General features: G+C 47.7%; 94 protein-coding genes and 1 pseudogene (2 of these 95 cut by a window edge). 38 read left to right on the top strand and 57 right to left on the bottom strand.

The window, feature by feature from the left end; translation table 11 throughout:
• On the top strand, positions 1–1239 hold the 3' portion of the coding sequence (locus IC229_RS16960) for a hypothetical protein (RefSeq protein WP_190888196.1). It extends 195 nt beyond the left edge of the window; only the last 1239 of its 1434 coding nucleotides appear in the window; its start codon lies beyond the left edge, outside the window; the stop codon is at positions 1237–1239.
• Positions 1240–1286: 47 nt separating this feature from the next.
• Positions 1287–1742: a hypothetical protein gene (locus IC229_RS16965; protein WP_190888197.1), complete on the top strand. Its 456-nt coding sequence runs from the start codon at positions 1287–1289 to the stop codon at positions 1740–1742.
• Between the two features lie 34 nt (positions 1743–1776).
• Here the strand turns inward: IC229_RS16965 and IC229_RS16970 are convergent, their stop codons facing one another.
• The 8 genes from IC229_RS16970 to IC229_RS17005 form a co-directional block, all read right to left on the bottom strand.
• The gene (locus IC229_RS16970) at positions 1777–4392 is read right to left on the bottom strand and encodes a permease prefix domain 2-containing transporter (protein ID WP_190888198.1); all 2616 of its coding nucleotides are present in this window, start codon (positions 4390–4392) and stop codon (positions 1777–1779) included.
• Between the two features lie 31 nt (positions 4393–4423).
• Entirely contained in the window at positions 4424–7030 is a 2607-nt protein-coding gene (locus IC229_RS16975) for a permease prefix domain 2-containing transporter (protein WP_190888199.1), read from the bottom strand.
• Between the two features lie 75 nt (positions 7031–7105).
• Positions 7106–9760, bottom strand: coding sequence for an ABC transporter permease (locus IC229_RS16980; protein ID WP_223834040.1), 2655 nt, complete (start codon positions 9758–9760; stop codon positions 7106–7108).
• Positions 9761–9860: 100 nt separating this feature from the next.
• Positions 9861–12461 carry an ABC transporter permease gene (locus IC229_RS16985; RefSeq protein WP_223834041.1) on the bottom strand — a complete coding sequence of 867 codons (2601 nt, stop codon included), beginning with the start codon at positions 12459–12461 and terminating at the stop codon, positions 9861–9863.
• Between the two features lie 45 nt (positions 12462–12506).
• On the bottom strand, positions 12507–15134 hold the full coding sequence (locus IC229_RS16990; protein WP_190888200.1) for an ABC transporter permease: 2628 nt from the start codon (positions 15132–15134) through the stop codon (positions 12507–12509).
• 45 nt (positions 15135–15179) lie between these two features.
• The gene (locus tag IC229_RS16995; protein WP_190888201.1) at positions 15180–17768 is read right to left on the bottom strand and encodes an ABC transporter permease; all 2589 of its coding nucleotides are present in this window, start codon (positions 17766–17768) and stop codon (positions 15180–15182) included.
• A gap of 87 nt (positions 17769–17855) precedes the next feature.
• On the bottom strand, positions 17856–20510 hold the full coding sequence (locus IC229_RS17000; protein WP_190888202.1) for an ABC transporter permease: 2655 nt from the start codon (positions 20508–20510) through the stop codon (positions 17856–17858).
• Positions 20511–20583: 73 nt separating this feature from the next.
• Positions 20584–20922, bottom strand: a complete 339-nt coding sequence (locus tag IC229_RS17005; protein ID WP_190888203.1) for a PadR family transcriptional regulator — start codon at positions 20920–20922, stop codon at positions 20584–20586.
• 306 nt (positions 20923–21228) lie between these two features.
• Between IC229_RS17005 and IC229_RS17010 the strand changes: the two genes are divergently transcribed.
• Entirely contained in the window at positions 21229–22080 is an 852-nt protein-coding gene (locus tag IC229_RS17010; protein ID WP_223834042.1) for a sugar phosphate isomerase/epimerase family protein, read from the top strand.
• A gap of 39 nt (positions 22081–22119) precedes the next feature.
• Here the strand turns inward: IC229_RS17010 and IC229_RS17015 are convergent, their stop codons facing one another.
• The 5 genes from IC229_RS17015 to IC229_RS17035 all read right to left on the bottom strand — a co-directional run bounded on the left by IC229_RS17015 (position 22120) and on the right by IC229_RS17035 (position 31120).
• Positions 22120–22590, bottom strand: a complete 471-nt coding sequence (locus IC229_RS17015) for a YybH family protein (protein WP_223834043.1) — start codon at positions 22588–22590, stop codon at positions 22120–22122.
• Between the two features lie 93 nt (positions 22591–22683).
• Positions 22684–25308 (bottom strand): ABC transporter permease, encoded by a 2625-nt coding sequence (locus IC229_RS17020; RefSeq protein WP_223834044.1) that lies wholly within the window; start codon positions 25306–25308, stop codon positions 22684–22686.
• Between the two features lie 78 nt (positions 25309–25386).
• Positions 25387–28053, bottom strand: coding sequence for a permease prefix domain 2-containing transporter (locus tag IC229_RS17025; protein ID WP_190888204.1), 2667 nt, complete (start codon positions 28051–28053; stop codon positions 25387–25389).
• 74 nt (positions 28054–28127) lie between these two features.
• On the bottom strand, positions 28128–30746 hold the full coding sequence (locus IC229_RS17030; RefSeq protein WP_223834045.1) for an ABC transporter permease: 2619 nt from the start codon (positions 30744–30746) through the stop codon (positions 28128–28130).
• 26 nt (positions 30747–30772) lie between these two features.
• A complete protein-coding gene (locus tag IC229_RS17035; RefSeq protein WP_190888205.1) occupies positions 30773–31120 on the bottom strand; it encodes a PadR family transcriptional regulator in 348 nt (115 codons plus the stop codon).
• A gap of 239 nt (positions 31121–31359) precedes the next feature.
• Between IC229_RS17035 and IC229_RS17040 the strand changes: the two genes are divergently transcribed.
• The 6 genes from IC229_RS17040 (at position 31360) to IC229_RS17065 (ending at position 36071) form a co-directional block, all read left to right on the top strand.
• Positions 31360–31620, top strand: a complete 261-nt coding sequence (locus IC229_RS17040; RefSeq protein WP_190888206.1) for a glycosyltransferase — start codon at positions 31360–31362, stop codon at positions 31618–31620.
• A 179-nt stretch (positions 31621–31799) separates the two neighbouring features.
• Positions 31800–32786, top strand: a complete 987-nt coding sequence (locus IC229_RS17045; RefSeq protein ID WP_190888207.1) for a c-type cytochrome — start codon at positions 31800–31802, stop codon at positions 32784–32786.
• A gap of 93 nt (positions 32787–32879) precedes the next feature.
• Positions 32880–33035, top strand: a complete 156-nt coding sequence (locus IC229_RS17050) for a nuclear transport factor 2 family protein (RefSeq protein ID WP_190888208.1) — start codon at positions 32880–32882, stop codon at positions 33033–33035.
• Between the two features lie 609 nt (positions 33036–33644).
• Positions 33645–34265 carry a phosphoribosylanthranilate isomerase gene (gene trpF, locus IC229_RS17055; protein WP_190888209.1) on the top strand — a complete coding sequence of 207 codons (621 nt, stop codon included), beginning with the start codon at positions 33645–33647 and terminating at the stop codon, positions 34263–34265.
• 196 nt (positions 34266–34461) lie between these two features.
• A complete protein-coding gene (locus IC229_RS17060; RefSeq protein WP_190888210.1) occupies positions 34462–34941 on the top strand; it encodes a PspC domain-containing protein in 480 nt (159 codons plus the stop codon).
• Positions 34942–35039: 98 nt separating this feature from the next.
• Positions 35040–36071 carry a LiaF transmembrane domain-containing protein gene (locus IC229_RS17065; protein ID WP_190888211.1) on the top strand — a complete coding sequence of 344 codons (1032 nt, stop codon included), beginning with the start codon at positions 35040–35042 and terminating at the stop codon, positions 36069–36071.
• Positions 36072–36180: 109 nt separating this feature from the next.
• Here IC229_RS17065 and IC229_RS17070 read toward each other — a convergent pair whose 3' ends face one another.
• The 10 genes from IC229_RS17070 to IC229_RS17115 all read right to left on the bottom strand — a co-directional run bounded on the left by IC229_RS17070 (position 36181) and on the right by IC229_RS17115 (position 44626).
• On the bottom strand, positions 36181–36633 hold the full coding sequence (locus IC229_RS17070) for a hypothetical protein (RefSeq protein ID WP_190888212.1): 453 nt from the start codon (positions 36631–36633) through the stop codon (positions 36181–36183).
• 8 nt (positions 36634–36641) lie between these two features.
• Entirely contained in the window at positions 36642–37106 is a 465-nt protein-coding gene (locus tag IC229_RS17075) for a hypothetical protein (RefSeq protein WP_190888213.1), read from the bottom strand.
• Between the two features lie 65 nt (positions 37107–37171).
• The gene (locus IC229_RS17080; RefSeq protein WP_190888214.1) at positions 37172–37744 is read right to left on the bottom strand and encodes an RNA polymerase sigma factor; all 573 of its coding nucleotides are present in this window, start codon (positions 37742–37744) and stop codon (positions 37172–37174) included.
• A 114-nt stretch (positions 37745–37858) separates the two neighbouring features.
• Entirely contained in the window at positions 37859–38815 is a 957-nt protein-coding gene (locus tag IC229_RS17085; RefSeq protein ID WP_190888215.1) for a transketolase family protein, read from the bottom strand.
• Between the two features lie 9 nt (positions 38816–38824).
• On the bottom strand, positions 38825–39433 hold the full coding sequence (locus tag IC229_RS17090) for a DUF4276 family protein (protein ID WP_223834046.1): 609 nt from the start codon (positions 39431–39433) through the stop codon (positions 38825–38827).
• Positions 39394–40371 (bottom strand): AAA family ATPase, encoded by a 978-nt coding sequence (locus tag IC229_RS17095; protein ID WP_190888287.1) that lies wholly within the window; start codon positions 40369–40371, stop codon positions 39394–39396. The genes IC229_RS17090 and IC229_RS17095 overlap by 40 nt, the downstream gene beginning before the upstream one ends.
• Positions 40372–40442: 71 nt before the next feature.
• Entirely contained in the window at positions 40443–41300 is an 858-nt protein-coding gene (locus IC229_RS17100; RefSeq protein ID WP_190888216.1) for a transketolase, read from the bottom strand.
• A 62-nt stretch (positions 41301–41362) separates the two neighbouring features.
• On the bottom strand, positions 41363–41812 hold the full coding sequence (gene bcp, locus IC229_RS17105) for a thioredoxin-dependent thiol peroxidase (RefSeq protein ID WP_190888217.1): 450 nt from the start codon (positions 41810–41812) through the stop codon (positions 41363–41365).
• A 53-nt stretch (positions 41813–41865) separates the two neighbouring features.
• Positions 41866–43761, bottom strand: coding sequence for a M23 family metallopeptidase (locus IC229_RS17110; protein ID WP_223834056.1), 1896 nt, complete (start codon positions 43759–43761; stop codon positions 41866–41868).
• A gap of 253 nt (positions 43762–44014) precedes the next feature.
• Positions 44015–44626, bottom strand: coding sequence for a fumarylacetoacetate hydrolase family protein (locus IC229_RS17115; protein ID WP_190888218.1), 612 nt, complete (start codon positions 44624–44626; stop codon positions 44015–44017).
• Between the two features lie 181 nt (positions 44627–44807).
• Here IC229_RS17115 and IC229_RS17120 point away from each other — a divergent pair, with 181 nt between their 5' ends.
• Positions 44808–45626, top strand: coding sequence for a M48 family metallopeptidase (locus IC229_RS17120; RefSeq protein WP_190888219.1), 819 nt, complete (start codon positions 44808–44810; stop codon positions 45624–45626).
• A gap of 73 nt (positions 45627–45699) precedes the next feature.
• Here IC229_RS17120 and sucC read toward each other — a convergent pair whose 3' ends face one another.
• Complete coding sequence (gene sucC, locus IC229_RS17125; protein WP_190888220.1) at positions 45700–46917, bottom strand: ADP-forming succinate--CoA ligase subunit beta; 1218 nt, start codon at positions 46915–46917, stop codon at positions 45700–45702.
• 141 nt (positions 46918–47058) lie between these two features.
• On the opposite strand from sucC, the gene IC229_RS17130 reads away from it, so the two are divergent.
• Positions 47059–47718, top strand: a complete 660-nt coding sequence (locus IC229_RS17130) for an ABC transporter ATP-binding protein (protein WP_190888221.1) — start codon at positions 47059–47061, stop codon at positions 47716–47718.
• Positions 47719–47794: 76 nt separating this feature from the next.
• Positions 47795–51544, top strand: coding sequence for an RICIN domain-containing protein (locus IC229_RS17135; RefSeq protein ID WP_190888222.1), 3750 nt, complete (start codon positions 47795–47797; stop codon positions 51542–51544).
• Positions 51545–51957: 413 nt separating this feature from the next.
• Here IC229_RS17135 and IC229_RS17140 read toward each other — a convergent pair whose 3' ends face one another.
• From IC229_RS17140 to IC229_RS17150, 3 genes are all read right to left on the bottom strand, one after another.
• A complete protein-coding gene (locus tag IC229_RS17140; RefSeq protein ID WP_190888223.1) occupies positions 51958–52377 on the bottom strand; it encodes a DoxX family protein in 420 nt (139 codons plus the stop codon).
• Positions 52378–52562: 185 nt separating this feature from the next.
• Positions 52563–54200: a chaperonin GroEL gene (groL, locus tag IC229_RS17145; protein WP_190888224.1), complete on the bottom strand. Its 1638-nt coding sequence runs from the start codon at positions 54198–54200 to the stop codon at positions 52563–52565.
• Positions 54201–54290: 90 nt separating this feature from the next.
• A complete protein-coding gene (locus tag IC229_RS17150; protein ID WP_012925587.1) occupies positions 54291–54587 on the bottom strand; it encodes a co-chaperone GroES in 297 nt (98 codons plus the stop codon).
• A gap of 253 nt (positions 54588–54840) precedes the next feature.
• On the opposite strand from IC229_RS17150, the gene IC229_RS17155 reads away from it, so the two are divergent.
• A complete protein-coding gene (locus IC229_RS17155; RefSeq protein WP_190888225.1) occupies positions 54841–55548 on the top strand; it encodes a hypothetical protein in 708 nt (235 codons plus the stop codon).
• Positions 55549–55602: 54 nt separating this feature from the next.
• Here the strand turns inward: IC229_RS17155 and secG are convergent, their stop codons facing one another.
• The 7 genes from secG to tamL form a co-directional block, all read right to left on the bottom strand.
• The gene (gene secG, locus IC229_RS17160; protein ID WP_190888226.1) at positions 55603–56001 is read right to left on the bottom strand and encodes a preprotein translocase subunit SecG; all 399 of its coding nucleotides are present in this window, start codon (positions 55999–56001) and stop codon (positions 55603–55605) included.
• A gap of 56 nt (positions 56002–56057) precedes the next feature.
• A complete protein-coding gene (locus tag IC229_RS17165) occupies positions 56058–56849 on the bottom strand; it encodes a hypothetical protein (protein WP_190888227.1) in 792 nt (263 codons plus the stop codon).
• Positions 56850–56955: 106 nt separating this feature from the next.
• On the bottom strand, positions 56956–57354 hold the full coding sequence (lptE, locus tag IC229_RS17170) for an LPS assembly lipoprotein LptE (RefSeq protein WP_317171590.1): 399 nt from the start codon (positions 57352–57354) through the stop codon (positions 56956–56958).
• Between the two features lie 151 nt (positions 57355–57505).
• Positions 57506–58858, bottom strand: a complete 1353-nt coding sequence (locus IC229_RS17175; protein WP_190888228.1) for a sigma-54 interaction domain-containing protein — start codon at positions 58856–58858, stop codon at positions 57506–57508.
• Positions 58859–58864: 6 nt separating this feature from the next.
• Positions 58865–59122 (bottom strand): hypothetical protein, encoded by a 258-nt coding sequence (locus IC229_RS35325; RefSeq protein ID WP_223834049.1) that lies wholly within the window; start codon positions 59120–59122, stop codon positions 58865–58867.
• A 339-nt stretch (positions 59123–59461) separates the two neighbouring features.
• Positions 59462–60931: a tRNA (N6-isopentenyl adenosine(37)-C2)-methylthiotransferase MiaB gene (miaB, locus tag IC229_RS17185; RefSeq protein ID WP_190888229.1), complete on the bottom strand. Its 1470-nt coding sequence runs from the start codon at positions 60929–60931 to the stop codon at positions 59462–59464.
• Between the two features lie 231 nt (positions 60932–61162).
• Positions 61163–63826, bottom strand: coding sequence for a translocation and assembly module lipoprotein TamL (gene tamL / locus IC229_RS17190; RefSeq protein WP_223834050.1), 2664 nt, complete (start codon positions 63824–63826; stop codon positions 61163–61165).
• Between the two features lie 7 nt (positions 63827–63833).
• On the opposite strand from tamL, the gene IC229_RS17195 reads away from it, so the two are divergent.
• Together IC229_RS17195 and IC229_RS17200 are read left to right on the top strand one after the other, a co-directional pair.
• Entirely contained in the window at positions 63834–64598 is a 765-nt protein-coding gene (locus tag IC229_RS17195) for a TrmH family RNA methyltransferase (RefSeq protein ID WP_190888231.1), read from the top strand.
• 96 nt (positions 64599–64694) lie between these two features.
• Positions 64695–66578: a cytochrome-c peroxidase gene (locus tag IC229_RS17200; RefSeq protein ID WP_190888232.1), complete on the top strand. Its 1884-nt coding sequence runs from the start codon at positions 64695–64697 to the stop codon at positions 66576–66578.
• Between the two features lie 76 nt (positions 66579–66654).
• Here IC229_RS17200 and IC229_RS17205 read toward each other — a convergent pair whose 3' ends face one another.
• The 3 genes from IC229_RS17205 to IC229_RS17215 all read right to left on the bottom strand — a co-directional run bounded on the left by IC229_RS17205 (position 66655) and on the right by IC229_RS17215 (position 72262).
• Positions 66655–69642 carry a purple acid phosphatase family protein gene (locus IC229_RS17205; RefSeq protein ID WP_190888233.1) on the bottom strand — a complete coding sequence of 996 codons (2988 nt, stop codon included), beginning with the start codon at positions 69640–69642 and terminating at the stop codon, positions 66655–66657.
• 274 nt (positions 69643–69916) lie between these two features.
• Positions 69917–70702, bottom strand: a complete 786-nt coding sequence (locus IC229_RS17210) for a queuosine precursor transporter (RefSeq protein WP_190888234.1) — start codon at positions 70700–70702, stop codon at positions 69917–69919.
• Positions 70703–70852: 150 nt separating this feature from the next.
• Positions 70853–72262, bottom strand: a complete 1410-nt coding sequence (locus IC229_RS17215; RefSeq protein ID WP_190888235.1) for a DUF6427 family protein — start codon at positions 72260–72262, stop codon at positions 70853–70855.
• Between the two features lie 260 nt (positions 72263–72522).
• Between IC229_RS17215 and rbfA the strand changes: the two genes are divergently transcribed.
• On the top strand, positions 72523–72900 hold the full coding sequence (gene rbfA, locus IC229_RS17220; RefSeq protein WP_190888236.1) for a 30S ribosome-binding factor RbfA: 378 nt from the start codon (positions 72523–72525) through the stop codon (positions 72898–72900).
• Between the two features lie 86 nt (positions 72901–72986).
• Positions 72987–74192 carry an ABC transporter permease gene (locus tag IC229_RS17225; protein ID WP_190888237.1) on the top strand — a complete coding sequence of 402 codons (1206 nt, stop codon included), beginning with the start codon at positions 72987–72989 and terminating at the stop codon, positions 74190–74192.
• A 44-nt stretch (positions 74193–74236) separates the two neighbouring features.
• Here the strand turns inward: IC229_RS17225 and IC229_RS17230 are convergent, their stop codons facing one another.
• Positions 74237–75454, bottom strand: a complete 1218-nt coding sequence (locus IC229_RS17230) for a sugar MFS transporter (protein ID WP_190888238.1) — start codon at positions 75452–75454, stop codon at positions 74237–74239.
• A gap of 88 nt (positions 75455–75542) precedes the next feature.
• Positions 75543–76649 carry an MBL fold metallo-hydrolase gene (locus tag IC229_RS17235; protein ID WP_223834051.1) on the bottom strand — a complete coding sequence of 369 codons (1107 nt, stop codon included), beginning with the start codon at positions 76647–76649 and terminating at the stop codon, positions 75543–75545.
• 198 nt (positions 76650–76847) lie between these two features.
• On the opposite strand from IC229_RS17235, the gene IC229_RS17240 reads away from it, so the two are divergent.
• Positions 76848–77309: a 6-pyruvoyl trahydropterin synthase family protein gene (locus IC229_RS17240; protein WP_190888239.1), complete on the top strand. Its 462-nt coding sequence runs from the start codon at positions 76848–76850 to the stop codon at positions 77307–77309.
• Positions 77272–78030, top strand: a complete 759-nt coding sequence (gene folE / locus IC229_RS17245; protein ID WP_190888240.1) for a GTP cyclohydrolase I FolE — start codon at positions 77272–77274, stop codon at positions 78028–78030. Before IC229_RS17240 ends, folE begins: the two co-directional genes overlap by 38 nt.
• A gap of 93 nt (positions 78031–78123) precedes the next feature.
• Here folE and IC229_RS17250 read toward each other — a convergent pair whose 3' ends face one another.
• Both IC229_RS17250 and IC229_RS17255 read right to left on the bottom strand, forming a co-directional pair.
• The gene (locus IC229_RS17250; RefSeq protein WP_190888241.1) at positions 78124–79719 is read right to left on the bottom strand and encodes an aldehyde dehydrogenase (NADP(+)); all 1596 of its coding nucleotides are present in this window, start codon (positions 79717–79719) and stop codon (positions 78124–78126) included.
• 138 nt (positions 79720–79857) lie between these two features.
• On the bottom strand, positions 79858–80784 hold the full coding sequence (locus tag IC229_RS17255; protein WP_190888242.1) for a TIM barrel protein: 927 nt from the start codon (positions 80782–80784) through the stop codon (positions 79858–79860).
• Positions 80785–80954: 170 nt separating this feature from the next.
• Between IC229_RS17255 and IC229_RS17260 the strand changes: the two genes are divergently transcribed.
• From IC229_RS17260 to IC229_RS17275, 4 genes are all read left to right on the top strand, one after another.
• Entirely contained in the window at positions 80955–81902 is a 948-nt protein-coding gene (locus IC229_RS17260; RefSeq protein WP_190888243.1) for a pyridoxal-phosphate dependent enzyme, read from the top strand.
• A gap of 3 nt (positions 81903–81905) precedes the next feature.
• Positions 81906–82343: a GNAT family N-acetyltransferase gene (locus tag IC229_RS17265; RefSeq protein WP_190888244.1), complete on the top strand. Its 438-nt coding sequence runs from the start codon at positions 81906–81908 to the stop codon at positions 82341–82343.
• 69 nt (positions 82344–82412) lie between these two features.
• Complete coding sequence (locus IC229_RS17270) at positions 82413–82769, top strand: DUF3471 domain-containing protein (protein WP_190888245.1); 357 nt, start codon at positions 82413–82415, stop codon at positions 82767–82769.
• A gap of 90 nt (positions 82770–82859) precedes the next feature.
• Positions 82860–84176, top strand: coding sequence for a PQQ-dependent sugar dehydrogenase (locus IC229_RS17275; protein ID WP_190888246.1), 1317 nt, complete (start codon positions 82860–82862; stop codon positions 84174–84176).
• 99 nt (positions 84177–84275) lie between these two features.
• On the opposite strand, the gene IC229_RS17280 is transcribed toward IC229_RS17275, so the two are convergent.
• The gene (locus IC229_RS17280) at positions 84276–86003 is read right to left on the bottom strand and encodes a hypothetical protein (RefSeq protein WP_190888247.1); all 1728 of its coding nucleotides are present in this window, start codon (positions 86001–86003) and stop codon (positions 84276–84278) included.
• Entirely contained in the window at positions 85993–86601 is a 609-nt protein-coding gene (locus IC229_RS17285; protein WP_190888248.1) for an RNA polymerase sigma factor, read from the bottom strand. The genes IC229_RS17280 and IC229_RS17285 overlap by 11 nt, the downstream gene beginning before the upstream one ends.
• 175 nt (positions 86602–86776) lie before the next feature.
• Here IC229_RS17285 and IC229_RS17290 point away from each other — a divergent pair, with 175 nt between their 5' ends.
• On the top strand, positions 86777–87493 hold the full coding sequence (locus tag IC229_RS17290; protein WP_190888249.1) for an SGNH/GDSL hydrolase family protein: 717 nt from the start codon (positions 86777–86779) through the stop codon (positions 87491–87493).
• Positions 87494–87550: 57 nt separating this feature from the next.
• Here IC229_RS17290 and IC229_RS17295 read toward each other — a convergent pair whose 3' ends face one another.
• The 4 genes and pseudogenes from IC229_RS17295 to mutS form a co-directional block, all read right to left on the bottom strand.
• On the bottom strand, positions 87551–88054 hold the full coding sequence (locus IC229_RS17295; protein WP_190888250.1) for a Rad52/Rad22 family DNA repair protein: 504 nt from the start codon (positions 88052–88054) through the stop codon (positions 87551–87553).
• A gap of 68 nt (positions 88055–88122) precedes the next feature.
• Positions 88123–88332 (bottom strand): hypothetical protein, encoded by a 210-nt coding sequence (locus IC229_RS17300; protein ID WP_190888251.1) that lies wholly within the window; start codon positions 88330–88332, stop codon positions 88123–88125.
• 146 nt (positions 88333–88478) lie between these two features.
• A pseudogene (locus IC229_RS36140) lies at positions 88479–88757 on the bottom strand (DUF6932 family protein); the annotation flags it as partial.
• 29 nt (positions 88758–88786) lie between these two features.
• On the bottom strand, positions 88787–91432 hold the full coding sequence (mutS, locus tag IC229_RS17305) for a DNA mismatch repair protein MutS (RefSeq protein WP_190888252.1): 2646 nt from the start codon (positions 91430–91432) through the stop codon (positions 88787–88789).
• Positions 91433–91542: 110 nt separating this feature from the next.
• Between mutS and IC229_RS17310 the strand changes: the two genes are divergently transcribed.
• The 4 genes from IC229_RS17310 (at position 91543) to IC229_RS17325 (ending at position 94239) form a co-directional block, all read left to right on the top strand.
• A complete protein-coding gene (locus IC229_RS17310) occupies positions 91543–92094 on the top strand; it encodes a PH domain-containing protein (protein ID WP_190888253.1) in 552 nt (183 codons plus the stop codon).
• Positions 92087–92611 carry an RNA methyltransferase gene (locus tag IC229_RS17315; RefSeq protein WP_190888254.1) on the top strand — a complete coding sequence of 175 codons (525 nt, stop codon included), beginning with the start codon at positions 92087–92089 and terminating at the stop codon, positions 92609–92611. The genes IC229_RS17310 and IC229_RS17315 overlap by 8 nt, the downstream gene beginning before the upstream one ends.
• A 74-nt stretch (positions 92612–92685) precedes the next feature.
• Positions 92686–93129 (top strand): hypothetical protein, encoded by a 444-nt coding sequence (locus IC229_RS17320; protein ID WP_190888255.1) that lies wholly within the window; start codon positions 92686–92688, stop codon positions 93127–93129.
• A gap of 174 nt (positions 93130–93303) precedes the next feature.
• A complete protein-coding gene (locus IC229_RS17325) occupies positions 93304–94239 on the top strand; it encodes a sensor histidine kinase (protein WP_190888256.1) in 936 nt (311 codons plus the stop codon).
• Between the two features lie 24 nt (positions 94240–94263).
• On the opposite strand, the gene IC229_RS17330 is transcribed toward IC229_RS17325, so the two are convergent.
• A complete protein-coding gene (locus tag IC229_RS17330) occupies positions 94264–96453 on the bottom strand; it encodes a M28 family peptidase (RefSeq protein ID WP_190888257.1) in 2190 nt (729 codons plus the stop codon).
• 131 nt (positions 96454–96584) lie between these two features.
• Positions 96585–97304, bottom strand: coding sequence for a LolA family protein (locus IC229_RS17335; RefSeq protein ID WP_190888258.1), 720 nt, complete (start codon positions 97302–97304; stop codon positions 96585–96587).
• 190 nt (positions 97305–97494) lie between these two features.
• Here IC229_RS17335 and IC229_RS17340 point away from each other — a divergent pair, with 190 nt between their 5' ends.
• The 6 genes from IC229_RS17340 (at position 97495) to IC229_RS17360 (ending at position 100957) form a co-directional block, all read left to right on the top strand.
• Positions 97495–98709, top strand: coding sequence for a nucleoside permease (locus IC229_RS17340; RefSeq protein ID WP_190888292.1), 1215 nt, complete (start codon positions 97495–97497; stop codon positions 98707–98709).
• A gap of 61 nt (positions 98710–98770) precedes the next feature.
• Positions 98771–98968 carry a hypothetical protein gene (locus IC229_RS17345; protein ID WP_190888259.1) on the top strand — a complete coding sequence of 66 codons (198 nt, stop codon included), beginning with the start codon at positions 98771–98773 and terminating at the stop codon, positions 98966–98968.
• Entirely contained in the window at positions 98959–99234 is a 276-nt protein-coding gene (locus IC229_RS35330) for a hypothetical protein (RefSeq protein ID WP_223834052.1), read from the top strand. Before IC229_RS17345 ends, IC229_RS35330 begins: the two co-directional genes overlap by 10 nt.
• An 80-nt stretch (positions 99235–99314) precedes the next feature.
• On the top strand, positions 99315–99467 hold the full coding sequence (locus IC229_RS35335; RefSeq protein ID WP_223834053.1) for a hypothetical protein: 153 nt from the start codon (positions 99315–99317) through the stop codon (positions 99465–99467).
• A 34-nt stretch (positions 99468–99501) separates the two neighbouring features.
• Positions 99502–100278 (top strand): exodeoxyribonuclease III, encoded by a 777-nt coding sequence (locus IC229_RS17355; RefSeq protein ID WP_190888260.1) that lies wholly within the window; start codon positions 99502–99504, stop codon positions 100276–100278.
• Positions 100279–100405: 127 nt separating this feature from the next.
• Positions 100406–100957 carry a pseudouridine synthase gene (locus IC229_RS17360; RefSeq protein ID WP_394355957.1) on the top strand — a complete coding sequence of 184 codons (552 nt, stop codon included), beginning with the start codon at positions 100406–100408 and terminating at the stop codon, positions 100955–100957.
• A 66-nt stretch (positions 100958–101023) separates the two neighbouring features.
• Here the strand turns inward: IC229_RS17360 and radC are convergent, their stop codons facing one another.
• The 3 genes from radC to IC229_RS17375 all read right to left on the bottom strand — a co-directional run bounded on the left by radC (position 101024) and on the right by IC229_RS17375 (position 102625).
• Positions 101024–101719 carry a RadC family protein gene (gene radC, locus IC229_RS17365; protein WP_190888262.1) on the bottom strand — a complete coding sequence of 232 codons (696 nt, stop codon included), beginning with the start codon at positions 101717–101719 and terminating at the stop codon, positions 101024–101026.
• 136 nt (positions 101720–101855) lie between these two features.
• On the bottom strand, positions 101856–102122 hold the full coding sequence (rpsT, locus tag IC229_RS17370; protein WP_190888293.1) for a 30S ribosomal protein S20: 267 nt from the start codon (positions 102120–102122) through the stop codon (positions 101856–101858).
• A gap of 104 nt (positions 102123–102226) precedes the next feature.
• Entirely contained in the window at positions 102227–102625 is a 399-nt protein-coding gene (locus IC229_RS17375; RefSeq protein WP_190888263.1) for a Dabb family protein, read from the bottom strand.
• 169 nt (positions 102626–102794) lie between these two features.
• Here IC229_RS17375 and IC229_RS17380 point away from each other — a divergent pair, with 169 nt between their 5' ends.
• A complete protein-coding gene (locus IC229_RS17380) occupies positions 102795–103802 on the top strand; it encodes a zinc dependent phospholipase C family protein (protein WP_394355954.1) in 1008 nt (335 codons plus the stop codon).
• A gap of 121 nt (positions 103803–103923) precedes the next feature.
• Here the strand turns inward: IC229_RS17380 and IC229_RS17385 are convergent, their stop codons facing one another.
• Positions 103924–104808 (bottom strand): sugar phosphate isomerase/epimerase family protein, encoded by an 885-nt coding sequence (locus tag IC229_RS17385; protein ID WP_190888265.1) that lies wholly within the window; start codon positions 104806–104808, stop codon positions 103924–103926.
• 157 nt (positions 104809–104965) lie between these two features.
• On the opposite strand from IC229_RS17385, the gene IC229_RS17390 reads away from it, so the two are divergent.
• Together IC229_RS17390 and IC229_RS17395 are read left to right on the top strand one after the other, a co-directional pair.
• Entirely contained in the window at positions 104966–106177 is a 1212-nt protein-coding gene (locus IC229_RS17390; RefSeq protein ID WP_190888266.1) for a class I SAM-dependent rRNA methyltransferase, read from the top strand.
• 155 nt (positions 106178–106332) lie between these two features.
• On the top strand, positions 106333–108102 hold the full coding sequence (locus tag IC229_RS17395; RefSeq protein ID WP_190888267.1) for a pyruvate dehydrogenase complex dihydrolipoamide acetyltransferase: 1770 nt from the start codon (positions 106333–106335) through the stop codon (positions 108100–108102).
• 90 nt (positions 108103–108192) lie between these two features.
• On the opposite strand, the gene trxA is transcribed toward IC229_RS17395, so the two are convergent.
• From trxA to IC229_RS17415, 4 genes are all read right to left on the bottom strand, one after another.
• On the bottom strand, positions 108193–108537 hold the full coding sequence (gene trxA / locus IC229_RS17400; RefSeq protein ID WP_190888268.1) for a thioredoxin: 345 nt from the start codon (positions 108535–108537) through the stop codon (positions 108193–108195).
• A 74-nt stretch (positions 108538–108611) separates the two neighbouring features.
• The gene (dnaE, locus tag IC229_RS17405) at positions 108612–112247 is read right to left on the bottom strand and encodes a DNA polymerase III subunit alpha (RefSeq protein WP_190888269.1); all 3636 of its coding nucleotides are present in this window, start codon (positions 112245–112247) and stop codon (positions 108612–108614) included.
• 195 nt (positions 112248–112442) lie between these two features.
• Positions 112443–113759: a serine hydrolase domain-containing protein gene (locus IC229_RS17410; RefSeq protein ID WP_190888270.1), complete on the bottom strand. Its 1317-nt coding sequence runs from the start codon at positions 113757–113759 to the stop codon at positions 112443–112445.
• A gap of 38 nt (positions 113760–113797) precedes the next feature.
• Complete coding sequence (locus tag IC229_RS17415) at positions 113798–115087, bottom strand: spinster family MFS transporter (RefSeq protein WP_190888271.1); 1290 nt, start codon at positions 115085–115087, stop codon at positions 113798–113800.
• A gap of 253 nt (positions 115088–115340) precedes the next feature.
• Between IC229_RS17415 and IC229_RS17420 the strand changes: the two genes are divergently transcribed.
• On the top strand, positions 115341–115343 hold the beginning of the coding sequence (locus IC229_RS17420) for a rhamnogalacturonidase (protein WP_190888272.1). 1323 nt of this gene lie beyond the right edge of the window; 3 of the gene's 1326 nt are visible here — the first part of the coding sequence; it begins with the start codon at positions 115341–115343; the stop codon falls past the right edge of the window.

Below are 115343 nucleotides of genomic sequence, written 5' to 3' on the forward strand. Positions count from 1 at the left end.
GTTAATGCATCGGGTTCTAATAATACGTTTTTAGGGTATGCTTCGGGAAGCACAAATGGCTCTGGTACTCAGAATAGTTTTGTAGGATTTGCCGCAGGACGAGAGAATACATCGGGTAGTTATAATAGCTTTCTGGGCTATGCTGCCGGACAATCAAATACAATAGGTAACTACAATACGTTTATGGGCTACAGGTCAGGTTACGCCAATACGCTGGGTAGTTACAATACGTTTGTCGGCAATTTCACCGGCTATACAAACTCACTAGGTAACAACAATACGTTTTTGGGTCATTATACAGGTTATAACAACTCAACGGGTAACAATAATACGTTCTTAGGATACTATACGGGCCTGGCTAACTCGACAGGTGCCCAAAATACCTTTCTGGGTTACTACGCTGGTGCCGCCAATACCACTGGGAGTAATAACACATTTGTGGGTCAACAGGCTGGTCAGAATGTTACCACAGGCAATAACAATATCATTATTGGCCCAGGATCGGGAACAGCCGTTACAACTGGTAATGACAATGTATTGATGGGTTACAATACGCAGACTGGTCAGGATCAGGGTGGGCATCATGTCATTATTGGGGGTGAAGCAGGAGGGGGGCTTTGGGCTGGTAGGAGTAATACCATGATTGGCCATCAGACCAGCGCTGAATCGACGGATCTACATCACGCGACGGCTATTGGCGCCGGGGCCCATGTTGCTGTTAGCGATGCAATAGTATTGGGAAATAATGCCAACGTAGGTATCGGTACGTCGGCACCGACAGCTCGTCTGGAAGTGGTTGCTCCTGAGGAACATAACAGTGGAATTCGTCTGCCCCGGCTCACCGCCAGCAGCCCGGCTACAGCGAAAACGGACCAGTTTCTGACCGTTAATGAGCGAGGTGAGGTCGTCAAAGGCCAATATCAGTTGCGTATTAACAATAGCGCGGAGTGGAGTGATAAAGTTTTCGAGGCTGGCTACCAGTTGCCTGCACTGAACTGGGTTGATACGTATGTGAAGCATCATCATCACCTGCCCGGAATCCCTTCGGCAGACGACGTAGTGAAACAGGGAATCGACCTGACTAAATTAAATGCTACGTTGCTGGAAAAAATTGAAGAACTCACGCTCTATACCATTCAACTAGAGAAGGCGGATAAGGCTAAACAACAGGAATTACAAGCGCTAAAAACCGAAGTGGGTGAGCTAAAGTCGCTGGTGAAGCAGTTACTGAAAAAATAGCAAAGGGTATTTGTAGAGACAGGGCATGCCCTGTCTCTACTGTAGGTATGCAAACCATCGATAAACGTATTAGTGCTGGACTGCTGGCATTCTGGGCACTTTACTTCTCCATCGTACTGCTCAGTAACAGCGCCGATGCGCTGAAAAGCCTGTCGATTCTTCCGACAGGCTGGCCGTTTGCATCAGGGAATTACGAACTGATTGTTAAGGTACTGTCTATTTATTCGTCGCCGGTCTGGGTGGCTGTTGGGCTGTTCGTCGGAGTAATACTTTGGGAAGCTCTGGGTGCTTTTCTATTCTGGAAAGCCTTTCTGGAAATGATCCGACAAACGCCATCTCACAAAGTCGCCATCCATCGTGCATTTGGTATTACGCTGGGCTTATGGGCGGCTTTTCTGCTGTCCGATGAGATCTTTCTGGCCTATCTGGTCGGTGATATAACCACTACACATTTCAATCTGCTGATTGCCGAACTGGCATCGTTCATTCTGATTCGGTTGTAGAGACAAGGCACGCCTTGTCTCTACGGGAACCAAATTATTCACTACGTAGTGATTTCACGGGGTTCATCAACGCGGCTCGGACGCTTTGTAATCCGACCGTGAGTAGAGCAATCGTTAATGCCAGTAAACCGGCCAGTACAAACACCCATCCGTCAATATCAATTTTATAGACAAACGCCTGTAGCCATTGATTCATGGCCCACCAAGCCAGGGGCGACGCGATCAGTATTGCCAGCAAAATCAGTTTGACAAACTCTTTGGAAAGCAACGTAACAATGCTGACTGCGCTGGCACCCAGTACTTTGCGTACGCCAATTTCTTTAGTGCGTTGTTCGGCGGTGAACGTAGCAAGGCCGAATAAGCCTAAGCAGGAAATCAGTACAGCTAGTCCCGCAAACATGGCGAAGATTTGTCCCGTGCGCGTTTCGACTCGGTACGTCCGGTTGAACGTATCGTCAAGAAATACGTACAGAAACGGCTTATCGGGGAATTGCTCGTGCCAGTACTGTTGAATTTGCTGGATGGTTCCGGGAATGGCTCCCGCCCGAATTCGAGCCGCAAACTGACCTTCCCAACCCGAATTGAGCGAGATGATCATGGGCTCTACTTTTTGCTTTAAATCCGCATGATTGTAATCGTCGATTACGCCGATAACCTGACCCTTCAGCGGAATTTCACGATACCCTTTCGGATTGGCTGGATCATACCCGTATGTATAATAGCCCGTCATTTTTCCATCGATGTTTTTCCAGCCGAAATAATTCATGGCGGCCCGGTTTACCAAAAAAGCCTGTTTGTCGGCAGTCCGGTTCGGGTCTAGATTCCGTCCGTTAATGATCTTAATATCAAACGTTTTCAGAAAATCACCATCGACGCTCAGATGACCGATACCCCCTGTTTTTGACCCTTTCGGAACGTACTCACTGAGTATTTTTTCGCCACGCAAACTTCCACTGCCCGGTAAACTAAACGCCCGTGTAGCGCCTTCTACGTTCGGCAGTTGAGCTACTCGTTGTTTAAACAACTCCTTTGCCTGGTCGGGGGCATCCCGTAAATCCATCGTCAGGATCTGATCGCGTTGGTAGCCAACGTTACGTTGCTGTACAAACTGCAGTTGTTTATAGACAACCAACGTAGCCACAATCATACCGATGGAAACGGCAAACTGCCCAACAATCAGTGTCTTACGTAACCAGCCGCCACCGCCGTTCGGGAGTCGGCTGCTGGTAAGGGCGGCAATGGGACGGAACGACGACAGCACAAATGCCGGGTAACTTCCTGCCAACAAGCCAACAAGTACCAATCCTGTCAGCAGCCAGCCGATACGTTCCGAGGTAATCATCGACTGAACCGTTAACTGCTTATCGGCCAATTCGTTGAACAGTGGTAAACTCAAAACCACAACCCCAACCGACAGTATTACGGCTATCACGAGAAACAGTGACGTTTCGCCCAGAAACTGCCCCCATAATTGCCCAAATGACGAACCTAAAACCTTCCGAACACCCACTTCCTTCGCTCGTTGTGTTGCCCGCGCCGTTGCCAGATTAACGTAGTTAAAACAGGCTAACCCCAGAATCAGCAGCGCCACAATGGCAAACACATATGCGTATGTCAAACGGTTGGTAGCCACCAGATTCGTACGGAGATAAATATCGGTGAGGGGAATCAGGTTGAGCTTCCAGACGCTCGTGTTGGGGTCGCCCAACTGCCGAGTATAAGTAGAAAATTGGGCCTTCAACGTAGCAATGTCAGCACCGGGTGCCAGTAGCAAGTACGTCCACGTATCGTTACTGCCCCAGTAGTTGTTCGTTACGTCGTAGCCAGCCAATTCGTTGGCATTGGCGTAGTTAGCCAGAAAATCCAGTTTAAGGTGCGAGTTGGTGGGTAGGTCACGTAACACACCCGTTACGTGCAGTGTCGCTTTGTTGTTGATACGTAGTGTTTGCCCCACCGGATTTGTTGCGCCGAAATACTTCCGGGCCATCCCTTCCGACAGGACGATTCCATACTGTTCCGTCAGGGCCGTTTGTGGATTCCCCTGCACCAACGGTAAAGTAAATACGTTGAACGCACTGCTATCAGCGAACCAGAAATTTGATTCGTAAGCTGCTGTCTGTCGGTTGGCGATCAGCGGCTTTATGCGCGACAGGCGCACCGCATCCGACACAGCCGAAAAACGCTGTTTCAAATCCGTAGCGAACTTTCCACCACTACTGGCCGAATTCTCGAACTGCTGAAATAAGACAATCCGGTTCGACTTCTTGTGGAACTGATCGTACGTCAGATCATCTAAAACGTAAGCCGTGATGAGCATGCAGCACACTAGGCCAAGCGTGAGGCCCAGTATGTTGACGAGGCTCGAAACCTTGTTTTTCTGAAGGTTTCGAAACGCGATTTTGATGTAGTTCTGAATCATGACAGGGTGCAGGAAATGAGTTGTTGAATACGTTTCAGGTTGTCGTTTATTCGAAAAAGTTGGTTTCAGAAACCCCACTACGTCCCACCAGTAGCGCCAGCGCGCCCGCCGTTCGCCAATACGTCGAACCTGATACGCAAATTCCTCATGCAGATCGCCCTGCACCTCCTCCAGTCGGTGAGGAGCGCAGAACAGACGTAGCAGTCGGTCGGCCAGGTGAGGTGGTTTCATGGTTGTCGTTTGTCTCTACCATAGAATGGTATTATTCACTACGTAACGATTTCACCGGATTCATCAGCGCAGCTTTGACACTCTGGAAACTGACCGTTAACAAGGCGATGGCAACGACCAAACCACCGGCCAGCGCGAATACCCACCAGCTAATGTCGATTTTGTAGGCAAACGTCTGAAGCCAGTTGTTCATGGCCCACCACGCAATCGGCGAAGCAATCAAAATGGCCAGCACAACTAGTTTCAGAAAATCTTTGGAGAGTAACGTAACGATACTTCCTACGGATGCGCCCAGCACTTTTCGGATGCCGATTTCTTTCGTCCGAACTTCAATAGAGAATGTCATCAGCCCCAGTAAACCCAGACAGGCTACCAGCAACGTAAGCGCCGTAAATCCATTGAACAAGCGAGCCAGCCGCTCTTCTTTGGCGTAGAGTTTGTCATAAGCCTCGTCCAGAAAATAGTAGTCGAAAGGAGCCGCCGGACGAGTAGCGTCATACAGTGTTTTGAGTTGGGCCAGCGCTTCCGGTACGTTCGTTTGTGGCTTTAGCCGGACGAGAATATAACCGCCATGTTCCAGCGCGGAGCGGCTGGTATCATTGACTACGGTTACCTTCATAGGTGAAACGGCACCATGCAGACTTCGTACATGAAAATCTACTGCTATACCGTCGGCGGGCTGGTCTTTTAACGGAGCCGGTTGCAGTAACGGATTGCCTTTAATACCAGCCTCCTGAATCAGCGTCTGATTGTAAATCCGTAATTCTTTCGTGATCGGGCCTTCATTCCAGCCAACCGGACGGTGCTGCCAGCGTACACCCATCATATCGAAAAATGGTTTGTCGACGGACAAGAAGTTCACCATGAGTTGTTTCTTATTCGTTTCCGTTTTCACGAACATCGTGGGGCAGTGATCGGTAAACAACGCTACGTTAGAAAATGCTACGTTCTCGCTTCCTGCCCATTTTCGTACCTCATCACGTAATCCTGGAAATTGGGAAGTCATTTCTGGGTCGACAAACATCGCTACGACTTGTGCCCGATTAATTCCCAGATTCTGCGTGCGGAGAAGGCGCATTTGGGTATAAAGCACGACACTGCAAATCAATAAGCCAATGCAGACCGTGAACTGAACGGTAGTGAAAATCTGTCGTAAGCCAGCTCCGCTATACCGCAGATTGGTGACCCCTTTAAGCACCAGCGCAGGCCGGAATCCCGATAGCATCAATGCCGGATAAGCTCCTGCCAGCAACGAACAACTGAACCATAACGAGATCATAAGCCCCCAGTACGGTCCTTGCGACAGTACGCGATTGTCCATGTGCAGGTCGAGCGAATGGTTTGCCCAGGGAAACAGCATCTGGAGTAAAGCCAGCGAGAACGCAAACGCCAACGTAGTGGTCAGAAACGATTCCAGAAAAAACTGCCCGATCAGTTCTCCCCGTTGTCCGCCGATGGCTTTGCGGATGCCTACTTCTTTGGCTCGTTTGGTGGCGCGGGCGGTGGTCAGGCTAACGTAGTTGATAACGGCCAGTGCCAGAATAACCAGAGCAATTGACAGTAAAATATAGAGCGATTGCCGGGTGGTTTTCGAATCGCTACGGCTGTCTAAATGCAACGAGGGTAACGCTTCAAGGAAGTATTTTCCTGTAATATCGGCAAACTGTACATCGGCTTTTACTTTATCCAATTTTTTCTCTACAGCCGCTACGTTCGCTCCCGGACGTAGCACCACGAAGGTGGTCAGAAATCCACCGCCTTTGTACACTTCCCGCTGATTAGGGCCAAGGGCAGGCATGGAACTCAACGAAACCAGCGCCTTAAACTGAATAATGGAATTGGTAGGCAAATCGTCCAATACCGCCGAAACTGTAAGTGGAAAATGTTTGTCATACGTTATCGTTTTACCTACGGGATTCTGATCGCCAAAATATTTCTCACTTAACGGGCGTGTTAGCACAATACGTCCTGGTTCGTTGAGCGCCGTGGCGGCATTTCCGTAGCGTACCCGAAGCCCCAGAACTGCTAGCGTAGGGGCATCGGCAAAGCCAATCTGCTCTTCTTTGAACCGATGATTCGGATCCGACTGAATGATGGCTTCTCCACTCGCGATACGAACAACTTCCTCAACATCAGGTATCTGGCGTTTTATTTCGCGCCCATACGATTCATGAAGGCCGGTGAACGTAACATCTTCACCACCAAACTTGACGATCGTCAGAATCCGATACGTTCGATCAGCGAAGGGTTGGAAACGGTCGTAGTGGAACTCATGCCAGACGTAGAGCGCAATGAACGTACTAACAGCCAGACCTACGGTTAAACCAGTGATATTCAATCCACTGAACAACTGATTTTTCCAGAGTTGGCGCAGGGCGATGGCAACATAGTTTCGGAACATGGTCAGATTAAGAAAAGTGGTTTTTGAATACGAATCGATTTGCTGTTTATTTGAAAAAGTTGGCTTTATGAAGCCCACTACGTCCCACCAGTAGCGCCAGCGCGCCCGTTGTTTGCCCACCCGACGTGCCTGCCAGGCAAATTCTTCATGCAAATCGCCCAGCACCTCCTCGTGCAGGTGAGGAACACAGAACAGACGTAGCAGACGGTCGGCCAGGCGGGGTGGGGTAGGTGGCATGGGGCAGAGGGGTTTTGGGCAAAGGGTTTGGGTTGGTGCAGGTTTTATCCTATGCCCCCAACCCCATGCCCGTTGCTATTCACTACGTAACGATTTCACCGGATTCATCAACGCGGCTTTGATGCTGTGGAAACTGATCGTGGCCAGTGCGACGACGATGGCCCCAGCGCCTACCAATCCAAAAACCCAGAGACTCAACTCGATGCGATAGGGATATTCGGCTAGCCATTGATTCATTAAGAACCAGGTTAAGGGTACCGCAATTACCAGGGCAGCAACTACCAGTTTTACAAAATCGCGGGAGAGTAACAGGATGATACCGGGGATACTGGCTCCCAGCACCTTACGAACCCCAATTTCTTTGGTACGTTGCTCAATGGCCATGAGTGCTACTGCAAATAAACCCAGGCACGATAGCAGAATCGCAATGCCAGATGCAAAACTGAAAATCATTGCCATCGACTCCTCGTTCCGGTATAAGGCATCGATATTTTCGTCAACAAACGTGCCTGTAAATTCGGCTCCCGGTGCTATTTCGGTCCAGAGATGTTTCAGCTTTTCCATTGAGCTGTTTAGGCTCTGCGGAGTAACCCGAACGAAAATGTAGCTGATTTCCTCCCTACTAGAAATGTGCATTGTAATAGCCTTCGGCTTCTGCTGAAGGGAATACAGATGATAATCAGGTATTAAGCCAATGATCTGGATTTTTGCTCCGGCTGTATCAGTTTGGAAAAACGTACCGACGGGATTTTTTTCGCCAAGTTGTTTGGCCATTGTTTCCGTAATGACAACCCGGTCCAATGAATCAGATGGGAAGGCAGGGCTAAAATCACGTCCAGCTAATAGTTTGATATTCAGCGTTTTTAGATAGTCATAGTCAACCAATAGCCAGTCGGACGCAATTTCTTTTTCCTTATGCGTAAAACTGAGAATACCCCTCGACGTAGAGCCATCTTTACCCCGACCCAGGTTTACTCCGGAACCCGAAATGGCCAGTACAGATGGATCATTCCTGAGTTTGTTACGTAGACGCTGTACCAATTGCCGACCGCTGTATTTGTTGCCCACTGGAATACTGATCACCTGTTCTTTCTCAAAACCCAGCGGCCTTGTCCGCAAATAATCGACCTGCTGAATGGCGAAGATCGTGCAGCAGGTAAGCAGGCAGGAAATAGTAAATTGCGTCACGATCAGTGAGTTGCGAAGAAATCCCGGTCGTTTTACGGTAATCTTGCCTTTTAAGACTTCTACGGTATTGACTTTGGTCATTTGCCAGCTTGGATAACCTCCGGCGACTAGCGTTACCAGCAGAAACATACCTAAAATACCCGCAATGGCTCCCGGCTGAAGGAGATAATCCATAATAATTTTCGCATTGAAATAGGCGTTGAAGGCCGGCACGAGTAGAAAAGCAAGGAGCGTACCGATAACAAAGCCCGCCAGACAAAGCAGCGCCGATTCGCCCCAAATCTGGGTAAACAACTGTTTTTTCAACGCCCCTAATGATTTCCGAACACCAACCTCCCGGGCACGGGTAAAGGATCGGGCAATGCTGAGGTTTATAAAATTGATACTGGCAATCAGTAAGATAAAAACCGCCATCCCTAATAAGGCATATACTAGGGCAATGGGTGCGCCAGAGTTGGCAATTTCCCTGTCGAAGTGAACATTAGCGAGTTTTTGAAACCGAATAGCAACCAGGTCACCCCGCTCATCGGGCTTGCCCCCCTGTTTTTTTAGTTTCTCCAGATCGTCCGAAAAGTATTTCTGTGCAAAGGGCTTTAGTCGGTTTTCAAGGGCAGCCTGCGTTGCGTTTGGCGCCAGCTTTACATAAACCGTGTGGTTATAGGCGTCCCATTGATTTTTAGAATTCTGATACCCAGGTGCATTTTCGATCCGAACCAGTGAATGGTACTGAAGCGATGAATTGTCGGGCGAATCGGCTAACACGCCCGTTACGATGTATTCCTTCTGATTGCCAACGCTTCCCAGACGTAGCGTTTTGCCAATCGGGTCTTCAGTGCCAAAAACAGCTTTGGCCGTACTTTCGTTGATAACCAGACTACTCAGATCACGTAGCGCCAGTGATCGGTTTCCCTTGAGCATAGGAAACGAAAACACCTTTAGAAAATCAGCGTCGACATACTTCACATTTTTTTCGACGAACTTCCCTTTATAGTCAAACAGACTGCTACTCTCCAGAAATCGGGTTGCGGCTTCCACTTCCGGGTATTCGTTCTTTAAGGCAGGCGTCAACGGCAACGGCATTCCACCCGTACGACTGGCTTTGTCTGGGTTATTGATGAAGCGATATACCTGAAAAATGCGGTCGCCATCCTCATGGAAGGAATCGAAGGTGAGTTGGCGATACACCATCTGAAATAAAAACGTACAGACGCAAAAAGCCACCGAAAGGCCAAACACATTGATGGCGGCATAGCCCTTGCTGCGCCAGAGCGAACGAAGCGCAATTTTGATATAGTTACGTAGCATAAGTGTGCTTATTTGAGATGATGTTGAATACGTATTTGCTTGTCGTTTTCTTAAAAATGTTGGTTTGAGGAAACTCACTACGTCCCACCAGTAGCGCCAGCGCGCCCACCGTTGGCCGAGACGTCGTGCCTGATAAGCGAACTCTTCGTGCAAGTCGCCCTGCACTTCCTCCAATCGGTCAGAAGCGAAGAACAGACGTAGTAGTCGGTCGGCCAGGCGGGGTGGGGTAGGTGGCATGGGGTTTCGTTTGTTTGTAGAGACAAGGCATGCCTTGTCTCCTGTGCGTTAGCAACAAACCATCCGATCATGAGACAGGTCATGCCCTGTCTCTACATAATCATTCTGAACGTAGTGATTTAACTGGATTCATCAAGGCGGCTTTTATGCTTTGGAAACTGACCGTCAGCAGGGCGATGGCAAGGGCTAAGAAACCCGCTAGCACAAAGACCCACCATTGAACGTCAATCTTATAGGCGAAATCCTGTAACCACTGGCTCATGGCATACCAGGCAATGGGCGTAGCTATCAGAATGGCGATGAGTACCAGTTTGATAAAATCTTTCGCCAGCATCTGAATGATGCTCGATACGCTGGCTCCCAATACTTTACGGACGCCGATCTCACGAGTACGTACCTGCGCCGTATACGTAGCAAGTCCGAATAGACCTAAAGCAGAAATAAGAATGGCTATTCCCGCAAACACATTGAACAGCAGCCCCGTTTGCTGTTCCGACTTATAGAGTCGATTAAAGGAATCGTCCAGGAACGCGTAATCAAATGGGAAGTCTGGGTTGTATCGCTTGTAGGCACGCTGCGCTGCGGCAATAGCTTCCTGTGCATTTTGGCCAGTCGTTTTGACGTACAGCGCCCGCATCTGGCTGGGTCTATAGTAGAAAATGGCCGGTTCAATTTTCTGGCGCATCGACTCAAAATGGAAGTCTTTCACTACGCCGACAATGGTGCCTTTGTCTTTCCACAGTCGGAACGATTTGCCAATTGGGTCGTTGATGCGAGCCCGTTTAACAGCGGTTTCGTTCAGAATAAAATGCAGTGAATCAGCCGGTGAATCCGTGAAATTAACGCCCCGCAATAGCTGTATTTTAAAAAATGGAATAAAATATTTGTCGATGGCAACGGGCCGTATAAACATGGTTTCGCCTTTTTCCTTGCCATCCCATTCGTTATCGCCGGTTTGTGCGCCAATCTGAACGATATTGCTGCTGGCCCGGGCAACAGCCGCTATGCCGGGCTGATTCAGTAAATCGGCTTTTACGGCGTCGTAATGCTGACTCATCTCATCCCGCATGAAAAAGCCGAACACATGCGTTTTGTCGTAACCAAGTTCTTTCGACTGGATGTACTTCAACTGATTGCTGATAATCAACGTACTGGCAATCAGGATCACCGATACCGCAAACTGGGTTACGACCAGCACTCTTCGGAACGTAGCTTCGCTCAGCCGGGGCGATACTTTTCCTTTCAGGGCTTTCAACGGTTCAAAAGACGAGAGAAGCAAAGCAGGATAAATGCTCGACGCTGCCAGCGTACCGACAATCGTTAGCCCAATAAGCCGCCAGAGCCGATAGTCTGAGAAATCCAGCACCAGTTCTTTTCCCGATAGCTGATTGTAAGCGGGTAGTAGCGCATACATTAGCCCGAATGCCAGTATAGTAGCCAGCGCAAACAGCAGGGCCGTCTCGATCAGAAACTGCATAAATAACTGACTCTTAGCCGCTCCCACAATTTTCCGCATACTCACCTCTTTGGAACGTAGCAGAGAGCGGGCCGTGGAAAGATTGACGTAGTTGATGCAGGCAATCACCAGAATCAGCAGCGCAATAATCGAAAACATACGTACCGTTTCGATACCGCCATTACTGCCATCGGCCCGGTATAAGTGCATATCTGCCAGAGGTTGGAGCAGATACGTCAGGTCGGTATCGTCGGGTTTGTTACGTAGGTGAATGTTTCGTAGTTTATCGGTCAGTTGATCGATCGAAGCATCCGGTTGTAATACATAATACGTATCGTAGTTGAAATTATGGAAGTCATTCCTTTGATCACGACCATCCGTTCGTTCGCGATACATAGTGTCAAACATCAGCGAAATTGGCAGCACCATGTCGCGCTGGATACTCGAATTTTTTGGGAAATCCCGAATTATGCCACTGACTTTGAACGAGTTATTGTCAGTAGTTGTCAGTACTTTGCCAATTGGATTGTCATTTCCAAAATACCGTTTCGCCGTGCTTTCCGTCAATATAATCGAATGATTATCCGGGAATGGATTCACTGGATTCCCCTGAATCAATGGGAAATCGAACATGGAAAACAGCGTCGGATCAGCGAAGGTTGTATTTTCTTCATTGACCGTTTTATCCTTGTATTTAAACAAGGTGTATATATAGTTATACGATAACCGAACGGCCTCTTTAATTTCCGGCAGTTCTTTTTTGCCCATTTCGGCGATGGGCGCTACAGTCGATGTCCAGATTTGCCGACTACTACCCGTTCCGGCCCAGTTTTCGAGTCGGTACATATTGGCCGATTGCTGGTGAAAACGGTCGAAGCTAAGTTCATCCTGGACCCAAAGTAAAATCAGCATACCGACAGCCAGTCCGGCGGTTAGTCCTGTAATGTTGATAAGTGAATAGAACCGGTTTTTAACCAGATTTCGCCAGGCTGTTCTAAAATAATTACGTATCATAATTGAACTCATTAAGTAGGTTGTTGAATACGTATCAGATTGTCGTTTACTCAAAAAAGTTGGTTTCAGAAACCCCACTACGTCCCACCAGTAACGCCAGCGCGCCCGCCGTTGGCCGATACGTCGCAGCTGATACGTAAATTCCTCGTGCAAATCGCCCTGCACTTCCTCCAGTCGGTCGGAAGCGCAGAACAGACGTAACAGTCGGTCGGCCAGGCGGGGTGGGTTCATGGTTTTTCGTTTGTAGAGACAAGGCATGCCTTGTCTCTACGTGGGTTATTCACTACGTAACGATTTCACCGGATTGACCAGGGCGGCTTTGATACTTTGGAAACTGACTGTCAGTAACGTAATGAATAGGGCACCTGCACCTGTAGCGGCAAAAATCCACCACGATATGTCGGTTCGATACTCGTATTTCTGGAGCCATTTGTTCAGGAAGTTATACGCGATGGGCGTAGCGATTCCGAAGGCGATAATGACTAATACGACAAAATCTTTTGAGACTAACCCCCACAGATTCAGGACTGAAGCTCCCAATACTTTTCGTACCCCAATCTCTTTGGTACGTTGCTCGGCAATAAACGACGCCAGCCCAAACAAGCCCAGGCAGGAAATGAAAATGGCCAACGTAGCAAAGACCGAAGCCAGCTTGCCGATACGTTCTTCGGCGGCAAACTTCAGCGCATATTCAGTATCGACAAAGTCGTAGTTGAACGGCGACGATGGATTGTATTTCTTAAAAACAACTTCAATACGTTGTAACGCTTCGTTGGCGCTGGAAGCCGGATTAATGCGGATGGTGACGAAATTGGCTGCTCGTCTGGGAATAAAATAAATGGTCTGCTTAACGGGGTCGTAGGGCGACGACATCAGCATGTCTTTCACGACACCAATGACCTTGAAACTGCGGTCGCCCCACTGAACGATCTGTCCAACCGGACGTTTTAAACCCATAAATTTGACGGCTGCTTCATTCAGAACGAACCCGGAGGAATCCGTCTGAATGGCTCTGGAAAAGTCTCGCCCGTCGGTAAATTTCCAGCCAACCGTTCTGCCAAAATCATGCGATACGCCAATGGTTGCAAAGTCGGTTTGCAAGGCGGGGTCTTTTCCCTTCCAGTTGAAACCCGTATTGTTCGACCATACATCGGTAGCTGGACTCATTGATTCGGCAAGGGCCAGCACCGTTCCTGATTTGGTCAGCTCATCCCGAACGGCATCAAAATGGTCATGAATGTCGGGCGTACTCATGTGCATCATCACCAACCCTTCGCGGTTGTAGCCTATCGGCCGGTTTTTTGCGTGGAGAATTTGCCGGTATACGACGACTGTTCCGACAATCAGCGTAATCGAAACGGTAAACTGCATCACGACCAGAACTTTTCGGGGAAGTCCCGCCATCCGTCCAAAACGAAGCCCGGAAATTGTTCCTTTTAGTACTTTGATGGGTTGGAAGGACGACAGGTAAAAAGCGGGGTAACTACCAGTCAATAAGCCGGTTATCAGGCAGAAGCTTAATCCGGCCAGCCAGAAAAAGGGACTGAGCCAGGGCATCGTCATTTGCTTATCGGCAACGTCATTAAAGAAGGGCATCGTAAGCTGCGCCATCAGCAGAGCGAGGACAAAAGACAACCCAACGACCAGAAACGATTCGCTCAGAAACTGGCTGATCAACTGTCGACGTAGCGAACCGATGGCTTTGCGGATACCCACTTCTTTGGCTCGTTTTTCACTACGTGCCGTACTCAGATTCATGAAATTGATGCAGGCCAGTAGCAGCACAAACAATCCTGTGCAGCTGAATAACCATACAAATTCAATACGTCCGCCCTCGTTCTCGCCGTTGACCCAATCGGTGTGTAAGTGCCACCGGTTCATTGGATACAAGTGTATTTCTGGCTGGAATTTTACCTCATCTGCACCGCCTTTCTGTTGCTTGATAAGCCGGATTTTTTCAGAAACTGCGGCTGGATTGACGTTTTCGGCGAGTTGAACGAACAGTTGAAACGAGTTTTGCCCCCATTCGTTTTCGTCGTTTGCCTTTTTCACCCAATCGGTCGATGCTACGTATAGATCCCAGGGGGCAATAAATCGAAGATCCTGAAATTCGGAGTTGTAGGGTATATCCTCATAAATACCCGTTACTTTAACGTCCAGATTGTTGTCGATTTTGATCAACTTGTCCAGCGGATCGGTCGAGCCGAAAAGCGCTTTCGCTACTGATTCAGACAGTAAAATGGATGACGACTGCTGCAATCCTGACGGCGACCCTTTGATCATTTTTAACGACAGAAGTTCAGGAGCGTCAGGTGTCATGAAGGCCCCCATTTTGGTAAACTTAGTATCACCAAAAGTCAGCATATGGCGGGTGTTCCAGGACGAAAGTGTTACGTGTCTGAAGTCGGTACCGTACTCATTTTGCAACACTTTCGCCACCGGAATCGGAATGCCCTGTGTGGTCAGAATTTCGCCGTTGACGGTACGTTGGTGTACGACCCGGGCAATTCGGTCGTGGTTTTTGTGATACGCATTGAATGTCAACTCATCATACACCCATAAGCCAATCAGCAGGGCAACCGCCATGCCCACGGCCAATCCGCCGATGTTAATGAAGGAATACACCTTATTTTTCGCCAGACTACGAAACGCGATTTTGAGATAATTTCGAATCATCATTGGGTGAATGGAATTAGGTATTGAATACGCCTTAGTTTCTCTTCTGATCGCGAATGGACTAATAAACCCCACTACGTCCCACCAGTAACGCCAGCGCGCCCGCCGTTGGCCGATACGTCGCAGCTGATACGTAAATTCCTCGTGCAAATCGCCCTGCACTTCCTCCAGTCGGTCGGAAGCGCAGAACAGACGTAACAGTCGGTCGGCCAGGCGGGGTGGGTTCATGGTTTTTCGTTTGTAGAGACAAGGCATGCCTTGTCTCTACGTGGGTTATTCACTACGTAACGATTTCACCGGATTGACCAGGGCGGCTTTGATACTTTGGAAACTGACTGTCAGTAACGTAATGGCTAAGGCTCCGATGCCAGACGCGGCAAAAATCCACCACGCGATTTCAGTTCGATACTCGTAATGTTGAAGCCAGTTATTCAGGTAGTAATAGGCAATTGGGCTGGCAACGAAGCAGGCAATGAGTACCAGAATGATGAAATCGCGGGATAATAAACTCCACAGATTGAAAACTGAAGCGCCTAATACTTTCCGAACGCCGATTTCTTTGGTACGTTGTTCGGCCACAAACGAGGCTAATCCGAAGATACCCAAGCAACTAATGAAAATGGTCAGGATGGCAAAGAAGCTCGCCAGTCGACCGATACGTTCCTCGGCGGCAAACTTCTTGGCGTATTCCTGGTCGGCAAATTTGTATTCAAATGGAGCCGCTGGATTGATTCGTTTGAAAACGGTTTCCAGTTTGCTTAAGGCCATTTGAGCACTTAGCGCAGGATTCAGTTTGATATGAATGACGTTTAAGGGTCGTTCATTGGTGTTCATCATGAACACGGTAGGTCTGGCAGGTTCGAAGGGCGATGTCATGACCATATCTTTGATAACACCGATGATCTTCCAGTTTTTTTCGTGCCAGCGGATGGTTTCGCCAATTGGTTTCTTGAGTCCCATCAGTTTAATGGCAGCTTCGTTGAACATAAATGTGGCTGAATCGCTGGTAAACTGCCTTGAGAATTGTCGCCCTTCCTTTATTTTCCATCCCACTACGTTGCCGAATTCAGGCGTAATCGAAATCGTACCAAAGGCAGCGGTTCGGTTGGGGTCTTTGCCCCGCCACTCCAGATTATTCGCCCCCGACCAGATATTGGTCATTGGACTCGACGATTCAGCCATGTCGGCCACGACGCCGGTAGCCATCAATTCATTCCGAATCGCATCGTACCGCCCCTGAATTTCAGGCGTATTCATCGTAATGTTGATTAGCCCTTCGCGGCTATAACCTACGGGTCGATTTTTGGCAAACTGGATTTGGCGGAACACGATGATCGTGCCGATAATCAGCGTAACCGATACGGTGAACTGCACCACCACCAGAACTTTGCGCGGAATGGACGCCAGTCGTCCCAGGACAAACGTGCCTTTGAGCACTTTAATCGGCTGAAACGACGATAGGAACAAAGCCGGATAACTGCCTGCTACAAAACCTGTTAAGCCGATAAAGCCGAGGCAGATCAGCCAGAAACGCGGGTCGTTCCATAAAATGGCGGTGGTTTTGTCTGCTACGTCGTTAAAGAAGGGTAGCGTTAGTTGCACCAGACCCAGCGCCAGCAAAAACGATAGCCCTACAACCAGAAACGATTCGCTAAAAAACTGACCAATTATCTGACTACGTAACGATCCAATCGCTTTTCGAATGCCCACCTCTTTAGCCCGTTTTTGCGAGCGGGCCGTGCTCAGATTCATGAAATTGATGCAAGCCAGCAGCAACACAAAAACGCCAATGCAGCTAAACAACCACACAAACTCAATACGTCCACCCGCGTTAGTACCGTTTTTGAACTCGGAGCGCAGATACCAGTCGTTCATTGGGTGCAGAAAAAGCTCCGACTGCGTTTTATCCTTTGGTATGTGATTGTGAAAGACGTCTTTGATTTTCGTTGATACGTCCTTAAAATCCCGATTTGGGTGTAGTTGGGCGATAATGGCGAACGAGCTGCTTCGCCAGTTATCCATGCCCTGCCCCGATTCGAAAAGTAAACCGATTGGTGCGATAAACGCCAGGTCTTTAAACGTAGTATTATGCGGCAAATCCTCGAAAACGCCTGCTACCTGAACGGTATATCGATTCCCAATCTTAATGGTTTTTCGAAGTGGGTCAACGTCGCCAAAGAGCGCTTTCGCTGTTGACTCGGCGAGCAGAACGGTGTTTGAATTCTGTAGACCCTGCCGGGTTCCCCGAAGCATGGACAGGGTCATCATTTCCGGAAAATCGGCTTCGGTGAAGCTTCCGAACCTTGTGAGTTTCTTGTCGTCGTAGGCTAGAATCTGGTCGAATTCGGACGAAGCCACTACCGATTTAAAATCACTTGCATACTTGGTCCGGAGTTCATGACTCATCGGCATTGGCAGTGACCTGGAGGTACTAATACCCTGTTCCAGCGTCTGGTTTTCCACGACCTGTACAACCTGATCGTGGTTTTTATGGTACGTGTTGTACGATAATTCGTCATACACCCACAAACCAATTAGCATCGCCACGGCCATTCCAACCGATAATCCACCAATATTGATGGCAGAATACCCTTTGCTGTTCACAAGGTTCCGCCAGGCTGTTCTGAAATAATTACGTAACATAATAGGGTTTGTTGAATACTGTTCTTTTTGTCGTTTACTCAAAAATGTTGGCTTAATGAATCCCACTACGTCCCACCAGTAACGCCAGTGCGCCTGCCGTTGGCCGTTACGTCGCACCTGATACGCGAACTCTTCATGCAAATCGCCCATCACCTCTTCCAGTCTTTCAGACGATAGAAAGAGACGTAGCAGACGGTCGGCGATTTTGGGTGGTTGCATAGGGTTTGATTTGGATCGGGATTTGTAGAGATAAGGCATGCCTTGTCTCTACATGCGCCAGCAATAAACCATCCGGCGTAGAACGTATCATTCACTACGTAGTGATTTCACGGGATTGACCAGCGCGGCTTTTATGGTTTGGAAACTGACGGTTAGCAACGTAATGAGCAGAGCACCAACGGCAGAACCCGCGAATACCCACCACGATAGTTCGGTTCGATAATCGTAGTCCTTCAGCCAATCGCTCAGATAATAGTAGGCAATGGGCGACGCAATCAGACAGGCGATAATCACCAGCACCACAAAGTCTTTCGACAGCAAACTCCACAGATTTAAGACCGATGCACCCAGCACTTTGCGAACACCGATTTCTTTGGTACGTTGTTCGGCCACAAACGACGACAGCCCAAATAAGCCCAGGCAGGAAATCAAAATAGCCAGTATGGCAAAGCTGCCAGCCAGTTTACCGATACGTTCCTCTGACGCAAACTTTTTACCGAATTCTTCGTCGGCAAACTTATAATCGAATGGGGCAGACGGTACGTGTTTCTTAAAAATAGATTCGATGGTAGCAATGGACTGACTGGCACTCCGGGCTGGATTTAATTTGAGCATTATCCAGTTGACGTTCTCATAATCCATGATATAGATTGCCTGTTTCACGGGTTCATAAGGCGATTCTGCCAATACGTCCTTGATAACCCCGACAATCGTAAAATAGTCAGGCTTATTGGTATCACTTTCCTCTCCCCATTTGACGACTGTGCCGAGCGGATGCTCAAGGCCCATGAATTTGACGGCGGCTTCGTTGATCACAATGGCCGACGAATCGGTTGTGAACTTCCTCGAAAAATCCCGGCCTTCCTTGAATTGCCAGCCAACCGTTTTGCCGAAGTCGTGGGTAACCCAAACCGTCGCGAAATCAGAGTCGAGAGATGGATCTTTACCGGGCCAGCTGAAGCCACCATTATTCGACCAAATGCCCGTTAACGGACTGGACGACTCGGCCATTTCCTGAATAACCCCCGCATTTTTAAGGTCTGTTTTTAGTACGTCGTATTTGCCATAATACGCGGGCGACATCATCTGCATCATCAGCAGTCCATTGTTGTCGTAGCCAAGGGGCCGATTTTTGGTGTGCTGAATTTGCCGGTAAACGATAATGGTTCCGATAATCAGTGTAATGGAAACCGTGAATTGAACCACCACCAGCACTTTGCGCGGAACAGCCGCCAATCCACCTACTTTGAAAGTCCCTTTTAAGACCTTAATTGGCTGGAACGAAGAGAGATAGAACGCGGGATAGCTGCCTGCCAGCAACCCGGTAATTAGAATAAAGCTAAAACTCGCCAGCCAGAATGAGGCATTGGCCCAGGGGAACGCTATCTGCTTGTCGGCCACCTCGTTGAACCAGGGTAAAAGAGCGAGTATAAGCAGTATAGCACCGCCAAACGCAAAGACAACTACCAGAAATGACTCACTAAAAAACTGATTGATTAGCTGGCTGCGTACTGATCCTACAGCTTTGCGTATGCCCACTTCTTTGGCTCGTTTTTCACTACGTGCCGTACTCAGATTCATGAAATTGATGCAGGCCAGCAGCAGCACAAATAGGCCCACAATGGCAAACAACCGAACGTACTGCATATAGCCCCCCGTTTGGATGCCCTCTTCCCAATTGGAATGCAGACGCCAGTCGCTCATTGGGTGAAGAAACATCTCCGATTTATATTTCTTCTGGTGGTCTGGTACGTTGTTTAATTTGGAATTTTTGATTCGGGAACTCACCGTTTCCATGTCCATATTATCAGCGATCTGGACAAATAGCTGGAAGGAGTTATTGTCCCACACACGCTGATCAAGAGCCTGTTTTACCCAGGGCTGTGTTGCTACGTACAACGCCCATGAAGCAATGAACGTAAGCTCGCGAAATTCGGTGTTGAAGGGTAGATCTTCATAAACCCCCGTTACGCGAACATCTGCCTTGCCGTCAATATTGATGAGTTTCCCCATCGGATTGTCCTGTCCAAAAAGTGATTGGGCCGTTGAGGCCGACAGTAAAATGGTGTTGGTTTCTTTCAGACCATTACGGCTGCCTTTCAGCATGTGCAACGACAGGATTTCGGGCATTTCGAAGCCCATGTAATTGCCTGTTCGCGTGATCTTTTTATCACCGTATGACAGAATGCGATCGCCCTGCCAGGTGGCCATCGCCAGGTGTTTAAAGTTATTGCCGTACTTATTCCGCAATTCATCGCCCAACGGAGCTGGAATTGAGTTCTGTGAACTGATGTGCCCGTTAGACGTCTGATGTTGCATAACCTGGGCAATGCGGTCGTAGTGCTGGTGGTAGGTGTTGTAGGATAGTTCGTCGTATATCCACAGGCCAATCAGCATCGCAACCGCCATACCGACAGCCAATCCGCCAATGTTTATAGCGGAATAACCTTTATGTCTGGTCAGATTCCGAAAAGCGATTTTTAAATAATTACGAAGCATGTCTGTGTTTGATGGATTTGAATACTGTTTTGGTTCGTGCTTAATCGCAGATGACCCTCCGGTCCGGGGCTTTAGAAATCCTACTACGTTCCGCCAGTAATGCCATTTCGCCCGTTGCTCGCCAACTCGACGTAGCTGATAGGCAAATTCTTCGTGCAAATCGCCCTGTACTTCCTCCAGTCGATGAGGAGCGCAGAATAGACGTAGCAGTTGGTCGGCCAGGCGGGGTGGGGTAGTTGGCATAGGGCAGAGGGGTTTGAGCATTGGGTAGGGGTTGGTGCCGGTTTAGACTTATCCCATAGCCCCATGATCTATGCTATAAGCTAGTCGCCGGTTTGAGGGGACTTAACAACCGATCCCAGAAACTGACGCGCACCTCCTGAATTTCCTGTAACGTTCTACGTCCATACGCAGTTACCGTAAACAGTCGCTTGCGTCGGCCACCGCGTTCGGCTGTTGGTTCACCCATTTCGGATTTTACCATGCCTTTATCCTCCAGCCGATCCAGAGCCGCGTGAATCTGGTTGAGACGTACCGCTCGTCCCGTTTGCTCGATGATTTCGTGGGTAATCGCTACGCCGTATGCCTGGCCTTCCATTACAGCCACAGTCAGGAGCACAATCTCCTCGAACTCGCCTAAGTAGCTTCGTTTCATCGCTATTAATTAGTTCTAGTTTTGCTGATCAAATGATCGGCCAGAATGAAAAATATGGCTTAGAGTCGCTGAAATGACTTTTCTGGCGATATAGAGTAGTAGCTTTTTGTCCGAAACCGGACAGGAAACGTACGCTATGGGACAAGCCCGAACAGGTTTGATTTGCCGAAAACAGATCGCTACGTATCGTATTCAGTGAGTTTGGTATTCACTACGTTACGTTCACGGCCGCCTAAATACTGTTTGGTTTAGCATGGGTAAACACGATTCAGTCTGCTCTTTTAGTTAGAAATAAATCTTTTTTCGATGATGAAACATCTGACAAAATATGTGCTCTTCGGTGCTTTACTTGTTGCGAGTGTAAGTGCCGTGATGGCGCAGAAAGGCCCCGAAGATAAAGCGGGCTGGAAACTTGGTTCACAGGCTTATTCGTTCCGATTATTCTCGTTCGCCGATGCCTTGCGGAAAATTGATAGTTGTGGATTGAAATACGTCGAAGCTTTTCCGGGACAAACGATTGGTGGTGGCGTCGAAGGAAAGATGGATTTTTCGATGGATGCCGCTACCCGTCAGGCGGTTAAGAAATTAATCAAAGATAAAGGGTTGACAGTGGTAGCCTACGGCGTTGTGAACCCCAAAACCGACGATGAATGGAAAACGCTGTTTGAGTTCGCGAAGGATATGGGCATTCTGAACATCAACTCCGAGCCGACTCCACAACAAATGCCGCTGGTTCGGAAGCTGGCCGATCAATACAAAATCAACGTAGCATTGCACAATCACCCCAAGCCATCGCGCTACTGGCACCCTGATACGGTACTGGCAGCTATTGGCGGTAGCAAATACGTCGGTTCCTGCTCGGATATCGGCCACTGGGTACGTTCAGGACTTGACCCGGTCGAATGCCTGAAAAAACTGAACGGACACGTACTGGGGATGCACTTTAAGGACGTAAAGAAAGAAACGCCCGATGGTAAGTATCACGACGTAGTATGGGGAACCGGCGATTGTAAAGTATCAGAAGTGATTGCCGAAATGAAGCGCCAGAAGTTCAAAGGTCCGATTTCGGTTGAATACGAATACCACTGGGAAAACAACGGCCCCGAGATTGCCGAAAGCGTGAAAAACTTCCGCAAAATCTACGGTGGCGGGCAGTAGGGTGGTGTTTGGCATGTAGAGACAAGGCATGCCTTGTCTCTACCGCACGGAATTATCCATATCGGCGGCAATTAACCATCGCCCGTCGGAACCTTTACGAAGGGCAAGAATGAATTTTCCGATATCGGGGCCATCTGCTTTTGCCCGATATGCGCCGATGATGTAGCCCAAATCTCCTCCCTGTGCAAATGATAGTGCACGAAGGAACAGCGGCTGCCCGCCTGAATTGCTATACGCATTTTTTAAGTTTGCCTGACCACGAATAGCTGGCCGTCGAGGTTGCAGAACAAACCCATCTGGCGTAAATAAACTCACCAGCTTTTCGGCATTGCCGGCGCCCCATTCGCGTTCGTAATCACGTAGTACCCGATCAATTTCAGGAGGAAGTGTTACCGAACGTAACGAATCCGTTGGCGGGAAACCTGGACCAGTTTGCTGAGCCATTAGTCGGCCTGCCAGGCATAACAAGCAGTGGAAAACTATCAGGCGAACTAGTGTCGTATCTTTCATTTGTTTGTATGGATTATCTGGATGTAGAGACAAGGCATGCCTTGTCTCTACGTAACGTACGTCGAATGGGATACGTAATGACGGGAAACAACTCTATTCACTACGTAGTGATTTCACCGGATTCATCAATGCAGCTTTGATGCTTTGGAAACTGACTGTTAGTAAGGCAATGCCGATCATTGCAAACCCAGCTAGTGCAAATAACCACCAGTTCAGATCAGTTTTGTAGGCGTAACTCTGTAGCCAGCGATTGAGAAACCACCAGGCGATTGGCGAAGCAATCAGAATAGCGATAAGAACTACGATCAGAAAGTCGCGGGAAAGTAACGTAACGATACTGAAAACCGATGCGCCGAGCACTTTCCGAACCCCGATCTCTTTAGTACGTTGCTCAGCCGTGAACGAAGCGAGGCCAAACAGCCCTAAGCAGGCAATAAAAATTGCCAGTATGGCGAAGTAATTTACCAGTGTGCTTACCATCAGCTCGCTTTGGTACATATTCTGGTATTCCTGATCAGCGAAGGAAAAGCTAAAAGGAAACGTTGGATTTAACGTTTTGCAAACTTTCTCAAGACTAGCTAACGCCTGTTTGGTTTGACCGGGTTGCGTGCGCACCAGCAGATTGCCATACGTGTTCGCTTCCCCAAACCACATAATCAGCGGTTTAAGCGGTTCGTGCAGGGACTGGAAATGAAAATCCTGGATAACACCAATAATTTTGCCCGGTTTCCCCCAGAACGTGAGCGGCTGTCCGACTGGATTTTTATAGCCAATACGTCGGGCCGCTTGTTCATTGATTACATACCCCGATGAATCGGTCGGAAAATTGCGCGAAAAATAACGACCGGCTATTACTTTCATGCGCGTGGCTTTATCCAGATCATAGCCAGTCGAAACCTGCGCAAACCCAATGTTGACAGCCGGATCTTTCCCTTGCCAATCGACCCAGGTGGTATTGCTGCCTATTCTGCTGGGATGATAATCCATTCGGGCAATGTACTGAATGCCCGGCATGCGCTGTAACTCCTGTTTTAGAATTGGATAACTGGTTAATAAAGCGCCTTCCAGAGGTACGTAAATCAGGTTTTCCCGGTCGAAGCCAAGATTCTTGTTTTGAATGAAATTTATCTGTCGATAGACGACAAATGTGCCAATGATCATGAACATCGAGATAACGAACTGTACGACAACCAATCCTTGTCGAAATAGACCCTTCGCTGACCTTTTCGTTGGTGCAGAGATAATTCCTTTCAATATGCGAACGGGTTGTAAGGACGATAAAAACAAGGCCGGATAACTACCCGCCAGAAATCCTGTGAACAACATAATAACCAATAAAGCCAACCAGAAATCCGGCTCAGTAATTGGGAGAGCAACCTGCTTGTTACTCAGTTGATTAAAGGCTGGCAGGAGAAGGCTAGTCAATACTAAAGACAAAATAACCGCTACGAAAGTCAGTAAAAGTGCCTCGCCGATAAACTGACTGATTAACCGGGATCGCTCAGCACCGATTACTTTACGAATGCCCACCTCTTTAGCACGATTGGCAGAACGGGCCGTCGAAAGATTCATAAAGTTGATGCAGGCCATAAGTAGCAGAAAACCAGCTACTATGCTTAATAACCGTATATAGTCGATGCGCCCCCCCGAAATCTCGCCATTGTCTGTTTGAGCATATAAATACATGTCCTCATACGGCTGAAGAAACAACTCAACATCAAACCGGCTGGCGTTTTTCGTATTGATTCCCAGGTAGCTCCGAAGAAAGTGTTTAATCTTAGCATTGAAGGCCGCTACGTCGGTATCCGAACGTAGTTGGAGAAAGGTTTCCGGACTTGGGTTGCCCCACTCTCTGGCCCAGGATTCCCTTTTCAAAAAATCATCCCAGGAAAGCAGAAAATCGTATTTCTGAGATGTATTCTCGGGTAAATTCTCAAAAACAGCCGTTACCTGATACGTCTCTTTATTGTCAATCCGAACCGATTTGCCCAAGGCGGCTTGTGGGCTACCAAAATACGTATCGGCCAATTTCCGGGAAAGCGCTAAACTATTCGGGGCTTTCAGCGCTGTTTCTGGTGAACCACTCAGCAACGGCACACTAAACAGGTTGAACCAGTTGACGCCTGCCCATTCACCCGTTTCTTTGTTAATCTTGTCACCGACCGTAAATGTGAGGTGCGCATGTCGATTGGAAAACCCTGCCGCCTGGACAATCTCCGGAAACTTTTTCGGTATCTCCTGAGACATAGGTCCAGGCGTTTCGGGCATTGCCATTCGCTTTCCATCTGACAATTGCCGCCACATAATTCGGTATAAATGGGGGCCATTGGCATGGTAGTGGTCTACCCGCAATTCATCCCGAATCCAGAGGAAGATGAGTAAACTACAGGTGAGGCCAAGCGCTAATCCCAAACTATTAATGGCTGAAAAAGACTTATGTCGCCAAAAATTGCGGAAGGCGATTTTTAGATAGTTGTGTAACATGGCAGGGCTTAGTAGGAGGGGTGATGAATAATCCGTTGGTTGTCTCTTTAGAGCAAATGGGCGGATAAACCGTAGCACATTGAACCAATACTGACGATTAGCTTTTACCACGCCGTTACGTTTCATATCTCGAACATATCGCTCATATAAATCGCCCTGCACCTCCTCCAGCAGATGCGGAGCGCAGAACCATTCGAGCAGTCGATCAGCCCATCGGGGTGGGGTGTTTTGCATAAGGCAGACGGTTTAGAGCATAGGGGAGGAATGGATTGAGTGAGATTTTACCCCATGCCCTTACCCCTATGCCCTCTGCTATTCACTACGTAACGATTTCACCGGATTCACCAGCGCGGCTTTGATACTTTGGAAACTAACAGTTAACAACGCAATACCAATCGACAATAATCCAGCCAGCACAAACACCCACCATTCGATATCAACTTTGTAGGCGAAGTCTTTCAGCCACTGATTCATGGCCCACCACGCAATGGGTGAGGCAATTACGAGGGCAATAATCACCAGCTTCAGGAAGTCTTTGGAAAGCAACGTAACGATACTTCCCACGGATGCGCCTAATACTTTCCGAACACCGATTTCCTTGGTACGTTGTTCAGCCGTGAACATTGCCAGCCCGAACAAGCCCATACACGAAATCAGGATAGCAATAAGCGTAGACGTGTTGACGAGCTGGCCGGTTTTCTCTTCTTTTTCGTAAAGACTGGCAATTGATTCGTCCAGAAATTTGTACTCGAATTTATGGTCTGGAAATACGCTTTTCCATTGTTGTTCCAGGCTGGCCAGTGTTACCTTTACATCCGACATATCTTTCCCTTTGGTCCGCAGTTTGATACCAATATTCCGTGCCTGTCCCGGCATATATCCGATAAACGTAGCTTCGATTTTTTCGTGGAAAGACTGCTCATGAAAATCCGCAACTACACCCACAATCGGGATTTTTTTGCCTTGCCACTCAATGAGTTGGTTGAGTGCGTCGGCTGGTTTGCGGAATCCCAGCGCTTTAGCATACGTAGCATTGATGACCAGTTCACGAAGAGAATCCGTCTTGACGTAATTACGCCCGGCAAGGAGACGTAGCTGATAGAGCGGGATAAAATTTTCATCACCAACCTTTGCCGATACGTCTGTTTCGATAGCCTGCTTTTTGGGCGGCTGATATTTCATTTTCGTAACCATATAAGCGGGTCCCATCGGCGGAAACCATTCGAGCGTAACCCGATCAACGGTCGATAACTGCTTGATTTTTTGCAACAGCACATCCCCTTTCTCCCGATCGCCCCAAGGAGGACGAATTTCCAGTATCGCATCGGCCGAAAAGCCGAGGTCTTTATTCCGTATAAAACTGAGCTGACGGCTAACCATCAACGTACCGATGATAAAGACCAGGGAAACTGTAAACTGGAATATAATCAGTGCTTTACGAAAATGCCCTTTTTGTCCATTATTTAAAGCTGTCTGCCCTTTGAGCGTCAACGCCGGTACGTACGACGATAGCACCCAGGACGGATAAAATCCTGACAGTAACGACGTAATGACCGTAACGCCAAGCAGAAATACAAGCGTTTGAACGCTGAATAAATTGACCGTTAACCCTTTGGGCGTGAGCGTCTGGAAACCCGCCAGAATCGGTTTGACAAGAACTAAAGCGATCAGAACCGCAAGCAGTGTCAGGAACGTAGTTTCGCTTAGGAACTGCATAACCAGACTCGCACGGCTCCCGCCCATCACTTTACGAATTCCGGTTTCCTTGGCCCGCTGCACCGACTGAGCCGTCGATAGATTGATGAAATTGATAGCCGCAATCAGCAGGATAAACCCGGCAACGGCCATCAGGCCATACAAGGTTGGCAGATGAGCTTTCCGGGCGTAATTGTCTTGGTAATCTTCGTTGAAGTGAAGGTCAGCCAAAGGTTGTAAAGCGGGCGTATATTTAAACTCCTTCGGAAAATGAGCCTTGTTAAAACGCTGGAATTGGGCAGTAAATTGAGAAGGCGTAGCACCTTTCGGCAATCTGACAAACGCCTGTGAGGCCGACCAGATATCATCCCATTGATCGAGGTTGATGCTTTTCTTTAACTGGCTCGCGTGAATCGTAGCAAACGAAATGAAATCGGTGAATATAAAATCGGAAGGTTGGCTCCAGGCTTTCACAATTCCCGCTACGTTCGCGCGGACCGAATCCTGATAAATAACTTCCTTACCGATCATTTTCTCAATCGGAAGGTTGCCAAAATAGGTGAGGGCTTTCTGCTCCGAGAGTACTACGTTAAATGGCTCATTGAGTGCCGTTTGCGGATTGCCTGCCAGCCATTGGTACTTGAAAATATCGAAGTACTGAGGCTCGACAACAACAATCTCACTGTGCGTGTTTTCAAATCGCTTTGGCTTTTCCCGACCATCTGGAATCAATACGTCGGTGCTGATAGTATGAAAGGCCGCTACCGTTTCCAGCCCGGCAATTTCTTTCCGAATCGCTGCCGGAACAGCGTTGGGTACGAAGCCAACAGGATGCTTTTCGCCCGGATTGCCATATTGTGCTTCGCCGACCAGCCGGTAAATACGTTCACTATCTGGGTGGAACGTATCGTAGCTCAGTTCGTAATTCGTGATGAGATAAATGACCAGACAGGCCGTTACGCCCAGCGTGAGTCCAAGCAGGTTAATCAGCGTACTGATTTTGTTTTTTGCCAGATTGCGGAGGCTGGTTTTGAAATAGTTACGTAGCATAATCGGATGGAGTAAAATCGGTTGTGAATATTCAGCAGGTTGCCGTTTGAGCGCAAATGGACGTATGAAACGTAGCACGTTGAGCCAATACCTGCGGTTGGCTTTTGATGTACCGCTACGTTGCTCATCCCGAACGTAACGTTCATATAAATCGCCCTGCACTTCCTCCAGCAGGTGAGAAGCACAGAACCATTCGAGGAATCGGTCAGCCAGTCGGGGTGGGGTATGTTGCATGGGGCATAGGGTTCAGGGCATAGGGTAGGGGTTGGTGCCGGTTTTACCCTCTGCCCCGACCCCCATGCCTTCTGCTATTCGCTACGTAATGATTTCACAGGGTTCATCAATGCGGCTTTGATGCTTTGGAAGCTGATTGTCAGTAGGGCAATACAAACGGCTACCAGGCCAGCGAGGGGGAACATCCACCATTCGATGTCGATTTTATAGGCAAACTCCTGTAGCCATTGCTTCATGGCGTACCAGCCTAGGGGTGAAGCAATGAGAATGGCGACCAGAACTAATTTCAGGAAATCGACTGATAGTAGTGCCACTACGCTGGCGACTGAAGCGCCCAGTACTTTGCGTAAGCCGATTTCTTTGGTACGTTGCTCAGCCATGAAAGCCGCTAAGCCGAACAAGCCCAGGCAGGAAATGAAAATGGCCAGAAACGCAAAATAGTTTGCCAATGTGCCAATAATGGTTTCGCTGCGGTATAGCTTCTGAAACGCCTGATCAGCAAAGGTATACGTGAACGGAAACTTTGGATTAAACTGTTGCCAAACCGATTCCAGACTCGCTAGTGCCTGCTTTGATTGCCCTGGCTGCGTTCGAACAATAATACTTTTACGATCAGACTTGGGGCTCAATTTGACAATCATCGGCTCAATGGCCTGATGGAGCGAATTTTGGTGAAAATCCTTCATAACACCAATGATATTCCCCGTTTTGCCCCACAATGTCAGCTGCTTGCCAATCGCTTGCTGATAACCGATACGTCGGGCGGCTGTTTCATTAATCAGGAAAGTTGTGGAATCCATACCAAAATCGCGTGAAAAATCCCGACCTGTTACGTTCACTTTCAGGGTTTTGGTGAAATCATAATCGACCGTCGAAAACTGAAACATCAACGTACTGGTAGGGTTTTTACCGGGCCACTGAACATTTCTTGTACTGCCAAACGTATTGGTCGGACTTCCATCCATGTAGGTAACGGACTGTATACCTGGCTTTTGCAGGAGTTCCTGCTTGAATGCTGTATAATTGGTTGCTAATTCGCCTTCTCCCTTCAGGTAAATCAGATTTTCACGGTCAAATCCCAAGTTAGTGGTTTGGATAAAGCCAATCTGTCGGTAAACAATAATGGTCCCGATGATCAGCAGTATCGACAGCGAAAATTGAAAAACGACCAGCCCCTGCCGGAACAGTCGCGCTCCTGCTCCAAATCGAAGGGTGCCTTTTAGTACCCGAATGGGGTTCAGCGACGAAAGCACTAACGCCGGGTAACTGCCCGCAATGAAACCCGTTATGAGCGTCATTCCTAGCAGGGTTATCCAGAAACTGGCATTGATTAATGGGAAACTGATTTGCTTGTTGGTCAATGAGTTAAACGCGGGTAGTAATAATGCTGTCAGGACCAGAGCAATAACCAGTGCTATAGTCGTCAATAGCAGTGCTTCGCCAATAAACTGTCCGATCAGTAAACTCCGGGCCGCGCCCACAACTTTCCGAACGCCTACCTCACGCGCCCGCTTGACCGAACGGGCGGTGGCCAGATTCATGAAATTAATACAGGCAATCAGGAGAATAAAGGCAGCCACAATACCGGCCAATCGGACGTACTCGATTCGGCCGCCAGACTGATACCCATTTTTGAAATTAGAATAGAGGTACGCATCCTGATAAGGTTGCAGAAAGAGCTGAATATCAAACTTCTCTTTTCCAATAGATGGGTTATAACGCTTCAGGAAAGTCTTCATTTTGGCCTCCAGCTTAGCCGGATCAGCCGAAACACCGTTGCGATCGGTCCGGAGCTGAATACGAGCAACAGGCGCGTTGCTGCCCCAATCCTTGAGCCACTCATTTCGTTGCAGAAAATCCTGCCAGGGAAGCACATAATCGTAGGTTTCTGAGCTATTGGCGGGTATATCCTCAAATACGGCGCTGACCTGATAATCAGCTGTATTGTCCAGACGGATACTTTTGCCCATCGCTTCCTGCGGACTCCCGAAGTAATTCTGAGCCAGTTTTCGGGAAATGGCGATGTTATTGGGAGCCGCCAGCGCTGTCTCTGCCTTACCTGCCAGCAGAGGAAAACTGAACATCGTAAACCAGCTCGCACCCGCAGATCGCCCTATTTCTTTGTTGAGCTTATCCCCAACGGCGAACGTGAACGTCTGCTCCCAGGATAAACTGGCCGCGTGCTCAATTTCAGGAAATACTTTTTCCAATTCCTCGGCTAACAGCGCAGGTGTGCTTGGACTAGCCTCAATTTTACCATCAAAAAACTGACGCTCCATAACTGTGTAGAGTTGCGGGCCATTAGCGTGATAGGCATCTACACTGAACTCATCCTGAATCCAGAGATAGATAAGCAGGCTGGTAGCCATGCCCAGTGCCAGACCCATAATGTTGATGGCCGAAAATGATTTATGCTGAATCATATTTCGCCAGGCGATTTTCAGATAATTACGTAGCATGACAGGATTACCAAAAAAGTTTAGCTGATAGTCAGATGATTGTCGTTTGAGGGCAAATGGACGGAAGAAACGTAGTACGTTCAACCAGTATTTCCGATTGGCTTTTGACGTACCACTACGTTGCAGATCACGCACGTAGCGTTCATATAAATCGCCCTGCACTTCCTCCAGCAAATGCGGAGCGCAGAACCATTCGAGCAGTCGATCAGCAAAGCGAGGTGGGGGACGTAGCATAGGGCAAGGAGGTAAGGGCAGAGGATTTATGAACCGGCCAGACCGATGGTTGGTAAAGCGTTGGGTTCAATAGAATTCCACAATTGATCGCGCATGGAACGGATGTCGTGCAACGTGCGGCTTCCGAGTGCCGTAACCGTAAACAGTCGCTTGCGTCGGCCACCTCGTTCGGCGGTTGCATCACCCATATGTGAGTAAAGCATACCTTTTTCCTGAAGTCGACTTAGGGCAGCATGAACGGCACTGATGCTCACCGAGCGGCCCGTTTGCCGATCCAGCTCGTCGGTAATGGCTACACCGTAAGCTTTTTCATTCAGGACCGCTACGGTCAGCAGGACAACCTCTTCAAATTCTCCCAGATACGTTCGTTTCATTACGTAGCATATATATTCAACTTCTGTAGAACAAATGCTTTGCCAATCTGTAAAAAGTGGATTCCTGGCCTGATTTAGCGTATGTGATAGGCAATGAGTTGTCCGATATCGTACAAGTTTTGTCCGATGATGAACGCGTATGGGAAGCAATTAGTAGTCTACTGATAAATGAATTGGATGGAAGACGAGACTTTTGAGCAATAAACTTTTTGTTATGCTGAGCTACGACGTAATGCCTTTTGCGGATATCTATCTATGTAACAAACGGCGGATTTGGGGGCGTTTTATTAGCGTTAAAGCATGGACTACCAATGGTTGTGGCTGGTTTACATGAAGGTAAAAACGAGATTGCATCACGCATCGGATATTTCAACTTCGGCATCAATCTGAATACCGAAACGCCTAAAGTCGAAGCAACCAGCAAAGCCGTAGAGACGGTGGCAAACAGCATAATGTATAAGGTTAACGTTAGGCGGCTGGCCGATGAGTTTGCCGATTAGCCGGTCAATACGTTGTTCGCTGGCTACGTAGCAAAAGTAATAGCTCAGGCCGCTTCTTAGACCGTCAATGAAATATGATGACCGCTCAATAACTTATTTCGCCATTACGTTTCCGTTGTTTTGTGACTATCAATATCTTAACGATGAAATAATCACTATTCCTCTCTACCAAACTTCACATGAAAAAAGTAGGCAAAATTATCGGTATTGTACTTGGCGTCGTTCTGCTGGTTATTCTTGGTGTAATGGCCTATGTTAAATTCGCTCTGCCCAACGTAGGCGATGCACCGACTCTTACTATCGAACGAACACCGGAACGTATTGCTCGGGGTGAATATCTGGCAAATCACGTAACAGTTTGTATGGATTGCCACAGTACCCGCGACTACAGTCTTTTTTCGGCACCATTGGAACCCGGTACGTTAGGGAAGGGTGGAGAGCTATTCAACCAGGAGATGGGTTTTCCTGGCTCGTTTACATCGAAAAACATTACGCCTGCTGGTATCGGAAGCTGGACCGATGGCGAAATCTATCGGGCTGTTACTACAGGCGTCAGTCGCGATGGGCACGCTTTTTTTCCGGTGATGCCTTATCCTTACTATGGCAAAATGAGCGATGAAGATGTCAAGAGCATCGTTGCCTATGTGCGTAGTCTCAAGCCTATCGAAAACAAACCGGCTGATTCCAGGGCTGACTTCCCATTCAATTTTATCCTGAACACCATCCCGCAAAAAGCTGAGCCAAGCCCAATGCCTGATCCCAAAGATGAACTGGCTACGGGAAAGTATCTGGTCATGATTGCTGGTTGCGTAGAATGCCATACGCAGGTTGAGAAAGGACAGATTATTAAGGAAAAGTCGTTTTCGGGTGGGCGGGAATTCAAATTGCCAGGCGGTACCTTAGTCACGGCTAACATCACGCCTGATAAAGAAACTGGTATCGGTAGCTGGACAAAAGAGGCTTTTGTCAGCCGCTTTAGAACCTATGCCGATAGTACGTACAAACCACACAAGGTTGGGGCGAACGATTTCCAGACTATTATGCCCTGGACCATGTACGGTGGCATGAACGAACAGGATCTGGGTGCTATTTATACTTATCTGATGTCGCTGAAACCAATTCCGAACAAAGTAGAGAAGTTCACGCCTAACGTAGCGCAGCGCTAACGTACTGAATTCCAATTCTTTTATTTTGTCTTCAACAAGCCTTAACGCGCTTATTACGTATACCAAATTTTTAGGTACCCAAACCGGCCTTTGATGACTATACCAGCTTTTAACAAGCAAATAAACATTAAGGGATTTGGCATTGACCGCTACAAGGATGGCAAAATTATCGAGCGGATGCAGTTAGGTGATGACGTTACGTTACAACAGCAAATTGGGGCCATGCCTGATACTGGTTCAGCAAAGTAAACAAGCTGATTTTCAATTTAGTCTAAACTTTCAGTCCAGTTTTATTTCCCTTCCAGTCAGCGTTTGTACCTGATTGGAAGGTTTTTTTGTATGAATAATTATCATTCCCAAAAAAGGGAGCAAAAATCCCTGTATTTATGGGATTGATTTACAGGTGTTTCATTAGCCAACTTTGTAAGATTGTCAGCAGGTAGAACGTGAATTTTTTCACGTAACAGCCAATGTCGGCAATCCAGTTTCGACAGATTGTATGGCTAACGAATACCGGCATGTATAAACGAAACAAGCAACCGAAATCCGAACCCCGGAAGAACGAAGCGGCTAATGGAACTGGTCTGAGTGATGCCTTAGAAACACCGGTAGGGTTTATATATCTTGTTCATTATCTGAGCGACGTAACAATGAGAAAAACGTACCACAACCTCCCAAGCCCAGCTTTTCGCATAATCTGTTTAGTAACAAGATTTTACAATCAACGTAGTGACTCATAACTGGCAGTACGTTCGATAAAAACAATTCAGATTTGAAGAGATTAATAGAATGCTGTGAGTTGTCTCTACCTTTGTGGATGCGCTGATAACGTAGCACTGGTTACGGCTCACTTCCCTTATGGCTCTGAAAACGCTCGTTAAAATTTCTAACGTAACAAACCTCAGCGATGCGCGCTACTGTGCTGGCATGGGCGTCGATATGCTTGGCTTTTCGATGGACGCTGGTGCTCCGGAGTACGTTGATCCGAAAAAATTTGAAGAAATAAAATCGTGGGTGGCTGGTGTTCAGATTGTTGGTGAAACAACGTCCATCGACCCTGAGCAGATTGAGCAACTGCTGGCTACGTATCAACCCGACGTATTACAGGTAGACGAAGCAGCTTTATTACCCTACCTCACTACGTTTGAGCGTCCGCTTATTCTTCGTGTCGATTTATCGCAGATGACGCTCGATCAGCTCGATACGCTGGTTCGAACCAGTACGTCCGGGGCTGATTATATCTTGCTCGAAAGCAATACTTCACTTCATTTTGATGCTGATTTTAAAGAAATTCTCCAGCACTTAGCTGCCCGATATCCGATTCTGTTAGGAACGGGCGTATCTGTCGAAAATGTCCATGAACTGCTTGCCGATCTGCCGGTACGTGGTATTGCGCTGAGTGGTGGCGACGAAGAACGACCCGGTAACAGAGAGTTCGGTGAACTCATGGATGTTCTGGAAGCGATTGAGGAGGAGTAGCAAAGGGGTAAGGGCATAGGGTAGAGTTGATTTTACCCCATTCCCTTACTTCAATGCCCTATGTGCAGCGCTACTATGCATTACCTACTATCATTGAAAACATACTTCTATCCATAACCGCGTCCATTCTTCCAATTCTGCTTCCATTCAGCATGTATATCTGCTAGGTTTACAACGTTTTAAACAATTAGAAACCATGAACAAGCGATTAGAACGTATTGCCGACCAGGCCCAGTTAGGGGGTGTTTGCGCTGGTCTGGCCGATTATTTTGGCATTGACCGTGCTCTGGTGCGGGTATTGTTTGTAATCGGCATTTTTTTGCCGCATTTTCCGGCAATTATTATTTACATTATCCTGTGGATTGCCTTGCCCGAACGACGTTCGGATGGCGCAGTAGTTCAATCAACCGCGTTTTCTAATCCTTATTTTTCCATGAATCCCTACAATCCCAACAAACCTGCTTCTCCCGACCGCAGCCTCGTCGGCGGGGCTGTCCTGATTATTCTTGGCATCATCTTTCTTCTAGACCGTTATCTGGATATTGATTTCGGTGATTTATGGCCGTTCTTCCTGATTGCGATCGGGTTATGGTTAATCTTCAAAGACCGGATCAAACCACCTTATGATAATACCACGAATTACGACAGTCCGAACGACCCAAACGCAACCTTGTAAACTAGATGTATGAACTATGAAGTATGGTGTATGAAAGTAACTGAGTGCACACTCATACACCATATATCATAGTTCATACATCATACTTTTAAAAAGTTATGCAACGAAGAAACGGATTATTCTGGGGAATTTTTCTGCTGACGTTTGGCGTGCTGTTTCTGGCTCGCCGGGCAGGAGGACTTGATGTCGATTGGCACGATCTCGTGCACCTTTGGCCTTTTTTATTGATTCTGGCGGGTATACATCTGATTCTGGAACGACGTAATAACCAGTTTGCTTTTATTACGACGGTTATGCTGGCTGTAGCTGTACCCACTACGTTGTTTGGGTTCTTCTCACGCCACCGGAATCATGAAGGATACCATATGCGCTGGCACCATGACGACGATGATGACGATGACGACGATGACAACCATGATGATGGAGATGATGACGATGACGATGATGACGATTATCAATCGGAACGGAAAAGTCGCTCGTTAAGTAATCTGGAATCGCATTCGAATACGTTCTCAGAAGCCATGCAGGCCGATACACGTGAAGCAGTGCTGAAACTAGCTGGTGGCGCAGGTCGTATTACTATCAGTGACCCGAGTACCGAACTGATCAAAGCTGATACGAAACAGACGGTGGGCATCTATTCGATGTCGGTAGACCGCGATGAGACGACACATATCCCGACCATTGAGTTAAAGCCGACCGAGGATCAGGATATTGAATGGAAAGATGGCAAATTTCAAAACCGGGTAGATGTGCATTTGAATGCTACGCCAGTGTGGAGTATGGACGTAGCACTTGGCGCGGGCGAAGGCGATTTAGACCTGAGTGCTTATACCGTGAAAGATCTGAAAGTTGCCGTAGGTGCCGCCGATCTGGATCTTAAATTAGGTGATAAAGCTGATCAGGCCGATGTGAAACTGGACGTTGGCGCAGCTTCGGTAACGGTACGTGTTCCGAAGTCGGTAGGTTGCCGAATCAAAAAAGATGGCGCTCTGAATATTGAACAACTCGATGACTTTACAAGCGTAGGGGGAGGAGAGTACGTAAGCCCCGATTACGACGGAGCCGCCAAAAAGATAACGATACGTTTCGACGGTGGTATTTCAAGATTTAAAGTAGTGCGCTATTAGTCAGAACCGGGATTTAACAGATTTAGGGATTAACACGATTTTGTTCTTCGCTTCTTTGAAGCGCTTATCTACAAAATCGTGTTAATCCCTAAATCTGTTAAATCCCGGTTCAGTTATTCTGGTTCAATCGATTAAGCAGCATTTTATTAAACATTTGCTCGGTCTTATACAACTCTGCCAACTGGGCGGGGCTGATGACTTTCAGGAACCGACTCATGTATTCTTCATCGAGGTCGGCGAGTTTTTGTTTGGTGGAATTTACTTCCCGAAGCCCATTCACCAATTGATCATCGGTCAACGAGTTGCGTGAGGGAGCATTGTTTAGTTGGCGAACCCGCCGATTCAGTTCCTGCTTTTTACCATTGTATTCATTGTAAATTGCCCAAAATTGCGGAGCCTGGTCGGTGGTTAGATTCAGCCGATTCGTAATCATGCCAATTTTGGCGGCTTCAATTTTCTGGCGTCCATTAAGGTCGTTCTGTGCTTTAACGCAGGTCGTTAAAAACAATAGGCCAACCAGACAACCAATCCATGCGTATCTCATTGTGGTGAAATTAACCATTCGTAAAATCAGGAGTCGCGATCTGACTTGTTGACCAGACTCTGTTCATTGATAAGTTGCTGAATCTCAGTTGGTGCTACGTTCAGAAACTGAATCGCCGTGGTATCGCTACCCAGCGACGAATGCAGTTGCTGACTATCGGCCAGTTCGTCGGCGTTGATGCCCTGCTCGTCAAGATAAGCAGCAATAACATCATTACTAACGCCAGCTAATGCTTCGTTACCAATCGATTCCTGTCGTTGGGGCAGAGTTTGCCAGACCAGTATGGCGATCAGACTTGCCCCTGCTAACGACGCCATCGTGCGCTGCCACGACCAGCTGATCCGAAAGGCTGGTTTTGCTTTAGGAGCGATTCGGGCCTGTACCCGCGAAGGCAAGTCGTCGAAGTAGCCATCAGGCGCAACAAACGGATTTTGCCGCAACGGATGCTCCGGTGGGAGTTCATCAAGCCGAATGTTATTGTACTTGCTCATGGTGGTGTATCAATTACACAATTCTGTTCTCGTTTGGGAGTTTGACAGCACAGGCCCGTCGGGGTTTAATCCGTTGTATCTGTTTTTGTTATATAATCTTCGATTTTTTTCACCGCTAAATGATACGACGCTTTTAGTGCTCCAACCGACGTACCGGTAATTTCGGCAATTTCTTCGTATTTCATATCATCGAAGTACTTCATGTTAAATACCAAACGTTGCTTGTCTGGTAATTTCAACAGAGCCTTCTGTAGTTTCATTTGAACTTCCTCACCACTGGGCTCATTGCCCGACGTAGTGAATTCGGAACTGCTTTCGAGTTTTTCCATCAACTCGCCCTCTACGTCGCCGATAGGGAGAAAAAAGCGACGCCGTTTTTTATTGAGGAAGTTGAGACACTCGTTCGTAGCGATACGGTAAATCCATGTATATAACTGACTATCACCCCGAAACTGTTCCAGACTATTCCAGACTTTTATGAAGGTTTCCTGCACCAGATCGTCAGCGTCATCGTGGTCGATGACCATCTTCCGAATATGCCAATAAATTTTCTGCTGATACTTACGTACCATCAGATTGAAGGCATAATTCCGGCTCGACGGGTCGCGATATTTAGCGAGAAGTTCTTCGTCAGTCATTTTTTTGTGTGTAGAGACCGGTCCGCCGTTGCGGGGGCATGCTCTGTCTCCTGTGCGTCAGCTATATCAGGCGTCAGCCAACCATCCGGTCATGAGACAACACATGTGTTGTCTCTACGATTTTCTTGCCATTGCTTTCTTTACCTGCTCAACAATTTTGTCGGCGGTAAGGCCATATTTCTTCATCAGTTGGTCGGGCGTACCACTTTCACCGAACGTATCATGCACACCAACGTATTCGAGTGGGGCAGGGAAGTGGCGGGCAAGCACCTGCGCTACGCTATCACCTAAGCCACCGTTCAGCATGTGTTCTTCGGCCGAGACTGCGCAGCCCGTTTTCTTCACCGATGCGAGAATAGCCTCTTCATCTAACGGTTTAATAGTGTGAATATTGATGATGTCGGCTTCGATTCCTTCTTCGGATAGAATCTCACCAGCTTTGATGGCTTCCCAAACCAGATGTCCTGTGCAGAAAATCGATACGTCTTTCCCTTCGTTTACAGTCCACGCTTTACCAATCTCAAACTTCTGATCTGCAGGCGTAAACACCGGAATTACAGGGCGGCCGAAACGCAGGTAGACTGGGCCCTCATGATCGGCGATAGCGATGGTAGCAGCTTTGGTCTGGTTATAATCACAGGGGTTGATGACGGTCATGTTGGGCAGCATTTTCATCATGCCCAAATCTTCCAGAATCTGGTGCGTGGCCCCATCTTCGCCCAACGTAACGCCCGCGTGCGATGCGCAGATTTTCACGTTTTTGTTCGAGTACGCCACCGATTGCCGAATCTGGTCATACACGCGACCCGTAGCAAAATTGGCGAACGTAGTGGCAAACGGAATCTTGCCGCCGATGGTCAGACCAGCCGATACGCCAATCATGTTGGCTTCAGCAATGCCGCACTGAATGAACCGTTCAGGATATTCTTTAATAAACGTTTCAAGTTTCAACGAGCCAGCCAAATCGGCGGTTAAGGCCACTACGTTCGGGTGGGTTTTTCCAAGCTCGGCGATACCCGCGCCAAAACCTGAGCGCGTATCTTTCTTATCTGTGTATTCGTATTTTTTCATAATCTATTGTCAGTTCGCCGAAGCGAGGGTTTGCAATTTGGTCAAAAAATAATGAGCATTAGGGCAGTTGGAGTATTGAGCAGCATTTTCGATGGTGAAGCCACAGCTAAGCATTGTTCTAGTAAATATTTTCTTGTCGCTGATACCTCTACCGGTATATTGTTTACGTAGTATGGCCAGAAGTTCAAATGGATTTGCTTCTGTTTCAGGATTGGGGTGTTCAAAATCCGTTTGAAATAAAATAGATAATGCTTTCGAATCAGCTAAAAACCATGCCTCTAATTCCTGAACAGCAATACATACTTCAGTGTCTATAGCCTGATAGACTTCTTCTTTTACGACTGCAAACGATTCGGCATTATCCATGTCACGTAGTACAACGATCCAATTGGCTCCAGCATCACGTAATAGCTGAACTTGCGTATTCATGCGTTGACTACTTGATTTGAGATTGCCTTTACCCTCCATATCGATAATGTCAGCGACCTGTTCAATCTGCTTCGAACGCAAATAATCCTGAAATTTAGTTGTCTTCAAGATTATTTTTTCGGAGGCTCCTTCTACAATATAACCAACTTTTACCACGGTAAGCCTCCCCCCAAAGCTCCGGTAAGCCATGCTTCATCCGTTGGAATGTCGTAAAGATTCCGACCCTTAATTTGTCTGGTTTTTGTTGCGCCGTCTTCCTTATTGACTAACACGATTTCATCAGTTGTTAGGCAACGTACCAGCGACTCAGAATGAGTATTCAGCCAAATGTAGTGCCCTTTCTCTTCACATTGTTTGCGGAAAAAATCAACCAAAGTCATCAAGACTTGAGGATGTAATCCATTTTCCGGTTCTTCCATACAAAGAAACTGTGGTTCATCGCTTTGATAAACAGCCGTCAAAAAAGCGAGGATATTATACGTACCGTCGGATATTAAAGCTTTGGTAAAGTAAGCAGGAGATGAAGTTTCGAACCAGTGTGATTCATCCCGATCATCAACTTCAACAGATTTAAACCCCGGAACAAAAAGTTCAAGCCATTCGAAAATTTCGCTACGTATCGTATCGTTAGCTAAGACGCGTTTTAAGACTTTTTCGAGGTTATTGGCTGAAAAAGTTAGTTGCAAATTATCTGAGTAATTAAGTCTTTGTTTAAACTGATTGCCTATAAATAGGTGTAAAAAATTAACTATTAATTGCTGGTTATCTTGACGAATCTTGATAGGGTCTGATTCACCCCAACGAGTTCCTACTACAGTATATTCCGGCTGTTTGTCCAAGTTATTACGTTGAACTAATCGATGAGTATACGAATCCTCTATCTTAAAATTGATCTCAACTGTGCTCGAAATATTACGACGATTTAAAAAATACTCCTTCCCTCCGAACAAACTTTCTACTGTACCCCTGTTTGTTTTAATAGATAAATTAAAAAACTCCAAAGCCTCGAAAATATTCGATTTGCCCGACCCGTTTGGACCGACAAAGACCGTGAACGGATTTGGCTCAATAAGCTCAATCCGTTCAATGGATTTGAAATTTTCGATGACCAAGCGTTTGATTTTCATTCCCAAAGGCTCAAATAGGCGCTGGCTATTTGCGGTAATATCAACAAACAACCAGAGGTTGTTTGAGCCGGTTAATAATCCGAATAGCCAACGGTCAATGGCAGTTGGTTAAGTGCCTGTGTTAGTTGTTCGGCGTTGGGGGCAATGCCGTGCCATTTGTGGCCTACCATCATGTAGTCGACGCCAAAGCCCATTTGGGTACGCATCAGAATCATCGTCGGTACGTCAGGATTTTCCTGTGATTTACGTAGCGTTTTTACTACGTCGGCTATGTCATTTCCATTCATTTCATCGACGTACCAGCCAAAAGCGCGGTATTTCGCAGCCAGATCACGATTGTCATTGACATTATCCGTTGAGCCGTCGATCTGGGCGTGGTTGAGGTCGATGATGGCAGTTAGGTTGCCGAGTTTTTTGTTGGGAGCAAACTGAGCGGCTTCCCAAACCTGGCCTTCCTGCTGCTCGCCATCGCCCATCAATACGTATACATGCTTGTCGTCGCCATTGAGTTTTTTGGCATAGGCTGCACCAGACGCTACTGACAAGCCCTGTCCTAACGAACCCGATGCGATACGTATACCCGGCAGGTGTTCGGCTGTGGTGGGGTGGCCTTGTAAACGACTATCCAGTTTACGGAACGTAGCAAGTTCGGAAACCGGGAAATAGCCTGCTCGGGCCAGTGCTGAATAGAAAACCGGCGAGATGTGGCCGTTCGAGAGGAAGAAAAGATCTTCATCGCGGCCATCCATCTCGAAAACAGGCGTTCCATCGGCATCTCTTTTTAGCCGCATGATGTCGAAATAAAGGGCGACTAAAAGGTCGGTGCAGCCGAGCGAACCGCCGGGGTGACCAGAATTTACAGCCGCAACCATGCGGACAATATCGCGCCGAACGGCGGTAGCAATGTGTTCGAGTTTTTCGATTTCCATATGTAACGCGGACTTTCTGTCCGCAGGTAATAAGTAAATGATGGGCGGATTGGAAGTCCGCGTTACGTTAAAATCTGATCCGCGTGGTTTTGGGTGTCAATTTTACTAATGATTTCGCTGATAATACCGTTTTCGTCAATCACGAACGTAGTACGAACGATACCCATAAAGTTGCGGCCATACATCGATTTTTCTTTCCACACATCGTAAGCTTCTACAATATGATGGTCAGTATCAGCCACGAGGGTGAACGGTAGAGAAAATTTCTTACTAAACTTCTGGTGCGACTTCTCATCATCCACGCTGACACCCAATACTTCATACCCTGATGCCTGTAGTTTTTCGTAATTGTCGCGTAAGCTACAGGCTTGGGCAGTGCAGCCCGGCGTATCGTCTTTGGGATAAAAATAAAGGACTACTTTTTTGCCCCGATAATCTGATAGTTTGACGGACTGACCATTCTGATCAGTACTTGTAAAGTCAGGGGCGGGGTTACCTATTTGTAAACTCATATTTGTTTCAAGTTTTAGATTCCGGTCTCAAAATTGAGAGCTTGAAATAAAATCTATCGTCTGCGTCTCTTTCGTTTGGACGTTGCTTTGGTTTTCGTCTTTGCCTTACGACTAACCGCTCTTCGGGGTTCCTTGATGAAAGAAGTGTCGGAGCCTATATTGCCCGAACGGTCTTTCACCTGAACCAGTACTTCGGCCCCCGTTTCAAACAGTTCGCCCGGAACCAGTTTATCGGACCAGAGCAGTGCCCGTTTATAATCGTACTGCATCAACACCCACTCCCCATTGACCAGAGCCCGGAATTCGGAGATTCCTGATAAATCATCCCGAATGCGGGCCGAAAAACCAGCTGGCGTTGCACTCAGAATCTGAACCGATGGCGGATTGGCATCGGTCATCAACTGGAAACGCCCCAACGAACGCGTTTTAAATTCAATACGTCCTTTGTTCCAGGTTCCACCCAGATAGCTTTCACGACCGCCACTAACCCAATAAGCTTTGGTACGTGCCGTGTCAATCGCAATCGGGTAGTTCGGAGTGTACTGCACAGTCAGGTAATCGTTGAGTGGAATGGTTGGCTGGTTAATTTCCAGACCACCCGTTGGCAAAGGGCGCATGGCCAGATGAAGTGTATCAAATAGCGTTCGTTCCTCAAATTCCAGTCGATTATTGCCGTCCATAACAACCTCTTTACGTCCGGGAACAATCCGCTTTTTGAGATTCGTACGAACCACACCCCGGCCAAACTGAACGGAGTCGGGCAATACGTAGCGCAAATCTATGAGATAAATAGCTTGATTGTTACGTATATAGCTTACAGATTGCTCTGCTACGTTACGTCCTGTGATAAGTTTGGCCTTCGGTGGGTTCGTTAGCGAAATATTTTTGACAGCCAGTTTTAATACGTTCTCGTCGGTTGTGATGGTTACGGAAGGCTCCTTTGTCGATACATCTGCTACGTTATCAGCTACTTGAACCACTGCCGAATCCGATGGAACAGGCAACGCTGGCGGAGCTTCAGGTTGAACAGTGAAAATAAGTCGGGTAGCCTGGTCGTAAGCGTCGAAAAGCGTCAATGTGATTTCGTGTGGCTGACCGTCGAGTAGGGGCAACCGACCCCGATAGGCTGCGTTGCTGGGTAATTTATACAGATTCAATACGTTACCGTCGGCAATGTATCCCCGATGATACCGCTGCCCGCTCATCTGCTCCACTTCATAATTTTCGTGGATGTTCATGAACCGCGTCAGTTCATTCGGGAAGCTATTCATGTTATAGGCAAACACTTCTTTGCCATCCAGCTTGATTTCCAGACAACTAATTCCGTTGCGATAGGGAGAGCCACTCGTTTTGTCGTAGGCCAAAACTTCCATCCCAATTAACCCTGAGGCCGTAATGGGCTGGGTAATCGTAAACGTACCATCGGCACGACGGACAGGAACGTAGCTGACACGCTGGTATTCACCATTGATACGTGACGTAGCGGTCATGGTTTTCAGGGCAACCCGCTCGAAATAAGGTGGGATTTCGTCTTTAATTTCTGAAAACCCGTAGAGCAGTGGGTTAATCAGATTGTCTTTCCCATCCCGAATTTCAAAGTGAAGGTGTGGCCCACCCGAACCACCTGTATTGCCTGATGCTGCGATTACGTCACCTTTTTTCACCGGAAACTGACCGGGTTCTGGACGAAGGTCAATTTCAAACTTTTTCTGCTGGTATTGTTGGGTACGCAGATACGTTCCTAACGTATCGTTCAGATTGCGCAGATGGCCATAAACCGTCGTTAACCCGTTAGGGTGTTTGATAAAAATAACGTTTCCGTAGCCGCCCGTAAAAACAGCAATACGTGATACGTAGCCGTCGGCGGCCGCGTGTACATCCAGCCCTTCGCGACCTCCCGTACGTATATCGATGCCCGCGTGAAAGTGATTCGGGCGTAAATCACCCATGCCCCCCGACAGGGAATTGAGTGCGCCGGGCTGAATGGGAAACAGAAAATAACCGGGTTGAATAATACCTGCCAATGCCGAAGCCGTCGGGGCCGACGGTTGCGCTGGCTGTGCCGGAAGCACGACTCCTTTCTGACCAAATGTCAGACCACTGGCAACTAAAATCGCAAGAAAGGAGAAAATGGTGAAACGTGTCAAAAGCAAACGGATTTTTCAGGTAACAACGTAGCGTCAACTACCTGAGAGGCAATGATTATTTTACGTTAACCTCCAGCATTTCCCGTCCTTCGATGGAGGCTGTGAGTCGGTCGCCAATTTGTACGGGTCCAACGCCATGAGGAGTTCCGGTAAAGAGAATGTCGCCCTGCTGCAGCAGGAAATACCGGGATACAAACGAAATCAGGTAGTCGATTTTGTACAACATCAGGCTCGTATTTCCGCGCTGACGCGTTTCGCCATTCAGGTCGAGCTGGAAGTTCAGATTTTGTAAATCCGGAAAATCGGTTTTGGGTACAAATTGTGAGATAGGAGCAGAGCCATTGAATCCTTTAGCCAGTTCCCATGGTAAGCCCTTGGCTTTCAGCTTACTCTGCACATCGCGGGCTGTGAAATCAATGCCGATGCCGATTTCGTCGTAATATTTATGCGCAAATTTTTCGTCGATATTCTTACCAACCCGATTGATTTTAACCAGAATTTCGACTTCAAAATGAACATCTTTCGAAAATTCCGGATAGAAAAACGGCTCATTTTTCAGCGGAATCGCCGTTTCGGGTTTAAGGAAAATAACTGGGTCGTCGGGTGTCTCATTATTCAGCTCCTTGATGTGCTCAACGTAGTTTCGACCAACACAAATAATTTTCATAGACGTAACGCGGACATTCTGTCCGTATATATAAAGACAGAATTTAAACCTGAAGATAAGCTGCAAATCTAAGGACTAAAGACGCCCTGACCGCACGGATGCGTAAAAATTTGAACAAATCCGGTACGTTTACGGTCATTATACGTCAGAACCATTCAATTAGACATAAACCTATTCGATAATGAAAAATGCACTTATTGCAATGCTGGTTATTGGCTTTGCTATCGGTTGCCAGAAAGTGCCTATCACGGGCCGAAGCCAGTTGAAGCTGGTACCAAACGACCAGCTATTACCGCTCAGTTTTACGAACTATAAAGGTGTTTTAGACACCAGCACGGTGGTACGCGGCACTAACGATGCTCAAATGATTCAGCGAGTTGGTAACCGGTTGCGTCAGGCTATGGAGCAGTATCTGAACGCCAACAATCTTTCAAGTCGACTGCAAGGGTTTCAGTGGGAGTTCAACCTGATTCAAAGTCCGCAAGTCAATGCCTGGTGTATGCCCGGTGGGAAGGTTGCTTTTTACACGGGTATCCTACCCTATACACAGAACGAAGCGGGTGCGGCTGCCGTAATGGGGCACGAAATTTCGCATGCTATTGCCGAGCATGGTAATGAGCGAATGAGCGAAGGTTTACTGGCTAACGGATTGATTCAGGGAGGGCAGATCGCTGCGGGCGTTGCGGCTCAGGGGAGCAACAGACAGGTAAATTCAATTTTGCTCCAGGCTGTGGGGGCGGCTCTTCCGATTGGTTATCAGCTAGGCCGGGCCTTGCCGCATAGCCGAAAACAGGAGACGGAGGCCGATCATCTGGGTGTTATCTTTATGGCTATGGCGGGTTATAATCCACAGGAAGCCGTTACGTTCTGGGGGCGGATGGCAAAAGCGGGAAGTGGTCAGAAACCACCTGAGTTTTTGTCGACACACCCATCTGATGAACGTCGGATTCGGGATCTACAGGCGCTAATGCCCGAAGCCATGAAGTATTATAAACGATAAATCACGAAAAAGCCGGAGCTCAAGCTCCGGCTTTTTCATTACGTATGGATGGATTAGTTAGAAAGTCAGTGTTTTATAAAGATTCAACTACCTTGCGTACTTTTTCGGCGGCTTCTTTCAACTCAACAGCCGATTGTACTTTTAGGCCCGAATCATCGATAATTTTGGCACCTTCAGCCGCGTTGGTTCCCTGAAGACGAACAATAATGGGCACCGGAATATCGCCGATGGCTTTGTAGGCTTCGACAACCCCCTGGGCCACAAGGTCACAACGCACAATACCCCCGAAAATATTAATCAGAATGACCTTCACGTTTGGGTCTTTCAGAATGATTCGGAAGCCAGCCTCAACCGTTTTGGCATTGGCGCCACCGCCCACATCAAGGAAGTTGGCTGGTTCACCACCCGACAGTTTAATGATGTCCATAGTAGCCATCGCTAACCCGGCTCCGTTCACCATGCATCCTACGTTACCATCCAGCTTGACGTAGTTCAAATCACTGGCTGATGCTTCTACTTCGAGGGGCGCTTCTTCAGTAATGTCGCGGAGGTTAGCCAGATCCGGGTGACGATATAGAGCATTGTCGTCCAGATTTACTTTGGCGTCGACGGCCAGAATTTTGTTGTCCGATGTTTTCAGAACGGGGTTAATTTCGAACATCGATGCGTCGGTATCAACATAGGCTTTGTAGAGCGACGTAACAAATTTGACCATGTCTTTAAAAGCCTCGCCTTCCAGCCCAAGCCCAAAAGCTACTTTTCGTGCCTGAAAAGGTTGTAGACCAACAGCTGGGTCGATCCATTCCTTAACGATTTTTTCGGGGGTTTTTTCGGCTACCTCTTCGATGTCCATGCCGCCTTCAGTGCTGGCCATGATAACATTACAGGCCTTGCCCCGGTCAAGCAGGATGCTGAGATACATCTCTTTTGGCTCTGAAGCACCGGGGTAAAATACGTCCTGCGCCACCAGCACTTTATTTACTTTCTTACCTTCAGGGCCAGTCTGATGCGTAACCAGTATGTTGCCAATCAGGTTTTTAGCGATGTCGCGCACATCTTCAACCGATTTGGCAAGGGCAACGCCACGTTGTTCACTACCAACGATTTTACCCTTACCACGTCCGCCAGCATGGATTTGCGATTTGACGACGACAAACTTTGACCCACTCTGGGCCATAATTTGCTTGGCTGCTTCGACGGCTTTCTCCGGCGACTCGGCTACAATGCCTTCCTGAATGCGAACGCCGTATTTTTTGAGAATTTCTTTACCCTGATACTCGTGTATATTCATGGTAACTGCAACAAGGAGATTGGGAAATCGTATTTTTGCGCGGCAAGTTAACACTAAGTGATGAGTGATGAATGATAAGTGATGAGTTTTTAAACAACTCTTTCAACTCATTGCTTATCATTCATCACTCATCACTATAAAATGTCGCTTCTTCAAACAACGGATATTCGCCGGAACTACGGCAATCTGCCAGTCCTGAAAGGAATTAATATACGTATCGAACCTGGCGAAGTTGTGTCAATTGTGGGCGCATCGGGGGCTGGTAAAACAACCTTACTCCAAATTCTGGGTACGCTCGACCGGCCTGATTCGGGTGAATTACGTATTGATGGGCAAAACGTATTTACGCTGAACGACCGGCAACTGGCTAAATTCCGAAATGAACGTATCGGATTTGTGTTTCAGTTTAACAATCTGCTCCCCGAGTTTACAGCCCTCGAAAACGTGTGTCTGCCGGGTTTCATCGCCGGAACGGCTGAGAGTCAGGTACGTGAACGAGCACATGAATTATTAAACATACTTAATTTACGTGACCGCACCGATCACTTGCCGTCTCAACTGTCGGGAGGAGAGCAGCAGCGGGTTGCCGTTGCCCGGGCGCTGATTAACCAGCCGGCGATTGTTTTCGCCGATGAACCCAGCGGTAATCTTGACTCCCGAAACGCCGAAGAATTACATCAGCTATTTTTTCGGCTACGCGATGAATTTGGTCAGACGCTGGTCATTGTTACGCATAACGAGCACCTGGCCGACCTGGCCGACCGTAAATTGGTGATTCGGGACGGAATGGTAATCGCTTAATCCAACACGCTCTTTCTGTAATGTCAATGACTCCTCAAAAGGGAGATAGATTTTTATTGCCTTTAACTACCCATACATGAAAAACTTGTACGTCGAATCCCTTCTACGCCGTTTTCGCTGGTCATTTGTTTTACTAACGGCCCTGCTACTTACATTTGTTTCGCTTCAGACTGTTGGACAGTCAGTTCCTACGGGCTTTAATAATAGCCTGGTGCAAAATGGCTACACCACGCCAATGGGAACCGTTTTCTCTGCTGATGGCAAGCAACTTTTTGTGTGGGATAAAGCTGGACGGGTCTGGGTATCAGACTGGAACGGCGTTCAATACGTAAAACAAACTACTGCCGTTCTGGACATCAGCCCGGAAGTAGGTAACTGGCGCGATTTTGGGCTGTTAAGCATCTGTCTCGACCCAAATTTTGCGACGAACGGACTTATTTACCTCTTCTACGTGGTAGACCGCCATCACCTGCTCAATTTTGGAACGGCATCCTACAGTGCTACTGCTAACCTGTACTTTAACGCCACTATTAGCCGGGTTACTCGTTATAAAGTGGTTAAAACAAATAACGTGCTTGCGGCTGACGAGAGCAGCCGTAAAATATTGCTTGGAGAAACAAAATCTACAGGCGTTCCACTTACCCATGAATCGCACGCGGGTGGAACAATCTTGTTTGGAACCGACGGTACGTTGCTGATTTCGACCGGCGATAATGCCAGTTATAATACGACTGACAAAGGCAGTTCGAGTGATACGTACTGGCAACAGGCCATTACTGACGGTATTTTACGTACCAACGAGAACGTAGGGGCGTTTCGGGCACAGATGATTACGTCGCTATGCGGTAAAGTGTTACGTCTCGACCCAAACACTGGCGATGGAGTATCCAGTAATCCGTTTTATAATTCCAGTGATCCGCGTTCTCCAGCTTCACGTGTATGGGCGCTTGGCTTCCGTAATCCATACCGTATGGGACTTCAGCCGGGCACGGGTAGCACAAATCCAGCGAATGGAAATCCGGGAAACTTATTTGTAGGTGATGTAGGTTGGTCGACCTGGGAAGATGCACACGTAATAAAACAAGGAGGGGAGAATGCTGGATGGCCAATTTTTGAAGGTATTCTGGTGAATAGTTCGTATTCGTCGGCAGCTCAGACACTGGAAAACCGGGACGAACCCAATCCTACCAATACCTGTAACAAGCCTTATCTGACTTTTGATAACTTATTAAAGCAAGCGTCCAGCGGTACAACTACAGTGCTAAATCCTTGCAGTGGCCAGCCATTGGTTGGCCTACAGCGACGCTACGTTCACAGCGTACCCTTGCTGGATTGGCATCACACACAAACTACTGCCCGTGTACCAGTACTGGGATCAACATCCACAACGGCTTCGGTGATTGGTTCTAGTGGATCACCCGCCACTGGTACTCCTTTCAAAGGGAATTGCGCTACCGGGGGGGCTTATTATACGGCAACGAACTTCCCAACGGCCTATCGTAACAAGTATTATTTTGCTGATTACGGAGCTAACTGGATAAAATATGCTACGTTAAACAGCAATGGAGCCGTAACAGCCGTCAACGATTTTGTACCAGCTGGAGGCACCAACGGCGTTGTTGATATAGAGATCAGTCCGCTTGATGGAACACTTTTTTATACCAATATCAATAACGGTGAAGTCAGGCGGATCAGTTTTGGGACGAATCAGCCACCAATAGCCGTCTTAACTGCCGACAAAACGGTGGGTAGCAGTCCGTTAACGGTTCAGTTTAAAGGCGATGGCTCAAGCGACCCCGATGGAGACGCCCTTACGTATGCCTGGGATTTTGGCGATAATACGTCATCTACTGTCGCCAATCCGTCGCACACCTTTACCGGTACGGGTACCCGGAGTTTTACGGTACGTTTAACCGTCACGGACACGAAAGGACAGACGGCCAGTCAGCAACAGATTATTTCGTTGAACAACACAGCACCAACCGTGAAAATCACGGCTCCAGTAGCCGGAAGTTTATATCTGTTGGACAAGGAAAGTACGTATCAGTTGAAAGCTACGGTTACCGACGAAGCAACGGCTAGTCTGGCCTATAGCTGGCAAGTTATTTTGCGACATAATAATCACCAGCATGCCGAACCGGTAATTACGGAGGCTTCTCCCAGCGTAAAGATTTCGCCGGTAGGCTGCGATGGGGATACGTATTATTACCTCATTAAAGTTCAGGTAACGGATAACGGCGGATTGACGGCTACTGATTCGGTAAAGATTTATCCAGACTGCGCTTCTGCAAATCTGGCGATACGTAACCTGACTGCTACGTTAAATGCCAATACGAATGCGAATCTGAATTGGTCATCACCAATTGCTCCTTTTGATGAAGTGCTTGTTGCCGCTCGTGCAGGAAGTGGTTTTCTGGATAGACCATCTGGAACAACGTATACGGCCAATCCCGATTTTACAGGTAACGGATCGGTTATTGAAGGGGGTAAAGTTGTTTACCGGGGAACCGCCAGTATGGTGACAGTCTCCAACCTGAGTCCGCAGACAACGTATTATTTCCGGGTATTTACAAGGGCCGGAACGGCTTGGTCGGGTGGGGTAGAGGTGTCGTTAACTACCGGGACTACTAGTAATACTACGACACCAGGCGCTTATGATCCTGCGTCTTGTTATAAAATTACGAACCGAATTAGTGGCAGAACGCTGACTGTGGAGGCTGCTTCTACGGCTGAAGGGGCTGCCGTAAAACAGAATACGTTCACCAATCAGGACTGGCAGAAGTGGAAGTTTTTATCGCTGGGTTCAAATACGTATCAGTTAGTAGCTCAACACAGTAGTAAAGTGCTTTCTGTTCAGAATGCCGCTACCAACGACTGGGCTAGTATAAACCAGACGACCAACACAAATGCCTCGAATCAGAAATGGATTATACAGACAGATGGAGACGGATTTTCAACCCTAAAGGCCGTTCATTCCAATAAATTGCTGGACGTAGCCAATCAGGATGAAAGTGCCTCAGTTATTCAATATGCACCTAGCGGTGCCTACGTACAGTATTGGAAAATTGAAGCGACAGGCTGTACCAGTGCGACAGTCGCGCCACCGACATCGGCTTCAACCTGCTATAAAATCACAAACCGAATCAGCGGAAAATCGCTGGAGGTTGAGGGCGCGTCAACAACAGACGGAGCCTCGGTTAAGCAACGAACATTTGCCAATCAGGCCTGGCAGAAATGGGAGATGCGGACAACGGGCGTGGCCAATACGTATCAGTTTGTAGCTATTCATAGCGGCAAAGCGCTTACTGTGCCCAATGCAGCTACTAATGACTGGGCCACGTTGACGCAGGCTACCAGCGTGTCAACGGCCACAAATCAGCGATGGTTGATGCAATCGGTTGGCGATGGTTTTTCGTCCCTAAAAGCCGTTCATTCCAATAAGATGCTCGACATAGGTAATCAAGATGAAGGCGGTGTAGTTATTCAGTATTCGCTGAGTGGCGCTTATGCGCAACACTGGAAAGTTGAAACCGTTGGCTGTACTGCCGGTGGGCGACTTGGAGAAGAAGTTGATAACGTAGTGACAATTTACCCCAATCCAGCCCAGAATTACGTACTAATTAATATACCGGTTACCAAGCCCACGGATGTTCAATTGGATTTGATTTCTCCGACCGGCCAGCGTCTTCGTTCGGAGGCACTCCAACTAAATGAATCGACAACGTATCGATTGCCATTGGTTAATTTACCCACCGGATTATACTTGATCCACTTACAGGATGGTAAACAATGGAAGCAAATTCATCGTTTACTAATAGAAAGGTAAGCCTAGGCGTTCGAAATTTTGTGAGGGAATGGTCCCGTTGGAATTGTGCGTTTTGTGCGCAATGTCGGGTATTTATACTTATGAAAAATGAGGTAATTGGGTGATTTCTAGAAGTTTAATGAATGAGTAGATTTTTTTTTGACTGTGGAATATTTTTTTTATTATTTTTGTTTTATTATTGTGTCGAAAAGAAAAGTTTTTCATAACGTTGAGTAAATCAGAAAGCCAAGAGAGTGTCTCGCTTGGCTTTTTTGTTTATATATAGTTCACTTTAGTGTCGCGCTTTCCAAGCCTTTAACTACTCCTCGAATTGGCTTGGAGTTGGTACGTTCCCTTCTCTTAGCAACTCATTGGCTTTGGTACGGGAACAACGTACTGCCTGTCAACTCAACGATGCCTGGTAGTGTGCATCATCAGCGTTTACGAGTATTCTTCTCCAGCAATGCATCCAAACTCCATCGGCCAGGTCCGGTAAAGAAGAAGACCATAGCTAGCAGCACGAAAAGGAAAGGATGTTGATCTTCATACCAGAATTTCCCGTGTCCCACAAAAAAAGTGATGTAGAGTAACGTTCCTATAGTAAGTAGAGCAGCTACCCTTGTCAACAGCCCTAGCGTCAGCAGGATGCCGGCAACTAATTCAGACCCCTTGCCAAGATAAACCATAAATGAAGGAGATGAGGATTCTTTAAACGTATCCCAAGCGGCATATTGATTCATCTGGACAGGGTCAAATACTTCCCATCCATGATACGTTAGAAGCAAGCCGACAATAACCCGAGTCAGCATCAGCCCCCCTTCCCGAAAAATCCCTTCCGTAGAGAAAATTTTCATTTGTATAGCTTTGCTACGTTGAAAAAGACCGCCAAATGTAAGTAAACAAATTGGTATAGTTAGGTTTATTGCACTGACTCTAACTACTTTGATACTGCCAATAAAAATACCCCTGGTCGGAAGACCAGGGGTATTTTTACAAAATCCAGAAAATCAATAAATCAGATAAATCCAGGTTCAGACGATTACATCATGCCGCCCATGCCACCTGGGTGACCATGGCCACCGCCACCAGCCGGAGCTTCTTCTGGCTCATCAGCAATCACACATTCGGTGGTTAGCAACAGACCAGCAATCGAGGCTGCGTTTTCCAGCGCCAGACGAGCTACTTTTTTCGGATCGATGATACCAGCTGCGAACAGATCTTCGAATGTATCGTTCTTCGCGTTGTAGCCAAAACCACCTTCGCCTTCTTTCACTTTATTGACAACTACAGAACCTTCGCCACCAGCATTAGCGACAATGGTACGTAGCGGAGATTCCAGGGCCTGACGGATGATGTTGATGCCGGTTTTCTCATCTTCGTTGATAGCGTTGATGCTGTCAAGAGCAGAGATCGCACGAATCAACGCAATACCGCCACCCGTTACAATACCTTCTTCAACGGCAGCACGAGTTGCGTGCAGCGCATCATCAACACGGTCTTTCTTTTCTTTCATTTCTACTTCGGTAGCAGCACCGATGTAGAGGATAGCCACACCACCTGACAATTTCGCCAGACGCTCCTGCAATTTCTCGCGGTCGTAATCCGACGTAGTGTTTTCGATTTGGGCTTTGATTTGATTAACACGGCCAGTGATATCATCTTTCGCGCCAACACCATTCACAATCGTCGTGTTGTCTTTGTCGATCAGGATTTTTTCGGCCTGACCAAGATAGTCGATCGTTGCGTTTTCCAGTTTGAAACCACGCTCTTCACTGATCACCTGACCACCTGTCAGAATGGCAATGTCTTCCAGCATAGCTTTCCGACGATCACCGAAACCAGGAGCTTTTACAGCAGCCACTTTCAATGCACCACGGATTTTGTTTACTACCAACGTAGCAAGTGCTTCACCGTCAACGTCTTCAGCGATAATCAACAGTGGGCGGCCGGTTTGAGCAACTTGCTCCAGTACTGGAAGCAGTTCTTTCATCGACGAAACTTTCTTCTCCGAAATAAGGATGAACGGGCGCTCCAGTTCAACTTCCATTTTCTCGGTGTTCGTCACGAAGTAAGGCGACAGGTAACCCCGGTCGAACTGCATACCTTCTACGGTTTTAACTTCCGTTTCGGTACCACGAGCTTCTTCAACCGTGATCACACCTTCTTTACCTACTTTCTTCATGGCTTCGGCGATCATCTTGCCGATTTCTTCGTCGTGGTTAGCCGAGATAGTAGCTACCTGCTCGATTTTACCGAAGTCGTCACCAATTGTCTGAGCTTGTTCGGTAAGATTTTTTACTACGGCGATAACAGCTTTGTCGATACCGCGCTTCAGGTCCATTGGATTGGCACCAGCCGCTACGTTCTTTGCACCGATTGAATAGATTGCCTGGGCTAATACGGTAGCCGTCGTTGTACCATCACCCGCTGAATCAGCCGTTTTCGACGCTACTTCTTTTACTAACTGAGCGCCCATGTTTTCCATGGCGTCTTTCAGTTCAATTTCTTTGGCAACCGTTACACCATCTTTGGTGATGGTCGGCGAGCCGAATTTTTTGTCAAGAATGACGTTACGGCCTTTAGGACCGAGGGTTACTTTCACTGCGTCGGCGAGAGTGTCTACACCCTTCTTAATGCGCTCGCGAGCTTCGGTATCAAAAAATATTTTCTTAGCCATTATTTTAAGTGATAAGTTATGAGTGATAAGAGATGAGTGGTCTGGAACGAATCTATTTATCGTTCATCGCTCATCGTTCATCACTGAAAATTAAAGGATTGCGAAAATGTCAGATTCACGCATAATGAGGTACTCTTTGCCATCAACGGTGATTTCTGTACCAGCATATTTGCCATACAACACCGTATCGCCCACCTGAACCGTCAGCGGCTCATCTTTCTTACCTGCGCCAACGGCAACGACCGTACCACGCTGGGGTTTTTCCTTTGCCGTGTCGGGGATGATAATCCCGAACGAGGTTTTTTCTTCTGCCGGAGCTGCTTCTACCAGCACCCGGTCGGCCAGCGGTTTCACGTTCACTTTAACGCTTTCCGTTTCTGCTACCATGATAGTAATGAGTTGATTAAGGTTATTACTGTTTGTGTAAAGAACTTACACGACATTCTGCACTCGCCAATTACTGTGCCAACTCAGGTTAGCCTGTCAAATTTTCAGCATTCATCCTGACATACTGCCATTTACACTATTTGCTGTACTTCCTATGGGAAAAGCCCGTTTTTAAGCAAATAGAATTTGGTAGTTTCCCTGCGATTGCTTAGATTAACCAAGTCATCTGCCCACCAGATGGCCTTTTTAGCGTATGAAAAAGCTACAACCTGACTGGTTTACACAAAACTGGCTGGACGCGGAATACCAGAAGTATGTCTTGATGGCATACTTGCAGGCCGTTCAGCAGAACTTTATAGAACATAAACTTTGCCCTGATTTGCCTGAATTACGCGACCACTATAATGCCGGTGTTCGTTTTACGAGGGGCAAAGGTACGTTAAATGCTGCTTTCCCCAAACGTATTAATCGAATTACTGGACCACCCCCCAGAATCGAGTACAAATCGGAAGTGCCCGATTCTACGTTTATGACCGAAATGGACGCGATTATGGAGTTTGCACTGCCGCGGTTTCAGACCATGCTGACAGAAGGTCATCAGCGTTGGGATGATATTTCACGTTCGCTGGTTCTAATGCCTGTTGGCGTCTTGCCGCTACGTCCGGAAGAAGGATATCTGTTGCTCCATGCCACAAATGGGTCCGAAACGCAGGTTTACTATTTCTCCATAACCCTGTACTCTGAGCAGGAGCCAGGGGGACGATTGGTAAAGCTACGTTACGTAGAAGCGGTACGTAAGAGCCTGGTTAATACGTTTGAAAACATTAAACTCGATTTGATACGTCGGTATCGGCACCTGCCCAATCCCGCTACGTATACACTGGAGAGTAAGCGAACGTACCCTGTGCAGGAAACATTACTACCTATTGCGCAACAGTTGCTGGCTCAGGCTGTAGCATAAAAATAGCCATTTCCTTTCGGAAATGGCTCCATACAATTTTTTAGTACGCAGGTATTATTTCTGAGGTGTCAACGCTGATGTCGAAGCACCCGGCGATTGCGCGCCTGGAACTGCCTGACTTGGGGCCGCTCCATTAGCTGCGGTCGGAGCCGGGGCAGCCGCGCCTGGTAGTGTTTGGGTCTGCGCCCGGTCTACGTTCGCACTGTTGATGATGGCTGCCTGACTGCGATCGACCATAACGTAGGATGCCAGCGACAGTACCATAACGGCAATGCCAAGGCCCCATGTGATTTGTTCGAGCAGGTCGGTTGTTTTCTTAACGCCCATCAGTTGATTCGAACCCAGTCCACCAAACTCACCAGTCAGACCCCCACCTTTCGAATTCTGAATCAGAACAATTAAAACCAGTAGTACGGTAAGAATGCAGATAATAACAATGATTGCCGTTAGCATGTAAAGTGTTACGTATGTTTAGTTAATGCCTTTACTGAACTAGAGAAACACAAAAATTAGCTCTCAGACGCTTTTCGGCGATTCTCCATTTCAGCCATTTTTTCCGCAAAGTACGCCTTTTTTTCTGGATTTCTCGACATCAGTTTCTTATAGATGTCGCGGGCTTTATCAAATTTGCCTTGTTTCTCTAAAACTTTAGCGAAACTTTCGGTCACCAGCGGTACTCCGGCTATTTTATTCCGTTTGGTTAAATCTTCCTGATCAATCGTTTCACTCGGCAGAATGCGGGAAATACTCGGTTCGTTTTTGATGAAATTCTCAATCAGCTCAAATTGACGCTGACGCTCCAGATCCGCTTCCGTAAGTGGCTCGGCGGGTGGTTCAGCTATCTGAGTAAGCTCGTTCTGTAGGTTGGTTTCGCTCAGGGTTGCGTCTTCTGGCGTAGGCATAGTGGGCAGACGTAGAAGCTGCAGTTTCGGGAATCCACCGCTCAGGCCATGCTTCGATTTGAAGAGCGCGTAACTTTCCTGCTGATAATCGTCGGGAATCGGTACGTGCTTGGCGGATAGCTCATTAAGCCTCGATAGTAGATTGGTCGACCACTGAAATTCATTATCGACCAATTTGCGGAGCGCGTTCCGGCTAAGCGCGTGCGCAGCCGCCTGCCGAATCAACGTAACGGCCTGGGTACGCTGGTGAATAGAGGCTGCCTTAGCTGTCAGGGTAAAAAGCGACTGGCAATATGGATACGTAGACAAATTCTCCTGTAGCTGAGTCAGATCAGCCACAGAGAGGTCTTCAGGATGAGTAACCCAGTACGAAAACGTTTCTTTATCGAGTGTCTGCACAGGAAACGGTCATTGACGAGTGAAACGGCCTAGTGGTACGTAGTACGGTTTGCTAAACTACTTTTTTCAGGAGTAAATCGCTACAGTTGATCCCGTAAATCTTTTGTTACCAGTCGGCGGCTGTTTTATTAAAAATGTCTAGCACAATTTGATCCAAAATTTTCGGTACCAACCGACTTTCATTCTGACTGAGTGTTTGCCCCTGCGGAAAATCCTGGTAAAAGGAGAACGATTGCTCGAAATTCTTGGTCTCGTCTTTGTTATTGTAGAATCTGGCTAAAACGGTGATTTGTAGTCTGTTAACGCCTGCCTGATCCTGCGCAGTGGGAGCTACAGCCTGAAGCTCGTAACCTGTAATATTGCCTTCTAATAAAATATCGCCGTTGGCGGGTACAACTTTTAAATTTGTATAACGCTGGTAATATTCTTTCAACTTCTCGTTAAACGTGAGCGGTAAGTTGGCCGGGCCCCCCGCAGTAGCTAGCACGAAGTTGTTGACGGTCACGGTTTTGATGTCCGGAGAAAGCGTCGTTCCCGTAAACGAATAAATACCACACGATTGAACGATGAGTGATGAACTAAGAACGATGAATAAAAAAATAAAGCGATATGTAGTAACGCTCTTCGCTCCTCGCTTATCACACCTCACTCCTAACTTATTCCTCGTCAATCTCATACTGTTTAATTTTTCGGTATAAGGTCCGTTCAGAGATGCCAAGTGCCTGAGCTGCGTACTTTCGTTTGTTGTTATTACGTCGTAAGGCTTTGAGAATCATTTCTTTCTCCTGCCGTTCCAGCGAGAGCGAATCATCTTCTTCGGTTTCATGGCTGACATCCTCAACCGTTACGTCGTTAATGTCGCCATCAACATCTTCAAATATCTGCACGGGCGGATGACCACCGTAAGTCTCAGATGGTGGGGTATCGGTACGTAGCGAGCCGTTATTGGCTGGTAGAAAGCGCGTTACGTCTGAAGAGGCACGATTGTCACCATCAGGTGTAATGGAGTCGAATAGGTCTTTGTGCGTATGCAGAATCTGTCGGCCATCCTGTTCATTCCCCACCAGTACGTCGCGCACAAGTTTCTTTAGTTCGTTCACATCCCGGCGCATATCGAACAGCACCTTATAGAGCAGTTCCCGTTCAGAGAAGCTTTCGGCGTGGGTACTACCATTTGCATAAGGAAACAGAGCCATCGTCCGACTGGGCTGCTGTGATTGTGGCAAATATTTTGCTAGCGTCGGCCCGTCGATAGCCTTGTTCTGGTCAGACTCAAGAATGGATATCTGCTCGGCAATATTTTTTAACTGCCGAATGTTACCTGGAAACGGAAACGCCATCAGGGTTTCCTTGGCATCATCGGTAAGTTGAAGCGGTTTAATTCGGTATCGCTCGGCAAAATCAGTCGTGAACTTCCTGAATAAGAGTTCAATATCGGTGCCACGTTCGCGTAGGGGAGGTACGTAAATGGGAACCGTATTGAGTCGGTAATATAAATCTTCCCGGAATTTTCCTTTTTCAACGGCATCCATCAGGTTGACGTTGGTTGCAGCTACCACGCGTACATCGGTTTTCTGCGTTTTGGAAGATCCTACGCGAATAAATTCTCCGTTCTCAAGCACACGTAACAGACGGGCCTGTGTACCAAGCGGCATCTCCCCGATTTCATCGAGAAAAATGGTGCCGCCATTGGTAGTTTCAAAATAGCCTTTGCGAGCATCGACAGCCCCCGTAAAAGAGCCTTTTTCGTGTCCAAAAAGCTCAGAATCAATAGTGCCCTCGGGGATGGCTCCGCAGTTGATGGCAATAAACTGACCATGTTTACGGGCGCTGAGGCTATGTATAATTTTTGAAAACGATTCTTTACCACTACCGCTTTCGCCCGTAATGAGCACGGTAAGGTCGGTTGCCGACACCTGCATCCCTACGTTTATAGCGTAGTTCAGCGCCGGAGCATTCCCGATTATACCGAATCGTTGTTTTACACTTTGAATTTCCTGATTATTCATTATGTATTAAGGCAGGTTTTCTAAATCACCGATATCCTTGCCGCGACCTGTTGCTGCCTTGTTGATTTTCAGGTCGTTGAGGTGAATAAAATTTACCAGCAAGCCATCTAAATCAGCTTTTACACTTCGGGCGAAACATTCACTAAAAGTCAAACCAGTTACTGACGTAAGAATGGCGATTCTATTAGGTTCGTAGCCAAGCTGGACGACATGCAGTAAATCAGTTGCCGGAATACCCACAGTCGCAAAGCCAAAGTCTTTCAATACCTGTACAACTCGTTGCGTATTATCGGCAGAAATCGCTATCCAGAAGTCAATATCCCTGTGAATCTAGGTCGGCCGTGAAAAGCAACTGCGTAACCACCTACAACTAAATATTCAACTTCGTGTACGTTTAATAATTCGACAAACTCTCTGAACCGAAGCGTCGGCCGGTCCTGACCCAGTTCCAGCATATTGCTTACGCAAATAGTCAACAGCCGGGATACGCTCGATAGGAATCTTTGTCACCCAATATTCATACGCAGGCGGCTCTTCCGACTGTTTACGAATGGCAAATGCTGATCTGTCTAAACGTATCGTTGACATTGTTTATAGGTTAAATTAAACTACTTCTCCCCGCAACGTAGCAGATGTGCATTCAGTCACTAATACGTTGACGTACTGACCTTTCTGGAGATTTCCTTTGGGAAATACAACCATTTTGTTCTGGTCGTTACGTCCGCACAGGAAATCGTCAGAGCGTTTGGAAGGGCCTTCTATTAAGACGCGCTGTACTTGACCGATGTGCCGCTGGTTACGTTCGGCAGAATGAGTTAATTGCTTCGCGATGATTTCGTTCAGACGACGTTTTTTGACGTCTTCAGGAATATCATCTGCATACTTTTTGGCGGCCAACGTACCGGGCCGCTCCGAATACGCAAACATGTAAGCATAATCGTAATGAACGTAGTCCATCAGCGACAACGATTCCTCATGTTCATCCTCGGTTTCAGTACAAAAGCCCGAAATCATATCCGTCGAAATTCCGCAATCTTCACCCAGAATTTCCCGAATCCGGTCGATTTTACCAACGTACCACTCCCGGTCATACGTCCTGTTCATCAGCTTCAGCACCCGACTATTGCCGCTTTGGGCAGGCAGGTGAATGTAATTACAGATGTTTTCGTAACGCGCCATCGTATGCAGTACGTCGTCCGTAATATCTTTCGGATGCGAAGTCGAAAAACGAACCCGCAAGTCGGGATGAATCTGAGCGACCATCTCCAGCAGATTGGCGAACGTAGTGATGGCAGAGGGTTGAGTTGACGAATCTACCCCATGCCCCATGCCCTCTGCCGACCCGTCGGACCGCCCCTGCCACTTATAACTATCCACGTTCTGACCGAGCAGCGTCACCTCGCGGTAGCCCTGGTCAAAAAGATCTTGCGCTTCACGGACGATGCTGTGTGGGTCGCGGCTACGTTCGCGGCCACGGGTGAACGGTACGACGCAAAAACTGCACATATTATCGCAGCCGCGCATGATGGACACAAAAGCCGTTACGCCGTTGGAATTCAATCGAATGGGCGAAATGTCGGCGTAAGTTTCCTCGCGCGACAGAAATACGTTCACTGCTTTCTGTCCCGATTCGGCTTCTTCAACCAGTTTCGGAATATCGCGGTAAGCATCGGGGCCAGCCACGATGTCGACCACTTTTTCTTCTTCCAGCAGCTTGGTTTTGAGCCGTTCGGCCATGCAGCCGAGCATACCCACCAGTAGTTCCGGTTTCTGACGTTTCAGGCCGGTCAGGTGTTTGAGCCGATTACGTACTTTCTGCTCCGCGTTGTCGCGAATGGCACAGGTATTCAGAAAAATAAGATCCGCTTCTTCGGCAGAGGACGTAGTAGCAAAACCGGCATTACGCATCACAGCCGCCACAATTTCGCTATCGGCAAAATTCATCTGGCAACCATAACTTTCGATATAAAGCCGTTTTTTACCCACTGCCAGTTCGTCTTCCGAGGTGCGAGGCAGGTCAATTTGTTCCTTATCAGCCGGTTGCAGTATGGTCAGTTCGGGAATATGAGCCATTGTCAATAAATAATCATTAGTCGATAGTGGTTAGTCAACAGTCATTTGCTGTAAAAGAGCTAGCGGCTATTGACTGATGACTAGCGACTTTTTTACAAATTTACTAAGAAAGCCCTGGAAAACTGTCATTTTGTCAGGAAATGACAGTTAAATTGTGTTAAGTGGTTATAGATCAGGCTTACAGGCGTTGACACCCATAGGAAAGGTAGTAACCCGCTTTCTATTGGTAAATCAGAAGGGATAACCAATACCGAAGTTGATAATCATAGGATTCTTTCCAGTCGATAAACGGCGGAATGAGAATTCGCGAAGCATGAAGCGTTCGTCAACAAAAGGTTCATCGGGTTTAGGCTGGTAGCGTCGGGCAGGGTCCCAGACTTTAATACCGCCATCGAGTCGAATGACGAAGAACGAGAAATCAATCCGTAAACCCACGCCCGTCCCGACGGCAATCTGAGGAATGAACGTATCGAGCTGAAACTGTTCGCCTACGCGTCTTGGATTATTCCGAATCGTCCAGACGTTACCTGCATCAACAAATAATGCCCCGTTGATGTCCGCTCCAAGCCGGAATAATCTTCCTCGTAACTCTGCCGAGCCTTCGATAAGCATATCGCCGGGTTTCTCGAATGTGTACGCAAACTGTTCTTTACGTCCATCCCGCTGGCTGAGCGTAGGTACAGTCGGATAGCCGGGAGTCGGCTGAGGAACTTCAGAGCCAGGACCTAACCGGCGGGGAAGCCATCCCCGAATGCTGTTACTGCCGCCAGCAAAGAAAAGCTTTTCATAGGGAGCCGTACTGTTTTCCCCAAAACCATAACCGTATACTATACCTGTATTAAAACGGAACGCCAGCGTAGTACGTGAACGAATAGGAATGTAATGGCGATAATCGACACTTAGGCGTAAAAATTTATAGAATTGAAGCCCGGTCGCGTCACTCCATTGGTCGATGGTTTTACTGGAAAAGAAATTGAGCGTAGTTCCACCCGATTCAACAGCCGCACGGAAGAAATTTGCCCGCCGGTTTTGCCCCTGTACGTTGGTATTATATGTATAAGCGAAACTGAAACTTGAACTTAACGATTTACGAAAACTTAAATAAACAGTGCTTCCTTCGTCTTCGTATTGTCGGCGAATTTGTTCATAAAATGCCTGGCCCAGTGGCGTGTCAGGGAAGTTGGCATTAATCAGGTTGATGTCCGCGATCAGAAAACTGAACTGCTTCGACGGTGTCGTTTGCCAGTTGTATGCCATCGTCGAACGTAGCAGCGAACGCTTGTAATCGGGCCGGATGGTATTGTTAAAGCTCAAACTGACTTGCGTACGTGGATTATATCGGTTGAAAAAGAACCGTCCGCGACCCGGAAACAGAATTTGTGGGAACGTAAGGGAACTGATAACTCCAAATTCATTCGATTGATAAAAAGCTTGCTTGCTGGATTGATCGGTGTCAAAACCAGTCTGATATTCCAGACCGTAACGTACCGTTGTTTCAAAGGTTTCGAATCCACCAAATAGATTGCGTGCTCGAAACGTTACGTTGGCAAACGGCCCCGGCCGGGTTTGGGCCAGCACAAATACCCCTCCCTCGAAGGTATAATCGTATTTGTCGAGCGGAGATGCTGTAATGAGTGTACGCAATTGTCGATTGGTTGTATCAATAAAATTGAGGTTTACGAACTTAAACTGGTTGAGCAGAAACAACTGACGCTGCGTATCGCGGTAATTGGTCTGGCTATAAAGCTGGTTGGGGCGAAACAGAATTTTACTTTCCAGCAACGACAGCGATATATTCCGATTTCCCAGCAGATACCGTATGCCACTACGTTGGAGGGTATCGTATCGGGAGGCACCCGGAACTCTTGCACCTGCAGTTGATGCATCCGGTACGTCGGTGTCGCCGTTGGGACTGATACGTACTTCTACATCGCCGATGTGATAAATCGGGTGGCTCGACCTTCCTGGTGGATTGGCAATCTGTAAAACAACATCAACTTTCCGGTCGGTTGTGTCGCCTAACTGAAACCGGTCTGTACCGCGCCGTACTGTATCAACATCGGTGGCCCGGATGTATTGGCGGGAGAAAGCATAATAACCCTGATCACGTAGCAGTGTTTCGATACGAATTCGCTCCGCCGTCATGTTCTCAAAATCAAAACGGTCGCCGACTTGTAATTTTGCGTCTTCCAGCGATTTCCGTACGATAGTATCTAGTTGAGGATCAGCAATCTCATAAAAGACATTCCGTAGATAATACCCAGCGTGTTCGGCTATCAGGTAATTAACCCGAATCTGTCGCCGACGTAACGTATCGAGCTTGTATCCGACCTGGGCATTGAAAAACCCTTTGTCGGCTATATATTTCTGCATTTTGGCCGCGTTCGCCTGGGCGTCCTTTTCGGCAAAATAGGAAGGTGGGTCGCCCATATTACGCATGGCCCAGTTACCTTCTTCGGCCTTTACGCGAAGCTTTTTTAACTTACGTTCGTAACGCCGATTCAATTTTTTCAGCGCATTGGGCTGATTGGCCAGTAACTGACTTTGCTGTTCAAATTCGTTAGTTTTGGCCTGCAACTCGCGAATGGCGGCTTCGCGGTCGTACTTGCGCTGACCAATCTGATAAAACCAGAGCTGGGGCGTAATGGGTAAGCCAAGAAGCCGACGGTTTGGTTTTTGGGGAATCAGGCTTTCCAGATTCTCATCTGAAATGGTTTTGTTGCCCCGAAATGTCTGAGAAGTCAGAATATATTCGTTGCTGCGGAGTTGTTTCGAGCTAAAACAGGACGACAAAGAAGCAACCAGTATCAGCAAGCCTATTTTTAATGTATGATGTGTGATGTATGATATAGGCTTTTCGAGCCAGCCATACATCATACATCTTATAGCATACATTTTCTCCATGCTTTCAAAAAATCAACTTAAATACATTCAGTCGCTGCACCAGAAAAAATACCGGCAACAGCATGGGGCGTTTCTGGTCGAAGGCGCCAAAAGTGTTCAGGAAGTACTTCAATCCAACTTCGAAACCGAAGTCCTTGTTGCTACCGAACTATTTTACAAAGAAAACGCTCACCTGACAGACCGCCAACGAACTCCTGTGGAAATCGTGTCGGCCACCGAACTTACGCGCATGGGTACGCTCGAAAGTAACAATGCAGCGCTGGCTGTGGTGAAAACGAAAGAAAACGTACCACTATTGGCTGAACCCGATGAGATTGTCCTGATTTTAGATGATATACGCGATCCCGGCAATCTGGGAACCATACTACGTATTGCCGACTGGTACGGAATTCGAAAAATTCTGTGTTCCAGTACCACGGCAGATGTCTACAATCCCAAAGTGATTTCGGCCAGTAAAGGCTCTTTTACGCGTGTAAACTGGTGGTATGGCGACGTAGTACAGGTTCTAAAAAAAACGGTCCAGCAGCCGACCAACGTAGTGTACGGGGCGTTTCTGGATGGAGCCGATGTACATTCTATAAGCTTTGCTACGTCAGGGTATCTGGTGATGGGAAACGAATCGAATGGCATCAGCACCGACGTAGCACAATACGTAACGCAGCGGGTTACCATTCCTCGTTATGGAAACGCCGAATCGCTCAATGTGGGCATCGCTACGGCTATTTTGCTGGATAATATTCGGCGAATTAGTGATCAACGTTGACTCTCTTTCTGGAAAAATCCACTATTTTCGAAGATGCTACGTAGGCCGTATCTTGGAGATATAGCCTACGTAGCATCTTCGAAATTCCTCATTTTCATGCATCGACTATTGGCGCTGTTTTTTCTGGTAATGGCTGTTCCGGCATTTCTGCCGAAGCCACCGCCACCCGATCCAACGGGGCAGGCGGTGTACCAGCAGTTTATGGTCGATAAAATGCGCTTTCATGAGCAGGTACAGCAATTGGCCAATTATGTCAGTACAAATGCGCCACCAGATTCATTGCAGATTGCTTTCAAACGCAGTCGACTACGGTATAAACGTATTGAATGGTTACTGGAATTTTATCAGCCGTTTCTGGCGACGCACGTCAACGGCCCACCAGTACCTGAAGCGGAGATTGACGAACCCGGTCAGCGCGTTGTTCCGCCGACAGGATTGCAGGTCGTAGAGCCTTTTTTATTTCCCGAATACGATTCTACGCAAAAAGCTGAACTGACTCGTGAGTTGAACGTATTACTGTCTTACTCCTCGCGGCTGGAGCAAGGAGTTCCTGCCAACCTTATAAACGATACCGAAATTCTGGAAGCCGTCCGCCAGCAACTATTCCGACTTCTGACGCTGGGTATTACCGGTTACGATGCGCCCGAAACACGTAGTGGTCTGCCCGAAGCTGCTACGTCGTTGCGGACCATGCATTCGGCGTTACGTCCTTATCTGGAACGCTTGCAACAGCCTTTAGCAGCTCAGGTTAATCAGCGCTGGCAAACGACAATTCAGGCGCTGGAACAGGCAACCGATTTCACTACGTTCGACCGTGTTACGTTCATTCGAGAGCAGCTTTATCCGCTTTGTCGGGCCTTGCAGCAGATGCGCCAGGAATTGAAAATTCCGGCTCCGGCGAGCGGGCGTTTTCTGTCGCCAGCCGTTACTACGTTGTCAGATTCGGGCGCGTTCCGGCCTGATTACGTAACAAATTTTAGCGCGTTTGCCACTAGCCCCCAGAAAGTGGCGTTGGGTCGGACTTTATTTTTCGATCCGCTATTGTCAGGAAATAATGCCCGAAGTTGTGCTTCCTGCCACCAGCCCGAACGGGCCTTTACGGACGGACGTAGCAAAAGCCGGGCTTTCGGAAATCCCATCAAACGGGTCAATCGCAACGCGCCTACGTTGCTGAACGCGGGTTTGCAGAAGGCGCAGTTCTACGATTCGCGGGTGATTTATCTGGAAGATCAGGCGCACGACGTACTGAAAAACGCTCACGAAATGCGCACCTCACCCGAACAGGTAGTCGAAAAATTGGGTGCCAGTTCTCAGTACAAAAGCTTATTTGCCGAAGCTTTCCCGGATGGGATTACGTCCACCAACGTACGTAACGCACTGGCCTGCTACGTTCGCAGCCTGACGAGTCTGAATGCCAGCCCCGACCGTTACTTACGCGGTGAGAACGTAACACTATCAGACGATGAGCGACTGGGATTCAACCTGTTTCTGGGGAAAGGACGTTGTGCTACGTGCCATTTCTTTCCGATTTACAATGGATACGTACCACCCCACTTTGAGAAAGTGGAGAGCGAAATTATTGGTGTACCCCGTCGCCCGAAAACGACCCGTGCCCGACTCGATGCTGACGTAGGGAAATTTGGCCCGTTTGGAAAAAACCTTCACCGATTTGCTTTCAAAACACCGACCATACGTAACGCGGCTCTGACGGCTCCGTATATGCACAATGGCGCTTATAAAACGCTGGAACAGGTCGTTGACTTTTATAACCGGGGTGGTGGCAAAGGAATCGGCGTCGACGTTGAAGGGCAGACCCTGGCCGAAGACTCGCTTAGTCTGACGGCTCATGAACAACATGCCCTGGTCGCGTTTATGCAGGCACTTACTGATACGACAGGACTTACCAAACGCCCTCACCAACTGCCCGCCGTTGAAGGCCACCCGGCCTGGAACCGTCGTAGGCCGGGTGGACGGTATTGAAGAATGTAGCCTGGACAGCCACGTCCGGGTGTAAACAGACGTATTTTCTCCCGGACGTAGCCGTCCAGGCTACACTTTACGGTTGCAATTTCAAATAGGCGTTTTGCCCATGTAGAATTTGTATGCCAGGATCGTAGGTTACCTTCAGGGCAAAAACCGTCGTGTTATCGGGAATGGTGATCAGATGCTTCACACGCAACTGATCGCTGGGGCCGGGTACCCGATTCCCTGACCAAATAGTAGGATCGTTCCAGTCGCCAATTTTAACGGTCTGCATGTTAGGAGATGGCGTATTGCTTACCTGAACCGTGAATGTATTCTGAACGCAGTTCTGCACATCGCGTACCTGATACGTATGCGTGCCTACCGGCGGGCTAATCACCACCGATCGGCTACTTGCCGAAAAACCAGGGTCTGCCGGATTGGTCCAGACGTAATTGCTGATGAACGGAGACGTTAACGTAACAGATTGCCCACTGGCAACCGTCAGCGACTGGGGAATACCAACGTCTTTCAGAATGGTAAACTGATCGGCAATGTTGTAGCTGTAGGGCGGGTTTGTATTCAGATTTTGAAGGAATTTGGCATCCAGCCGGTTGTCTTCCACTTCGAAATAAAACGACCCGCCAATGTCTTTCTGGGTGTATACCATAGCCGGATGATTGCCCAATCCCGCAATTTTTTCCAGCGCCCCTGCCGACCCCGACACGACGTAAACCGTTCCCTGCTTTTTCTTCTCGGCCGTTTTTTTGTACGGACATGATCCGCCCGACCCATCATATCGTCCGTTGCTTTCGTCGCCGGCGAAGCGGAATGCCGATGGATTGTTCGAATAGGGCGTCATGCTGTTGGCGCTGTAAAGATCATGCAGCGGGTACGAGCGCTCATACACGTGGCTGTGCCCGGTAATCACCATATCAACGCCGAAACGCTCCATTATAGGATTAATGACCTGACGAATCGCAACCATATCGGCATCAGTGGATGAATTCTCCGAGTTATGCGACCCCTGACTGTAGGATGGATAGTGCTGATACACAATCTTCCATTTTTTGTTTGTTTTTGCCAGATCCTCCTTTAGCCAGATTACCTGCGGATGGTTGAGCGTATCTTCGTAAAAACGCCGTTGTATGCCGCCCACGTTACGTCGCCCATAGCCATCGAGCATCACAAAATGGATGGGACCATAATCGAACGAATACCATTCTTTGGTACCCGAAGCCACGCCCCCCGCTTCGGCATTGGTCGGAAAATTAAATATGTCGAAATAGGGAATGTTATGATTCTCGGCCAGTGTGGGAGAATTATTATAATCGTGATTGCCTGGAATCGCATAAATCATCGAATTTTTCATCAGACTGGTGGTCTGATAGCGGCTAAAGAATTTTGTCTGGTAGGTCGGGTCGTCGCCATCATACGAGTTATCGCCAATGAGCATCCATAAATCGATGGGATTATTGCCCCGGAACGCCAGAAATCCGTCGCGTGCCTTAATCTGGTTATCGTTGGTTTCGTTGGAACCGCAGTCGCCAAAAGCAGCTATCCGGATTTTACGCTTTGTATTCCCCAGAGGAGCCGTCAGAAAATAATTATCGGTGCCCTGCTGAATTATAGCTGACGTAGTACCCACTGTGTAGAAATACTGCTTATCAGGTTGGAGACCCGTGAGTTGAATGACGTGTTCGGTAGTGCTGCTGGGTTCGCTCACTACCCCCGTCAGGCTGGTGGTAGAAAGCCCGTACGTTACCTGGCCAATGTTTGCTACGTTGGTGCGCCAGCGAATGGTTGCTCCTGTTTTGGTACCCAGCGTCAGGTAGGGTCCACGAGTAATTTCGGGAACTCCCGGCACCCGTATTTCAATGTTGAACGTAATATCTGACGTAGTTGGGCCAACCTGGTGAATTTCAGCCGCGATAATATTATCACCATTCTGAAGCAGGGACGTACTAATAGGTTGCCAGGCCGACCAGGTTGTTTCGGCGGGTGCATCGACGGAGGCCGTTGCCAACGTAGTATAAGAAACCGGAGTGCCGGGCATATTATTGGTATTTCCATTAGCGTCACGGGGTAACTCAGAACCGTTCACGTAAATCAGAATGCCGTCGTCGCGCATGAACCGAATCTCGTAGCCGGGATTGGCATTTACATTGGGGATATTGATTTTCTTACGGAAATAGGTCGTCGGAAATTTATTGGCTGGATTGAGTCCATAGCTGATGTAATTGGTATACGTATTGGCGTCGTATGGATCGCTGCTGGCCGGGTCGACGGTCGCCTGATTGGGGTCATTCGTTTCGCCATAGCCCATACGTACACGCGAGCCAATGTTAGTTTGCTGCCAGAACGAATCGTCGTAGGCCAGATTACGCCAGCTCGTCCCCAAATCAGCACCATTATCGCTATATTTCCAGTTGGTCGACGAAAGGGATGTAACGGGCAACCCACTGGCTGCTAACGTATTGTTATTCGATTCGGCAATAAATTCCAGACTAAAGCTTAGGTCGGAACTAGTCGGGCCAATCTGGTGAACTTCGGCTGCAATGACGTTATTCCCCGACCGAAGCGCTCCATTTGGAATGTAAAATTCGTGGAATATACTTTCTTCGGCGTTAAGCGTGGCCGAGGTTAAATACGTAATAACGCCCGAGGGCATACCGTCCCGGCGAATTTCGACGCCGTTCAGATAAATCACAATACCGTCGTCGCGTTTATAGCGCACCTTGTAGCGAAAACGATTTAGATAAGAGACGTCGGAAACCGTTTTCCGGAAATAAGCTGTACGGTACTTATCATTCTCGGGTCCATAGTTAATCTTTGACGCTTCGTCATCATCACCATACCCCAGTTCCGAAGCTCCTGACGACCACGAGGTAGGACTGCTGTCGTCATAACCAAGATCTTTCCAGGTATACGTAGTAGGACCGACCACCTGATCGGGTGGAGTAGAACTTTTATCGGAGTAGCGCCACATAGCACCGTGAGCTACCAACGTAGTGGAAACAAGCTGTGCAGTTGCTGGTTGCCAGAGTAGCCAAATAAGACAAATAGGGAGAATTGTTTTCATAGGTATAATTGACTATTGGTATCACAGGATAATATGATACTTATTGATAGTTAGTTACCAGACAATCAATTGATTAACTATTGAAATAAGTATAATGAATATAATAGTGTTTTTTGACTATTTACCTAAAAAGATAGAATATTTTTTTACCGGTATTTAATTGGAAATTTTATAGTCGAATTTTTTGGAATTGCTGACCTACTGGTAATAAAAAAGCGTTCGGATACTCTGTGACAGAGCACCCGAACGCGAACAGAAAAACAACGTATCGATATTACATAAATGAACTCATCGCCGATTCATTTGCTAATTCTTCAGCGTGTTGTTTACCCAGATATTGATCGATAAAGTAGTGGGCAACGTAGAGCAAAGGCGTCAGTAAAACCGCCGTAAAGGCTTTGTACATGTAGTTGATAATCCCAACTGCCACCACCTGCGCCAGCGACCAGTTACCGAACACGTAGAAGGCAATTCCCAGCACCACAAACGAATCGATCAGTTGAGAAATAAGGGTAGACCCCGTGGCGCGAAGCCAGATTTTCCGACTGCCTGTAATTTTACGTAGCGACTGAAACACATACGCATCCAATACCTGTCCAATCAGAAACGCCGTCAACGACCCAATAATGATACCAAGTCCCTGGCGAAAAATCATCTGAAAAGCGTTATCGATATTAATCGTATTTCCGGCGGCATCTTTCGCGTTCACATCGAGCCAGAACTGGGCAGGCGGCAACGTAGTGACGGCGTAAATAATCAGAAAACTGTAGGCAACAAAACCAGCCGTCAGAAATGAAATACGTCGTACGCCCGCTTTGCCGAAATATTCGTTGATAATGTCGGACGTAATGAAGACAAAAGGCCAGATAACCGCTCCGGCAGTCAGGTTAAAATCCAGAACAAAATCGCTTAGCAGGTGAATCTGAGCAGGTTTTGTGCCCAGCAACGTTTCGACCGAAAAGATTTTAACCCCAATGATTTCGGCGACGAGCGCATTGGTCAGGAAAACGGCACTTAGAAAAATGTAGAGGTTCGTGCGTTTATTGGTAAAGGAAGGCATTGTGAATGAGGAGTGAATGGATAATGTCCCAAAATACGTGATTTATTTTTTGTCATGCTGACGAAGGAAGCATCTTAAATTTTCCTTGCTAGAACGTTGGATGACTTAAGATGCTTCCTTCGTCAGCATGACAAATAATAATAACCAGACTCACTTCCGCTTATAAACGTCGTTAACCGCCGTTTTTTCGTAAAGGCCAGCTAAACCAGGTGCACGCTGAAACAGCTTCTCTACTACGTTTTCCCGATCAATAATATAGTCGGGTGGATCGTTTCGAAAATGGTCGAATACGTTAATGACCGATTCATAATTATCCAGATTTTTCAGGTCGTATTTGGCAAGATCCCAGTTTAGATACGGGGTGGCCAGTCGATTTTGCCGGTAAGCGCTCAAATCTTCGCCAATAATCAGAATACGCTGATTCTGGATGTTGGGCGGCAAGGGCGACTTCTGCACCTGAAGGCTACTCAACCGTCCCAGTTCAGCCCCTGGAATCAACCCCAGCGAACCCTGATAGAACAGTAATAAAATCAGGCTGAACGCAATGATAAAACCCGTTTCGGCCAACCAGGCTTTGCGGACGTTCTCGAAATAAAAATAGCTGAAATAGGCCATTGGGGGCACAAAACTCAGAAAAGCCATCGGTGCCAGAAACGGCATCAACCCAATAGTCAATACGGCGGCAACGAACCAGATAACCATGATTTGCTGGACACGTTGCTGGAAATTACCGTATCGATTCCTACTGTTGAACAGACTCAGGAACCCTAATACACCCAGACCCAACGGAATCAGCAAAGACGCAATCAACGACTGAAAATCAGATAGTGAATACTGCCGCACTCGGAATACAGATGCCAATAAATTGCGGTTGAAGTCGTCGAAGCTGTCGAAGAGGTAATAGAATAAAATTGTACTGGCAACTGGAAATAAAAAACCAAATAACGACAGCGAATACTGACGGAACGTAGCACCGGTATAAAACAGAAGCGACAAAGCCGCCCACAGAATAAATAGTGCTGAAGGCAAATAAAATAACGTAGCAATGCCGATGTAAAAGCCAACTTCAAAGACCTCGTCGGTAGCACCCCGCCGTTCCATCTGCCGAATCAACGTACCAAAAGCCAGCAGCAGGAAACTCGTAGACATCAGCACCGGCGACAGCGTCAGGCAGTCGAACGACATGTGCATGAACAGCATGTAGAAAAGCCCCGGCCAGAAGGTACGATCTGGGTACACATCGCGTGCGTTGGTCAGGTAATTGAAATAAACGATCTGAAAGACCGATACCAATGTAGCGGCTCCGTGCAGCGCAAGGGGCGAGCGACCAAATAACGTATCGAGCCCCCAGTACACCAGCGCCGACAGTGGACTAACGCTATCCCAGATGTCGCGGTACAGTAAGTCGCCCTGACTCATTTGTTCACCCACAATCATCCAGTTCAGTTCTGGAATCAGCAGCGGAAACGAATTCAGCAGCAAGGGCAGCCGGATAAGTACCAGCAAACCCAGCAGGCTAACGTATTGATAAGGAAAGTACGATTGAAAGAAACGTAGCAAAACGAGTCGGTAGTTAGTAGTCGACAGTCGAGAGTCACCAGTCGTTAGTCGATTTTCACTTTCCTGACGACTGGTGACTCTCGACCGATGACTGGCAACTAATTCCGTAAAATTAAGGTCAATTTCGGCAGAACGGAAAATTGAGCGGATATTTGCAAACGAAGAAATAGACGAACAGTATTGATCGTTAACAGGCGATACGTTGACTTGAACTATTCGGTTAATCTATCGTTGAATTAATACGTAGTATTTTAAAGAATATGGAATCGAAACGACAGCAGAAAGTAGCGCGGCAGATACAGAAAGATCTAAGTGAAATTTTTCAGCGCGAGGTCCCGCATTTGTTCAACGGCGCGTTTATCACCGTCACTAATGTGCGCGTTTCGCCCGATTTGAGCGTAGCACGCGTGTACCTAAGTTTTCTGGCTACGAAAAACAAACAGTTGCTGCTCGAAACGATTCAGGAAAAAGGCAAAACAATTCGTCAGCACCTCGGCGACCGCGTCCGGCATCAGCTACGTATCGTTCCTGAACTAAGTTTCTACCTCGACGATACCGCCGAATACGCCGACAAAATGGACAAACTCTTCGCTGGCCTGGAAATTCCGCCCGCACCGGAAGAAGAAGACAAAGAGTGAAACCAGTTCGCCGGAGCGGAGCAAAGAGCGAAAAAGCAGCTCTTCTGCTCACTCTTTCGCTTATTCACTCTTTCGCTCTTTAACGAATGAATCTCCCCTCCTTTATTGCCCGGCGGTATTTTTTCTCCCGGAAGAAACGCAGTTTTATCAGTTGGCTTTCGACTCTCTCGATGCTTGGCGTGGGGGTGGGTACGATGGCGCTGGTGGTAGTGTTGTCGGTGTTCAACGGGATGGAGGAACTGAACCGGGAAATTTTCAAGACGTTCGAAGCGGACATGACCGTTTTGCCGAAAGAGGGAAAACGGTTTAAGGCATCGGCGGCTTTGATCAATAAATTGCGTGAAGTAGACGGCGTACAACTGTTAACATCTGTAGCTCAGGACAATGCCTTGGCCCGTTATGCAAATGGAACCACCGTCATAAAGCTGAAAGGCGTGGACGACAGCTACTTAAAGCGCAAACAACTTGATTCGTCCATGCTCGAAGGACGAATGCTGCTGAATCGGGATGGCGTTAATTATGCGATTGTGGCTGAGGGAGTTCGGCACGATTTAGGCATTTCACCGATCGATATTCTGACTCCACTCGAAGTGTTGTACCCGCAAGGCGACAAGTCATTTAACGTACTGAATCCTGATGCCTTCAATCGCGAATCGCTGACGGTTTCCGGCGTTTTCTTTATCGAATCGCGCTACGATAATTTCGTACTGGCTCCCCTTGACGTAGCACGAACCTTATTTGGCTACATTTCCGACGACGTAACGAGTCTTGAAATACAACTGAAACCGGGCACTAACGAAGAAATCGCCAAGCAGGCACTTCAGGAAGCGGCTGGTAATGAATTGAATGTTCAGAGCCGCGATGACCTGAATACCGATCTATACCGAACGATACGTATCGAAAAGTTTCTGGTGGCTCTGGCGCTTTCGTTCATTATTCTGGTAGCGTCGGTCAACATATTTTTCTCCTTATCGATGCTGGTCATTGAAAAGAAGGCCGACATTCAGATTTTGTACGCGTTGGGCGCTACGCGGGGAATGGTACGTCGAATTTTCCTGATAGAAGGCGCATTAATTGCCGTGTTGGGGGCCGTAACGGGGTTAATATTAGGAATTGTCATTTGCCTTGCTCAGGAAAAATACGGCTTTATTGGCATGGGTACCGTCAGTTCAATTATCGATGCCTATCCCGTTAAACTCGACACCAGCGATATTGCTATGACGGGGATTCTGGTAATCCTGATTACCGTATTGACATCCTGGCTGCCTGCTCAACGAGCTGCCAGAATGTAGCAAAGGCCCCGACAGGCTCTGGCTGTCGGGGCCTTTGCTACCTATCACCAACTTGTCTTTTTATAGCCTACTGTTGCGTAGTAAAGAATAAAGGCAAAGAGAGGAAGTAGCAGACCGTAAGACATTTTAGGGCTGATATGGTCGAATAAATAACCGTGTAATGGTGGCAGTAAGGCACCACCCGCAATGGCCATAATGAGCAGAGCCGACCCAATCTTTGTAAATTTCCCTAGCCGATCCAACGCTAATGGCCAGATGGCAGGCCAGGTCGGGGCGATGGCAAAACCAAGCAGAGCAATGCACAGAATAGAATTAAAACCATCGGTGAGTAAAGCGCCAAACGTTAGAATTATCGCCAGAATCATACCATAACGTAGCGCGTTCTGCTGCGAAATCCAACGCGGAATGGCTAGAATACCGAGCAAATAACCCGCCAGCAAACCGTAAAGCGTGTATTCAGTAAAATACTTGGCTTCGTCATTCCCGAATCCAATGGCTTTACCATAGTTAATAATCGTATCGCCAGAAATCACTTCGGCTCCAACATAGCAAAATAGCGCAATTACACCCAGAACCAGATTCGGGAACTGCCATACGCTCGTGTGCGACGTAGCATCGGCAGGTGAATCGTCTTGTTCTTCAGATACTTCAGGTAAATTGGATAGTCGGATTAGACCAGCTAACAGCACCAGAATTCCTGTTAAAATCAGATAGGGAGTAACAACTTTCTCTAAGCTTTGAGGGCCTACAGCAACGCTGGCACCTGTCAGTAATAAACTGCCGAAAACGCGCTGACTAATGATACCGGCCAGTTTGTTCGCAATACCCATAAAGCTGATTCGCTGGGCGGCACTCTCGCGAGGGCCGAGAATCGTTGCATACGGGTTAGACGCTGTTTGCAACACCGTAAGGCCAACGCCAATGAGAAACAGACCAACCAGAAACAGCGGATACGAAAACGCGCGTGCTGCTGGCACAAATACCAACGTACCGACCGCCATAACTAGTAATCCCAGCGACATGCCATTCTTAAAACCTGTCCGTTTCAGCACTGCCGACGATGGAATCGCCATCAAGGTATACGAGATAAAGAATGCAGAAGCAACAAGGCTTGAACCAACCGTGCTTAGATTAAAAGCCTGTTTAAAAAAGGCCATTAATACGCTGTTGGTCCAGGTTACGAAACCGAAAACAAAAAAGAGGGCACCGATAATAAGTAGCGGACCGGTGTAATTCTGGGTTTTAGGAGGGGCAGAAATCATTGTCTGAACCGGGATTTATCAGATTAACGGATTTATCTGATTTTGTTGAATAGTCAAAGTTGCAAACTTAATCTTTTTTCATCCCGTTTCAGAAATTCCACCAGACTGTTCTTGGATACGTCGAATTCAGGACAATCGGTTCGCCAATTTTGGGTGTTGCTACATCTAACCCCACTTCGTTCGCTTTTTTCAGGAGTCGCTGAATGGGTTCATTCCAGGCGTGCATGGCAAGCGAAAATTTCGCCCAGTGAACCGGCAATACCGTTCGTGCCCGCAAATCCTGCGCGGCTACGGCCACTTCTTCCGGAAACATGTGAATATTAGGCCAGTCTCTGCCGTATTGACCACATTCGAGAATCGCCAGGTCGAACGGGCCGTATTTATCGCCGATCTCCTGAAAATGATTGCCGTATCCCGAATCGCCACCCAGAAAGAGATTGTAACCATGTAATTTCAGTACATAAGCCGTCCAGAGTGTTTTTCCACGTGCGAAACTACGTCCTGAAAAATGGCGAGCCGGTACTGCCGTGAGGTGAATATCAGATGATACGGCCTGACCTTCCGACCAATCGAACTCCACAATCTGATTAGCAGGAACGCCCCAGCGTTCGAGGTGAGCACCGACACCCAGCGCCGTATAGAATTTTTTAACCTTCGGAATTAGCTTTGTAATCGTCTTATAATCAAGGTGGTCGTAGTGGTCGTGAGAAAGAATCAACATGTCAATATTCGGCATATCATCGACATCGTATACATCAGAACCGGCAAATGATCCACCAAAAAACGACACAGGCGACGCGTTTCCACTGAAAACCGGGTCAATAAGCAACGTAACGCCCTTCGATTTGATAAGGTACGACGAGTGTCCGAACCAGACAATTGTAGGTTTATCATCAGGAAGTGCTTTGAGATCGGTTTTTACAGAGGGTAGCGGTAACGGTGGAATGTTGTTTTTGTCTTTATGAAAAAAGTCGTTCATCATCGTCATGTACGACGCTTCTTCACGCATCACCGCCGTCTTCTCCAGATTCTGGAAAACCCCATCGCGGTAGTTGGGTGAGTGTTCAATACGTTGAAGTCGGGTGGTGGTAGGATTGCTGCCAAAAACTGCCTGTTGCATAAAAATTAACGTAGCGCCAGCCAGACCAATAAGAATCAATAATGTAATGAACATGGTTTTTCGAATGCGTTTCATGGGGGCAAAACGGAGTGCTTCTTTCTCTAGTTCCCTGATATGTTGCTGAGTAGATAAGTGGGAACAATACCGGATAAGCGGGTGTTATAGCTCTAACCGACTCAAAAGAGCGATTTGGCTACTCGCTCTGCTGTCTACGCTGTGTTGTACACATACTTTGTAACGACAGGTTGACTGGTATTTTTTCGATTCGTTTTTATGGAGACTTCCAATCTGGATGTTCCTCGGACGGACACCAATAAGGGCACTGCCCCGAGGGTTGCCGTGTTTCGGAAGGAACATTTTAATGCCGCACACCGCCTGAACAATCCGAACTGGTCAGACGAAAAAAACGTGCGTGTGTACGGGAAATGCAATAATCCGCACTTTCATGGGCACAATTACGAATTAATTGTGCAGGTGGTCGGGCCGATTAATCCCGAAACAGGGTACGTCATTGACATGAAATATCTGGGCGACCTGATGAAAGAGCATGTCATTGAACGATTCGACCATAAAAACCTCAACCTCGACACGGTAGAATTCGCCGACCTGAATCCCTCGGCCGAAAACATTGCCATCGTCATTTACACTATTTTACGTACCCATCTAAGCGAAAACTTAGAGCTTAAAATCAGATTGTATGAAACTGAACGGAACTTCGTCGAATACCCCGTCTAACGGCCGAGCTTTGGATGGTAATCATCAAAACGGTCATTCTTTAAACGGGCACCAGCACGACGAACTGGTGGATGAAATCGGCGATGCGCATGGTGCTACGTCCATTGATACACCTATGCGCCCCGACGCATTCGCGATGGACGATGACTTCAAAATCGATTTGATCGAGGAGCACTTTCGCGAAATTATGAACATTCTGGGCCTCGACCTGACCGACGATAGCCTGAAAGGATCGCCCCGACGGGTTGCCAAAATGTACGTGAAAGAAGTGTTTAGCGGACTAAATCCGGCCAATAAACCCAAGCCAACGTTATTCGAAAATAAGTTTCGGTATAATGAGATGCTTGTTGAGAAAGACATTACGGTACAGACGTACTGCGAACATCATTTTGTGCCCATCCTCGGTAAAGCACACGTAGCATACATTTCGAGCGGTAAAGTAATTGGACTGTCGAAATTGAACCGGATTGTCGAATATTTCTGTAAACGTCCACAAGTTCAGGAACGACTAACGGTACAAATTGCCGACGAACTCAAGCGTGTACTCGAAACCGACGACGTAGCAGTCATCATCGACGCCAAACACTTATGCGTTTCGACGCGCGGTGTACATGATGTGAACAGCTCAACCATTACGTCATCATACAGCGGCAAATTCGCAGAAGAGGCTACGCGTCAGGAACTGCTCCGCTACGTTAGCCAACCGGGTGTGACGATATAAAAAAGTTATAGTGTTATAAAGTTGAAGGGTTGTAAAGTTGGATGAAATGCTCACCAACGTTACAACCCTACTACTTTTTAACGTGATAACGTATCACTTCATCATCACTCCGTCAACATTCCGCCAGATGCCCAGCGGGTTTGCGTTTTGGAGGGCGGGCGGCAGCAACTCATCGGGGAAGCTTTGATACGTAAAGGGACGCACAAAGCGAAGGATAGCCCCCGTTCCGACCGACGTAGTACGGCTGTCGCTGGTGGCGGGGAACGGACCGCCGTGCGTCATCGCTTCGCTGACTTCAACACCTGTTGGAAAGCCGCCGAACAATACCCGTCCAGCTTTTGCCTGGAGCAAAGCAACCCAATCGAAACCAGAACTACTAATCTCGTCAGACGTAGCGTAGATGGTTGCTGTTAGCTGACCTTCAAGGCTTTCGACGCATTCGGCCATGTCAGTTTCGGTGTGGCAGACTACAATTAACGTAGTAGGACCAAAGATTTCGTCGGCCAGGGCGGGGCTACTCAGAAATAGTGGGGCCGTTGTTGTTAATACGATTGGCTTCCCTTCGGTGCGATTGGTTTCGGCGTCTGTTTCAGCTTCGGCCAGTACGTGTACACCGGGTAACACTCGGCTGTTTTGGACGCCCCGCTGATAGTTCTGGCAAATACCTGCATTAAGCATCGTGGCCGGTGCCGATGCTCTGATACGTTCTGCAACTGTTTCCAGAAAGACTTCTGTCTGCGGAGAATCGAGTAGAAAAACCAGCCCTGGATTGGTACAGAATTGACCAACTCCCAACGTAACAGATGCCGCCAGGCCTGATGCGACGGCCACCGCATTTTTCTGGATAGCCCCCGGAAAAATGACAACTGGATTTACGGCGCTCATTTCGGCGTAGACCGGAATCGGCTCGGGTCGGGACTGGGCCACTTTCAATAAGGCCATTCCACCCGCTCGGGACCCCGTAAAACCTACAGCTTTGACGGCCGGATGGGCTACAAGTTCCTGAGCTGTTTCGTTGCTGGCGTGAAGCAATGAGAAAACGCCATCGGGCATTCCCGCTTTTACAGCCGCCGAAACGATGGCTTTTCCAACCAGCGACGACGTACCGGGATGTGATGGATGTGCTTTAAATATAACCGGACAGCCAGCGGCCAGCGCCGATGCAGTATCACCACCGGCTACTGAAAAAGCCAGCGGAAAATTACTGGCCCCAAATACCACTACCGGTCCCAGCGGAACCAGCATTCGGCGAAGGTCGGGGCGGGGGAGTGGCTGGCGGTTGGGTAGGGCCGGATTGATACGTGCATCTACCCAGGAACCTTCACGCAGCAGGTTGGCAAACATCCGCAATTGACCAGTAGTACGTCCCCGTTCACCAGTGAGTCTCGCTACGGGTAAACCGCTTTCCAGAACCGCTTGTTCGATTAATTCATCACCGAGAGCTTCAATTTCGGAGGCAATGAACAGGAGAAAATCAGCCCGTTGCGTGGAGGTTAATTTGGCATAAATAGGAAAAGCAGTTGCAGCTTTCTCAACAGCCAGATTGGCCTGACCGCTCGTTACGTTGGAAAACTCGTCGGCAAGGTACTCATGACGTATTGGAACGAATGCCTGAAAAAAATCGCCATTGCCGGCAACAGCTTCATTGCCAATAAAACTGGTAGTAAGAGAAGCGGGGGTTACGTTCATAAATGGATAAAAATTGGCTGAGAGGGAGTTTAATATTCTTGCTAGTACGTTCGACGTAGCATAAGTCTACACTTCTAACAAACTATCCCTCCCTCCGAGTTCGGAGAAAGGGATAGCTATGGCAGCAAACCGGTACGTCTACACCATAGTGCCGACACGTTCTAGCAATGCTTTGGTTTTTTTGATGCCTTCGTATTCGTCCAGCTTACTACCCTCGTATTCGATACCAGCAATACCTTTGAACTTGCTGTCTTTCACGATTTTAAGGATTTTCGAGTAATCGGTTTCGACACAATTGCCGCTTTCGTCGAAATCGTAGGTTTTGGCCGAAACGCCTTTGGCAAACGGCATCAGTTCCTGCGTACCCTTATATCGATCGTATTGATCTTCGCAACCAGTTGCGCCACGTTTGATGCAGAAATTGCCGAAATCGGGTAACGTACCAACGTTTTTCATATTCACCTGCTTCATGACGCCCGACAACCATTGACCATTCGAGGAATAGCCGCCGTGGTTTTCAACGATTATGTTGATATTCATCGGTTTGGCAAATTCGCCCAACTTACTTAAGCTTTCGGCAGCCGCTTTGGCCACTTCTTCAGCTGTTCCTTGTCCGGCAGCGTTTACCCGGATGGTTTTACAGCCCAGGTATTTCGCGCATTCGACCCATTTGTGGTGATTTTCAACGGCTTTCATTCGTTCGGCTGCATCCGCAGCACCCAGACTACCTTCGCCGTCGATCATAATTAAGTGGTTCGAAATACCATTGTCTTTGCAACGTGTCAGCAGGTCGTTCAGATACGTTTTATCCTCTGCTTTGTCTTTGAAGAACTGATTGACAAACTCAATAATGCTGATATCGAACTCTTTACGGGCGATACCGGGGAAATCCAGATTCGTGATTTTTTTGGCGAACAGCGCTTTGTGCAGCGACCATTCGGCCAGCGAAATATCGAACCACATTTTTTTAGGTGATTCGGCCAGGGCGAACGAGCTAGGGACTAAAGCCATACCGGCCAGCGAGCCAGCGGCTTGTTTTAAAAACGAACGACGGTTGGTTGTCATAAGATTGGTTTACGGTTTATCGATTAGGAATTACGACTTCGGCAAAACACAATCCGTAAATCATAAATCCATCGCAAGTTACTCATTCCCTCAAACGACACTACAGAATATTTCGTAGGAACACCCGCTATTTTCTTTGTAATTTGCCCACCGTCCTTTTGTCACTTAGTATGATTGCTTTCGATACCATTCTTCAGGCGCACGACCGCATTCGACCGTACATCCACCGCACGCCGGTGCTTACCAATCAGACCATCAACGAACGTAGCGGTGCCGAGTTGTTTTTCAAATGTGAAAACTTTCAGAAAATCGGCGCGTTCAAAGCGCGTGGCGGCCTGAACGCTGTGTTGCAGGTGGCCCAAAATAACGAAGGTACTGCTATCACAACGCATTCGTCGGGCAATCACGCGCAGGCGGTGGCTTTTGCTGCCCGACAGGTAGGTATGCCTGCCTATATTGTGATGCCCCGAACCGCGCCCCGAGTCAAAAAAGACGCCGTTCTTGGCTATGGCGCCAACGTAATAGAATGCGAACCAACCCTCGAAGCGCGCGAAGCTGGTGTTTTGGACGTAATAGCGAAAACCGGCGCGGTGCTAGTGCATCCATTTGATGACGATCGGGTAATTGCCGGACAAGCCACGGCCGCCATTGAATTGATGGAAGATGCTGGAAAAGACCGCCCATTCGACGTAGTAATGGCTCCTGTAGGTGGGGGTGGCCTGCTTAGTGGGACGTCGCTGGCCGTTCACTACGTATCGCCTACTACGCGCGTCATTGCTGGTGAGCCGGAGGGGGCCGCTGATGCCATTCTGTCTTTTCGTAGCGGACAAGTCGAGAAAGCGCCGTACATCAATACAGTAGCCGATGGTCTGATGACGACGCTGAGTGAACGAACACTACGTATCATCCGGGAGAACGTAGCAGCTATTCTGACCGTTTCAGACGAGGAGATTATTGCGGCCATGAAACTGGTTTGGGAGCGCATGAAGATCGTAATTGAGCCTTCGTCGGCGGTGCCGCTGGCGGCTGTGTTGAAGCATGAGAATTTGTTTGCCGGTCAGAAAGTCGGAATTATTGTGACGGGTGGAAACGTAGATTTAGGCAAACTTCCTTTCTGATTGATGATTGACATCCGACCTATTCCGTTTGAACAGACGTATCAACTACGCCACAAAGTGTTATGGCCAGACAAACCGTTCGACTACGTAAAAGTGGAGAACGACAGCGAAGGCTATCATTTTGGCGCATTTCAGAACGACGAATTGGTAGCCGTGATTTCGTTATTTGTAGGATTGGATGATAAAAATTCAGAACAGCAAACGCCTAAAACGGCTCGTTTTCGGAAATTTGCGGCCCGCCCAGATCGGCAGCGACAGGGTATTGGTACGTTGTTATTGAATCACGTAATTGCCGAAGCTAAACGATTAGGAGCCACTACGCTATGGTGCGACGCCCGACTTGATGCCGCCGACTTTTACCGCCGATTCGATATGGAAGCTGTTAGCGACATATTTTATAAAGGACCGATACCCTACGCCAAATTTTCACGTACCTTGTAAGTAACGTAGCACTGATTGTTCGTGCTACGTTATGGTAAAATCTCGATAACTCTAAACCGCAATTAATCGATGAAACGAATCTTCTTTTTCGGACTAATAATCAGTCTGTTTACCTTAGCCACTTCAGCCAACGCCCAAACGGCATCTGCCGACTCGCTAATGGCTTATTCCGGCTCATACACCTTCGCTAGTGGAAGCCCAATTCAGAAATTCACCGTTACGTCCGACAAAGGTGAGTTGTTTGGCGAAGCCGATAGCTATGGTAAAAATAAATTGCTGAAGCAACCTAAAGCCGATACGTATAAGTCAACAAGTTCGTATGGCTCAGTCATTACGTTCACCCGCGATGCCGCTACAAAAAGCGTAACGGGTTTTACGATGGCTATTGAGGGAAATGAGCTATCAGCGAAAAAAGATAAGCCGTAACCAAACGGCTGCTCAATGAGTTGATTGTTCAGACGTTTGATGTCGGCTGGCTGAGTTAGCACTAAAACGTCCGAACAAGCAAACTCAACGATGAAAACGACTTCATTTTTATGCACGGCCGCTGTGGCGGTGGTGTGTTTAGCCTGTAATCAGCAGAAAAAACAGGAAAACCAATCGGCAGATACTGTAGCAACTGCCACACAAACGCTGGACCTTCCGGCTCCTTATGCTACCAAATCGACAGTTAATTTTAGCAACGTTCTTGGCTGGCCTAAAGGGAAAACACCGCAGGCTCCGGCGGGCTTTGTCGTAACCGAATTTGCCCGTGACCTGAATAACCCCCGCTGGATTTACCAGGCACCCAATGGGGATATTTTCGTTTCGGAGGCTAATACCGAACGAAAGGGTATCAAAAATAAGGTCGTAAACTCCGTGACAGGACGTAGTAAGTCTGAAAATGAAGGTACTAGCGCAAACCGCATTACCCTCTTTCGCGACGCCGATAAAGATGGAAAACCAGAAGTTCGCGAAATCTTCCTGACCGGACTCAATCAGCCATTTGGGATGCTGGTACTGGGCAGTACGTTCTATGCCGCCAATACCGACGGGCTGATGCGATATGACTATAAATCCGGACAAACGAAAATAACCAAACCCGGAAAGCGGATTCTGGAGCTTCCTGCTGGTGGCTACAACAATCACTGGACCCGCAATCTGCTGGCTGGCCCCGATGGAAAGAAAATCTACGTATCGGTTGGTTCGGGAAGTAACGTAGCAGAACACGGTATCGAGAACGAACTTCGACGGGCAAATATTCTGGAGATCAACCCAGATGGAACCGGCGAACGTGTTTTTGCCAGTGGATTACGAAATCCTGTCGGTATGGGCTGGCAACCTACTACCAAAACACTTTATACGGCTGTAAATGAACGCGATGAATTAGGCGATGACCTCGTGCCTGATTACCTGACGAGCGTGAAAGAAGGAGCTTTTTATGGCTGGCCTTACGCTTATTTCGGTCAGCATGAAGACCCCCGCCGAAAAGGTGAACGCCCTGATTTAGTGAAAAAGTCGGTTGTTCCCGACGTACCACTGGGTTCACATACTGCCTCGCTGGGGTTGGCTTTCTACGACAAAATGGCATTTCCTGAGAAATATCATAATGGCGCTTTCATTGGTCAACACGGCTCCTGGAATCGTTCGCAATTGTCGGGCTACAAAGTTGTTTTCGTGCCTTTCCAGAATGGAAAACCCGGTACACCTGAAGATTTTCTGACAGGCTTCGTGGCAGGTAATGATAAAGATGTGTATGGTCGTCCCGTTGGGATCGCAATCTTACAGGATGGTTCCATGCTCGTTGCTGATGATACGTCCGGACGTATCTGGCGCGTTTCTGCGAGTAAGTAAGAAAGGCCACGACAGCCAGAGCCTGTCGTGGCCTACTCAACCAAAAATGGCTCGAACACGTAATGTTCGAGCCATTTTTGGTTATGCGAATTCGTTTTATTAGAACTGATATAACAGCCTCGCTCTCAGGCCGATAGTTGTTGTTGGTTGCCAGTTGGGGCCCGGCGCTGTATAAAAGCAGGTCGGAACGGTCATTACTGGCGCTGCCTGAATTACCAGATGTTTATTTTGCCACTCCAGTCCGGGGCTAAACGCTATTGAATTGAACAGATCAACCGGGCGGTCGGCCTTGAAATTAGCTTCGGTGAAACCTGCTCTTGAATATTTGCGATAATAATACGTTACCCGCTCCGTATTGCTGAGTACCATATACGTTCCCAACATCGATACCATCGTCAGTGACTGATTAAGTGGCAGGCGATAACCCACGCTAATAGGCAACTGAACACGTACCAGTTTGGAGTCAATATTGATGACGTCGCCTTTGAGATCGACTGTAGGTGGAAGGCCAAACCCAAATTCCCGCCGGAAATCCCGATTCGTCCTTAAGTCGAATTCGTCGGCTGTGATGAACATACCGTTCATGTAAGTAGCCTGATTAATACCTAAACCAAGCATAAAATGACGGCCAAACAAGGCTTCGGTAAATACACCAGCGCTCCAGAGACGTGAATCAAATTCGCCACCGACTCCAGCCCGGAAACGGGTAGCAAGGCGCTGAACAGGTTGGCTGGTAGGCGTCTGATTCACAACAGTTGTTCGGGCCGAACGCATCTTGCGGGCACGCTGCGCGAGTAATGCATTCCAGTTGGCAGATGCCAGCGATAAGGTGTGACTTGGAGCAAGTTCATACGCTACGACGCCTGTACCAACTTCTGTTTCGGGCGTTACGTTGCCTTCGGATTGTGGAGCAGCATTGGTCGTACCCGCAACCGAATTATCCGAAATGATTGTATTGCCTGAGTTTCCTGCATTAGCATTGCCTGCCCTCGTCGGCTGATTCGCTACGTAGTCCGAGGTTGGGAATGTCGTTCGGCGGGTATTGCCACCTTCAACCGACTGACCTGAGGACCCTTTATTTCCCTTATTTCCGGCAACACGGTCATTCCCCGATGAGTTTGGATTAGACTGAATCGCCGGATTGTCCGACGTAGTACTACTGCTTTTTTCAACGGAAGTGGGAGTAGAGGAAACGTCATACGATTCGGTATTAGTTGGTAGATTATTGGCTACATTATGGGTTTCCGCTTGAATTTTTTCGCGGCTGTTAGCCGGACCTCGTTGAGCAAGTGTTGAATTGGTTCGTGGTTCAGCGTGTAAGTCATCCACAGTCTCCGGGCGACCACGTGATGGAACCGCTACGTAACGGGTAATGTAAACCGTATCGCGTAGATTCGTTGGCAACGTAGCATTTTGAGACGTAACGTTTTGCTTATCAGGCTCATTAAGCTGGCCTGTTTTAGTTGTGCCTGCTACGTCGGTGTTACGTTGCGATTGAGACGTAGCATCAGGTGCAGGCAGTGCTGGCTTTACGGTTCGATGCTTCGAGAGTTCGCTTACAGTTTGCCGTAACGTATTGATTTCGCGTCGTTGCCAGACACTGAGCGTAACCAGAACCACCGTGCTGACGGCTGCGGCAGCCATAAGCCAGGGCTGCGCCGACCAGACACCACCACTAAAGGGATGCCCGGTGCCCGACGCTCCTGGCTGCGGTACGTTGGCCTGCTGAAGCGTGGCCTGCATACGCGCCCAGTCTTTTTCGGTGAAGTCCGGCCGAATACTTTCCAGTTTTCGCCGGATAATATCGGTAAATCGGTCAGTTTTCATGATAAGGTGAAGTGGCCGATGGGCCAACTTTTTCGAAAGATGGATATGCTTGTTTGATGAGTAACTGTAGTTTCTGACGGGCTCGGGCGAAGTTAGAACGTACCGTGGCCTCGTTATGGCTTAAAAGTCCGGCAATTTCGTGGAGGCTGTAGCCGTCTACTACGTGCATCATAAACACGGTTCGATACGTCGGGCTGAGTTGTTGCACGAGCGCCAGAATTTCTTCGGCGGCAATCCGATCTACTACGTCGTCGTCGAAGGCAACCTGCTCACCGTTTTCCAGCGAACTATGCTGTTCGAACCGTTGATTTTTGCGATAATGACTAATCGCTGTGTTAACCAGAATGGTACGTAGCCAGGCTTTGAACGGAAGCGTTTCGTCGTAACTGTCTAAATGCTGAAAGGCTTTTAGAAACCCTTCATTCAATACGTCTTCTGCTTCTTCAATATTCGACGTGTAGCGCAGGCAGATACTTTTTGCATATCCAAAAAATTGTTTGAACAGCGTTCGTTGCGCCCTTGGGTCGTTGGCACGACAAGCCCTGATGACACTAATGAGGTCATTATCGGCGAACGATGACGATTTCCGAAAAAACAAAGTTTGGATTGATTTATGTAAACGTTTCTGACTATAACTACACTACGCATTACCAACGTGTAACGTTGCACGAATCAGACAGGTTGCTACTATTTTTCAACATTTCTGCCACATTCGGCTTCCTGACTACGTACTGACTGAAAAGGGCTAATTCACCACCATGAATGCTTAGCAGATGAACGTATTAGTAATTGGCGATGGACATACCTACGGCTATGGGTTACCAGGCGGTAAATTAAGCTATATAGGTCATTTTATTCGACAAATCAAACGGTCGGGGCAAGCCGTGTCTGTGGAAGCCTATGCGTTTCATAGCATGATGCAGGGGCTGTCAACACTAAAAAAACTACCATTGGAGCAGTATGACCTAATTATACTTCAACTCGATGTTGCGATCATTCAACCGATAAATCCAGTACGTAAGCACAAAGATAATCAGCCATTACTGCCTTATCTGCCCGAAGTCGGCTTTAAAAATGAGCGTATGCCGTTCGTCAGTCGGCTTAAAACTAGCTTAGGCTTACTGCTGACATCGGTATTGCCAATTCGTTCACGTACCTATTTCGGCGCATTGTTAAAGCAGATACGACCTTATCGGCATAAAGTTCTGTTACTGACTCCCTTCCCGAACCAACATCCGCTGGAACAGTGGTTGAGCCAACGCAGCGGCAACATCATGTTGTCACTTGCGGAAAAACAGTTAGTAAGCATTTTTGAAACTAACTCGGTTATTGGGGCCAGCGACGAATATTTTCTACCTGATGATTCGAAGCATCTTAGCGCCGTAAGTCATGAACTGCTTGGTCGTTCGTTGTTCGATTTTTACGAATCAGCACCCACCATCGTTACCGTTCAGACTGTTCGTCGGGGCGACAAGTGGTTTGATGTATGATGAGTGATGAACGATGAGGGATAAACGGCGGACCGTTTATCCCTCATCGTTCATCACTCATACAGCTTTAGCTGTAGGTTTGGCGTGCTCGGGTTTCAGCACCACTACGTCACGCACGGTGCCTCCACCGTTAATTTTCTCAACCATTTTGTCCAGCAAAGGCGTCGCCCAATCAGGAATGTATTTGTCGGTGGTTTGAATGAGCACTTTGGGGAAATCATAAAGTGCCCGGCCAAGACCGAACTGAACGGCTGCCCTTTTCATGGCGTCGCTGATACCGCCTTTAACGGGTTCAACGCTCGTTCGGCTGGCTCCATCCGTTTTTCGGACAACTTCACCACCGGGCAGCACGGCCGTAATGGTGCACAAAAATCCACCTTCAATTTCCTTAATTTCGTTTTGCCAGCCGGCCCAGCCAAACTGTTCGTCGAAACGTTGCATCACGCATCGGTTGGTGATGTACGGCACCACAATAATCTTCTGACCATCTTTGGTCTGGCTCTGCACGCGCCATTCAATCTCCTGTACGGTGAGCGGGGCGGTTAATACGTTTAATTCCATTTAAGTTGTTGTTTACTAATGGTTATTTCAGTAAAGAGTTTGTTCTCATCAGCAAATGCTACTCTTTTTCAAGCCGCAGCCTGCCAGCGCATTTCGGTCACCTGCGATAATAAGGATCGAAGCTCATCAGTCAGTCGATTTTTTACTTCCTGAAATTGCTCGATCATAAATGTATTTGGTTCATAAGCTCCTTGGTGACGACGAATGGCTTCATTCATCTGTTTGACCTGTTCAAGAGTATGGAAAAGCTGGATTTCCAGTTCATCATTAATTTCCATAAGCAACATTTAGTTCAAGGATTCCTTTTGGTGTTTTCGGCGATCGGTTCGAAGAAAGTGATACCAAGTTAATTCATCAGACCGACCTATTTCATACTTCCGATGGTCTGGTGGGTATATCTCGACAAAATAACAATCGACTCTGCCTACCCATTCTTTTTCAATTGTTTTAACTCATTTTCGACATGAGAAAAATGCGTGTGTAGAATGAACACGATTACGTCAATATCACCCGGTTTTTTCAAATTACTGACGAAACTGCCGCCAATCCACTGTCTATGAGCTACTGGCAAATGATTACGAAATACCTCTGTAAAAAGCGCATAATCACTCAATAAACTTTGACGCCATCTATTACCACCGAATGTTTGCACAACCGTTTCCCATTCAACCGAAACAATATCATAGGGTAACAAATAACCATTATTGTCAAAAGTAAGTAACCGCTTTTCCTTTACTCCACCAGCTTCAGTAGTTCATTCAGCTTCAGTAAAGCTTCAATGGGTGTCAGGCGGTTTACGTCGATGGTGCGTAGTTTTTCTTTGATGGCTTCGGATTTGGGGTCGCCCGATTCGATGATACGTAGCGCCAGTTCACGTTCCTGTGGAACAGCTTCCCTGATACGTTCCTTGTTGTTTTCGCGGCCGTGCGACGATTCTAACTGTTTTAAAATCTCGGTGGCCCGATTCACAATCTGGGCGGGCATTCCGGCCATTTGTGCTACGTGTATCCCAAAACTATGCTCCGAGCCTCCTTCTTTCAGCTTACGTAAGAAAATTACTTTGTTGCCTAACTCTTTTACCGCTACGTTGAAATTCTTGATACGTTGGTTATCACTCGCCAGGTCGTTCAGTTCGTGGTAGTGCGTAGCAAACAGCGTTTTGGGGCGACAATCGGTTTTATTGTGCAGGTATTCAGTAATCGCCCAGGCAATCGACACGCCATCATACGTACTCGTTCCCCGACCAATTTCGTCCATCAGCACCAGACTACGTTCGCTGAGGTTGTTCAGAATACTGGCCGTTTCGGTCATCTCGACCATGAACGTACTTTCGCCCCGCGATAGGTTATCACTAGCTCCCACCCGCGTAAAAATCTTATCGACAATCCCGATTTCAGCCAACGTAGCAGGTACAAAACTGCCCGCCTGCGCCATCAGTACAATAAGTGCCGTCTGACGTAGCAGAGCCGATTTACCAGCCATGTTCGGACCAGTAATGATGATAATTTGCTGGGTTTCGTCGTCCAGAAAAATATCGTTGGGAATGTATGGTTCGCCCGGGGGCAATTGTTGCTCAATAACCGGATGGCGTCCATCTTTGATCGTCAACGCTTTGCTTTCGTTGATCTGCGGACGAACGTATTTATTTTTAACAGCAATCCGCGCAAACGATGCCAGTACGTCGAGCACAGATAACACACGGGCATTTTGCTGAATCGCTCCAACGTATTCACCGGCTGATATCACCATTTCGTTAAACATACGGGCCTCAATCTGAAAAATCTGCTCTTCCGCATTCAGTATTTTGTCCTCATATTCTTTCAACTCGGGCGTAATGTAGCGTTCGGCGTTTACGAGCGTCTGCTTCCGAATCCAGTCGTCGGGCACCCGATTTTTGTGGGCGTGCGTCACTTCCAGATAGTAGCCAAACACTTTATTATAAGCCACTTTGAGCGAACTAATGCCGGTACGTTCCACCTCACGCTCCTGCAACTGAAGCAGATAATCTTTACCCGTATAAGCGATGGCCGTGAGCTCGTCCAGTTCAGGATTGATGCCGGATTTAATCATACCACCCTGATTCGAAAGCGTTGGCGGATCTTCGCGCAGTTCAGCTTCGATTCTGTCGAGCAGGAACGTAACGGGATTCAATTGGTCGGCGTATTTTTTGAGCGAAGGCGACTCTTGCTGACTCAAGGCAGTGATCAGTAATTCCTTGATCGGTAATACGTGTTGCAACGACCGTTTGAGCTGCAACAGCTCTCGAGGATTTATCCGACGAACCGCCACTTTCGACACCAATCGCTCCAGATCGCCGATTTGCCGTAAGTGATTCACTAACGTATCGGCCAGATCAATATCACCAGCGAGAAGCTCGACCATGTTCAGCCGTTCGTCGATCAGGGCCTTTTCCTTGAGCGGAAGGCTCAGCCATTTACGTAGCAGCCGCGCACCCATCGGCGTAACTGTCTGATCCAGAATCTGAATAAGCGGTACGCCACCTTCCTGCTGGGCAGCTGTCAGTTCGAGATTGCGAATGGTGAAACGGTCGAGCCAGACGTAGCGATCTTCTTCAAGTCGGGTTACGCGGGTAATGTGCTGAAGGTCTTTGTGTTCAGTTTCGTTGAGGTAGTGTAGAATCACCCCGGCTGAAACAATACCGTCGGGCAACCCTTCAATACCAAACCCTTTCAGCGACGTGGTCTGAAAATGCTGTTTCAGGAAATTGTAGCCAAAATCGTAGGTGAAGGCCCAGTCTTCAAGGGTATAGGTATGAAACTTATCACCGAACAGAACGCCGAACTCAGCCCTGTTACGTTTGCAGTACAAAACCTCCGATGGATTGAAACTTTGCAACAGTTTATCGACATAAGCCGAATTACCCTGCGAAGCCAGAAATTCGCCCGTCGAAATATCCAGAAATGATACACCAAACTGATCCTCGCCTTTACCGAAATGTACGGCGGCAAGATAGTTGTTACGTCTGGTATCCAGTACGTTGTCGTTGAATGACACACCGGGCGTCACCAATTCCGTTACGCCCCGACGCACAATCCCTTTGGCAAGAGCAGGGTCTTCCAATTGATCGCAGATGGCTACGCGCTCGCCCGCCCGAACGAGTTTGGGGAGATGTGTATCGAGAGAGTGATGCGGAAAACCGGCCAGTTCTTCATTTGACCCGCCGTTGTTACGTTTGGTGAGCGTAATCCCCAGAATTTTACTGGCTTTAACAGCATCTTCGCCGAACGTTTCATAAAAATCACCGACGCGAAAGAGCAGCAAAGCACCGGGATATTTGGCTTTTATCTGGTTATACTGGCGATTAAGAGGAGTTTCGTTTTTCTTCGACTGAGGCTTTGCTGCGGTGGCGGTTTTCACTGAATTTCGTTGGATTGTATTAAAACAAAAATAGCAAAATTTACCGAGAAATTGGCCAATTTTCGCCTTTATTGTTCGCTTTGTACACTTGAATAACCTCCCTTTCAGTCATGACACAAACTGAGCCTGCATTCTCTGTAAAAGCGCAGTTCAACCCCATCATTCGAACGTACTTACTTCTCTACGTAGCATTTATTCTGCTAGTGACTGTAATTGGTATCGTATTAATACCCATCTGGTTACTAGGGGCGGGACAATGGTGGAGCAGCCACTATTTCCGTAACCTCGAATGCGAGTTAACAGACCGTTCGCTACGTTTCCAGAAAGGTATTCTTGTTCACGTCGAGAAAACGATTCCGCTCGAAAATATTCAGGATGTTACGTTTGTCGCGGGGCCGCTGTTACGTTATTTCGATTTGTGTATTCTGAAATTTGAAACCGCCGGACAAAGCCCAAATCAGGCGCATAACATGGAACTGATTGGAATAATCGACGCGCAAAATTTCCGAAATCAGATTCTTGAACAACGTCAGAAATTAATAGCTTCCCGAACGGGACAAAAACCTGCCGAAACAGACCAAATTCTTCTGGCCGAAATGCGTGATACGTTGCATGATATTCGGCAACTACTTCGTGATAATCTCAAACAAACCAATGCGTAAACTCTCCCTCGACGAACTCAACCGTTTATCTGTCGAAGACTTTAAAACCGCTAAAAAATTCCCGTACTGCCTCATTCTGGACGATATACGTAGCTTGAATAACGTGGGATCGGTGTTTCGCACGGCTGATGCATTCCGGGCGCAGAAACTTTATTTGTGCGGCATTACCGGCCAGCCTCCTCACCGCGATATTACCAAAACTGCTCTCGGGGCAACCGAATCGGTCGATTGGGAATATGTTTCTGACGTAACGCAACTTGTTGGGCAATTACAGGCGGATGGATGGGTTATTGCAGCCGTTGAACAAGCTGAAGGCAGCGTGTTGCTAAATGATTTTGCCCCAGAATTAAACAAACCGTATGCTTTTGTGTTGGGTAACGAAGTGACAGGCGTACGGGATGAGGTTGTGCAACAGGCCAATCTGGTGCTTGAAGTACCTCAATTTGGTACGAAACACTCCTTGAATATTGCTGTAACAACTGGCATCATTTGCTGGGATTTTCTCCAGAAAATGTAACAAAAACTTAATATTGGACTTTTGATTGTGCCAAAAAATCCGTATTTATTTGTAAATTTTTTCCTACCAATCCAATGGCGAACAAAACCATAAAAACAAAACAAAAATCGCTGACTGCCGAAATCGTCAGTTCGATTGAAACCAAGCTAAGTGAAGCCGGTGAAGCCACCAAAAAAATGAAAAAATCTATCGAGAAATCGGCAGAGAAACTGGCGAAAAAATTGGCTAAACTCATGCACAGTGCTGAGAAAAAAGCAGCCAAGCCGGCCAAGAAAGTGAAGAAAGAAACGGCTAAGGCTAAGAAGAATCTGGCTAAAGCCGAAAAGAATGCAAAACGTACTGCTAACAAGGCAGTCGACAAAGTAGCTGAGTCTGCAACGGATGCTGTAAAAGCAGCTCGCCCGACGCCGAAGCCAGCCGCTGCTGCAAAACCAGCTCCGAAAAAATCACCAGCTCCTAGAGCTAAAGCAACTGCAACCGCTACGCCTGCTCCAGCAGCCGCTTCCGAAAATGCTTAATATACTAACTTTTTGTTGATCGAAAGAGCCTGCTAATTCAGGCTCTTTTTGCAATTACATAATATTTAATAGTTGTCATCATAACATTTATTTGCATTTACGTAATTTCTGCTTGTACCTAATTAATTAATTTAGCTTCTTTACCGTCCATAAATGACAGCCTAAGCCAGCATTATGCTGCACCGTTCTACAGCCTATCGGATATTAGCGTGGGTACTTCTCGTTCTAGTAGGCACGGGGGGAATAGTATATTGGAAATGGGATGCGCTGGTTGATTTGGTTTCTACACTTTCTCCATCGGTACGTTGGCTTACCTTATTTGGTCTTGTCCTGGTCACGCAGATGATCATTGGCTACCTGGTCTGGTGGTTGTTACGTCGCCAGCCAGCGTCCGTTGTGCAGACGGAAGTCCTGAATTCGATTGTGCATGAGTTTCAGACACCCATCAGTGCCATCCGCATGTCGGCCGATATTCTGGATTCGCCCATTGCCCGCGACCAGCCGGAACGCACGCAGAAATATGTTCGTATTATTCGTGAGGAGACCGAACGACTTCAGCAGCAGGTCGAAACCATGCTTACACTGGCCCGCGCCGACCGTAATACGTTGGTAGTGAACCCCGAACCTATTCAACTGCACCACCTGCTACGTTCCGTGGCCGAACGTCATGGCGATTATCTGAAACTGACACTTGCAGGAACTGATCCGCATCTCCTGGCTGATCGGCTTCACATCACCAACGTATTTTACAATTTGCTGGATAATGCTATTAAATACAGTGTCGGCGAACCCGAAATTACCATCCAGACCACTACCAATCGGGATGGACTGACTATAGCTATCAAAGACCGGGGAGTTGGGATTCCACCCAAACTGGTTTCACAAATTTTTCAGCCATTTTTCCGGGTACACGATCGCAATCAGCCCAGCGTCAAGGGTTTCGGATTAGGGCTTAGCTATGTGCAACGTATCATTCACGCCCATAAATGGTCCATCTGGGTCAAAAGCGAAGTCGGGAAAGGCAGTGAATTTATGATTCAAATTCCACCCTCCTCGCTCCTGCCTCCTACCAAAAGTAATCAGTCCCTTTCCAGTAAGACTGAGCAATAGTGCTCAATGCTACGTTACAATTGCCTATTTGCTTCCTCCAATTGCCGCTGGTGTGCCCATTCCCTGTGCAAGCATTTGTAATTTATCGCTCAGGGTTTGAATCGCTTTTTTGTAGCGGACTTCCAGATCAGGAAGGTTCGCCGTTGATTTAAGTGATGCTTCATATAAAAGTCCGGGTAGCATCCACGACGCGTATCCGCTGTTCGGATCAGATGACGCGTAAAGCGACTTATACCAGCCGCCGAAAGCATTACCTTTTGGGTCGATGAATGAGCGTTCAAGCATACGGAGTTCTTTATTCAATTCAATCAGTTTGTCAGTACGACCCGCCTTCAGATAGGTTTGACGAGCTGTCTCGCAGGCGTCGGCGTTCTTTTTCAGCGCATCGACCGCCGTCAGCAACGTAGCAATCGAGTACGTTGGCGCGTAGGCCTGAATCGCTTTTTCGGCTGCTTTCAGGTGAATAGCCAGGTCGGCGGGGTAGCGTGCTACGTCGTAAGGAACCAGATCGGCGTTGGCCAGACGTAGCGTCATGGTTCCCACAACCTGTTCCATCGTTGCGCCCATCTTGTAAGTCGGGTCGGCGAACTTATCATAGAAATACAAATCGTCGTACTGTGAATGATAAAGCGTAGGGCCTTCCATACCGGCACTCAGCGCTGGAATGCCAATATGCATGTACGGAGCAATATGGTCGGAGCCTCCCCCAAGATTACCAATACTGGGTTCACCGGCCAGCACTGCCGGCGCCGACGAGCCTGTTACGTGTGTAGGGCTACCCATAGCTTTCTGTGCCATCCAGTGCTGATAAACCGTTTTGTTGGAATCGGGGTATTGAACGGATTGTGTAGCCTCAATAAGCAGTTTTTTCATTGATGGTGAAGCACTAGCCCCAAAAATGCGCCCTGAAACGGCAGCATCGTAGTTCATGTAAACTACTCCCTTCTGCGTAAGTTCGTCGCGGAATTGTTCGCTCCATTCGGCCGACCCAATCACGCCCGGTTCTTCGGCATCCCAGTGACAAACCTTGATGGTACGTCGGGGCCGCTGCCCAGCTTTAGCAAGTTTTCCCAGCGATTCGGTCATACTCAGCAACATAGCTGTACCTGAGTTCGGATCTGTAGCGCCGTATGACCAGGCATCGTAGTGGCAACCGGCAATAATCCATTCGTCTGGAAATTCGGCCCCAGTCAACGTACCAACTACCTCATAAATCCGCTGAATGGCTTTCTCCTGCTTTACCATCAGCCGGACTTTTAAGGCAGAACCGCCTTCGAGACGATACGTATATGGCAAACCTCCCTGCCAGCCTGCCGGAACCGCGCGAGCGCCCATCATACGTTTCAGGATTTCGGTGGCTGAACCGTAGGGGAGGGGTGTAACCGGAATTTTATGAAGTACTACGTCTTTTAAGTCGAGACGTTTAGGTGTGTTTTTGGCGTCCATTGGCAGGGCTGCCTCGCCTGGTGTAAGTGGGTCGCCGGTGTAGGGTGTAGTAATCAATGAACCGCGTTGAATCACGCTCTCGCTGTAATAAGGGCCTTCGGGAAAGGTGAGTCCGCGCATGTAGCCACTGTCGGCGGGGTCAGTGAAAATGATAACACCGATGGCTCCGGCAGCCTGCGCAAACTGGGCTTTGTAACCCCGGAAGTTACCGCCATACCGAGCCAGAACGATTTTGTCTTTCACCGAAATTCCCATCGCTTTCAGTTGCTCAAAATCTTCTTTACGACCGTAGTTGGCGTATACCACTTCCGCCGTTACGTCGCCCGAACCTGACCAGGCATTATAGCCGGGCGTGAGTCGAGGATCGCTGCTATATTTGTCTTCTTTAAATAAAAACTCTCTAATATTCAGTGGCTGACGTATCGGTTCGACCAGCTCTACCGCAATTTCGCCGGGGCCTTTTGGAAGCAATACGTCGTGCGGATAAATATCGACCTGCCAGCCCGCCCGGCGCATGGTTTCGGCAATGTAATCGCGAACCTGCTCATTTTCTTTCGAGCCTGTAATGTGCGGAACACTGCTCAGTTTTTCGAGGTGATTTTTGAAAGCCGCCGACGACTGCTTACTCTTAAACTCTGATTCGAGTTTGAGCTGCTCCGCCTGACGGCCCGGAATAAAACCAGATAGCGTTTGCGCATGGGTTGTCAACGTAGTAAAACCAAACGCCAGTCCGGCAAAAATAGATTTGGTTAGTAATTGGTGATTCATAGAAGTCAGGTCGTTAATCCCCAAATATCGGTATTTGATTTGGTAAAATCGGTGAAATGCGACTGATTATTCGGCAATAAAAAAGAGACGTTTACTACGTCTCTCATCTAAAATCAATACGTTTTGAACTATTATTTAGGCATAGCGAAAATAGCCGGGTCGACTTTCGGATTAAATACTACGTTTGACACCGTGATAGTAAGCGGGCCGGGCATACTTGGGTTTTCCAGATCAAGGGAAGTAGGAAGATTGAGACCTTCCATCGGTTTGTAATTGCCGTACTTGATTTTGATGTCGCTTGTTTGTCCCTGTAGCGTAACCTTTGCATTCATACCGGCAATCTGATACGTAGTGGCATCAATGAAATAATTGGCAACGCCTTCAGGCCGTGTCACTTTCAAATTGAATACGTCTTTATCGCCGAGCTTTTCCTTGCCTACGAACTCAATCGGATATTTTTTGTCTTTAGCCACGAACAAGTCGGTGCCAAACAGGTGCATATTGCCTTTTTGGGTTTTAAGCTGATCGTCGGGTAGGGGTTGAGGAGACGTACCGCCCTGCATAGGATTGATAGTCCAGCCTTTATCACCATCGACAACCGTGGTCATCTGCTGGCCCATTACGGTTACGTCGTTACGTATCGACTTATCGACTACCACGGTCGATTTACCCGTCATATCCATCCCCATGATGCTGATACTCTGGTCGAACTGGAAAGTCTTGACAGCGGCAATTTTATCGGCGCCACCCGTAGCCGCAATATTTTTTTCAATGATTTCGTCGGCTGTCTGGGCGAAAGTCAGCACCGGTAAGGCGACAAGCGCAACGAACGTTATCAGTTGTTTTTTCATGGAATAGTTTAGTCGGAAATCGGATCAGATTACAAATACTAGACACTAAAGTTAACACAAGTTACATCAGATTGTGAGTGTGAGAGGTCATTTTTTGCATAGACGGAAAACATTCCGTGGCAACTGGCTTGCAGGGCTGACGAGTGTTTTTTACCTTCATCGGTCAAAACCTTAAATGCTAAAACCACTGATGTTGTCAACAACTCGCTTTCAGCTTTCTGCCATGATGTTCCTCCAGTTTTTCGTATGGGGGGCCTGGTATGGACAGATGAGCAAATACCTTTTAACCGAACTTCATGCTACTGGCGATCAGGTTGGTAATGCGTATGCGGCCTTCTCACTCGCCATGATTATTGCCCCATTTTTCGTCGGAATGATCGCCGACCGGTATTTTGCCGCGCAAAAAGTGCTGGGCGTTCTGAATCTGCTGGGCGCTGGCGTATTATATCTGATTACCAAAAATACGAATCCCGGAAATTTTTTCTACCTGATTCTGGCCTACTGCATTACGTTCGCGCCCACACTGGCCCTCACTTCGTCGATTGCAATGCAGCAAATGACGAGCCCCGAAAAGGAGTTTCCAGGTATTCGCGTGCTGGGAACCATATCCTGGATTGTGGTGACGAATATTGTCGGTTATTACGGTTTTGGCGACAAAGTGACGATTTTCCAACTGTCGATGTATGCGGCCCTGATACTGGGTGTTTTCTCTTTCTTTTTGCCCGATACGCCCCCTAAAGCTACTTCTTCGTCGTCGGTAGCGCAGATTCTGGGGTTGGATGCGTTCAAGCTTTTTAAAGATCGTTCCTTCGCCATTTTCTTCTTATCGTCGGTACTGATTTGTATTCCACTTTCGTTCTACTACGCCATGGCCAACCCCTCACTAACCGATGGCGGTATGCAGAACGTAGAGAATAAAATGTCTCTGGGTCAGGCGTCGGAAGTGATTTTCATGCTGCTGATTCCGCTTGCTTATACGCGACTGGGCGTGAAGAAAATGCTAATTGTTGGATTGATCGCCTGGATTGTACGCTTCATCTGCTTCGGCTATGGAACCGCTTCGACCGAGTGGATGCTGTTCCTCGCTATTGTGCTGCATGGTGTGTGCTACGACTTTTTCTTCGTAACTGGCATGATTTATACCGATAATAAAGCGGGCGAAAAAATCAAATCGTCAGCGCAGGCCCTGATTTCCATTGCTACGTATGGTATTGGCATGGGTATCGGTTCGAAAATTTCGGGTATTGTCCTCGACATGTACACCCGCCCAGACGGCACGAAAGACTGGCTGAGCGTCTGGCTGGTTCCGGCAGGTATTGCCGCTGCGGTGCTGGTGTTGTTTATTCTATTATTCTCCGACAAAAAGCGCACGCTGGCGCAAGAGGATGAATTGGTATTAAAATAAATGGACAATGTATAATTCAAGTAGTAGAAATACACTTGACTTATACATTACGTATTGAGTTATGGAAAAGAAACGACGCATTACGTTTTATAATGATCTCAATGGTCCGCACGAAGACCAGGTTCGGGAAAATGCCCGAATGACGCCCGAAGAACGTTGGGCTGTATTTCAGCGACTAAAACGTCGCCATCACGGGATGTTTGGTAAGCACCAAAAACAGGGACGACGTATCATACTGGAAAAGCCATTATGGATTTAGATGATGACAATTTTGTGCGGTTTGTAGTAGCTGCCGATAATTGCAAGCTTGACTATATTCTTATTGGTGGTTTGGCACTTATCCTAAACGGCGGGATTCGATATACGGAAGAGGCTGATGTATGGATAAAACCTGCCAATGAAAATCGAGATAAACTTTTGAATACGCTACACGAACTGGATTTTACGTATGCTGAATTAGAACCGCTTAAATTAGCTGACTTCACTCAACCCCAAATTATCCTCAACCCCAAATTGTCCGTTTAGAAGAACAAATTGATATTCTCACCCAAGTCCATTTTCGCCTGAATTATGATGAATGCCGACTTCGAGCAAGGTCATTTATAATGCCAGGTGGGCAGACTATTTATTTCCTGCATATCAATGATCTTCGTGAAGCCAAAGTTCTGGCCCGGCGAACCAAAGATTTGAATGATATTCTCATGATTGACGAACTTATCGAAGCAATCAAAAAACAGGAAGAATCAACGGGCGAATAATTTTATACTCTTTTTCGCCTTCTTCACCTCTAAAATGCAACTTATTTCCTATAATCTCAATGGCATCCGGGCGGCTATGCGTAATGGCCTGATTGACTGGTTGTCGCAACATTCGTTTGATGTGCTTTGCTTTCAGGAAGTGAAGGCGACCGCCGACGTAGTGGACCTAACCCCGTTTGAGCAATTAGGCTATCAACACCACTGGCACGCTGCCGAAAAGAAAGGCTATTCGGGGGTTGCTACGTTCTCGAAAATAGCGCCTACCAACGTAGTGATTGGCTGCGGTCTGCCTGTGTATGACTGCGAAGGACGCATACTACGTACTGATTTCGAAGATGTTACGTTGTTGAACTGCTATTTCCCATCCGGTACGTCCGGGGAAGTTCGGCAGGGAGTGAAGATGGAGTTTCTGCGTGATTTTTACGAATACGTCCAGAACCTGCGAAAAACACGCCCAAATCTTATTGTTGTGGGTGATTACAATATTGCTCATAATCCCATCGATATACACGACCCGATACGTAACAAAAACACAACGGGTTTTCTGCCTGAAGAACGGGCCTGGATGGACCAATGGTTTGGATCAGGTATAACCGACGCCTTTCGGTTTATACATCCTGTGGCAGTAGGTTATAGCTGGTGGAGTTACCGGGCTGGGGCACGTAGTAACAACAAAGGCTGGCGTATAGACTACGCATCGGTAACCGATACCCTACGCGAACAAATCACCGACTGTCGCTTATTACCTGATGCCGTCCACGCCGACCATTGCCCGGTGTGGTTGCTTCTGTCTGAACCGGGATTTAACTGATTTTATGGATTTACACGATTTTGCTTCCACTGAAATCGCTTCTCTGAAGCGAATAACAAAATCCAGACAATCCGTGAATCAGCTAAATCCCGGTTCGGAATACTTCCTCATCTACAAGCCCTACCTGATGCTGTCTCAATTTAGCCGGGAAGGCGACAAGCCTACACTGGCTGATCTGAATTTTGATTTTCCGAAAGACATTTACCCTGTTGGGAGACTCGATGCCGATAGTGAGGGCCTATTGTTGCTCACTAACGATAAACTATTGAACCATAGGCTGCTGAACCCAAAATTCAGGCATAACCGGACGTACTACGTTCAGGTCGAGGGCGCGCTGACGGACGAAGCTTGTCGGCAGTTGACCGAGGGCGTAACGATTTCGGTAGATAGCAAACGGTATGATACGTTACCTGCTACGGCCTTGACCATCGCCGAACCTATCTTGCCAGAACGTAATCCGCCGATACGTTATCGGGCTTCCATTTCGACGTCGTGGTTGTCGATTTCATTGCACGAAGGTAAAAACCGACAGGTTCGCAAAATGACTGCTACGGTTGGTTTCCCGACGCTACGTCTAGTGCGCTGGGCTATCGAAACGCTGACAGCCGAAGGTATGGAATCAGGCGAGGTGCGTGAATTGAGCCGAACGGAAGTACTGCGGGGGCTGAGGCTCTCTTAGAGCGTGTAGCCTAGACGGCCACGTCCGGGCGAGTCGGATTTTCTCGTCCGGAACTGGTCGTCCAGGCTACAACACTCCCTCATCAGCAAAACTATAATAGGCTTTGTCGGTGAAAATCAGATGATCCAGCACGGGAATGTCCAGCAGACGACCAGCGTCTTTGAGTTTTTTTGTAAGGTCTTTATCGGCCTGCGAAGGGAGTAGATTTCCTGAAGGATGATTGTGAAACAGGATCATTGACGACGCCAGATGATCAATAGCCTGTTTGAAAATAAGTCTGGGATCGGCTACGGTTCCGGCTATTCCGCCTGTACTAATCTGTACCGGACGTAGTACTTCGTTGGCGCGGTTCATGAGCAGAATCCAGAATTCTTCATGCGATTTGTCCATTAAATGCGGCACTATTTCATTGTAGGCATCGCGCGAACACGTAATGCGAGCACGTATCGGACGGTCTTGTTCCTTCCGTCGACGACCCAGTTCCAGAGCGGCCACAATGCTGATCGCCTTTGCTTCGCCAATGCCCCGAAATTTTGAGAGGTCTTTGATGCTGAGCTTAGCCAGATCGTTCAGGTTATTACTAACGCTTTTCAGGATGATTTTCGCTACGTCGACAGCTGTGAGGTCGACAGTACCGGAGTTAATTAAGATGGCAATAAGTTCGGCTTCCGATAGGGCGGCTTTGCCCTTAAGCATGAGTTTTTCGCGTGGGCGGTCTTCTTCGGCCCAACTTTGGATGGTGCCGGAAGTTTGATACGTCATGAAATTAAGTAAGCTATAAGTGGGTTTCGATCGACAAAATGCATAAAAAAACCTTACCTGCAAAAGGTAAGGTTCCGAAAAACATTATAATCAGATTCGATAGGTATCAATAGAATCTGTTTGAAAGAGCTGCTAATTAAGCAGTTGCTACTTTCAAGCCATTCACAAAACGAGCCAGTTTCGATTTGTTGTTCGAAGCTTTGTTTTTGTGGATAATGTTACGTTTAGCGAGTTTGTCCAGTGCCGACGCAACCGTTTTGTACAGCTCAACAGCCATTGCGTGGTCGGTGGTAGCACGGAGTTTTTTCACCATGTTGCGGGTCGTAACGTGCTGATAACGGTTCTGAAGCCGCTTCTTGGCGCTCGACCGGATTGCTTTTTTTGATGACTTATGGTTTGCCATTGGTATATAAATGAGATCGTTGTCGCGATATGAGGGCGCAAAAATAGAAAATTCGGCCGGAATAGTCAATATCCCTGGCCGAATTTCTTTCATTTACCTGTGGTTTATTGCCGAATGTCAGCGTTGACAATCAGGGTTTTTTCCCAGATTCCCTTGTTTTGCTGAACGAACTCTTTGTAGGCTTCACTTTTCTCAAACGATTTTATATCGTCGACTGATTGAAACGTGAGGTAATGTACAACGTCATACTCAGAAGAAGCCTGATTTGGTAAAATTGTCTCCCCAGACGCGTAACCGACGACCTGTGGAATTTCGTGCTTTAGGGCTGCAAAACTGGCCATATGCTGTTCAACAGCTTTCGTTTCGACCCCTTTTTTGAATTTTATGCACACAATCTGCTGTTTCTGGGCTTTTCGCGCAGGTGAGTAGGCACCATAGATTGTTAATGCAAAAGCACACAGCAACACAACGACTAGGGTATATCCCTTTGATTTAGCATTCATGATTATTTGAGATTTCTCTGATTTTCCAAATTTTATTCTGAATGACATGGTCGTTTAAATAAATAGTTAAGTATTTTCTCTTTAAAGTACCAGGTTTTGTCAAATGTACAACGGTTTTATTTGGTTGTTTGTTTTAAGAAATATTTTTTTTGGAAGTTTAGTGAACGGTATGTCGATTCAGCCTGAAAAATTGGGCGAAATGCAGACTATACAACTAAATTCTGACTTGCATTTTTCCAATTTTCCGTCCCCGGTGTGGCACCATCCAGTGTGGGGATTTTTTGCGCATCAGCAAATAAACCGACTGGCCGTTTTCACGCTCCCAATCGAGATGACGCCGTTTTTCAAAAAGCACATCGATTTTCTGACTGACAATGCAGTTAATCCCGATAAGCGTCGATACGCGGTAGTAGGAGAGGCTCCACGACACTTTATTGATCTGGATGCTTATCCTGATACGTTGACGACCACGCTGCCTCGTTACTATAAAGATGCTGCCGATCAATATAGTGCCGATACGTTAGCTCTACACGGCATCGTACCCTGGCAAATTCAACTGACGAAATATCAACTCACAGAAGCGTTCAAACAGCGAAATGTCCGGCGGATTCTGCGAATAGCTGCGGATTTGGGCCATTATATCGCCGACGCCAACGTACCGTTGCACACGACGCGCAATTATAATGGTCAACTGACCAATCAACAAGGGATTCACGGCTTTTGGGAGTCGCGTCTACCAGAGCTTTTCAGTACTACGTATGATTTTCTAACTGGGCAGGCTGAATACATTCAATCGCCACAAAAGGTGGCATGGCGAGCGGTTTTCAGGGCCAATGCAGCTTTGGATTCGGTGCTACGTATCGAGCAAGAGCTAACCAGTAAAGTAGGGGAGAGCCGTAAATATGGTTTTGAGGAACGTAACGGAGTGACGACCAAAGTCTATTCAGCGGATTTTTCGCGGCAATATCATGATTTGCTACGTGGTCAGGTGGAGCGCCAGATGCGGGTGTCGGTGAAGATGGTGGGTGATTTCTGGTATACCTGTTGGGTCGATGCCGGCCAGCCCGATTTACGCAAACTCGCTACGTATCAATTGACGCCCGACGAGCAAAAGGAAGACGTTGAGGAAAAGAAAAGTTGGTTGAAGAGGCTGTTTTCGGCGAGGGAGGAATTCTGAACCGGGATTTAGCAGATTGAAGGATTTTCAGGATTTTGTTTTCGCTTCTTCGAAGCGTGTTGATCTAAAGAAAGCAAAATCCTGAAAATCCTTCAATCTGCTAAATCCCGGTTCCGATAATTTAAACACTAAGCGTTTTCATGTACTCCGCGTCGTTTTTCATACTCACCATTGGCGATTCGGGGTATTCTTCCTGCTCCACGATGAAATATTTGATGCCACTGTCCATAGCGACACGTAGCGTTTTCTTGAAATCGACGCTGCCTTTACCAAGATCGTTCTGAACAGGTTTGCCGTTTTCTTTCTTGTAATCTTTGATATGGCACAACTCGTAACGACTGCCGTATTTCTTCAAATGTTCGGTCGTATCGACGCCTGCTACGTCAATCCAGCACAGATCCAGTTCAAACATTACGTTCTTGGGGTCGGTGTTGGCGAGCAGGTATTCTTGCGGGAGTTTACCGTCGAGGGGAATAAACGAGTAGTTATGGTTGTGATAACCGAATTTCAACCCACTTTTCCGGGCTTCTTCCCCGAACGAATTGAATGCGTCGGCAATTTTTTTCCAGTCATCCCATGTTTTCTGCGGACCGATGAAGGGGCAGAGTAAGTAGCTCAGACCAGCTCCTTTTGCCATCTCGATACTCTTTTTAAGCGCATCTGGTTTATCCATTTCACCCCGAAAATTGAAGTGCGTACTCACCATTTCTACGCCTATACCATCCAGAAAGGATTTCATTTCCTTAGGCTCCATACCCCACAGAAAACCTTTGGCTCCGCCAAAACTTTCGAACTGTTTATATCCCATCTGGGCCAGTTGCGTCATAACACCTTTAGGATCTTTGGGTATTACGTCGCGAACACTGTAAAGCTGAACGCCAAACGGACTAATGGGTTTAGCAGCGTTGTTTGTCAGTAGGGTAGCGGCCATCGACGCCGATTGGCCGAGGGTGAAGGCTCCGGCGGTTAATAAGCCAGATTGTTTTAAAAAACTACGTCGTTGCATAGGTTGAAAAAAGGTAATTAGTTCAGAGCGTAAAGATGGAGAAAAATAAAGAGCGAAAGAATGAAAGAGCGCTGCCTACTGGACCAACACTCTTTCGCTCTTTCATTCTTTCGCTCGTTGAGCTGCTCTTTCACACTTTCACTCTTTAAATTCGCGCATGAATTTCGCTAAAATTTATTTGCAGGCTGGGCGCGACGAAGCTGTTCGAAGGTTTCACCCCTGGATATTTTCCCGGGCCATCAGCCGATACGAAGGCAATCTGGCCGACGGCGACGTAGTGGAAGTGTTTGATAATAAACAGCGTTATCTGGCCACCGGGCATTACCACGACGGAAGCATTGTTGTGCGGCTGTTTTCGTTTGCTGCTACGTCCGGTGGTCCTGTTACGCCCGATTTACCGTACTGGACCCAAAAGCTTACGCACATACGTAGCATACGCCGGGCGATTGTTGAAGCCAACCAAAACGCTGGACAAACTAATTGTTATCGGTTAGTACATGGTGAAGGCGATAACTGCACGGGCCTCATCATCGATATGTATAATGGCGTAGCCGTGTTACAGGCGCACTCCATCGGCATGCACCGTGAACGTACCATTATAACCGAAGCTCTCAAAAACGTATTTGGCGATGAACTCGAAGCCGTTTACGATAAAAGCGCCGATACGTTGCCCGAAGAATATGGCGCGACAGTAACTAATGGCTATTTATTTGGGCGAACACCCGTACCGCACCCGGTTCAGGAAAATGGTAATACATTCCTGGTGAACTGGATTACAGGACAAAAAACCGGTTTCTTTCTTGATCAGCGTGACAATCGGGCGTTGCTCGCACAGTATGCGCAGGGTAAAAAAGTCCTGAATGCGTTCTGTTATTCAGGAGGTTTCTCGGTGTATGCACTCAAGGCGGGAGCCGAGTTAGTGCATTCTGTCGACGTATCGCAGAAAGCTATTGATCTGACGAACCAGAACATCGGGGCAAATTTTGACGAAGAGGACGTACCGCATGAAGCGTTTGCCGAGGACGTAATGCATTATTTGAAAGCGCATGATCATCAATACGACGTAGTGGTGCTCGATCCGCCTGCTTATGCCAAAAGTATGTCGGCTCGCCACCGGGCGGTGCAGGGGTATAAGCGATTAAATGCCGAAGGATTTCGTCGGGTGGCCAAAGGCGGAATTTTATTTACGTTTTCGTGTTCTCAGGTAGTTGACCGTGAACTGTTTTACAACACCATTGTGGCTGCGGCCATCGAAGCGGGGCGACAGGTACGTGTACTACACCATCTGAGCCAACCTGCCGACCACCCGGTAAATTTGTTTCATCCGGAAGGAGGCTATCTAAAAGGCCTGGTACTTTGGGTAGAATAGTAGCAATGAACCATGAGTGATGAGTGATACGTAATAGTTTTATTTTTCACTCATCGCTCATCGTTTATCACTCATCACTATTTTCGCTAATTTTGGGTCCCAACCGGAGCGCCGGACCGATCCATTCGTATAACCCGATTACATATAGCTAAATTATGGCTGAATTAATTCGAATGCCCAAGATGAGCGACACCATGACCGAAGGCGTCATTGCGGAGTGGCACAAAAAAGTGGGCGATAAAGTTAAGTCCGGCGACGTACTGGCCGAAGTAGAAACCGATAAAGCCACCATGGATCTGGAGTCGTACGAAGAAGGTACGTTGCTCTATATCGGCGTTGAAAAGGGAGCTTCGGTACCTGTTGATGGGATATTAGCTATCATTGGAGCTGATGGTGAAGATTACAAAGCTCTTTTGAACGGCTCAAGTGGTGGTAGTCAGGAAGCGGCTTCACCAGCTCCCAAACCAGAACCGGCTCCGGTGCCTGCTAACAGCGCAAGCGGTGAAACCGCTACAAAACTCCCTGATCAGAAAGCTGTTTCGGCAGCTCCGGCTGAGAACGTCAATGCGTCGATCATTCGGATGCCGAAAATGAGCGACACCATGACCGAAGGAACCATTGTGGCCTGGCATAAAAAAGAAGGCGACACAGTGAAATCGGGTGACGTATTGGCCGAAGTAGAAACCGACAAAGCTACGATGGACCTCGAAGCCTATGAGGAAGGTACGTTACTCTACGTTGGTGTGAAAGAAGGAGCTTCGGTAGCTGTCGATGATATCATTGCTGTCGTTGGTGAGAAAGGCGCGAATTTTAAAGTGCTGCTCGATGGCGGAGGAATGTCAGGCGGTGGTATACCGGCCGATCAGACCGATGGCGGAGGAGTCGCAATAGGCGGAGGTAGATCGGCTGAGCAAAACCCGCAGGCTTCTCAACCTGCCAATGCTGATACCGATTTGTCGTATGGTGGTGGCGCTGGTGATACGTCCGAGTCGAACGGTCGCGTAAAAGCATCTCCATTGGCAAAAGCGATTGCCGCTGAAAAAGGCATCAATCTGGCTCAGGTGAAAGGCTCTGGCCCTGAAGGACGTATCGTGAAGAGCGATATTGAATCGTTTGTTCCCGGAACGGCTCCTGCTACTAAACCTGCTACGTCTCAACCGACTGCGCAACCTGCACAGGCACCTGCTACGTCGGCACCGACTGCTGCACCAAACGTACCAACTCCGGCTGCAACCTCCGTTGGGGGCGAATACGAAGATGTTCCGGTCAGTCAGATGCGGAAAACCATTGCCCGTCGGTTGAGTGAAAGCCTGTTTACGGCTCCGCATTTCTACCTCACTATGGAAATCAACATGGACAAGGCGATGGATTTGCGTGGTGTAGTCAATGGACTTAGCCCGGTGAAAGTATCGTTCAACGATTTCGTTATCAAGGCCGCTGCACTGGCTTTGAAACAGCACCCGAATGTGAACTCGTCGTGGCTGGGCGATAAAATTCGGAAATACAAATACGTCAATATCGGTGTGGCAGTAGCCGTTGATGAAGGACTATTGGTTCCCGTGGTACGTAACGCCGATCAGAAAACCCTGTCGACTATTTCGGGAGAAGTAAAAGATCTGGCTGGAAAAGCCAAAGACAAAAAACTGCAACCAAAAGATTGGGAAGGCAGTACGTTCTCCATCTCGAACCTGGGTATGTTCGGCATCGATGAATTCACGGCGATCATCAACCCTCCCGATTCGTGTATTTTGGCGATTGGAACCATCAAGCAGTCTGTGAAATTTGAGGGAGACGTCGCGAAGCCAACCAACGTAATGAAAGTAACCCTCTCTTGCGACCACCGCGTCGTGGATGGTGCAACGGGCGCGGCTTTCCTACAAACGGTGAAGCAACTGCTTGAAGACCCAATGCGGATGCTGGTATAATGTTTGTAGCCCGGAGGTAGACGTCCAGGCTACAATAAAAAGAGCCGCTCCGAAATTCGGAGCGGCTCTTTCTGTAAAAAACCTAAATTATTAGATCGTTGCGGGTTCCATAGCTCCCTGGAGTTTTTGCTCCAGTACGTTTTTGGGAACAGCACCAATTACTTTATCAACTAACTGACCATTTTTGAAGATCATCAGGGTTGGAATGCTGCGGATACCAAATTTAGCAGGCGTCTGCGAATTTTGGTCAACGTCCATTTTGGCGACAACGGCTTTACCTTCGTATTCACCGGCAAGTTGTTCCACGATTGGACCAACCATCCGGCAAGGACCGCACCATTCGGCCCAGAAATCTATTAAAACGGGTTTGTCAGAATTTATGAGTTCGCTGAAGTTCGCGTCGGTCGCTTCTACGGCATGAGATCCTGCTGCCATGACTGAAATGAGTTTATGTATATTGAACTTGTTTCTGCTACATAAACCGTTTTGAGAGCGATTAGTTCCGAATTTTACGCCACCTTACACGTAACGCCATCTATAGCTTCCAGTGCCCTAAGGAACGTATTGGCCGGGAATACTTTCAAGGTTCGCGATTGTAAACTGACTTCGATACGTTCAATCGGGTCTACTACGTTCAGCGATAGCGTGCAGGTGCCAGGATGCGCACTAACCAGTTCGTTTATCTGCGCCACTAACTGCGCATTTAAGGAATCCAGCGTGAGCGAAACGCGAATTTCCTTGCAGAATTTCTCGCGCATTTCGGTTAGTAGCCGAATGGTTATTGGCTTAAATTCCAGATTCTCGGAGTTCCAGCGATTTTGCGTTTTACCCGTAATATGCAAGAATCGGCCCACATCGATGTATTGACCCAGTCGAACGTAATCGTCTCCGAAAAGCGCCAACTCAATGGACGTATTATAGTCTTCTATTTTGAAGATACAGAAGGGATTACCGTTCTTGGCAATTTTCGTCTGCATCGCCGAAACGATTCCCGCTACCTTGATCTCTGGCGTTTTGACTTCGTAGATTTTGTCAAGTGTACAGTTACAGAATCCTTCGAGCTCGAGCTTGAACTCGTCTAGCGGGTGGCCGGTGATGTAGAAACCTACTACGTCCTTTTCGAATTTGAGCTTTTCAATCTGATTCCATTCGGGCACTGTTGGCGCTTTGGGGCGGGCAATCATTGGCTCACCATTCATCATGGCGCCAAATAATGATTGCTGTGCGGCTGCTTTCTCTGCGTGGTAATTATTGGCGTAGCGGATAACCTTATCCAGAAACGGCGACGTATCACCATCGGCCATTTCGAAATATTGCGCCCGGTGGTATTCGTCGATGCTGTCGAAAGCACCGGCATAGGCCAGCGATTCCCACGTTTTTTTATTGACGGTACGTAGGTTGACGCGAATGGCGAAGTCGAAGATATCCTTGAAAGCTCCCCCAGCTTTACGTTCTTCAATGATGGCTTCCACAGCCGCATCGCCTGCCCCTTTGATACCACCCAACCCGAACCGAATTTCCCCTTTACTATTTACGCCAAATACCCGTTCCGACTCGTTTACATCAGGACCAAGTACCTGAATGCCAAGATTTTTACATTCTTCCAGGAAGAACGTAATCTTTTCAATGTTACCTAAGCTGCTGGTTAATACGGCAGCCATGTACTCCGACTGATAATACGTTTTGAGGTAGGCCGTCTGATAGGCTACAAACGCATAACAGGTTGAGTGTGACTTGTTAAAGGCGTACGACGCAAATGCTTCCCAGTCGGTCCAGATTTTCTCGCAGGTTTTCAGGGGTAGTTTATTGGCTCCGCAGCCTTCCATAAACTTGCCCTTCATCTTGTCGAGCGTGGCCCGGTCTTTCTTACCCATCGCCTTCCGTAATACGTCGGCGTCGCCCTTCGTGAAGTTGCCGAGCTTTTGCGAAAGGAGCATCAACTGTTCCTGATAAACCGTGATACCATACGTATCGGCCAGAAACTCTTCCATTTCGGGAAGGTCGTATTTAACCTCCTCGCGGCCGTGTTTGCGGTTGATGTAGTTTGGAATATACTGAATCGGCCCCGGACGGTAGAGGGCGTTCATGGCAATGAGGTCCCCAAAGCGGTCGGGCTTGAGGTCCTTCATGTGCTTTTTCATCCCGTCGGATTCGAACTGGAAAATGGCGTTGGTTTCGCCCCGTTGGAACAGCTCGTACGCTTTCGGGTCATCCAGCGGAATATCGTCGATGTCGGTTTCAACACCGTCTATGCGGAAGCCGCCGTAATTCTGCTTAATCAGTCGTAAGCATTCCTTAATGATGGTGAGGTTGCGTAGCCCCAGAAAGTCCATCTTGATAACGCCCGCATCCTCAATGACTTTCCCTTCGTACTGCGTGATAATCAGATTGGTATCTTTCGACGTAGAGACCGGAACGATGTTCGACAGATCGTCGGGTGCAATGATGATACCCGCTGCGTGGACGCCTGTGTTACGTACCGTGCCTTCGAGCCGACGCGCCTGTTGCAATACGTTCTGCACCTTCTCCGTGTCGATCAATTTCATGGCCCGCCCCACGCTCTGATCGCCCAATTCGAGCGCCCGCATCTTCCGGACATTTTCAACTTCGTCGGGCTGAATGACGTTAGCTAGTCCACCCGGTCCATCGATGGGGTCCTCAAAAATGCGCTTGAGGGTCATGTTGTACGTCGGCTTATCGGGCACGAGTTTCGCCAGGGCGTTTGCGTCGGAGAGGGGTAAGTCCATCACGCGCGCCACGTCTTTAATAGACGATTTGGATGCCATCGTACCATACGTAACGATGGCCGCTACCTGCTGCTTACCGTACTTGTCTACTACGTAGTCGATTACCCGCTGACGGCCTTCGTCGTCAAAATCGGTATCGATATCGGGCATAGATTTCCGGTCAGGGTTCAGAAAACGCTCGAACAGTAGGTCATACTTGATGGGGTCAATGTTGGTAATGCCAATGCAATACGCTACTGCACTACCGGCAGCACTGCCCCGGCCGGGGCCCACCATTACACCCATGTCGCGTCCGGCTTTGATGAAGTCAGCGACAATGAGGAAGTAACCGGCAAATCCCATCGTTTTGATGGTAAATAACTCGAAGTCAATACGTTCCTGAGATACCTGGTTGATTTCCCCCCAGCGGGTTTTAGCACCTTCATAGGTCAGGTGTTTGAGGTATTCCCACTGATTTGCTACGTCGTCGGTATGAATCTGAAACTCCTGCGGAATTGGGAAATTTGGGAGAAGAATGTCGCGTTTGAGTTTCAGCACTTCTACCTTATCGACAATCTCGTTGGTGTTGTCGATGGCTTCGGGCAGGTCATGAAACAGGGTGCTCATCTCCTGCGTATTCTTGAAATAGAACTGGTCGGAGAAGAACGCAAAACGGGTATTTTTGGGCATTGCCTCGTCGTCGTTGAATTCCTTCATCGACGGGGTGCTTTGCTTTTCACCCGTGTTCACGCAGAGCAGAATGTCGTGCGCTACCCAGTCGTCGCGATCAACGTAGTGTGAGTCGTTGGAGGCAATGATCTTTACGTTGTACTTACGGGCGAACTTTACAAGCACCTCGTTGGCCTTGATCTGGTCAGGGATTTCGTGCCGTTGTAATTCAACGTAGTAATCTTCACCAAAGCGGTCAAGCCACCATTTGAATTCGATTTCAGCAGCTTCTTCGCCTTTTTTCAGGATGGTTTTGGGGACAATGGCTCCAATACAGCACGTAGTGGCAATCAACCCTTCTTTATACTGGTCAATCAGTTCTTTTGTAACACGGGGGTATTTCCCGTAAAGCCCTTCCATATAACCCAGCGAACAAAGTTTCGCCAGGTTTTTGTAGCCCTGCGCATTCTTTGCCAACAGCAACTGGTGATATCGAATGTCTTTCTGTTCTTTGGTGAACTGCTTTTTATGGTGATCATCCACTACGTAGAACTCGCAGCCAACAATGGGTTTGATGCCTTGCTTACTGGCTTCGGCCACAAACTCGAACACGCCGAACATATTGCCGTGGTCGGTGATGGCAACGGCGGGCATATTGTCGGCTTTAGCCTTCTTAATCAGCTTTTTAATGTCGGCTTGCCCGTCGAGCAGCGAGTATTGGGTGTGGCAGTGGAGATGAGAAAATTGCATTGTCTGAACCGGGATTTTCCTGATTAATATGATTTACAGGATTTTGTTCTTCTGTAAAAATAGGAAAACTGGAGTGGACAGAGATGCAGATTATGGGGGAAATTTGAAAAGAATTTGATAAAGGATTGATAGGCAAAGGAATCTGTTTAAGTTTAAACAGATTCTGGTAATACGTTTCTTTGAAACACATGCTCATTAATCATTGATTGCCTGATATACCAAAGGCCTGAATGCTTTATCGGTGTTCGATACGTATGGCCCCCACATATTTCGGTAGATCAAAACCAGCATATCTTCTTTAGGATCAACCCAGTAAGAGGTTGAAAATACGCCACCCCAGGAGTACGTACCTGCCTGACTGGGGGTAAACTTGCTTCCATTTTCAGAAACAACCAGAAAGCCAAACCCAAATTTATTTTCAGGGGCATGGTCGCCGATATTAGGATTCAGGTCACCAATTTGATTCATGGTCATCAGCCGTACGGTATTGCGGGCGAGTAGCCGCACGCCGTTGTATTCACCGCCATTCAGCAACATTTGCAGGAAAACGGCATAATCGTAAACAGTGGTCGACATGCCGCCACCACCCGAAAAATAGGTGTGTTTTTGAAGCGGATAATTCATGTTGAGCGCCCCGCTAAAAACTGATGCCTGCTTTTTGATCGTTCCTGAAGAATCGCCCTGGAAAAAATTAACCAGTCGAGAAGCTTTTTCGGGTGGTACGTTAAAATAAGTATCCTTCATGCCAAGTGGCTGACAAATACGTTTCAGAAAGAATTCCTCCAGGTTCATACCCGACCACTTTTCGATCAGATAGCCTAATAAATCCATATTCAGTCCATATTTCCATTGCTCACCGGGCTGGAAAAATAGGGGTAGCGTGCCCAGGCGCGTCATTGCATCGGCAAGAGTCTGCCCTTTGACATCGACGCCAACCCCGCCTGTCATATTGCTTTTAGCATAAATGGCAATTTCTGATGGCGTACCGATTCCTGGGTAACCCAAACCCGATGTATGGGTCAGCAGGTCGCGAATGGTGACGGGGCGTTTGGCCGGAAGGGTTGTATACGTAGTGTCTTTGGCGTTGAAGGTAGCCAGCACTTTTTGATTCGAGAAGGTTGGAATGAACTTAGAAACGGGATCGTCCAGCGAAAATTTTCCTTCCTCCCAAAGCATCATCACAGCTACCGAAGTGAGTGCTTTTGTTTGCGAAGCTACCCGAAAGATGCCGGTTTTGTCGAAAGGCGATTTCGTATCCGGATCATTATACCCATGTGCTTTGAAGAAAACGATTTTCCCATGACGAGCGATCAGAACTACTGACCCGTTCACCCATTTCTGCCTGACCCAATTTTGCATACTGGCGTCCAATCGAGCTAGCCGATCAGCAGAAAATCCGCCAGCAGCCGGCGCGGCTTCAGCCAAAACTTTTGCGTTTGACTGGGCTTGAACCGTGTTTTCGTAAGCGATACATAAAAACAGAATAAACTGGGCGATCAGGTAACGAATCATGGTTTTGGGAACAGGACTTGTAATGGAATATTGTAGCGTCAACGTATCGATTTCAGATCAGCCGTCAGTTTTCTTGCAGCTATTAAAAAAAGAGTAGTCGACCCAAAACTTATTACGATCACGATTGACATGGCCCAACGTAGCGACTCATTACCCAACGAGGGAGCAAGCCAGTCGCTGATGATTCCGACAGTTAATGGCCCGAATCCCAATCCAACCAGGTTGAGAACAAAAAACAGGATAGCGGACGTAAGTGAACGCATCGACGACGGAACAAGGCTGTGAGACACGGCAATTGAAGGCCCTAAATACAGACTTTGAAGAGCCGCTGTTAAGCCCAGACAGATCAGCGAATAAGTCGTATTTTGTAGAAAGAGGGCTCCTGTTGCAAACGGAATCGATACAATAATGGCATAAGCAGGAATTCTGAGGTACTGCCGCTTATCTATTTTCCCGAAATGATCGGTCAGCAACCCACCGGCATACGAACCGATTGCTCCGCCAATGCCGAAGAGCGGGCCGAGCAAAGCACCAATTTCTGCATTCTTCATTCCATGAAGCCTGGCCAGAAAGGAGGGTGCCCAATTGTTCACTCCATACAGGCAAAAAACATGCAATCCCGTAGCCAACGCCAGATAAACGAAGGTTTTGGTTGCATACAACCGCTTTAACACCTCACGCAATGAAGGCGACTCGGTTATTAACGCTGGGTTCGCATCCGTAGCCCCACGCCGAGGCTCTTTTACCAACGCATAAAACAGCAATGAAAAAATAACGCCCGGTATACCTACCACGAAAAATGCGGTTCGCCAGCCAAGATGCTGGTTCAGATAACCACCCATTAAATAACCCACCAATATCCCGAAATAAATGCCTGTCGAGTAGATCGAAAGTGCCGTGGCTCGTTTTTCGGGCGGAAAGTAATCGGATAACATCGCATGAGCCGGTGGACTTCCTCCCGCTTCGCCAACGCCAACGCCAATACGTGCCAGTAGCAACTGAAAGAAATTCCGCACCAGGCCCGAGCAAGCGGTCATGATACTCCACAGACCCAGAGACGCGGCCACAATATTCCTGCGATTGGTTTTGTCGGCAAGTCGAGCAATCGGAATGCCCAACGTAACGTAAAACAACGCAAACGTAAAACCGGAGAGTAGTCCGAGTTGGGTGTCGGACAATTGTAACTCTTTCTTTATCGATTCCTGAAGGATGACAAGAAGTTGCCGGTCAACAAAGTTGAAAACGTATACCAGCGTGAGCATCAACAGTACGTAGTTTCGGTAAAGATTACTTACTTCCTCATTTTTAATACGTTCGCTCGTTTGCATAAAGGTGTTGAATAGGGTATAGGAAGTGACGAAAAATAGCCGTTGATGAGGTAAAAAGAAGCAGAAAGCTCTTAATTACTACGTACCTACCAAGAAATATGAAAGTGGTTGATTTTCTAATCGTTAGGCCAACTTTAGTAAGTAAACTGTCGGCTCAGGGCCAACCACCTGATGGTACAGGATGCGTAGATCATGAAGGTTGCGCATCTTAGCGTTTTACAACTGCCAACCCTAAGACTACTACGTTGTCAACATG

This window comes from Spirosoma profusum, assembly GCF_014699005.1.
Taxonomy (GTDB): domain Bacteria; phylum Bacteroidota; class Bacteroidia; order Cytophagales; family Spirosomataceae; genus Spirosoma; species Spirosoma profusum.

What these genes read in the sequence shown, in the direction of transcription:
- rbfA (WP_190888236.1), top strand. Translation starts at nt 72,523, where the DNA reads ATGGAATCGAAACGACAGCAGAAAGTAGCGCGGCAGATACAGAAAGAT.
- IC229_RS17255 (WP_190888242.1), bottom strand. Translation starts at nt 80,784, where the DNA reads ATGACAACCAACCGTCGTTCGTTTTTAAAACAAGCCGCTGGCTCGCTG.
- IC229_RS17085 (WP_190888215.1), bottom strand. Translation starts at nt 38,815, where the DNA reads ATGAAAAAATACGAATACACAGATAAGAAAGATACGCGCTCAGGTTTT.
- IC229_RS17320 (WP_190888255.1), top strand. Translation starts at nt 92,686, where the DNA reads ATGGCGAACAAAACCATAAAAACAAAACAAAAATCGCTGACTGCCGAA.
- IC229_RS17375 (WP_190888263.1), bottom strand. Translation starts at nt 102,625, where the DNA reads ATGAATGCTAAATCAAAGGGATATACCCTAGTCGTTGTGTTGCTGTGT.
- IC229_RS17140 (WP_190888223.1), bottom strand. Translation starts at nt 52,377, where the DNA reads ATGAAAATTTTCTCTACGGAAGGGATTTTTCGGGAAGGGGGGCTGATG.
- IC229_RS17250 (WP_190888241.1), bottom strand. Translation starts at nt 79,719, where the DNA reads ATGAACGTAACCCCCGCTTCTCTTACTACCAGTTTTATTGGCAATGAA.
- IC229_RS16990 (WP_190888200.1), bottom strand. Translation starts at nt 15,134, where the DNA reads ATGAACCCACCCCGCCTGGCCGACCGACTGTTACGTCTGTTCTGCGCT.
- IC229_RS17045 (WP_190888207.1), top strand. Translation starts at nt 31,800, where the DNA reads ATGAAAAAAGTAGGCAAAATTATCGGTATTGTACTTGGCGTCGTTCTG.
- IC229_RS16965 (WP_190888197.1), top strand. Translation starts at nt 1,287, where the DNA reads ATGCAAACCATCGATAAACGTATTAGTGCTGGACTGCTGGCATTCTGG.
- IC229_RS17030 (WP_223834045.1), bottom strand. Translation starts at nt 30,746, where the DNA reads ATGCTACGTCCCCCACCTCGCTTTGCTGATCGACTGCTCGAATGGTTC.
- IC229_RS17265 (WP_190888244.1), top strand. Translation starts at nt 81,906, where the DNA reads ATGATTGACATCCGACCTATTCCGTTTGAACAGACGTATCAACTACGC.
- IC229_RS17280 (WP_190888247.1), bottom strand. Translation starts at nt 86,003, where the DNA reads ATGAAAACTGACCGATTTACCGATATTATCCGGCGAAAACTGGAAAGT.
- bcp (WP_190888217.1), bottom strand. Translation starts at nt 41,812, where the DNA reads ATGAGTTTACAAATAGGTAACCCCGCCCCTGACTTTACAAGTACTGAT.
- IC229_RS35330 (WP_223834052.1), top strand. Translation starts at nt 98,959, where the DNA reads ATGGATTTAGATGATGACAATTTTGTGCGGTTTGTAGTAGCTGCCGAT.
- groL (WP_190888224.1), bottom strand. Translation starts at nt 54,200, where the DNA reads ATGGCTAAGAAAATATTTTTTGATACCGAAGCTCGCGAGCGCATTAAG.
- trpF (WP_190888209.1), top strand. Translation starts at nt 33,645, where the DNA reads ATGGCTCTGAAAACGCTCGTTAAAATTTCTAACGTAACAAACCTCAGC.
- IC229_RS17100 (WP_190888216.1), bottom strand. Translation starts at nt 41,300, where the DNA reads ATGGAAATCGAAAAACTCGAACACATTGCTACCGCCGTTCGGCGCGAT.
- IC229_RS16975 (WP_190888199.1), bottom strand. Translation starts at nt 7,030, where the DNA reads ATGCCACCTACCCCACCCCGCCTGGCCGACCGTCTGCTACGTCTGTTC.
- IC229_RS17070 (WP_190888212.1), bottom strand. Translation starts at nt 36,633, where the DNA reads ATGGTTAATTTCACCACAATGAGATACGCATGGATTGGTTGTCTGGTT.
- IC229_RS17065 (WP_190888211.1), top strand. Translation starts at nt 35,040, where the DNA reads ATGCAACGAAGAAACGGATTATTCTGGGGAATTTTTCTGCTGACGTTT.
- IC229_RS17340 (WP_190888292.1), top strand. Translation starts at nt 97,495, where the DNA reads ATGTTGTCAACAACTCGCTTTCAGCTTTCTGCCATGATGTTCCTCCAG.
- IC229_RS17380 (WP_394355954.1), top strand. Translation starts at nt 102,795, where the DNA reads ATGTCGATTCAGCCTGAAAAATTGGGCGAAATGCAGACTATACAACTA.
- IC229_RS17260 (WP_190888243.1), top strand. Translation starts at nt 80,955, where the DNA reads ATGATTGCTTTCGATACCATTCTTCAGGCGCACGACCGCATTCGACCG.
- IC229_RS17395 (WP_190888267.1), top strand. Translation starts at nt 106,333, where the DNA reads ATGGCTGAATTAATTCGAATGCCCAAGATGAGCGACACCATGACCGAA.
- IC229_RS17310 (WP_190888253.1), top strand. Translation starts at nt 91,543, where the DNA reads ATGACACAAACTGAGCCTGCATTCTCTGTAAAAGCGCAGTTCAACCCC.
- IC229_RS17205 (WP_190888233.1), bottom strand. Translation starts at nt 69,642, where the DNA reads ATGAAAACAATTCTCCCTATTTGTCTTATTTGGCTACTCTGGCAACCA.
- IC229_RS17110 (WP_223834056.1), bottom strand. Translation starts at nt 43,761, where the DNA reads ATGGGTGATTTACGCCCGAATCACTTTCACGCGGGCATCGATATACGT.
- IC229_RS17005 (WP_190888203.1), bottom strand. Translation starts at nt 20,922, where the DNA reads ATGAAACGAAGCTACTTAGGCGAGTTCGAGGAGATTGTGCTCCTGACT.
- IC229_RS17015 (WP_223834043.1), bottom strand. Translation starts at nt 22,590, where the DNA reads ATGAAAGATACGACACTAGTTCGCCTGATAGTTTTCCACTGCTTGTTA.
- IC229_RS17315 (WP_190888254.1), top strand. Translation starts at nt 92,087, where the DNA reads ATGCGTAAACTCTCCCTCGACGAACTCAACCGTTTATCTGTCGAAGAC.
- IC229_RS17235 (WP_223834051.1), bottom strand. Translation starts at nt 76,649, where the DNA reads ATGAAACGCATTCGAAAAACCATGTTCATTACATTATTGATTCTTATT.
- IC229_RS17025 (WP_190888204.1), bottom strand. Translation starts at nt 28,053, where the DNA reads ATGCAACATACCCCACCCCGACTGGCTGACCGATTCCTCGAATGGTTC.
- IC229_RS17360 (WP_394355957.1), top strand. Translation starts at nt 100,406, where the DNA reads ATGCTGTCTCAATTTAGCCGGGAAGGCGACAAGCCTACACTGGCTGAT.
- IC229_RS17225 (WP_190888237.1), top strand. Translation starts at nt 72,987, where the DNA reads ATGAATCTCCCCTCCTTTATTGCCCGGCGGTATTTTTTCTCCCGGAAG.
- IC229_RS17150 (WP_012925587.1), bottom strand. Translation starts at nt 54,587, where the DNA reads ATGGTAGCAGAAACGGAAAGCGTTAAAGTGAACGTGAAACCGCTGGCC.
- IC229_RS17385 (WP_190888265.1), bottom strand. Translation starts at nt 104,808, where the DNA reads ATGCAACGACGTAGTTTTTTAAAACAATCTGGCTTATTAACCGCCGGA.
- IC229_RS17240 (WP_190888239.1), top strand. Translation starts at nt 76,848, where the DNA reads ATGGAGACTTCCAATCTGGATGTTCCTCGGACGGACACCAATAAGGGC.
- IC229_RS17010 (WP_223834042.1), top strand. Translation starts at nt 21,229, where the DNA reads ATGATGAAACATCTGACAAAATATGTGCTCTTCGGTGCTTTACTTGTT.
- IC229_RS35335 (WP_223834053.1), top strand. Translation starts at nt 99,315, where the DNA reads ATGCCAGGTGGGCAGACTATTTATTTCCTGCATATCAATGATCTTCGT.
- IC229_RS17325 (WP_190888256.1), top strand. Translation starts at nt 93,304, where the DNA reads ATGCTGCACCGTTCTACAGCCTATCGGATATTAGCGTGGGTACTTCTC.
- IC229_RS17295 (WP_190888250.1), bottom strand. Translation starts at nt 88,054, where the DNA reads ATGGAATTAAACGTATTAACCGCCCCGCTCACCGTACAGGAGATTGAA.
- IC229_RS17130 (WP_190888221.1), top strand. Translation starts at nt 47,059, where the DNA reads ATGTCGCTTCTTCAAACAACGGATATTCGCCGGAACTACGGCAATCTG.
- IC229_RS16985 (WP_223834041.1), bottom strand. Translation starts at nt 12,461, where the DNA reads ATGAACCCACCCCGCCTGGCCGACCGACTGTTACGTCTGTTCTGCGCT.
- IC229_RS17345 (WP_190888259.1), top strand. Translation starts at nt 98,771, where the DNA reads ATGGAAAAGAAACGACGCATTACGTTTTATAATGATCTCAATGGTCCG.
- IC229_RS17355 (WP_190888260.1), top strand. Translation starts at nt 99,502, where the DNA reads ATGCAACTTATTTCCTATAATCTCAATGGCATCCGGGCGGCTATGCGT.
- IC229_RS17090 (WP_223834046.1), bottom strand. Translation starts at nt 39,433, where the DNA reads ATGGCTTACCGGAGCTTTGGGGGGAGGCTTACCGTGGTAAAAGTTGGT.
- IC229_RS17275 (WP_190888246.1), top strand. Translation starts at nt 82,860, where the DNA reads ATGAAAACGACTTCATTTTTATGCACGGCCGCTGTGGCGGTGGTGTGT.
- IC229_RS17155 (WP_190888225.1), top strand. Translation starts at nt 54,841, where the DNA reads ATGAAAAAGCTACAACCTGACTGGTTTACACAAAACTGGCTGGACGCG.
- IC229_RS17095 (WP_190888287.1), bottom strand. Translation starts at nt 40,371, where the DNA reads ATGAAAATCAAACGCTTGGTCATCGAAAATTTCAAATCCATTGAACGG.
- IC229_RS17135 (WP_190888222.1), top strand. Translation starts at nt 47,795, where the DNA reads ATGAAAAACTTGTACGTCGAATCCCTTCTACGCCGTTTTCGCTGGTCA.
- IC229_RS17060 (WP_190888210.1), top strand. Translation starts at nt 34,462, where the DNA reads ATGAACAAGCGATTAGAACGTATTGCCGACCAGGCCCAGTTAGGGGGT.
- IC229_RS16980 (WP_223834040.1), bottom strand. Translation starts at nt 9,760, where the DNA reads ATGCCACCTACCCCACCCCGCCTGGCCGACCGACTACTACGTCTGTTC.
- IC229_RS17300 (WP_190888251.1), bottom strand. Translation starts at nt 88,332, where the DNA reads ATGGAAATTAATGATGAACTGGAAATCCAGCTTTTCCATACTCTTGAA.
- IC229_RS17230 (WP_190888238.1), bottom strand. Translation starts at nt 75,454, where the DNA reads ATGATTTCTGCCCCTCCTAAAACCCAGAATTACACCGGTCCGCTACTT.
- IC229_RS16970 (WP_190888198.1), bottom strand. Translation starts at nt 4,392, where the DNA reads ATGAAACCACCTCACCTGGCCGACCGACTGCTACGTCTGTTCTGCGCT.
- IC229_RS17120 (WP_190888219.1), top strand. Translation starts at nt 44,808, where the DNA reads ATGAAAAATGCACTTATTGCAATGCTGGTTATTGGCTTTGCTATCGGT.
- tamL (WP_223834050.1), bottom strand. Translation starts at nt 63,826, where the DNA reads ATGTATGCTATAAGATGTATGATGTATGGCTGGCTCGAAAAGCCTATA.
- IC229_RS17210 (WP_190888234.1), bottom strand. Translation starts at nt 70,702, where the DNA reads ATGCCTTCCTTTACCAATAAACGCACGAACCTCTACATTTTTCTAAGT.
- dnaE (WP_190888269.1), bottom strand. Translation starts at nt 112,247, where the DNA reads ATGCAATTTTCTCATCTCCACTGCCACACCCAATACTCGCTGCTCGAC.
- rpsT (WP_190888293.1), bottom strand. Translation starts at nt 102,122, where the DNA reads ATGGCAAACCATAAGTCATCAAAAAAAGCAATCCGGTCGAGCGCCAAG.
- trxA (WP_190888268.1), bottom strand. Translation starts at nt 108,537, where the DNA reads ATGGCAGCAGGATCTCATGCCGTAGAAGCGACCGACGCGAACTTCAGC.
- IC229_RS17200 (WP_190888232.1), top strand. Translation starts at nt 64,695, where the DNA reads ATGCATCGACTATTGGCGCTGTTTTTTCTGGTAATGGCTGTTCCGGCA.
- IC229_RS17000 (WP_190888202.1), bottom strand. Translation starts at nt 20,510, where the DNA reads ATGCCAACTACCCCACCCCGCCTGGCCGACCAACTGCTACGTCTATTC.
- IC229_RS16995 (WP_190888201.1), bottom strand. Translation starts at nt 17,768, where the DNA reads ATGCAACCACCCAAAATCGCCGACCGTCTGCTACGTCTCTTTCTATCG.
- IC229_RS17330 (WP_190888257.1), bottom strand. Translation starts at nt 96,453, where the DNA reads ATGAATCACCAATTACTAACCAAATCTATTTTTGCCGGACTGGCGTTT.
- IC229_RS17035 (WP_190888205.1), bottom strand. Translation starts at nt 31,120, where the DNA reads ATGAAACGAACGTATCTGGGAGAATTTGAAGAGGTTGTCCTGCTGACC.
- IC229_RS17080 (WP_190888214.1), bottom strand. Translation starts at nt 37,744, where the DNA reads ATGACTGACGAAGAACTTCTCGCTAAATATCGCGACCCGTCGAGCCGG.
- sucC (WP_190888220.1), bottom strand. Translation starts at nt 46,917, where the DNA reads ATGAATATACACGAGTATCAGGGTAAAGAAATTCTCAAAAAATACGGC.
- IC229_RS17335 (WP_190888258.1), bottom strand. Translation starts at nt 97,304, where the DNA reads ATGAAAAAACAACTGATAACGTTCGTTGCGCTTGTCGCCTTACCGGTG.
- IC229_RS17290 (WP_190888249.1), top strand. Translation starts at nt 86,777, where the DNA reads ATGAACGTATTAGTAATTGGCGATGGACATACCTACGGCTATGGGTTA.
- IC229_RS17390 (WP_190888266.1), top strand. Translation starts at nt 104,966, where the DNA reads ATGAATTTCGCTAAAATTTATTTGCAGGCTGGGCGCGACGAAGCTGTT.
- radC (WP_190888262.1), bottom strand. Translation starts at nt 101,719, where the DNA reads ATGACGTATCAAACTTCCGGCACCATCCAAAGTTGGGCCGAAGAAGAC.
- IC229_RS17195 (WP_190888231.1), top strand. Translation starts at nt 63,834, where the DNA reads ATGCTTTCAAAAAATCAACTTAAATACATTCAGTCGCTGCACCAGAAA.
- miaB (WP_190888229.1), bottom strand. Translation starts at nt 60,931, where the DNA reads ATGGCTCATATTCCCGAACTGACCATACTGCAACCGGCTGATAAGGAA.
- IC229_RS17020 (WP_223834044.1), bottom strand. Translation starts at nt 25,308, where the DNA reads ATGCAAAACACCCCACCCCGATGGGCTGATCGACTGCTCGAATGGTTC.
- IC229_RS17075 (WP_190888213.1), bottom strand. Translation starts at nt 37,106, where the DNA reads ATGAGCAAGTACAATAACATTCGGCTTGATGAACTCCCACCGGAGCAT.
- folE (WP_190888240.1), top strand. Translation starts at nt 77,272, where the DNA reads ATGAAACTGAACGGAACTTCGTCGAATACCCCGTCTAACGGCCGAGCT.
- IC229_RS17050 (WP_190888208.1), top strand. Translation starts at nt 32,880, where the DNA reads ATGACTATACCAGCTTTTAACAAGCAAATAAACATTAAGGGATTTGGC.
- IC229_RS17175 (WP_190888228.1), bottom strand. Translation starts at nt 58,858, where the DNA reads ATGAATAATCAGGAAATTCAAAGTGTAAAACAACGATTCGGTATAATC.
- secG (WP_190888226.1), bottom strand. Translation starts at nt 56,001, where the DNA reads ATGCTAACGGCAATCATTGTTATTATCTGCATTCTTACCGTACTACTG.
- IC229_RS17270 (WP_190888245.1), top strand. Translation starts at nt 82,413, where the DNA reads ATGAAACGAATCTTCTTTTTCGGACTAATAATCAGTCTGTTTACCTTA.
- IC229_RS17115 (WP_190888218.1), bottom strand. Translation starts at nt 44,626, where the DNA reads ATGAAAATTATTTGTGTTGGTCGAAACTACGTTGAGCACATCAAGGAG.
- IC229_RS17410 (WP_190888270.1), bottom strand. Translation starts at nt 113,759, where the DNA reads ATGATTCGTTACCTGATCGCCCAGTTTATTCTGTTTTTATGTATCGCT.
- IC229_RS17415 (WP_190888271.1), bottom strand. Translation starts at nt 115,087, where the DNA reads ATGCAAACGAGCGAACGTATTAAAAATGAGGAAGTAAGTAATCTTTAC.